The sequence below is a fragment of the Pseudomonas sp. CVAP#3 genome (assembly GCF_018986375.1).
GTDB lineage: Bacteria > Pseudomonadota > Gammaproteobacteria > Pseudomonadales > Pseudomonadaceae > Aquipseudomonas > Aquipseudomonas helvetica.
In genome coordinates, this window is record NZ_JAHMSC010000018.1 from 1 (window position 1) to 115,343 (window position 115,343).

A 115,343-nucleotide genomic window follows, 5' to 3' on the forward strand; every position below is an offset into this window, starting at 1 on the left:
GGAAAGGAATCGGGAGCACAGCATCGGGGATCAGATGGTGACTTTGAATGTGGGGTTTATGGAGCGCTTACGTAATTTCGGTCTTGAACAGATGATCAAACACGATGACCGCTATGAGCGTGCCGAAGAGTTCCTCGATGTGGTGTACAAGCTCTGGGAAGGCAGTTGGGCCGACGATGCCGTGGTCGCCGACAAGGCTCGTCAGCTGTATGCACGGGGTGATCGGATACAACCGATTAACCATGTCGGCGAGCACTACCGGGTGGCCGGTCCGCACCTGACCTCCCCGTCACCGCAACGCACGCCGCTGCTGATCCAGGCCGGCTGGTCGGGGCGTGGCCGTGAGTTCGCGGCGAAGCACGCCGAGCTGATTTTCATCGCTAAATCCAACCCTCAGGAAATCCGCCAGGGACTGGAAGACATATGGGCCAAGGCCCAGGCACGCGGCCGCCAGCGTGAGGATGTGAAGTCCCTGACCGTGCTGCGGATTGTCACCGCCAAAACCGAGATTGAAGCCCAGCGTAAATATGATGCGTTGCAAAGCAACTATCATCTGCAGGCGCAACTGGTCAGTTATGCAGGTGACACCGGTATCGACATCAGCCGCTACGCCGACAGCGATGCACTGTCGACCCATACCGAAGGGCTGACGTCCTATGTCATGCACCCTGATGGCAGTGGTAAACCGTTGACTGCCGGGGACGTGAAGCAACGTTTTGCCAAAGTCACCCGCGGCAGCGACCTGATCCTGGTGGGCACCCCGCAACAGGTAGCCGACCGGATCGAAGAACACGCGCGCATTTCCGGCACCAGCGGCTACATGATCAATCCATTGATCAGCCCCGGCACACTTGAGGATTTCGTAGAGTTGATCATTCCCGAATTACAGCAGCGCGGCCTCTACAGAACCCAGCCGCAAAGTGGAACCTTCAGGTCCAGGCTGAGGGATGATGGCGGCAACCATTTACCCGATTCGGCTTACGGAGCCTCATTCCGCTTCGATAAGGACCTATAGCCGCTGGGCGACTGCTTATGAGTTATTCAGCAGTCGTCGAGCGAACGACAATTACGTCGCGGGCGTGGGCGTCGGGACGCATCATGAGGTATTGACTCCGCAAAGGCGTCGGGAGCGAAGCATCGAGCATCAAATCCGGGCCTGGAATATGGGTTTCATGGAACGTTTACATTAGTTTTCCGCTGGGTGGCAACCTCACAAATCTTCAGGATTTTCCTGCTGTCACGCCCAGCCATTGCTGGTATGGTTTTGCCTGCCCGGCCTTGGGCCTGGAGTCTCCAGGGATGAAATCCTTTGGTATGAGCATCTGGATTCTGCCGGCGGTTGGATCTCGAGCTTTTGTTTCAAACGTTACACCTACTACATTAATGCAGGGAGCAGAACCATGAGTAACAAAGCAGTTATCGTTTTTAGTGGCGGACAAGATTCAACAACCTGTTTAATCCATGCATTGCCTCTCTATGATGAAATACACTGTATTACGTTTGATTATGGTCAGCGCCATCGTGCAGAAATTGAAGTAGCACAACACCTTTCAAAAAAGCTTGGCGTGACAGTGCACAAAGTACTAGACACATCCTTGCTAAATGAGTTGGCGATCAGCAGCCTGACACGCGACAACATCCCAGTTCCAACCATGAATAGCTCCGGAGAAAGTCTGCCAAACACTTTCGTACCCGGAAGAAATATTCTGTTTTTAACCTTGGCTTCTATTTACGCATATCAAGTTCAAGCCAAAACTGTAATCACAGGGGTTTGCGAAACAGACTTCTCTGGCTATCCCGACTGTCGAAATGAGTTTGTCAAGGCATTAAACAAAGCCATTGAATTAGGCATGGAATATACATTGCAACTTGAAACTCCGCTTATGTGGCTGAACAAAGCGGAAACGTGGGCCTTGGCCGACTACCACAACCAATTAGACTTGATTCGCCACGACACACTGTCCTGCTACAACGGTATAAAGGGAAGTGGCTGCGCCAACTGCGACGCTTGCAATCTTCGCTCAAAAGGATTGAATGATTATCTGGAGAATAAAGCAGAAATCATGAACAGTTTAAAAGACAAACTGGAATTAAAATAGAAACTCAATAAAACACATTCAATAAGCGCTCACTTAAGCATGATAGGCACACCCCTAATGATTGGCGCGCTTAGACGCGCTCGCACATGGGGTTTATCACGACAGCCACATACTAAGTGAGCGTTGAATCCATCAGCGTTGTGCAAAGAAACTATCAATACACCTTTGCTATTGGAGCAGCACACTCTTTAAAAACAACCCACACCCCATTTACTTAACAGGGCTTGCAGTTATATATTTTTTAAACAATGACCTTGCACCATAGGCAGGCAAAACATTAAAGAAAGCAAAACACACCTTTATAGCTATCTGAACATAAATCATATTCAATATATCACTATTTTTCATGCTCCCATAAAATGCAATATAGCAAAAAAGGAAGCTGTCTATTATCACCGCAAAAAAAGTACTTAAAAACACACGCAAAAATAGAAACCTGGAATTTGTCAGTTCTTTTATTTTGCACAACAAATACGAGTTTATATTTTCAGAAAAAAGAAAAGAAACAGAGGACGCTACCAGTACAGAAGACACATGAGTAATAACCTGATTATAAGGCATATCAAGCTTCCAGCCAGGCAGCCCTGGGAGATAGGTCGAAGCGTTCAGCAAAACAATAATAATAGCATTACTTGCAAAAGCAAATAATATGGCTTTCCTCGCAAGCCTAAGACCGTAAGCCTCATTCAGCAAGTCAACGATTAAAAATGTCAGCGGATAAAGAAAAGTGCCCGGAGTAACGATGATATCAAGGCTTTCTAAATAAATAGGCTTGGTCGCTGCAATACTGGTAAAAATGTAAAATGTAAAATGTAAACAACAGTAGATTTAGAACAATATAAATCATCCATGAGCTTTCATGGCGATCATTCATTTCGTAGGCGGTTACCGCCCCCCCTTGAGAATAAAATTTCTTATACACGTTCTTGATTTCCATTTTATTTAGATTGTCCATTATTTCACTACTTAATACTTCGCTTAACTTTACCCTGATAACCTTACCTGTAGCAATGATCATAATCACAGCAAGATTTTTGCTGTTCTCAAAGCCTAGCAATTTGTACTTGCTGTTTTCGACTTCGCCATCACGCGTCATTAAACCGCTCCTCTATTATATCCCCCACAACACAAATACGCTCCGAACTAGAACAGACCTCGCTTGTTATGAATAGTTTTTTGGTTATTTTGTCGTACACCAGCTTTTCTTTATCGTCACTCGACGAGCCTTTCTTTATTATCAATAGATCTCCTGGCTCATTCAGGCCAATAATTTCGCTCTCCAGAAGTACGCCTATTAAATTATAGGATGTGCCAAAATAGTAAGTCAAAGGGTAGAGGGTGGCCAGCTCACCAATTCTTCTATCCAGGTTTTGAATAACCAAGCTCTCTTTAATGATAGGGACTGCAGCTGGATTCATATTCCCTTGCAGAGAGACACTACTCTCTATTATCTCCTTCTCTTCAAAATCAATAGTCTCTATTTCCTCATAAGACACGCCGAAGAAATCAGAAATCTTGCGAATGGTGGACTGCTGCACATTTGCCACCCGCCCTTCCAGAATATTATATATAGTCGTTCTGGTCAGGCCGCTGGAATTGCACAAAGACAACTGCGTCTCTCCGCGACTTTTTATCAAGTACTTAATATTACTTTTCAAACACTCTGTTTTTTCTCTTCTGTGCATCAAATGCCCACCACTTCCTTATAGCTGTAACAAATCGCACTTCTGTGGATATCATGCCCTGAATGGTCATTCCACTGCTCGACGAAGATGACCAGGCCTGCGAGATCATTGCAGTAAAACTCTTCGCGATTTTTTCGTCACCGGTACCAACCCTGTAGCTCTCCTTTAGCCAGCCTACCTCCGTCCGTTAATGTTGCGGTGCCAGTACTTGAGGCTGTCAAATCGCTGGGGAAGTCCGATTCGGGTTTGCGCTTCATGGTTCGCAGCGGGCTGAAGTGTTGCATGCGTTAGCTATAACAATAAAGACCCAGATGCTCGGAGTCGTAGTCCTTGTCAGCGAATGGCCACCGGCAACGCTTGGAAGGCAGCCCTTCCCGACCGTCGATTTTGACCTGTTCAAGCAAGGGGTGCACATACGAGATATCGCTGGCCTGGCTGCCTGAAAATTGGCGGCAAAGGAGTATCCCGTTGGTTTCACAGAGTGTGTGAGCCTTAGTCGTCAAGGTCCTGCGGCTTCGACCCAATGCATGATCTGACGACTCTTCAAGCCCCCTTTTTTCCGGTGTCTGAAGCTCCTCCTGTTGTGGAGTCGATCATCCAGGTATCAAGACGGCTCAGCCTGGATGGCTGGTATCGCCTCTTTTTTTGAATTTACTGCTCGCGAGATCCCATGGACAGCAAAAAAGAATCATTTAATTTGAAGAATGTTTAATTTTTTGATTAATTAAGTGGAATTTCTTACTAAAAAACCTATGCTGCTTTGAGAAATCCTCTTCTCACATCCTCACACGAGGAGAGATAACCTCTAGGGGATTACTGGTTGCATATACAGATTTTGGTTTTTTGAGAGAACGGACGCCAAAAAACACAGCCCTCACGGGTATGGTTTGATGGATCATGGACGAAAGGGCAGCTTCAAGGATGAAAACCTGGTTTTTATGATAAAAAAATCAATGCATTTCAATGGCTTACGTGAAAAATCGCAAAAATCGAGATTGAGCTTCCTTTTCTTCCACCTCACCTCGAACTTTGGGAAAGGCCTCATCGCCCCTCCTGCAGAGAACTCCAAAAGCGGTTCCGCTTCGGTTAACACTTCTTTCGATTCGACCCAAACAAACTCCACACGACAACGATTGCGACGAATCCAGGCATTCAGCGCTTTTTCCTCTGTGGTGGTCAGCCCCCCACTGTCCAGGACGATGTGATCGAGGCGCTGAGGTCAGTCGCAAATTGAGCTGAAAATCGCCTCGATAGCGCACCTCGTACAGCCTGCGGTCAGGTCCGGCTTTGCCCTATTACCGCGATCTATTTCGCACAAATCGGGACATGCGTGTCTTCGGGGTGGACTTCGGGTAGCTCGAAATAGAGGACGTAGCAATTTTTTCTGCGCGGGTTAACACCCTCGCCACAGCGATTGAAAAGATAGATGCCGATCAGCTCATTGTTTAAGGACATTACGCTGGGGCAGCAATGGGGACCTGCATTGCTTCAGCGATAACCACCACGATCAGCTCCCTCTCATTGGTGGTCACCGTATCGCGGCCAATAGAAGCCCCGGACACGGCATGGGCTCAATATCTGCGGTCTGTGGGGGATTCACAGAGATGATCGAGCCGGCAGCTAGCACTACGTAATAGGCATACACGAACGCGAAATCCAGGAAACCGTGCTGTCGTTCGCAGCACTCAACAAACAAGGAAGGGACACCGAATAATGGCAGTCAATACTGAACAGCTTAAGAACCAAGCTGACCTACTGCGACGAGGCTTGGCGGATCTGCGAGCAGAGGACGCCGAGCTGGCGAGGATCTTGGACGCTGAAGTCACGCGTCAACACCGAACACTGTCACTGGTCTCTTCTTCCTGTGCGGTCAAGCCTCGAACCTTGGTGGCATCAGCCTCGGCGCTCGTCAACGTCACGGCAGAGGGCACGCCAGGCAGGCGCTATCACACAGGCTGCGAGAACGTCGATTTGGTCGAGTCTCTGGCAATCCGAAGAGCTCGGGAACTGTTCGGTGCCCAATACGCAGGCGTGCAATCACACTCGGCATCGAACGCCAATTACCACGTCCTCTCTGCCCTGCTTGAGCCTGGGGATACTCTACTTGGAATGGCCCTCGATCACGGAGGACATCTTGCACACGGCAACTCCGTCACATTCACTGGCACCTACTACAAGGCGATCAGATACGGCACAACATCAGAGGGACTCATCGATTACGACAAGGTGCGCAAACTGGCTCTCGCCCATCGCCCGCGCATCATCATCTGCGGTGCAACTGCCTACTCGCGGGTCGTAGATTTCGAGCTGTTCCGCAAGATTGCCGATGAAGCCGGGGCCATCCTGCTCGCTGACATTTCGCATATCGCCGGACTTGTTGCCACGGGGCGACATCCGAGCCCGATCAATGCTGCCCACGTCACTACGACTTGCACACACAAGCAGCTTGCGGGTCCCCGCGGAGGCCTGATTCTTTCGGGCCGAGACGCCAACAAAAAGGTTCCAGGCCTGAAATCAACCTTTAGTCGCGTCCTCGATCAAGCCGTGTTTCCCCGGATGCAGGGCGCGCCAGCCGTCAACATGATCGCTGCAAAGGCCGCCGCGCTGGGCTACGCAATGTCCCCGGAGTTCGACGCCTACATGGAACGGATTCGGGCCACGGCTGATGAGATGGCCAGTGCGTTTCAGGCCCATGACTACGAGGTCGTGGGAGGTCGCAGCGAAAACCACACGATTCTGATTCGATTGCGTGGGGCCATCACAGGTTCCATCGCGGAGTCGGCGCTAGAACGCTGCGGGATCATCGTGGATAAAAATCGCGTGCCGGGCGAGACCCGATCGTCATCCGCCACCAGTGGGTTGCGTATCGGCACTGGCTCCATGGCGCAACGCCACATCGACCCTCAGGGATGCCGCCAAGTCGTCGATCTGGTTTGCCGGATCCTGGACAAGGTGACGCCGCTCAACGAGCAAGAGTACACACTGGAACCCGCGCTGCAGGAGCAATTCCGTTTACAGGCCGAAGCGTTGTGCGCAATGTATCCCATAGCCGACTACATGGAGCGCTGAGGGGGGCCATCGACCGCCACCAGCACAAGCACCATGGCGGCTCGATGGGGGCTGACGATAAGACTATCCATCGTCGCCAATGCACTCACGGTTACACGCGGCAACAGGCAGCGCCGCGTTCGTTGCGGATCGGGCAGAAACACTCAGCGCGGGTGATTTTCTCCGGCTATATCGGTCGCACGCAGATCACCCGCCTGCATCTGATGACCAAGAAGATCGGGGCTGGATTTGGGTGCTTTCAAGGAGTATTGCGGGAACAGCCAAACAAAAACTTTTCTTTTGACCAAAAAAATGGATCTCTTTTCAGAGATCCATTCCTTTCTTAACCGTACCTGCAATTGCTTAACGATCACGGCCGGTATTGTCCAAAGATGCGATCAATCTGAGAAAGCGAGGTTTGGCGTCCCAGCTTCAGTGTGACTGCCTTGAAGGTTCTCCATGCGAGAAAGACTGCGGTAATGCACGACCATTCCGGGCTTGCGCTAGATGCCTTCATTCTCTGTCTTGTCTGTGACGATGAGGGACTCGATACCCCAGTCGCCAGGCAGATGCCAATCTTCCCCGAACAGCTCGGCCGGATGCATCGTACGGTCGGAGCCATTGCCGCACGCCAGGGACTTGGCTGGACAATACCGGTCGCATCCCCAACAGATCCGCTCGGGGTGCTTGGGGTTGACGGGGAAGTTCTTGGCCATGTCGATCTCCAATCATTGAGAGACGTTTTTTCAACCTACAGCCTTTGTGCAAAACCATCCTTGATCGATATCAAGAATCGACATCGAGCGACTGTCCGTTCATGCGGCGGCACAGATGACCCACAGCGTCGAGCGCGCCCAGCGCTTTCGCCAGCGTGACAAGCCATCGGTTTAAGTGCTCAAAACTTGATAACAATCATTATTGTTCGCAGAAAAGCTTCCTAGACTCGGGTTCCTACTCGTTAGTGCCCAGGAAGACTTTATGCGTACCCACCTCTCACTCGCCCTGCTCTTGCTCGTACCGCTGGCTCACGCGAAGGAGTACCCGATCGGGGTACCCCAGCTGTGTCAGGGACTGGAAGTCGGGGCGGTGTATCTGCAACCCATCGAGATGGCCCCGGCGGACATGATGCGGGCGACCGTCGATTCCGATGTTCACCTGGAAGCCGACATTCGGGCCACCGCGGACAATCGACAGGGCTTTCAGGAAGGTAGTTTCGTGCCTTACCTCAATGTCTCGTTCAACTTGAGCAGAGCGGGTAACCCGGACGAAATCAAGGGCGACTTCCATGCCATGGTCGCCAATGACGGCCCGCACTATGGCGACAATGTGAAGCTGCTGGGGCCGGGCAAATATCGACTGACCTTCACCGTGCTACCCCCCACCGGTCACGGCTCCCTCGGGCGTCATACCGATAAGGAAACCGGTGTAGCACCCTGGTTCGAACGCTGCGAACTGCACTACGAATTCATCTACGCCGGCATCGGTAAAAAAGGTGGCTATTGAATGAAGCGCCTGCCGCTTGCCTGGCTGTTGGTGGCCGGAGCCGTTGCGCCGCTGACAGTCCATGCCGACTTGCCGAGCTACGAACTGATCCTGCGCGATGGCCACTTCTCCCCTGCCTTACTCGAGGTTCCGGCCGGACAGCGCTTCAAGATCGTCCTGAGAAACAGCGGTCAGGGGCCGGCCGAGTTCGAGAGCACACCGCTGCGGGTTGAGAAAGTACTGTCACCCGGCGTGACCACCTTCGTCGTCATTCACCCCCTCAGATCCGGCTACTACCCCTTTTTCGACGAGTTCAACCCACAGCTGCCCGAGGGCGGCATCCTCGCGAAATAACCCGCGCCTGCACGGAGTTTCCATGAATCAATCAATGTTCATCGTCTGGCGCGAAAGCGTCGAGGCGCTGCTGGTGATCGGCATTCTCCAAGCCTGGACCAGCCAACAAGGTCTGGGCAATCGCCTGGTCAAATATCTGTGGGCCGGTGTGATGCTGGGATTGCTGCTCTCGGGCCTGCTGGCGGTGCTGATTCTGTTTGCCGGTGAGGCCATGAGCGGTTCAGCCAGTGAATGGTTCCAGGCAGTACTGGCGTTGATTGCCAGCCTGTTGATGGTGCAAATGGTTGGCTGGATGCATCGCAACGGACGCACGCTGAAATTTGACTTGCGACGACATGCCGATAACCATCTGGCCCGGCGAGGCGGTCTGGGGCTGTTGTTGCTGGCCATGCTCGCCGTCAGCCGCGAAGGCAGCGAAACCGTAGTATTTCTCTATGGCGCTGGCGCCCGCTTGCGAGGCCCGCAACTCGGTTTGTTTGCGGTCGGCGGCGTCATGGGGCTGGTGCTGTCGGCACTCACCCTTGCCCTGCTGCATAGCAGTCGCCGGTTCATTTCATGGCAGCGATTCTTTGCCATCAGCGAAGTCGTCCTGCTCATGCTCGGCGCGGCGTTGCTGGTCAGCGGCACCGAGCGAATCGGCGGCCAACTGCTCGTCCTCGATTTTCCAGAGCAGGTGTACAGCATCGTTGGCGAGGCGCTTTGGGACAGCAGCACACTGTTGAATGACAGCCATGGATTGGGTGGCTTTCTGGCCAGTTTTGCTGGTTATCGGGCAACCCCCAGTGGCCTGACCTTGTTGGTGTGGGTCGGTTACTGGCTGGTCGTCGGCGGCTGGCTACGGCAACAGACTGCGGACAACCTGCCATGCCCGACCTGAGCCGCCACAATCAATGGCTCCAGCGCCTGGGTGACGGGATGCGTCGCCATGCGTCCGTCATTCGGGCCGTGCAGTGGGCTGTCGTACTGTTTTACGCAGGGCTGTTGGTGACCCCGACGCTATTGCCGCTGCCGGACAGCCAGGCGCGGATACTCGACCACCTGACCTTGCTCGCGCAGTTTCTATTCTGGGGGATCTGGTGGCCGTTCGTGTTGCTGTCGATGGTGTTCTTCGGTCGACTTTGGTGTGGCGTTCTGTGCCCGGAAGGTTCGCTCAGCGAGTGGGCCAGCCATTACGGAAAAGGCCTGGGTGTGCCGCGTTGGGTGCGCTGGGGCGGCTGGCCAACCCTGGCATTCTGCCTGACAACCCTCTACGGCCAGTTGATCAGCGTTTATGACTACGCCCAGGCCGCGCTGTTGATTCTGGGTGGCTCGACCGTCGCTGCGGTCATCGTCGGGTTGTTGTTCGCCCGGGGCAAACGGGTCTGGTGCCGTTACCTGTGCCCGGTCAGCGGCGTCTTCGCCCTGCTCGCCCGGCTGGCCCCTGTGCACTTTCAGGTCGATGAACAACGCTGGATAGCGAATGCCGCACCACGCCTGCCGCCGCCCAACTGCGCTCCCCTGCTCGATATCCGCCGCCTGCAAGGCGCCAGTGATTGCCACGCCTGCGGACGCTGCAGCGGGCAACGCGGTGCCGTTCAACTGATCGCCCGCTCCAGCAATCAGGAGATTCTTCACGCAACCGCGCAGACGCTGTCCCCTTGGGATACACGCTTGCTGCTGTTCGGCGTGATCGGCTTGGCCATGGGCGCGTTTCAGTGGACGGTCAGCCCGTGGTTTATCGCTCTCAAACAACACCTGGCCCAGTGGCTGGTCGAACACAACCAGCTCTGGGCCCTGCAGGACAATGCCCCCTGGTGGTTGCTCACCCATTACCCGCAACTCAACGACAGCTTCAGTTGGCTCGACGGCTTCAGCATCGTCGCTTACTTGAGTTTGAGTTCGATCGTGCTCGGCGCAGCGTTGATGCTGCTTCTGCGACTGACGGCCCGGCTGGCGCGAGATCGCGCACTGTATTGGCCTCTGGCGCTGACACTCACGCCTCTGGGGGGTGCCGGACTGTTTCTCGGGCTGTCGGCCACCACCGTCAAATTACTGCGTTATGAAGGTCTGCTGCTGGAGTGGGTACAACCCGCCAGGGCCTTTCTGTTATTGGCCGCCATGGGGTGGAGCCTGCTACTGGGTTGGAAACGGCTGAAACACGAAGGTATTTCCCTGGCTCGGCGCGTGTCGGGGGGCGTTTGCCTGTTACTCGCCAACGGCCTGATCGGGTTTGGCTGGTGGTTGCAGTTCTGGGGCTGGGCTTGAGTTCCCCCAACCCCCGTTACCCCCGTAGCACGAAGACCGGGAACAACTCGCGCATGGCCTCCCACAACTCTGGCAGCAAGGCTTGTGCCGAAACGCTCGGCAACAGCGGATCGAACATCCGCTCGGTGCGAACCAGTTGCACGGCGAAGCGTTTGACGCCAAGTGCATTCAAGCGTTTGGCCAGGATCAGCAGACGTGCTGGCTCGAACAGATGCCAATGCACAGTGGTGCGACATTCGTAGTCCACACCACTGGCCAACAGATACTCAAGGCTGCGCCAGTTTGCCGTTCCACTGCCCTCGACCCGGGTGATGGCCTGGCAATCCTCGGGCAATGCCTTGACATCGAAACCGACCCAATCAGCACCGGTCAGTGCCTTGGCGAAGGCGGCAGGCTTGATGCCAGCGCTGTGCAAGCCAATGCGAAATCCCATTTCCCGCACTTCATCCATGGCGCCGAGCAAGCCGTCCTGCAGAGTCGGCTCACCGCCGCTGAACACCACGGCATCGAGCAGGTCCTGACGACGTTGCAGAAACGCCAACACCCGCCGCCATTCCACTTCCTCACTGCCACGAGGGGGAATCAGCTGCGGGTTATGACAATAACGACAACGCCAGGCGCAACCCTGGCAAAACAACACGCAGGCGAGCTGTCCCGGATAGTCGAGAGTGGTCAGGGGCACCATGCCCCCAACCCGAAGCGTTCGACTCATTGGCGCCCGGCCAGCGCCGCGCTTTCAGTGAAGTGCACCCGCTCGCGGTGCTCGGACTGTTTGCCTGGATTGAACGCCGATACCGGCCGGTGATAGCCCATCACCCGAGTCCAGACTTCGCAGCGTTGACGTTGAGCCTGGGGCAGTATTTGCGATGCAGTCATGATGAAGCTCCTTGCGATTGAGTGGATAAAAATCAGTGAACAGCGCCGGTTTTCTGTTCTTGTAGCAACAGGGCCTCGTCGCATTTGGGGCAGAACTCATGCTCGCCATCGAGGTAGCCGTGCACCGGGCAGATGGAGAACGTCGGGGTCACGGTCAGGTACGGCAGACGGAAGCGTCCAAGGGCCTTGCGTACCAGTTGCTTGCAGGCTTGGGTCGAGGAAATCCGCTCGGCCATATACAGATGCAGGACCGTGCCGCCGGTGTATTTGCATTGCAGTTCGTCTTGCAGCTCCAGGGCCTCGAAGGGGTCATCGGTGTAGCCGACCGGCAGTTGCGAGGAGTTGGTGTAATACGGCGCCTGCATGCTGCCGGCCTGGAGAATGTCCGGGTAGCGCTTGAGGTCTTCCTTGGCAAAGCGATAGGTGGTGCCCTCCGCCGGTGTCGCTTCCAGGTTGTAGAGATGACCGGTTTCTTCCTGGAAGCGCAGCAATGTGGCGCGCACATGGTCCAGCAGTTTCAGGGCAAACTGGCGGCCCTGCTCGGTGTGCATACCCTCCTCGTCGCCGGTGAAATTACGCAGCATTTCATGCAGGCCGTTGAGACCGATGGTGGAAAAATGGTTGCGCAAGGTGCCCAGGTACCGCTTGGTGTAAGGGTACAAACCGGCGTCCATATGATGCTGAATGACCTTGCGCTTGACCTCCAGGCTCTCCATCGCCAGCTCCATCAGCGTGTCCAGCCGTTTCAGCAAACCGCTGGTATCACCCTTGAACACATAGCCCAGACGCGCGCAGTTGATGGTCACTACGCCGAGCGATCCGGTCTGTTCCGCCGAGCCAAACAAGCCACCGCCGCGCTTGAGCAACTCGCGCACATCCAGCTGCAACCGGCAGCACATCGAACGCACCTGATTGGGCTGCAGATCCGAATTGAGGAAGTTCTGGAAGTAAGGCAAACCGTAACGCGCCGTCATCTCGAACAGACGGTCGGCATTTTCACTGTCCCAGGGAAAATCATGGGTGATGTTGTAGGTCGGAATCGGAAAGGTGAACACTCGCCCTTTCGCATCGCCAGCCTGCATCACCTCGATGTAGGCGCGGTTGAGCACATCCATTTCGACTTGCAGGTCGCCGTAGGCAAACGGCATTTCCTCCCCGCCGATGACGGGTATCTGCTCGCGCAGATCCTGCGGGCACACCCAGTCGAAGGTCAGGTTGGTGAAAGGCGTCTGGGTGCCCCAGCGTGACGGCACATTGAGGTTGTAGATGAACTCCTGGATCGCCTGGCGGACCTCCGGATAGCTCAGTTGGTCCTTGCGCACATACGGCGCCAGGTAGGTATCGAACGAGCTGAAGGCCTGGGCGCCGGCCCATTCGTTTTGCAGGGTGCCGAGGAAATTCACCATTTGCCCCAGGGCACTGCTCAAGTGCTTCGGCGGCCCCGCTTCAACACGTCCGGGCACACCATTAAGGCCCTCATGCAACAAGGTGCGCAGCGACCAGCCAGCGCAGTAACCGGCCAGCATGTCCAGGTCATGTACATGCAAATCCGCCTCTCGATGAGCTTGGCCGATCGCCTCGCTGTACACCTCGTCCAGCCAGTAGTTGGCGGTGACCTTGCCCGACACGTTCAACACCAGCCCGCCCAGTGAGTAGCCCTGATTGGCGTTGGCCTGGACCCGCCAGTCTTCACGGTCCAGGTACTCGTTCATCGACGTCGCCACTTCGACCAGGGTCCGGCGGTCGCGACGCAAACGCCCGTGCTGTTCGCGATAAACGATATAGGCGCGCATGGCGAGGAAAAAACCGGCGTCCATCAGCACCCGCTCAACACGATCCTGAATCTGCTCGACATGCAGCCTTGGCAGCCTTTCCAATCGGGCGAGTACCGCTTCGAGCAGGCCTTCGGCTTCAACGTCGGTGTACTCCCCGGTTGCCTTGCCGGCAGCGATCAATGCCTGACGGATCTTGTCGGCATCGAAGGCAACCAGACTGCCATCGCGCTTGTGCAAGCGGTTACATCCAACTGAGATCAGCGTGCTCTGCATTTGGCCTCCAGATACTACATATAGATGTTTACAGACAAATAAACACAACATGCAGTGAAGACTACGGATAAAGCGCTGTTCTGCAATTGACCAACGTCAAGATTTGCCGGTGAAAAAACACCCGATGACGGTGAAGGGAGAATCCGGTGCGGACACTGTGGCGAGGGAGCTTGCTCCCGCTGGGTTGCGAAGCAACCCTAAATGAGGCAACACGATTATTCAGACAAATCGAACTTGCAGGATTACGACCGCTTCGCGGCCGAGCGGGAGCAAGCTCCCTCGCCACAAGGATTGTGTTTAGCAAACTCTTTCCTTAACAGATCAGTTCAACCGCCGCTCATGTTCATGAACCGCACAATCTGCACCTCCCCTTCGGGGCCGAAGTCGTGGCGCAGCGGCTTGCCGCGCAAGGCCTTCTGCACCGCGTTGATCAGGGGTTGGTCATCCAGCGGGTAACGCCGCAGTAATCCGCGTAAATCCAGGGCATCGTCCTGCCCCAGACAGAGCAACAGCTTCCCCTCAACGGTCATCCGCACCCGGTTGCAGCTGCCACAGAAGTTGTGGCTGTTGGGTGAAATGAAACCGATCCGGGTATCGGCATGGCGTTCCAGGCGAACGTAGCGTGCTGGCCCGCCACTGCTTTCGGTGCTGTCGATCAATCGATGACGACTGGCGATCAACGCCCGCACTTCGTCACTGGAGCAAAACGACTCGCCACGCGCGCGGCCAACATCGCCCAAGGGCATTTCTTCGATAAAACTGATATCGATGTGTTGATCGATGGCGTATTGCACCAACGCCGGGACTTCATCGAAGTTGCGTCCCTTCATCACCACGCAGTTCAGTTTGATCCGCTCGAACCCCGCGCCCCGCGCTGCTTCAATGCCGCCCAGCACCTGATCGAGATCGCCGTTGCGGGTGATCGCGCGAAACTTCTGCCCGTCCAGGCTATCGAGGCTGATGTTCATCCGCTTGACCCCTGCCTCCGCCAACGGCCGGGCCAAACGGCCCAGTTGCGAGCCGTTGCTGGTCATCACCAGTTCGCGCAAACCGGGTAAAGCGGCGATGTTGCGGCACAGCCCGACAATACCGGGACGGATCAGCGGTTCGCCGCCGGTGAGGCGGATTTTGCGAACACCTTGGCCAACGAACAGCGCCGCCAGACGCTGCAGTTCCTCCAGCGTCAGGACCTGCTGACGCGGCAGAAACGTCATGTTTTTCGCCATGCAATACACACAGCGAAAATCACAACGGTCCGTCACCGACATCCGCAGATAGTCGATCTGCCGTCCAAAACCATCCTGCATGACAGCGTTCATCACATCTCCCCGTTTACCCCAAGGCTCACTGCACTAGCGGTGAGTCGGCGCCCTGCAAGTGAATGCCGCGAATATCCGCCGCACCGATCAGGGTTTGCAGGTATTGCACCAGGGCTTTTTGCCAGACACCTTGCTGCAACTGCGTGCGGATCGCCGTCGACACCACTTCATAGGGCAACGGCATGCCTTCGATCCGCTGATCGACACTGACCACATGCCAACCGTAACGGCTTTCCAGCGGTTTACTTGCCAGCCCCGGCGCCAGGGTGAACAGCTGACGTTCCAGTTCAGGCACGGTCTGACCCTTGCTGATCTGCCCCAAAGAGCCGCCCTGAGCCTTCGACGGGCAGGCCGAGTATTTCACGGCCATCTCGGCGAAACTGCCGGGAAAAATCTCCAGCCGCTGCAACAGAATTTCAGCTTGAACATGCGCAAGCGCGCGGGCCTCGGCATCGTCCGGCGCACATTCGAGCAGGATGTGCCGCACCGCCAGCAACGGCGCGCTGTGAAAGCGCCCGCGATTGTTTTCGTAGTAACGAAGGCTGGTTTCCTCATCGCACTGAGGCACCTGCACCTCACGCTCAAGCAACAAGCGCGTGGCCGCTTCTTCTTCGTTCTCACCGGAGCCGATCTCCAGCGACACGCCTAGTTCGGCAATGCGTTGCTGCAACAACTCGCGGATCACCAGCGCCCTGGCGGCCAGGTAGACCGCCTCCTCGCGGCTTTCCGCCGGGTGATATTGCACTTCCTGAGCCATCGCCTCCGGGGTAATCGACACCGCGTTGACGCTGATGATCGGCCACTCCTGCTCACTGCTGGCGATCAACTGCGCCGGGGCGTCATGGGCCGCCGGCGCAACCGGGAGTGCGTCAAACTGCACCGCCCCGGTCGGCGCGACATCCACAACATCGGGCTCCGCTTGTTTGGAAGAACCGCAGCCACCGCTGCCCCCGTTACCGCCACCACATCCACATCCACCTGACATGATTGTCTCCTCAGAACTTCTGACGAACGATTTGATACCGACGCCCCAAGTACCAGACCGGTGCACTGATCATGTGTACGAGACGGGTGAAGGGGAACAGCACGAACAGGGTCAAACCGAGAAACACATGCAGCTTGTAGGTCAAGCCGACCGGCGCGATGGACGCCGCCGCTTCCATCGGCCGCAACAGCACGGTGTTCTGCGCCCAATCGGCGAGCATCACCATCACCGAGCCGTCCATGTGTTCAGTGGACGCCACAATCGTCAGCAGACCGAGCAGCAACTGCGCCAGCAGCACCAGCAACACCAGAATGTCCGAAGTGCTGGAAGTGGCGCGTACCCGTGGATCGCTCAGCCGCCGATTGACCAGCATCAGTAGGCCAACCAGGCACAACAGACCGAAAAGCCCGCCTGAGACCATTGCCAGCAGCTGCTTGTTCTCAGTGCTGATCACATGGTGGTAAACCGACGCCGGGGTCAACAGGCCGACGAAGTGCCCGGCCAGTATGAACAACACCCCGATGTGGAAAAAGTTGCTCGCCACACGCATGCCGCGCTGGTTGAGCATCTGACTGGAGCCTGCCTTCCAGGTGTACTGCGACAGATCGAAGCGTGCCCAACTGCCAATCAGGCAAATAGCCAGGGCGATGTAGGGATAGATCCCGAACAACAACAGGTTCCATTTAGACATTGCCTACCTCCTTGGCCGGCACGGCGGCCAGCCCTTCATGCTGAAAATCCACCCAGTGCAACGGCACTGCGCTTTCTTCCCGGACCTTGCCCGGTGCGCTTGGCAGCGAACTGCAACGGTCCTGCTGTTCGGCCTGGAGAAAGTCCACGGCCTCCTCTTCCCAGATCTTGTCGAGGGCTTCGAGCGAGTCGTCACGCGGTTCGGCAGCCACCTGCGCCCGCAGGTCGGCCACCGCCTGATGCGGCTCGGCCCCGGCAATTTGCAGCAGCGCGCGGAAGCAACTGGCGTACGCGCTTTCACGCTCATCCAGACGCGCCGCGAGCAAGGCCAGCAAGTGCGCAACATCCGCCAGGCCCTCCCGGGCCTCGATGTCTTCGCGAGTAGAAAGGAACTCCAGATACAGCGGGATATAGTCCGGAAGTTCTTTGACACCGATGGCAAACCCGGCGGCTTCGTATTGCGCCATCATGTCGACCATCGCCTGACCTCGATCACGGGACTCACCGTGCACATGCTCGAACAGCAGCAGCGACAGCGAACGCCCCCGGCCGAACAGCGCACCGTAGTGCTCCTGTCCGTCCATCAGGTCATTGGTGCAGATCAGCTCCAGCAACTCGAACAACGCACCGCGCTGCTTGGGGCTGATTTCCCGGGACTCAATAATCGCCTGCTCCAGTTCGTCGCGACCGCCAATCAATGCCTCGGTCGGGTAGTCGAGCAGCAGCGAAATCACTTTGAGAATTTGCATGCTCAGTCCTCCCACAACTGGACGGTTTTGAGGATGTCGCGGCGGTTGGCTTTCTTGGCGCCGAACATGTTGGTGTCGGAGCTACCGCTACAGCCGCTGCCGAAACTGAAACCGCAACCGGAGCGCTCGGCGAAGGCGTCGCTCATGGCGTCTTCACGGTGCGCACTCGGTACAACAAAGCGGTCTTCATAGTTGGCAATCGCCAGGTAGCGATACATCTCTTCGACCTGGACCACGCTCAAGCCGACATCCTTCAGCACTTGCAGGTCCTGGACGCCATCGACTTGCTCGGAACGTTTGTAGGCGCGCATCGCCAGCAAGCGTTTAAGCGCACGCTTGACCGGCTTTTCATCGCCCGCCGTCAGCAGGTTGGCCAGGTAACGCAGCGGAATGCGCAGGCTGTCGACATCCGGGATCACCCCGTTCATGCCCACGGTGCCGGCGGTCGCCGCATTCTGGATCGGTGACAGCGGCGGTACGTACCAGACCATCGGCAAGGTGCGGTATTCCGGGTGCAGCGGCAGTGCCAGCTTCCAGTCCACGGCCATTTTGTAGACCGGCGAACGCTGGGCTGAATCAATCACCGACTGCGGCACACCATCGGCCAAGGCCTGACGGATCACCGCCGGGTCATTCGGGTCGAGGAAGATCTCCAGTTGTTTCTCGTACAGATCCTGCTCATTGGCGGTGCTCGCCACTTCGCTGATGCGATCAGCGTCATACAGCAGCACGCCGAGGTAGCGGATACGGCCGACACAGGTTTCGGCGCAAACGGTCGGCATCCCGGCTTCGATACGCGGGTAGCAGAAGATGCATTTCTCGGACTTGCCGCTTTTCCAGTTGAAATAGATCTTCTTGTACGGACAACCGCTGATGCACATCCGCCAGCCACGGCATTTTTCCTGGTCGATCAGGACGATGCCATCCTCTTCGCGCTTGTAGATCGCCCCGCTCGGGCACGAGGCCGCGCAGGTCGGGTTGAGGCAGTGCTCGCACAGGCGCGGCAGATACATCATGAAGGTGTTTTCGTATTCGCCGTAAATGTCCGCCTGGATCTTGTCGAAGTTCTTGTCCTTGCGGCGCTTGGCGAACTCGGTACCGAGAATCTCCTCCCAGTTCGGGCCCCACTCGATTTTCTCCATGCGCTTGCCGGAGATCAGCGAACGCGGCCGCGCTGTTGGCTGGTGCTCGCCCAGCGGCGCGGTGTGCAGGTGCTGGTAATCGAAGTCGAACGGTTCGTAGTAGTCGTCGAGGCTCGGCAGGTCAGGGTTGGCAAAAATGTTCGCCAACACCCGGAATTTCCCGCCAATGCGCGGGTTGATCGTGCCGTTGGCGTTGCGAATCCAGCCGCCCTTCCACTTGTCCTGGTTTTCCCATTCTTTCGGATAGCCAATCCCCGGTTTCGATTCGACGTTGTTGAACCAGGCGTATTCCATACCTTCGCGGCTGGTCCAGACGTTCTTGCAGGTGATCGAGCAGGTGTGGCACCCGATGCATTTGTCCAGGTTCAGAACCATGCCGATTTGTGAGCGAATCTTCATCTCAGTTCTCCTCGATATCGGTCGGCAGGGGACGTGGCAGGTCATCGCCACTTGAACCATCGAGCCAGTCGACTTTGGCCATCTTGCGCACCACGACGAATTCATCGCGGTTGCAGCCGACCGTGCCGTAATAGTTGAAACCGTAGGCCTGCTGGGCATAGCCGCCGATCATGTGGGTCGGCTTGAGCACCACCCGGGTGACTGAATTGTGGTGGCCGCCACGGGTCTTGGTGGTTTCTGAACCTGGCACGTTCACGATCCGTTCCTGGGCGTGGTACATCATCACCATGCCTTCCTTGACCCGCTGGCTGACCACCGCCCGGGCGGTCAGTGCGCCGTTGACGTTGAAGCACTCGATCCAGTCGTTGTCCTCGATGCCGGCGCGTTTCGCGTCGATCTCCGAGAGCCAGACAATCGGCCCGCCACGGCTGAGGGTCAGCATCAGCAGATTGTCGCTGTAGGTACTGTGAATGCCCCATTTCTGGTGCGGAGTGATCCAGTTCAGGACGATTTCGGTCTCGCCGTTACTGCGCTTGCCTTTCACCCCTTCGATGGTCCGGGTGTTGACCGGCGGCCGGTAGCTCATCAGTTGCTCGCCGAATGCCTGCATCCACGGGTGATCCTGATAGAACTGCTGACGGCCGGTGATGGTGCGCCATGGGATCGCCTCGTGAACATTGGTGTAGCCGGCGTTGTAGCTGACGTGATCGTCTTCGAGACCCGACCAGGTCGGGCTGGAGATGATCTTGCGCGGCTGTGCCTGAATGTCGCGGAAACGAATCGCCTCGTGGGCCTTGGACAACGCCAGGTGACTGTGATCGATGCCGGTGAATTCCGACAACGCGGCCCAGGCCTTGACGGCGACATGGCCGTTGGTTTCCGGCGCCAGAGACAGAATCACTTCAGCAGCATCGATCGCCGTGTCGATTTTCGGCCGACCATGGCTGATCCCGGCAGCCCCTTCGCGGTGATTGAGCGCACCGAGGAATTTCACTTCGGTGTCGGTGTTCCAGTTGATGCCCTTGCCACCGTTACCGTGTTTTTCCAGCAATGGCCCCAGTGAGGAAAACTGCTTGTATATGTTCGGGTAATCACGCTCCACCACATGCAGGTTCGGCGCGTTCTTGCCCGGCTCCGGGGCCACGCCAGCGCTTTTCCAGTCGGTGCCGCCAAAGGGTTGGGCCAGTTCGCCGACGCTGTCGTGCATCAGCGGGATGGTTACCAGATCCTTCTCAATGCCCAGATGCCCCTCAGCCATGCTGGAAAAAGCCTTGGCGATGCCTTTGTAGATTTCCCAGTCGGAACGCGATTCCCACGCCGGGTCGATGGCGGCCGACAACGGGTGAATGAACGGGTGCATGTCCGAGGTATTCATGTCGTCTTTTTCGTACCAGGTCGCGGTCGGCAAGACGATGTCGGAGTAGACGCAAGTCGAGGACATGCGGAAGTCCAGCGTGGTGACCAGGTCAAGCTTGCCGATGGCACCCTCGTCCACCCATTCGGCTTCTTCGGGTTTGCAATCGCCGACCTGGCCGATGTCTTCGTTCATCACTCCGTTTTTGGTGCCGAGCAGGTACTTGAGCATGTACTCGTGGCCCTTGCCCGAGGAGCCCAGCAAGTTCGAACGCCAGATAAACATGTTGCGCGGGAAGTTCACCGGGCTGTCCGGCTGCTCGCAGGAGAAGCGCAGCGAACCGTCCTGCAGCGACTTGACCACGTAGTCTTTCGGGTCCATGCCGGCCGCCGCGGCATCGCGGCAAATGTGCAGCGGGTTGGTGTTGAGTTGCGGTGCGCTGGGCAACCAGCCGGCACGTTCGGCGCGGATGTTGTAGTCCAGCGCATGCTCGGGAAATTGCGATTTATCGGCCAGCGGCGAGAGCACGTCGTGCATGCTCATTTTTTCGTGGCGCCATTGCGAACTGTGGGCGTAGAAGAAGCTGGTGCCGTTCATTTGGCGAGGCGGACGATTCCAGTCCAGGCCGAACGCCAGGGGCAGCCAGCCGCATTGCGGACGGAGTTTTTCCTGGCCGACGTAGTGCGCCCAACCGCCACCGGTCTGACCAACACACCCGCAGAGCATGAGCATGTTGATCAGCCCACGGTAGTTCATGTCCATGTGGTACCAGTGGTTCATTGCCGCGCCGACGATGATCATCGAGCGGCCCTTGGTCTTGTCGGCGTTGTCGGCGAACTCACGGGCAATCTGGATTGCTTTCTCGCGGCTGACGCCAGTGATCTGCTCCTGCCAGGCTGGGGTTCCCGGCACCGAAGCGTCGTTGTAATCCTTGGCGACGTTGGCGCCACCGAGGCCACGATCAATCGCCAGGTTGGCGGCCGACAAGTCGAACACCGTGGCGACTTTGGCCACGCTGCCATCGGCCAGCACCACGTTATGCACCGGCACGCGACGGTATTGCACGGCATCGCCGGCCACGTGCTGGAAGTGTTCCTGGGATTCGCCGGCAAAGTACGGGAACGCCACTTCGGCGACGTCATCGCCAATCAGGCTCAGCTTCAGATCAATCTCACGGCCTTCGCCGCCTTCACGAGGGAGGATGTTCCACTTGCCCTTCTCGCCCCAGCGATAACCGATGGAACCTTGAGGGGATACCAGTTCACCGTTGACATCCAGGGCGATGGTTTTCCATTGCGGATTGTTTTCCTGACCAAGGTTGTCGGTCAGGTCACTGGCGCGCAAGAAACGGTCCGGCTGGTAACCGGCACCCGGTGCCTTGTCGGGCATTTGCTTGAGCAGCACCAGCACCGGCAAATCGGTGAAGCGCTTGGCGTAGTCAGTGAAATAAGCGCTCGGTTTGTCCAGGTGGAATTCTTTGAAGATCACATGATTGAACGCTTGGGCCAGCGCTGCGTCAGTGCCTTGTTTAGGGTTCAGCCACAGGTCGGTGAGCTTGGCCACTTCCGAATAGTCGGGGGTGATGGCGACAGTCTTGGTGCCCTTGTAACGGACTTCGGTGAAGAAGTGCGCGTCCGGGGTGCGCGTCTGCGGGACGTTGGAGCCCCAGGCGATGATGTAGTTGGAGTTGTACCAGTCGGCCGATTCCGGCACGTCGGTCTGCTCGCCCCAGACCATCGGCGAAGCCGGTGGCAAGTCGCAGTACCAGTCGTAGAAACTCAGGCAAGCGCCGCCGATCAGCGACAGGTAACGCGAACCGGCCGCATAGCTGACCATCGACATGGCCGGGATCGGCGAGAAGCCGACGATGCGGTCGGGGCCATATTGTTTGATGGTGTAGACGTTGGACGCGGCAATGATCTCGTTGACTTCCTCCCAGTTGGAACGAATGAAGCCGCCCATGCCGCGTTTGCTTTTGTAGGAGTCGGCCTTGACCTTGTCCTCGACGATGCTCGCCCAGGCCTCGACCGGCGCCAGGGTCTGCCGCGCATCACGCCAGAGCTTGAGCAACGGCTTGCGGATTTTCGGGTACTTGAGCCGGTTGGCGCTGTAGATGTACCAGCTGTAACTGGCGCCACGCGGGCAACCACGGGGTTCATGGTTAGGCAGATCGTTGCGGGTACGCGGGTAGTCGGTCTGCTGGGTTTCCCAAGTGATCAAGCCGTTCTTGACGTAGATTTTCCACGAACACGACCCGGTGCAGTTCACCCCGTGGGTGGAACGCACGATCTTGTCGTACTGCCAGCGCGAACGGTAGACGTTCTCCCAGTCGCGAGACTCTTTGCGGGTCTCGCCGTGACCGTCGGAAAACTCGTTTTGCTTGCGATTGAAAAACCGCAGTTGATCCAGTAAATGACTCACGGTGTGTCCTCTCAGGCTTGCTGCGGAGTTCTGTGCCCCGCCCACGCAATGGTTGGATTCGGGTCGGCTTAGCAGGGGGTTGCGGCGCCTTTGCGCGCGTACCACCACCAGGTCACCACGATGCAGCTCAGGTAAAAGCCGACGAACATGTAGAACGCCATCTCAGGGCCGCCGGTCTGGGCCATCGAAGTGCCGAAGGATTTGGGAATGAAGAACGCACCGAAGGCGCCGATGGCCGAACTGAAACCGAGGACGGCGGCCGACTCTTTGCCGGCATCCTTGAGCGCTTGTTCGCGCACGGCGGGTGGTTTTCCGGCAGAGGCTTTTTCATGCTGGGTGCGAAAGATCACCGGGATCATCCGGAAGGTGGAGCCATTGCCGACACCGGTGGTGATGAACAGCAGCATGAACATGCCAAGGAAGCCGTAGAAGTTGCCGCCCGAACCGTTCCGGGGGAGGAAGTGCAATACGCCGAAGACCATCACGATCATCAGCATGAAGTTCCACAAGGTCACTTTCGCGCCACCGAGCTTGTCCGCCAGCCAGCCACCCAATGGGCGTACCAGTGCGCCGACCAATGGGCCGAGGAAGGCGAATTTCAAGGCGATGACATCAGGAAAGGCGGTCTTGATCAGCAGCGGAAACGCCGCGGAAAAACCGATGAATGAACCGAAAGTCGCCAGGTACAACCAGCACATCAGCCAGTTGTGCTTGCGTTTGAAGATCACGGCCTGGTCGCTGAACGAAGCGCGGGCACTGGACAGATCATTCATGCCGAACCAGGCCAGCAGCGTCACCAACACAATGAACGGCACCCAGATGAACCCGGCATTCTGCAACCACAACTGACCACCGTCCGGCAGGGCTTGCGGCTTGCCGCCCATGAAGCCGAACACACCGAAGGTGATCACCAGCGGCACACAGAACTGCATCACCGAAACGCCCAGGTTGCCCAACCCGGCGTTGAGGCCAAGGGCTGTACCCTGCTGAGACTTGGGATAGAAGAAGCTGATGTTGGACATGCTCGATGCAAAGTTGCCGCCACCAAAACCGCAGAGCAAGGCGATCAATACGAACACACTGTAAGAGGTGCTTGGGTTCTGCACGGCGAAACCCATCCAGATCGAGGGCAACAACAGCGATGCGGTACTCAGGGCGGTCCAGCGCCGGCCACCGAAAATCGGCACCATGAACGAGTAGAAGACGCGCAAGGTCGCACCAGACAATCCCGGCAACGCCGCCAGCCAAAACAACTGGTCGGTGGTGAAGCTGAAGCCGATGGCATTCAAACGCACAATTACCGTGCTCCAGACCATCCACACCGCAAAGGCCAGCAGCAGTGCAGGAATGGAAATCCACAGGTTGCGGGTGGCAGTCTGTTTGCCGCTACGGCCCCAGAATGCGGGGTCCTCGGGGCGCCAGTCGTGAATCACCGGGCCTTTGTCAGGCTTTTGCAGAACGGACATGTTCTTCTCCTTGGGCAATGCTGGAAAACGGGGAAGTGGTCACCGGCAGTTCTTTACCGAACACCGGGGTCTTGCGTATTTCGCTGAAGTACATCCAGGTGAGGGAGACCCAGACCACGCCGTACATCAACATGAAGCAGGAAGAGCGCACCCCGGTGAGGTCCACCAGGGCGCCGAACAGAATCGGCAACACGAAACCGCCCAGGCCGCCTGCCAGGCCAACGATGCCGGACACGGCCCCCATGTTTTTCGGGTAGTCATTGGCGATGTATTTGAATACCGAGGCTTTGCCGAACGCGAAGGCGATGCCCATGACGAATAGCAGCACGGTAAACAGCGCGGGATTCAGGCCGATGTGAAAATCCATCGGACCGTTGAGGGTCTGCACTTGCAGTTGGGTCTGTGGGTACGAGAGCAGGAACAGGCAGATCCAGCTGACCCACAACACCCACCAGGTCACGCTTTGCGCGCCCCAGCGATCCGACATCCAGCCGCCAACGGCACGCAGGACCCCGCCGGGCAGGGAAAAACAGGCCGCCAGCAGCGCTGCGCTTTGCAGGCTGAAACCGTATTCCTGCACGTAGTACTTGGTCATCCACAAGGCCAGGGCGACGTAGCCGCCGAAGACGATCGAGTAGTACTGGCAGTAGCGCCACACCGCAGGGTCCTTCAGCGAGCGCAGTTGCTCACGCAAACTGGCGCCCGTGGCACTGCGATGGCCCTTGTTTTCTGAGGTCAGGAACCAGAACAGCAGCGCGGTGATAAACAGGATTGCGCTGAAGACTTTCGGCACCAACTGCCAGCTGCCGGCGGCGATCAGCGCCGGGGCCAGGAACTTGGTCACCGCCGACCCGGCGTTACCGGCACCGAAGATGCCCATGGCGAAGCCCTGGTTCTCCTTGTCGAACCATTTGGCGACGTAGGCAATGCCCACTGAAAACGAGCCACCGGCCAGGCCGACGAACAAACCCAGTACCAGAAATTGCCAGTAGGCGGTGGCGTGACTGATCAGGTACAGCGGTGCGACGCAGGACAGCATCAGCAGGAAGAACACGCTGCGACCACCAAAGCGGTCAGTCAGCAGGCCCAGCGGTAAACGCACCAGCGAGCCGGTCAGCACCGGGGTTGCGGCCAAGAGGCCGAACTGGGTTTCGTTGAGCTGGAGCAGTTCCTTGATCGGCACCCCGAGCACAGCAAACATCATCCAGACCATGAAACAGACGGTGAAGGCCAGCGTACTCATGCCCAGCACCAAGCCTTGTCGTACACGCGGTTGGATCACAATGCTCTCCAGTCAGTTAGCCATGGCGGCAGACTAGAGAGGCCAACCCCGCAAAAACTTGATCCACATCAACGAAGCCCATGAGGGCAAGGGGCTATCCTTGCCCGGCCTACCTCCAAGGAGGTAGTTCAAGAAAACCTTGAAACCCTTTACTTATCAGCTTCTTAAGGTTTTCCAGTAACGCCATTGCCGACAGGGAGACGTCGGCAACTCTTTAGAGGTAGCGCACCCGGGACTGGCTGCAAAACCGCACTCCGGGACGCCATATGCTCAGTTTTCGTGTCTTTCCCCAGGATCAGTGCTGATGATGCGCTGGTTGCGCAGCTCCCTGCCCGCTCGCGCCGGGTTGGCGGTGATCCTCATCGCCATACTCGCCCTTGCCAGTTCATTGAGCGCCGGATTGATCGCCTGGTTCAGCCAGGGCGATGCTGCCGCTATCAACACCGCAGGCTCGGTGCGCATGGAGACTTACCACCTGAGCTGGAAACTGGCCGCTGGCGCAACCGGCGAAGAAATCGTCAGCATCACCGACAGCCTGCAAACTCGCCTCAACAGCCAGTCACTCAAAGCGGTACTGGAAGATGGCCCGCCCACCGCTCTGCAAATCAGCTATGGGCAAATCCAGCAATTCTGGAACGAAGATTTGCGCCCAGCGCTCGAACGTGGCGATGCGGCCACTTTTCAGGCTATGACCCAGCCTTTCGTTGAACAACTGAACCAGTTCGTCAGCCTGTTGCAGCGCGAAAGCGAACAAAAGCAAGGCTGGCAACAGGCGATCCAGGGCCTGGCCTTGTTCACCACCATGATCGTCCTGCTGGTTGGGCTATACGAACTGCAGTACGGCGTTGTCACCCCCTTGAAAGAATTGGTGGACGCCACCCAGCGCTTTCGTCGCGGCGATTTCAAGGTGCGGGTCAACCATCAGTCCCAGGACGAACTGGGCCAGTTGGCCATGAGCTTCAACGCCATGGCCGAGACAATCGAAGAGTCGCATCGCACCCTGGAGAGCCAGGTCCAGCAAAAAACCCTGAACTTGCAACAAGCCAATGCAGCCCTGGAGCTGCTGTACCAAAGCAGTCGAAACCTGGCCACACGCCTGGCCAACGCCGAAGGCCTGGACGAGTTGATCCGGCGCTTCCAGCAACGCCTGCCCGGCTTGCGTCTGTCGCTGTGTCTACAAGGACACTTGCAGGCACCCGCCCAGCAATTACTCGCCCTGCATGGGGCAAACAGTCGGGATGTTTGCGCCAGCAGCGATTGCGCCACGTGCCAGAAGCACCAAAAAATCAACCCGCATACTTTCAGCATCAGCAACCAGGGCAGCGAACTGGGGGAGCTCAAGGCGCATTTTGTCGACGGGCATCCGGCGCAAGCCTGGGAAACCCAGTTGATCCAGGCCCTGGCCAACCTGATTGGCACCTCGCTTTCACTCAAACGCCAACGGGAACAGGATCATCGCCTGCTGTTGCTCGAAGAGCGCACGATCATCGCCCGCGAACTGCACGATTCACTGGCCCAGGCCCTGTCCTACATGAAACTGCAAGTCAGCCGCATGCAGACCCTGATGCGCCGTGGCGAACCAGTCGAAACCCTGGAAACCGTCACCGCCGAATTGCGCGATGGGCTGAACAATGCCTACCGCCAGTTACGCGAACTGCTGACCACCTTTCGCTTGCAGATTCACGATGCGGGACTGGTGCAAGAGCTCAAGGACACCGCCAAGGAGTTCTCCCGTCGCGGAGAATTTCAGGTGCACCTGCACGTCGATGCGCTGGCCTTTCAGCTCTCCGCCAGCGAGCAAATCCACATTTTGCAGATCACCCGCGAGGCACTCTCCAACTGCCTGCGCCACGCCCACGCGCAAAACGCCTGGTTACAACTGCGCCAGGACGGCGAAACCGTCAGGCTCATCGTCGAAGACGACGGGCGCGGCTTCAGCGGCAACGTCGACCAGCGTGAACACCACGGCCTGAACATCATGGACGAACGAGCTCGCAGCTTGCACGGCCAATTGCAGATATTTTCCAGGGAGCCGCAAGGCACCCGTGTCCAACTGGAATTCCAGCCGGAGTTTCTCGGGCAGCAAACAGAAGGTAGCGTCACATGAGCCCGTCACAACAACACACCATCCTGCTGGTAGACGATCATCCGATGATGCGTCACGGCATCCGCCAGATGCTCGAACTCGAAGATGATTTCAAGATCGTTGGCGAAGCCGGCAACGGCGAAGAAGCACTCAGCCTCATTGAGCCGCTGCAACCGGATCTGGTGTTGCTCGATAACAACATGCCGCAGATGAATGGCATTCAAACCCTGCGCCGATTACGTGCGATGCATTACACCGGCAAGGTGCTGCTGTTCACTGTCTCGGATGCTGAAGACGATATTCGCGATGCACTGCGCCTGGATGCCGACGGCTATCTACTCAAGGACATGGAGCCCGAACTGTTGATTCAGTACATCCGTGATGCGCTGAACGGCGCGTTGGTGGTCAGCCCGGGGCTGACCCAAGTCATGGCCCAGGCGCTGCGTGCTCCTGCGCGTCAGGCGGTGGTGGAACTGACCGAACGTGAGCGACAGGTGCTGAAAATCATCGCCAGCGGCTTCAGCAACAAAGTCATCGGGCACAAGCTCGGCATCACCGAAGGGACGGTCAAGGTTCACGTCAAGAACCTGCTGCACAAACTCGGCTTGCGTTCACGGGTCGAGGCGGCGGTGTGGGCCATGGAGCATCTGCGCAGCGCCGGCTGACGGCTATTCCTCTTTGGAGGTAGGCCTGCAGAGGCATAGGTCATCCGGGCTGCGCCCTCTACTATGACCGTCAGCGGAGGTACGCCATGCTGACCCACCCTTCCATCGTTTTAACATTGCGCCGTCATCACCTGTTCAGCCAATTGCCGGAGAAAGTCTTCGAGGAAGTCTGCAACCTGGCCATGCTCAAACACCTGAGTTGTCACTGCACACTCATGCACCAAGGGGATCCGGCCAAGCGTTTTTTCCTGCTGGTCAGCGGTCAGATCAAGTTGTACCGGCTCACCGGCGAAGGTCAGGAAAACCTCGTGGAGATCATCCAGCCCGGCCAGACTTTTGCCGAAGCCTTGCTGTTCAGCCAGGCCCGACTCTATCCAGTGAGCGCCACCGCGCTGAAAGACAGCGTGCTGGTCAGTATCGAGGGCAACCATTACCGCAACGCCCTGGAGGACCAGCCGAAGGTTTGCCTGGCGATTCTGGCCAGCATGAGCGTTCACTTGCACCTGCGTCTGCGGGACATAGACACGTTGACGCTGGCGAGCGCGAGCCGTCGGGTCATCAATTTCCTGCTCCAGGAACGCCATCCCGTCACTGGCCAGATCGTCTTGCAAGTATCCAAACGCCTGGTGGCATCGAAACTGGGGATTCAGCCGGAAACCTTTTCGCGGATTTTGCATCGGTTGGTCGAGTGCGGCCTGATTGCAATGGAACGACGCAATATCTGCATCCTCGCCGAAGAGGATCTGGCCGCGTACCAACAGTAGCCGGGCCAGTCTCGGATTTGACCATGGTCAAGGCGCAATACTGCCAGCCTTGCACACTGGCAGAGTCCATCAGTGGAGAACCCTCATGCCCGATTCAACCCTGCCTTTGGTCTATTCCTGCTCCGGTTGTTCCAATGTCGCCCAACTGGCCAACAGCCTGGCCTTGCGCCTGGATCGCGCAAGCCTGGCCGAAATGTCCTGCATCGTCGGTGTCGGCGGGCATGTCGCTGCACTGGTCAACAAAGCGCGCTCGGGACGGCGGATCCTGGCGCTGGACGGCTGCCCGTTGCAATGCGTCGAAAACTGCCTGAAACAGCATGGCCTGCACGCCGATGTGCACCTGATCCTCAGCCATCACGGCCTGCGCAAACGCTATGGCGAGGACTGCACTGAGGAGCAGAGTGATGAGTTGTTTGAGGAGGTTAGACGGTTGCTTGGTGGAGGGGATCTTCAGGAAGAGAACTGCCTGATCGAGGTTACCGAAACGGCTTGAGAAGGCGAGCAGGTTCTAGTGTAAAACACCGAAACTGTGGCGAGGGGGCTTGCCCCCGTTGGACCGCGAAGCGGTCCTAAAACCGGTATCCGCGGTATGTCAGTTAGAACGCATTAGCCGGTTTACGACTGCTTCGTCCGAACGCAGCCCGACCCGATAGCGGGCAAGCCACGCTCCCAGAAGGTAGCGGCTGATCACCCACTCTCGAGGACGCGCAACGCTTCGCTTGTCGCTTGCCTCAGCGCTTTTATGGTCGGGGTCAGACGCTCTGCACTGCCAGCGACTAACACTCGAAGCAAAGCAGGTTCGGTCCGACTGACCTTGTCATGGAGCGCTGCCAAGCTGACCGGAAAGTCATCCATCAGCCTCGCAGCGGCATGCAGTGAAGGGCATAAGCCCAATGAGACAAGGGACATCAGCTCAACGATGCTCGAAAACAAAAGCTCGCACGGGTGTTGGCGTTGACGAACCACCACGCCGTCTGGACGTTAATCGCGCTTCACATCCAGTACACATTCCATCGCGCCGCTCTGCAAGATACGTTGCACTTTAGGGGTCACACTAACGTTATGGCTGACCGGGAGTACGGCAACGCCTGTGCCGATGAAGATCGGAATAGTCGTAATGAACAGCTGTTGTAACTCACCCGCCTCGGCAAAGTAGGCTGCTGTTTTACCCCCCCCACCAACCAAACATCTTTCCCTTTGGCGGCTTGCTTCGCTTTTATTGCGATCGCTCCAACTTCGCCTTGGAGCAGAGTAATGTCCATGTTGGGTGGCACCGGCAAATCCCGGCTTGTTACGATAAAGGCGGGGACATTTTGATAAGGCCCGCCAGGAAGAACTCGATACCGCCCGCCGTATCGTTTTCTATTGCAAATCCGGCGTCAGGAGCAAGGCGGCCCTGCTGGCAGTTCGCACCGTCAGCCAAGAAGCGGAACTCTATAGCCTTGAGGGTGGCATCGAGCGATATCTGGCGATCTACCCTGATGAACGTCACCCCGTCGTTTCTTGACCCCCCCTGCTTGCGCAGTCGCCCTATCCGGATCAAAGGTACGTCAATGAGTGCAAATTTTTCAGGCATTACGTGGGGCTTTCCCGGCATCGACCGACGTCTGCTGAAAGTTCAATTCAGCTTTTTACTGATGGTTCTGGGGGGACGGTGCAATCAACTGGCGGTGGCCTGGTGGGCCTTGCAGGAAACAGGCTCTGCGCTCTATTTCGCCAACATGATTGCCTGTTCCATCGCGGCGGAAGTGTTAGCCAAACCTCTGCTGGGATGGCTGGGGGACAAGTACAACAAAATCCTGATCATCAAGCTGGCCTCATGGATCAGCCTGCTGACAGCACTGTTGATGGTGGTGCTGTCCGCCACGGGGTCGTTCAACCCCTGGACGGTGGGCGCGCTGATGATGATCAGCAGTGCGATCGTCGGCGTACGCGACCCTCTCCAGGCGTCGATCATTCCTTTGTTTGCAGACGACGATAAAGTCTCCCTGGCCTTTCGGACCAAAAGCGTGATGTCGTCCTTTTCCATTCTGCTGGGGCCAGTACTGGCCAGCGGGTTGATTTACGGGTTCGGTATCACATTCGCCTTTGCCGCCGATTTTTTTGCGATTCTCATCGCCGGGGCGTTGATCGCGACCATCCCGAGCCACATCGGTGCCACTGGCCAAGGCGAAAAAGCCCCGGGTGCCAGCGGCTTCAGCATGATCTATTCCGGCTTCAAAGTGGTTTACGGAGTGAAAGTCGAATTTTACCTGGCCATCATTGCAATGCTGATCAACTTTGCCCTGTTTCCGTTCTTCACCATCCTGATCCCACTGTACGTAAAGGACGTCATCCAGTACCCGGTCACTTACATCGGTCTTCTGGATTCGTGCTTCGGGCTGGGCATTCTGGCGGGCAGTTACAAGATCATCGGCTGGTTATCCGACCGGGTCCCCCGTGACATGTGTGTGTCCGCAGGTTTTGCATTACTGGGATGCAACCTGGTGGTGGTCGGAACCGTTTCATCGTCGTTCATCGTGCCCGCGGCCTTTTTCTGCGGCGGCGTCGGCCTGATGTTGATCAACATCCCCACCTCCGCTGTGAGGTTGCTGGCGACGCCCAAGCTCCATCGCAACCGGATTTTTGCCACGGTTTCATTTCTGTCTGCGGCGGCCAGTCCCCTGGGCAGTTTCGCGATGAATACCCTGATCGCCTATCTGGGGGTCGCACTGACAATCACGCTGCTGGGCGTCATGGTGCTGCTGTTGTCTCTGCTGGTCTTTCTGGTACCCGATTTCAAAACTTTCATGCGTTCCCAGGATACGCAGCTCAATGATGCCTACCTGGACAAATACCCTGAAGCGTTTGCGCACTGACGTGCCTCGCCGTACCCCCGCCTCTTACAAACGGAGTTGCCTTTCACTATGCCGGAAAGGTCGCTCGGCCAACAAGCGGGAAGTCGCGGCCCTGCGCCAAGACATCGAACTGGGCATAACGTTGATCGATACCGCTGAGCCAGAGATGTCACGGCAAACGGGAATTGCATCGTTCGGTAGGTGGCGTTCGTGGAGCGCATAAGGACACAGGCAGGCTGTCAGGCCGCCTTCGCAGGATTCTCACACCGCTGCCAACCCCTTCCCCGCCCGCTCCAGATTGCGCCACAACCAAACAGGCAAAACATCGGGATCCAGACTGTCGATCAGATTCTTCAACGCCAGCCCCAGCTCGGTATCACCCTCGATGACCAGGCGCCGGCGAAAGAACAGCGTGTCCGGATCTTCCTGACGACTCGCCAACAGTAAAAACTCCCGCCAATTACCACTGATCATCACATGCGCCACGGCATGCTCGGCAATCCGCAACCCTTTACCATTGAGCGTCAGGTACCAGGACAAGCCCAGATCCGGAATTCGCAGGCACAACCAGCGCCCCCGCAGCACGTCGAATTCACCCTCACGCAATGGCTCGGCGAGGCATCGATTCAGTGCCTGTTGCAACGCCAGGCGCTGCACGGCAAAAGGCACCCGACGCACCAGCGGCAGTAAGCGGTCGGCCCCTTTCAACAGCCACTTTTTTCGGTTCAACACAGGCCAACCTCCTCGACGCGCAACATGCCGGCCTGGCCATGCCAGTAACCATTGCAGCCTTCGACGAACAGCGGCGGTGTCTCGCCCAGACGAACCCGTTGATAGGCGTCGATCACCTCGGCCATGCCCTGAGCACGCGGGCTCAGACGCAGCAGATCGGCGCCGCAGGCCACCAGCCCGGAATAATCGGCCAATAGATTGGTCACCTGCGCCGACATCGTTTGAATACCATTGAGGGTGAACAACGGCTGCCCTTCCTGACTGGTCAGCGCCATGCCATCGGGATAGTTGATGCAGCAAAACTGGCAGTCGTCCTTCGGCCGGTTTTCCGCGCGGGCCGTAAAACACCGTGCGGAGTAGGCCAACGGCAAATGCCCATAGGCGAAGATTTCCACTTCCGGTACTTTGCGGCCGAGTCCGCGGACCTGCTCGATCACATCGCCAATCAACGCTGCCGAACATTCTACTGGCGGCACCCAGCGGGTCATTCCGCAGTCCAGCAATTGCGTCAGCGCGTGCCCGTTGTACAAATTGAGCGCCGGACCGCCCACGAACGGCAATTTGCGCTCGGCCAGGAACTGCACCGCGCCCATGTCGTTGGCCTCCACCAGCAATTGGCCGTTGTCGCAGAGCCGGCGCAGGCTGGAGAGTTCGGATGCGGCTTCGATCAGTGTCAGGCTGGAGATCACCAACTGCGCCTGGTTGCAGGCCTGCAACTCGCGCCCCAACCCCAGCCATTGATCCAGTGAAAAAGCCCGACGTTTCGAACACACGGTTTCGCCCAGGTAAATCACATCCAGGGGCAAGGCCGACATCTCGGCATAAAAGTGACTGAGTTGCGCTTTGTCCCAATAGAACAGGACCGGCCCAAGACTGAGCTTCATGTTCCGTCCCTCATTGCCATGATCGATGATAAGCACCCAGGGTGGTCTGGCTGCCTTCGGACAAGCCGGCCAGCACCTGACGCCATTCCTCCTTGACCCGAAAACTGCCCGGTGAACCACGATGGGCATCCAGTGCCGCCCGCCAGACGCGAGTGACTTGTTCGACATAGGCCGGACTGCGTTGACGACCCTCGATTTTTACCGCTTCGACACCGATGGCCGTCAGCTCCGGGAGCAAGTCGAGGGTGTCGAGGCTGGTGGGTTCCTCCAGCGCATGAAAGCGTTTGCCGTCGACCAGGAAGCGACCCTTGCACAAGGTCGGGTAACCGGCCGGTTCATCAGGGGTATAGCGGTCGATCAGCACTTCGCTGAGTCGTGCGCTCAAGCCTTGAGCGTCCTCGCTCCAGCGCACCGCCTTGGCTGGCGAACAGACACCGCACAGGTTCGGCGACTCGCCGGTAATGTAGGAGGACAGGTGGCAACGCCCTTCGGCCATGATGCACAAGCTGCCGAAGCCAAACACCTCGATGGGGACCGGGCTGCTGGCGGCAACCTGGCGTACTTGCGCCAACGACAACACCCGCGGCAACACGGCGCGTCGAATGCCGTAGCGCTGGGCATAAAACTCCAGCGCCGCGGCATGGGTTGCCGAGCCCTGGACCGACAGATGCAACGCCAGTTGCGGATGTCGCTGGCTGGCATAGTTGAGCACCCCCGGGTCAGCGGCGATCAGCGCATCCACGCCGAAATCGGCGGCTCGATCGACTGCCCGCTGCCAGCGCTCCCAGCCCTTGGGTTGCGGGTAAGTGTTGACCGCGACGTAGAGTTTGCGTTGATGCTGACGGATGTGGGCGACCGCAGCGTCGAACTGCTTGTCGTCCATGTTGAGGCCCGCGAAATGCCGGGCGTTGGTGTCATCGCGAAAGCCGACATAGACGGCATCGGCGCCTTGGCGCACCGCCGCTTTAAGCGCAGGCAGATTCCCTGCCGGGCAGACCAGTTGCATGGGTAATCCTCATGAAAAAACGCAGTCCGGGGCCTAATCAGTCATGGTTGGAATGCGCTTGTGGCGAGCGAGCTTGTTCCGGGCGGCGTTCCGACGCTGGACTGCGCAGCAGGCCTAAATAACAGGGCCGCTTCGCGACCCAGCGGGAGCAAGCTCCCTCGCCACACAGTCTAGCCAGACCGGCAGGCACGGCCTTGACCGCAATCAATTGCCATCAATGCATCAGGTCGGCGAAGGACAAGAACATCACGTTGTCGTGCTTGAGCACTTGCTGCTCGCACTCGATCACCGCCAGCCCGTCGGCCCAGCAGGCAGCGGTCAACATCGCCGAGCTTTGCTGAGGATGCAGCTCCACGCTCAACTGGCCGTCAACACCAGGCGTCAGCCTTGCCCGCAGGTACTGCCGGCGCTTGTTGCGTTGCAACCAGTCGAATCCGGCTGGGACGGCCAACGGCACCGGCAGCACGTCAGTCCCGCCCTGGGCCCTGAGCAGGAACGGACGCACCACCACCAATGCGGTAATCAGCGCCGCCGAAGGATTGCCCGGCATGCCGATCCAGGGTTTGCCGGCGACTTCGCCATAAGCCAGTGGTTTACCCGGCTGAATGGCCAGCCGCCAGAAATCCACGCTGCCCAGTTCCTCGATCGCCTGTTTGAGGTGGTCCTCCTCGCCTACCGACACGCCGCCGGAACTCAGCAGCATGTCGCATTCCGAAGAAGCCAGGCTCAAGGCATGCCGACTGGCCGCCAACTCATCGGCCATGACGCCATAGTCGTGAACCTCAACGCCCCAACCGCGCAACAGCGCAGCCAGGCAATAGCGATTGCTGTTGTAAATCTGCCCCCGCGCCAATGTATCACCCGGCTCACGCAGTTCATTGCCGCTGCTGAGCAAGCACACCTGCAACGGTCGATAGACCTCGACCCGCGCTATACCTGCGCCGGCCAGCAACCCCAGTTCTTGTGCGCGCAGGCGCTTGCCGGCCTTGAGTAACAGATCGCCTCGACGAACCTCTTCGCCTTTCTTACGCACGTGATCGCCCACAATCACGGGCGGGAACCAGACACGCTCGCCCTCGATACGGCAGCGCTCCTGTGGCACCACCGTATCGGCCCCCGCAGGCAATGGCGCACCGGTAAAGATCTGCACCGCCTGCTGTGCAATCAAGGGTGAGCAGGCCTGATCCCCCGCCGCGATTCGCCCGCCAATCGGCAGATAACCACCCTCCGATGGCAGGTCGGCCGCCCTGAGGGCATAACCGTCCATGGCACTGTTGTCCCAGGCCGGCAGGTTCACCTGGGAATGAAGGTCCGTCGCCAGAACTCGCCCCAAGGCTTGATCCAGACCGATCATTTGCGCCTGGGGTGGTGGCGGTGCCTGATCCAGCAGACGATGGATGGCCTCGTCGACGGGTATCAGGTTGCCGAGATCGCACACCCGACCCGTCATGAGCGTGTCTCGCAGGCGTCGATGACCCGCTGCGTTTGCGGCTTCAAATGCGGGGCGAAGTTGCACGGGCCGGTGCGACTGTCCAGTTGTTCCAACAGGATCATGTTCCAGGCTGTTCGGCAGGCCCCCGGCGACCCTGGAACGCAACACACCAGCACACCGTTGCTGATCCCGGCCAATGCCCGTGACTGCAAACTGGACATGCCGATTTCCGCCAGGGAGACCTGACGGAACAGTTCGCCAAAGCCTTCCACATGTTTGTCCAGCAAGGGCAAGACGGCTTGCGGCGTGTTGTCGCGAGCGGTGAAGCCGGTGCCGCCGGTCATCAGTACTACTTGCACCTTGGGGTCGGCGATCCACCGGGAAACGGTTGCGCGGATCTGATAAATGTCGTCCTTGACCAGATCCCGATCAATCAACACATGCCCGGCCGTTTGCAGCAAATCGGTCAGGGTCTGTCCCGAGGTGTCGGTCTCGAAGGTGCGCGTATCGCTGATGGTCAACACGGCAATGTTCAGGGGTTCAAACGTGCGTTGCGCCAGATGGGCCATATCCAAGCCTTCCCGTAGATGAGGGTTTGGCCAAGCCTGAACCGCAATCGCGGCTTGGCCTATTCCTCCAAGGAGGTACCTCGACAGGGCAAATAGAGGCTCAAGGTGCCAGGCGGCTGCGATACCACACCCTGTCCTGCAGGCGGTAATCGAGACGGTCATGCAAGCGGTCGGCACGCCCCTGCCAGAACTCCAGGCGTTCCGGGTGCAGGCAGTAGCCGCCCCAATGCTCGGGGCGCGACACGGTCTGGCCAACGAAACGTTTGATGGTGTCGGCCAACAGTGATTCCAGCGCTGCCCGGCTGGCCAGCGGCCGGCTCTGCGGTGAAGCCCAGGCGCCCAGCCGACTGGCCACCGAGCGCGATTCGAAGTACTCATCCGAGAGTTGCGGGTCGAGCCTGGACACCTGCCCTTCAATACGAACCTGACGCTCCAGCCCCGGCCAGAAAAACGTCATGGCGGCATTCGGGTTAGCGGCCAGTTGCAGGCCCTTGTCGCTCTGGTAATTGCCGAAAAACGTAAAGCCGTCGTCGCTCAAGCCTTTGAGCAGCAGAACCCGGCAATGTGGTCGCCCGTCACTGTCGACCGTCGCCAACATCATGCTGTTGGCCTCGACAGGCGCGCACTCGGTGTCGCGTGCCTGTTGCAACCACTGTCGAAACATGGCCAGGGGATCGTCCAGCGCAGCCTCATCCTGCAGGCCATTAAGGGTGTAGTTACGGCGCATCTGAGCCAGGGAAAGGGGCATGACGGTGATCTCCGGAAGGTTTTGCGCAGTGTGCGAGCCACTGCGCCAAGCCACCTTGACCGCCATCAACATGCTGCGCCGCCCAGGCTTACTTAAGGCGAAGACGCCGGGCCAGTTTGTGCAGATTGCTGGGATCGACTTCCAGCAACCGCGCGGCGCTGGCCCAGTTTTCCCCGGAAAGGCTCAGGGCGTGGAGAATTTTTTGCCGCTGACAATCGTCGACGGCGTCGCTCAGGGCCTGGAATGGCCCATCAGACGTCACTTCCCGCGACGCTTCGACGATCATGCTCGCCGCGCCCATCGTACTGTCGAGATCGAGGACTTGCGGCTCCAGCGTCATGATCAGCGCGCGACTGGTGCCACGACTGAGCTGCTTCAACGCGGCACGACTGATCACATGTTCCAGCTCGCGCACATTGCCCGGCCAGGTATACGCCAGCAAGGCCCGCTCCGCCGCAGGCGACAAGCGCAAACCACGCAGGCCGAGCCGCGCCCGATTGAGTTCCAGAAAGTGCCCGGCCAGCATCAACACATCGTGACCGCGTTCACGCAGGGACGGAATCGGCACCGGGTACACCGAGAGCCGGTGATACAGGTCGGCACGAAACAGGCCGTCGCGGATACTGTCTGGCAGATGCCGGTTGGTCGCGGCGATGATTCGCACATCGACATGCAACGGCTTGTCCGCCCCCAGTCGCTGGATCTCGCCGTTTTGCAAAGTTCGCAGCAACTTCGCTTGAACGCTTAACGGCAATTCACCCACTTCATCGAGAAACAGCGTACCGCCATTGGCCGCATCGAAACGACCCGCGCGGTCACTGGTGGCGCCGGAAAATGCGCCTTTGACATGGCCGAACAACTCACTCTCTGCCAAAGACTCCGGCAAGGCGGCACAGTTGACCTGTACCAGCGGCTTGTGGCTGCGACGCGAAAGACGGTGCAGCCGTCGGGCGAACAGCTCCTTGCCGACGCCCGTTTCGCCCAACAGCAACACCGGCAAATCGGAATCGGCCAGTACATCCAGCTCATTGAGCAACTGGTGCAACACCTCACTCTGCCCGAGGATTTCACCGTCATCCGCAGGCATCCGCAGGTCTTGAAGATCGCTGCGGGACAAGCGCAAGCTGCGGTTTTCCTGTTCAAGCCGGGTGACGCGCACGGCCGCTTCGATCTGCAACGTGCAACGCTTGAGCTCCTCCCGCGCACGGCTGTCGAAGGTTCCGGCATGCAGCGCATCGAGGGTGATCGCGCCCCAGACGCGACCCTCCACATACAGGCTCACACCCATGCAGTCATGCACCGGCAACGGCTCGCCGACATGGTTGTCGAGCAGGCCGTCATAGGGGTCCGGCAGTCGACTGTCCGGCTCGAACCAGGTCGGCTCGCGCGACGCCATGATCGCTGCCAGCCGAGGATGCTGAGCAATGACAAACCGGCGCCCCAACGCCTCATGCACCAGCCCCACCGTCGCGACAGGCCTGAGACTGTCGTCGTCCAGACGCAGTAATCCCACGGCGCCACTGTTGAAGTATTCGCGCAGGGTCTGCACCAGTCGTTGCAAGCGTACGGCATTGGGCAACTCGACAATCAGGTCGGCTGCCAGGCTTTCTCGCAGCATGGTAGTAATTACCCTCTATGGTTGGATTCACCCTAAAGCGTCAGGGTATCTATCACCACAACTAAAAATTAATCCATATGAATCAGTCGTTTAAATATGGCATGCCGGATGCAATGAGCCTGGGGAACCGTTGAAACCCAAACAAGGAACCCCGATGAGCCAGACCCTACTGGAACAAAGCCTCGGCCAACTGGCCTGCGATATACCCGGTGCCACCCGGATTTTTCACACCTTCAAACTGGACTTCTGCTGTGGCGGCCATAAAAGCCTGCGTGAAGCAGCCCAGGGCAAAGACCTCGACCCGATGCTGATTGCCGACGCCCTGCACACTCTGCAAGACGCCGGTGAAACCCAGCACGACTGGCGCAACGAGCCGTCGGAGCTGTTGATCACCCACCTCCTCACGCGCTATCACGCCCGCCACCGCGAGCAACTGCCGGAACTGATCCGTCTGGCCCGCCGGGTCGAGCACGTCCACGGCGCGCGCAGCAGCTGCCCCAATGGCTTGGCCGATCTCCTGACCGACATGCAACAAGAACTCGAAGGCCACATGCTCAAGGAAGAACAAGTGCTCTTCCCGATGCTGCAAAAGGGCATCGGTGCTCAAGCGGCTCCGCCGATCCAGGTGCTGCGCTTCGAACATGATCAACATGGCGAAGCGCTGGAGAAGATGCTCGCCCTGACCAATCACATAATCGCGCCCGCCGATGCCTGCAACACCTGGCGTGCGCTCTATCGCGGGTTGCTGGAGTTCAAAGACGACTTGATGCAGCACATCCACCTGGAAAACAACGTGTTGTTCATTAACGCCCTGAACCCCCGCCATTGATCGCTTGCCGGCCACACCCAACCCGCGCCATCCCACCGGTTGACGCGGGTTTTGTTTGTGAAGGACGTCTTGCGATCAGCCATGCCAATAGAACATGGCCTTGGCCAGGATCACGATCAACAGCATGTGCCCGAGGATGCTGCGGCGAATCCAGCTTGCGCGGGTTGCGGTCAGGCGCGCGTGGGTCAGCCAATAGGCCAGCAGCAAGTAATGACCAATGATGCTCAGGGCCAACAGGATTTTCAGGCTCAGCAACGTACCAAAACTGCTGGCCAGCGGCTGACTCAATGCGCCCCGGTACTGCCATGCCAAACCGATGCCGGCGCCATATAACAGCAACACCACGCCGTGCAGCACCTTGCGCGAGCGCACTGCAAGCGTCTGGTCCGCGGTCAATTGCGCCGACTCCATCAAATGCTGGCGAGCGTGATGCCAGATCACCACCTCGAAAAACAGCGTGCCGATAAAGGCAATCGCCGCCAGCAGGTGTGTGACCAGCAGATAGGGATACATCAGCGTCCGCCTCCTTCAGTTCGCTGGCTCATCCCGGATGACCGTCAACTCGGGTGCGCAGCAGCATCGGCCCATAACGCCAGGCGTACAACGCAAACGCCAGCGTCCAGCACAGACCGGCCAGCCACAACGCCGGCAATGGGAAAAACAGGATCAACACCACTCGGCTCAGACATGCCAGGTTGAGCACGATGAACGCCAGGGTCATGCCCGACGGTGACTCCAGTGCACGGCCGGTGTGCCCGAGGCTGACCCGCGCGATCATCGCCAGCACCAGGCCGCCCATGGCCCCAAGGGTCAGACAATGCACCGCCAGGCTCGGGTTAACCGGCACGCCAAAATGCCAGAACGCCATCCCGAGACACGCCACCGCCAGCCAGCCATAGGCCAGGTGCAACGACCACAGCAACGGCACGCGCCAGAGTGCCCGGTCATGCCAGCGCACCAGACGCACCAGATGCCCTGCCGCCAGCACCGCGAACAGCAGACCCACCCAGACATTGGGAGCGAGCGCAGGTCCTGCGGCATACAACAACGCCACCAACGGCGAACCGACCAACAGCAGTCGATCCAGCCAGGGCCAGGCGGCAACACCTTCCACCCGACCAAGGCCACGCTGGGTGAAAAACGGAATCACCCGCCCGCCGATCAACCCCATCATCGCCGCCACCAGCCAGATGCCGGTCAGCACGCCCTGGCGCTGCCAGCCTTCATGCCCCTCGACCAAGCCATACAGGGACAACCCATCGGCCACGGCCAACAACAGCAAAACCACCACAATCGGGTAGTTACGTTTCTGCCGCACCTTCCACAAGGTGAAGCCCATGAGAACCGCCACCGCCAACGGGAACGCCAGCTCCAGCACCGCGAGCAACGGCCACGGTACGTTGGCCAGCCAGGCCACTCGCGCCAATAACCACAGCAGCGCCAGCGCAGCCAAAGGTTTGCCGCTGAGGCCGGGGCGACCGGTCCAGGTCTGCACGGCCGTCAGCAGAAAGCCCGCGATAATCGCCAGCGCAAACCCGAACAACAGCTCATGCCGATGCCAGCCCAGCCAACCGCCTGCCGGCTGCCAGCCGGAAATCCCACCACTGAAGGCAGCCAGCCAAAGCGGTATGGCCAGCACCGCCAACAGGCAGCCCGCGAGGAAAAATGGCCGAAAGGCCAGCCGTAACAGCGGTGGGATCGCCAACGCTTTACGGCGCTCAAGCACTTGCATAAAGCCACTCCTCTACCTTGTTGCGGACCTGGCACCAACCCGCAGGCGCCGAGGTAAATCCTGGGGCCATCATCGGGTATTACCGATCCATTGCCTTTGTCGCAGATCAAGTGTGCAAGGGGCGTGCCCCGATGCTCATTCGAACCTGTTTGGACCGGGAGAATGGTGGCTCCTGTGGCGAGGGGGCTTGCCCCCGTTGGAGTGCGAAGCGCTCCCAGAACCGGCATCCGTGGCGCGTCAGGTAGAACGCATCAGCCGGTTTTACGACTGCTACGCAGCCGAACGGGGGCAAGCCCCCTCGCCACAAAGGTGATCGGCTCCAGGGTACAAATGACCATTTAATGGTTATTTAAACCCTAGACGGCATAGTCTTTTTTACCCTCACACCTGAGAACCCAGGTAAACAAGGGCCTCCGGGCATGGCCCGCGTCTTGCTCATGCGTCTGGAAATCAAAGAAACCTTCGATCCCTCTCGATTGCCCGGAGTCGTCATGAAAAAAATCATCCAGCCACTGGCCTGGTTTGTGGTGTTGACCTCAGTCCTGGCCCTGGCCAGCAGTCTCTCCCTGGGCCTCGTTTGACGGGACAACCGCTCCTTCCTCAATCTTCAGGATGAATTTCCATGGTGCTTCATCGCGTCCATCACCAGATTCTGCGCAGTCATCACTTGTTCGAGCCGTTGAATGAAGAACAGCTGGATGAGTTGATGAGTACCAGCCACTTGCTGAGCATCGACAAAGGCGAGCCGTTGTTCCGTCAGGGTGAGCCAGCAGATTCGTTCTATTTCATAATTGCCGGGGCGGTGAAAATCTACCGATTGACACCCGATGGGCAGGAGAAAGTGTTTGAAGTCATCGGTGATCGACAAACCTTCGCCGAGGCGATGATGTTGATGGACACACCCAACTATGTAGCCTCGGCCGAGGCGGTCTGCCCCACCCAGCTCTACCGGCTGTCCAACAGCACCTACATGCGCCTGCTTCAGAGCAACAGCCGGTTGACCTTTGCGTTGCTCGGCAAGCTCTGCGTTCGTTTGCATCAACGGGTCAATGAAATCGAAACCTTGTCCCTGAAAAACGCCACCCACCGGGTCGTGCGTTACCTGCTGACGCAACTAGTGCGCCAGCAAACCGTGAACAGCCATTTCGAGCTGCCGATGGCCAAGCAACTGATTGCCGGGCATCTGTCGATCCAGCCGGAAACCTTTTCACGGATCATCCGGCGCCTGATCGATGAAAACATCATCACTCAGGACGGCCGCCAGATCGCCATTCTTGATCGTCTGCGCCTGGAGCAGTTTGAGTGAGCACCTTGCCCGTCTGCCTGTATTGCCAACACCCTAACCCGCTAAAACAATCCGAATGCCTCCAATGCGGCATGCCCCTGCCGGTGATGGCCGAACGTGCTCAGGAACGTCGACTGCGCCGGTTCAGGTGGTTCTGTATCGGCCTGACAATCTTTTGCATCGCGATGTTTTTCTGGTTGCCGCGCGGCATCAGTTGATGCCGCTTGAGTCAGACCCGGGCTCAAGACTGAGTCAGTTGGCGATACAACTGCGGCAAGCGCAGCGGTAATTGCTCAGGCTGACGGATCACGGTGTAGCCATTGGCGCCAAACATGTACGGCAGGTAATCCCCGGCCTCACGATCAATGGTGATACAGAACGGCGTCAGTCCTTGACGCCGTGCCTCCAGCACCGCCTCGCGGGTGTCTTCAACACCGTAGCGGCCCTCGTACAAATCCAGATCATTCGGTTTGCCATCTGTCAGCAGCAGCAACAGTTTACTGCGCCGTTTGCTGCTGCCCAGCAGGCGCGTGGCCTGGCGAATCGCAGCACCCATGCGCGTGTAATACCCCGGCTTGAGCCCTTGAATACGACCGCGGGTGTTGTCGTCATAACGCTGGGTGAAGGACTTGAGTTCCTGCATGCGTACTTGCTGACGCCGCAGTGAGGAAAACCCGTACAGGGCGAAATCATCCCCCAGCCCCGACAGGGTTTCGCCAAACAGCAACAGCGTGTCGCGGATGACATCAATCACACGATGCTCATCGTTCAGGTGTGCGTCGGTGGACATCGACACATCGGCCAGCAACAGGCACGCCAGGTCGCGGCGCGTCTGGCGTTGCTCCATGAACAGACCGCGCTCGGCACACGGGCCATGCTCGCGTTCAACGTGAAATCCAGCCAGGCCTGCATGTCCAGTTCCGAGCCCTGAAGTTGCTGGCGTAACCACTGACGGTCATTGCGCAAGTGCTCGAATTGGCGTCGCAGGCGCTGCACCGAAACCTTCAACCGTGGCGGCAGCGGCTGCGCTTCACAGTCACGGGGCACCATCATTTGCAGATTGACGAAGGCGCCCTGCATCAGCTGTTTTCGATAGTCCCACTCTGGCAACTTGATGCCCTCGCCCAGGGGAATATCGTCGACATCGGCCGGTGGCAAATCCAGGTGCAGCTTCAGCCCACCGCCCTTGCGCAGCCGGGTGCGCGACAGGGTCAATTCGTCCAGATCATCAGCGATCCTGGCGGCGTCCGGGTCTTCGCTGTCATCCGACCAGCGATCCAGGTCCACGTGTTCGGTCCAACTGAACAGATTCTCCAGGCGTACCACCAATAGCCCGCCGTCACGGGTGCTGTCATCAATGCGTTTGGCGCGCTTGCGCCCGCCTTTCTGCTCGCCGGGAGACGTCGTCAAAGACTCTTCGGATTCATCGCCCAAATCGGCAGCCAGCGGGCTGGCGAGATGTTGCGGTGGGTACAACCACAGCGGCACTGGCCACGCCGCGCGTTCGCTACGCGGAAAATCCTCGACGCTGCCCGGCTCGCGCAACGCCTGGCATAAGACGCGCTCCAGTGCCGCTTCACTACAGCTCAATGAGGCCGGGTCCGGGCGCAATTGCAGGTGGGCCTCGACCAATCGCTGGTAGCGCGCGCGTAGCGCTGGATAGCGCCGCAACAGCAATTGCGTCCAGCGCTGGTTGTCCCGCCCCCAATGCCGCATCTGACCGGCCTGCGCTGCCAGCAACGCGAGCCAACGATAGAGTTCCTCATTCAGTGCGACTTCAGGGAACACCGCGAGACTCGACGGTAGCCGCAGGGTATTCTCGTCACACCACGCCAAGGGCACTTGTTTGCAGGTGCCGGCGATTTGCTGCAGCACGTTGCGCCGCAGTAGCAGATCGCGGTCGCTGGCCGCTTCAAGCCCGATGCCATTGGCACCGCCCATGGCGCGGAACAACAGCGCCAGCGGGCGTTGCTGGTTGATCAGTTCAACCCGTGCTTCGGGGAAATCCGGGCTGGCGCGCCGGGTGATGAAGCGGTGCCAGGCACTGCCTACCCACTCTTCCAGTTCGACGGTAAAGGCCATGCTGTTTGCCCTTCTTGGACACCAAAAAAACGGCCCGCTGTATCAGCCGGGCCGACCTTTTCTAGCCGTTAACCCGGCTCATGAAGGCACCACCGCCGCCGGGGCGCGCAAGGCGGCGCGACCCCGCTGCTTGAAGCTGAACAAATAGCAGAGTAGCCCGGCGAGGAAACCGACCCCAGCCCCCAGACGCGCCCAGAACAACACCTGCAAATGATCGACCGTGGCCATGAACGGCAAGGCAATTCCGTCGGCGTGCCAGCGTTGCAGGTAGATCTGTACAACACCGGCAGCAGTTAGCAGCAGCGTGATCATCACCATCGACAAGGTCATCAACCAGAATCCCCAGATCTCCAGAGTCTGCGAGCGCTCGTCGCCGGCCTCGCCCAACCCGCGCAAGCGTGGCATGGCGTAGCTGATCAAAGTCATCACGATCATCGCGTAAGCACCGTAGAACGACAGGTGGGCGTGAGCGTTCGTCAACTGCGTGCCATGGGTGTAGTAGTTGACCGGTGCCAGGGTATGCAGAAACCCCCAGACACCGGCGCCGAAAAAGGCGGTCACCGTGGTGCCCTTGGCCCACAACGTCGCGGCGCGGTTCGGGTGTTGCCGACGCCGGTTCTTCACCATACTGAAGGCGAACATCACCATCGCCAGGAAGGGCAGCGGCTCCAGTGCGGAGAAGATTGAACCAACCCATAACCAGACCTCTGGCCCACCGATCCAGAAGTAGTGGTGACCGGTGCCGATGATCCCGGTAATCAGCGCCATGGCGATGATTACATAGAGCCATTTCTCCACCACTTCCCGGTCTACCCCGGTGATCTTGATCAGCACGAAAGCCAGCATCGAGCCCATGATCAACTCCCATACACCTTCCACCCAAAGATGCACCACCCACCACCAGTAGAACTTGTCGCGGACCAGGTTTCCGGGGTTATAGAAGGAGAACAGGAAGAACACTGCAAGCAGGATCAGCCCGGTCATCATGACCACGCTCACCGTGGTCTTGCGACCTTTAAGCAGAGTCATGCCGATGTTGTAGAGAAAGCCCAGGCACACCAGCACAATCCCCATCTTGGTGATGGTCGGCTGCTCCAGATAAACGCGGCCCATGGTCGGTAGCAGCTCATTGTGGGTCAACTTGGCCAGCCCCGCATAAGGCACCAGCAGATAACCCAGGATCGTCAATACACCGGTGGCGGCGAATACCCAGAACAGGATGAGTGCCAGCTTCGGACTGTGCAGCTCGCGGTCGGCCTCTTCCGGAATCAGGTAGTAAGCAGCGCCCATGAAGCCGAACAGCAACCATATGATCAGCAGGTTGGTGTGCACCATCCGCGAAACGTTGAAGGGAATGGCCGGGAACAGAAAGTCCCCCACCACGTATTGCAGGCCCATGATCAAACCGAACACCACCTGACCGAGAAACAGCATCAGGGCAAACACGAAGTACGGTTTGGCCACAGCTTGCGAGGCAAATTTCAGATGTGGATTAGTCACGCTCATCTCTCAGCCCTCCTTGTTTGGCGGCCAGCCATTGGTGTTGATTTTCGAGCTCCACTTGAGGAACTCGGCGATGTCATCCACCTCCTGGTCACTCAAGTTGAACTGCGGCATCGCTCGCCGACCCGGTACGCCCAGCGGCTGCATTTTCATCCAGGCATGCAGAAAAGGTTTGAAGCCCGCCTCCCCGCCACGACGCTGGAACACGTTGCCCAGTTCAGGCGCAAAGTAGGCGCCCTCACCCAGCAATGTGTGGCAGCCGACGCAGTTGTTTTGCTCCCAGACCAACTTCCCGCGCACCACTGATTCGCTTAGCTGCGCTTCATTGCTACGGGCGGGAAAGGTCTGTTCCGAGTGATAGGTCAAGGCCAGGAATATCAGGAAGAAGAAGACGCTTCCCCCGAAGTAGATATTCCTGGCCATGCCTTTGGTGAAGGTCTCTGACATGGTCGCTTCCTCTTTGCTTGACCCGTCCATTCTAGGAAGCGCAGGGTTGAAACCGGCTTGATGGCGATCAAGAAAATCAGATGGTTTTGGTCGGGTATTATCCAGAGAGGACTGACAACAGACTCAGCCCCACAAGTGCCGCCAATACCAGCGCCCAGCTCAACATCAAGCGGCGCCATAGTCTCGGCGCGCGGCGCAGCTCCATGAAGCCATCAGTGATTAGGCAGGCCTTGCCGACCGCCACCCCCAGGATGGCAATGGACAGCTGCCAGGTCACGCCCACCTGTGCCAACACCACCGTGCACACGCTTAACGTGGCCAGCGCGGCCCAGCAGACCAGCAGTAACCTGGAAGCGGACATAAAACCTCCCGTCAATTCAGCACGTAGACCAGCGGAAACAGCACGACCCAGATCAGGTCGACCATGTGCCAATACAGCACGCCGGATTCAAACCCGCTGCGGTTGTCTTCGTTGTACAAGCCACGACGACACCGCTCGGCCAGCCATCCGAGAATGACCATGCCGAGCAATACATGGAGGAAATGAAAACCGGTGAGGATCCAGTAGAGGGTGAAAAATGTGTTGTGCTCCATGCCCAGCCCCGAGGCCAGCAAGTGCCGGTATTCCGTGAGTTTCAAGACGACGTAGGCACTCGCAACGAGCAACGCGGCCAACAGAAAGACCGCGCCATGGCGCGGCCTTGAGCACCTTACTTGCTCCTGAGCCAGCGCGGCGAACAACCCCGCAGTGAGCAGGCTCAGGGTCATCGCCAAGCCGGTGGACGTGTTCAGCAACAGGCGGCTTTCGCCGAACAGCTGCAGCTTGAGCGCCTGGGTCACGGCAAACGCCAGGATCAAAATCGCAAACACCGACAGCTCGGCCAGAATGAAAAACCACATCGCCAAGTCGCCCGGCAGGTGACCACGCGCAACGCCCCTGGACTCAGCCGAAGTGGACATCAACCACGTCCATCAGCGCCGCAACCGTCAGCGGATCATCGCTCAACGGCTCGGCCAAGCAGGCCATGCACGCCTCACGCGGACTCATGCCGGAGCGGATCATTCGCGCCGTGAAAATCAGCAGCCGCGTCGAGGCGACCTCTTCCAGATCATGCTGATCGAGCCGGCGCAGCGCCTGCCCCAGCCTGACCACTTGCGCCGCCAGGGCGCAGTCCACCTGCGCTTCCCTGGCGACAATGCGCTCTTCGTCAGCCACCGGCGGATAGCCGAAACGCATCGCCACGAAGCGTTGGCGGGTGCTGGGCTTCATGCCTTTGAGCAGGTTCTGGTAACCGGGGTTGTACGACACCACCAGCATGAATGAGGGCGGCGCCTTCAACACTTCGCCGATGCGTTCCAGAAACAATTCCCGACGATCATCGGCCAGTGGATGCAGTACCACCACGGTGTCCTGACGGGCCTCGACCACTTCGTCGAGGTAGCAGATACCCCCTTCTCGCACCGCGCGGGTCAACGGTCCATCCTGCCACCACGTGCCCTGGGCGCCGATCAGATGCCGGCCGATGAGGTCGGCGGCACTCAGGTCGTCGTGGCAAGCCACGGTGTAGAGCGGCAGTTTCAACCGATGGGCCATGTGCTGGACGAAACGGGTCTTGCCGCACCCGGTCGGGCCTTTGATCAGCACCGGCATGCCATGACGCCAGGCTTGCTCGAACAGCACCTCCTCATTATTAAGCGGTTGATAGAAGGGGTCGACCTTGTGTTCGCAAGACGGGATACGGTCCATGGGCTGTCTGTTCCAAAAGCGGATTCAAGCAACACGCTACGGGCGCCTGCGACAACCTGGCAAGTGACATGGCCGACAAACTTGATCGCGGTCAAGCGAGCATTGGCCTGCTCGGGCATAGCCTTGCACGGCACTAAGAACCTGCGTTCTGCGCTGCCGTCAAAGCACATCGCAAAGGTCTTGCCTGAGGAGAAATGGAATGCTGATCAGCAATAGAAAAACGTTTGCTCTGACTGTCGCCACGCTGTGTTCAACGCTGGCCCTGGCGATGAGTCATGCCGTTGCCGCTGACGAACCTGCCGCAGGAGCGGCCACCCCGCCCATGGTCAAAACCGCGGGAGCGCCGGACCTGAGCCAGGCCGACTTCGACGCATCCAAGGAGATCTACTTCCAACGCTGCGCCGGTTGCCACGGTGTTCTGCGCAAAGGCGCCACCGGTAAACCACTGACGCCGGACATCACTCAGTCCCGTGGGCAACCGTATCTGGAGGCCTTGATGACTTACGGGTCACCGGCGGGCATGCCGAATTGGGGGACGTCCAATGCCCTGACCAAGGACCAGATCACGGCGATGGCGAAGTTCATTCAGCACACGCCGCCAACGCCACCGGAATGGGGCATGGCCGAGACGCTGAAAACCTGGAAAGTGCTGGTCAAGCCCGAGGACCGTCCGAACAAACAGCTGAGCAAACTCAATCTGCCCAACCTGTTTTCGGTGACGTTGCGCGATGACGGCAAGATTGCTCTGATCGACGGTGACAGCAAGAAAATCGTCAAGCTGATCGAGACCGGTTATGCGGTGCACATTTCGCGCATTTCAGCCTCCGGTCGCTACCTGCTGGTGATTGGTCGAGACGCCCGGATCGACATGATCGACCTGTGGCCGGTGGAGCCGACCAAGGTCGCCGAAGTCAAAGTGGGCATCGAGGCACGCTCGGTGGAGACCTCCAAGTTCAAAGGCTACGAAGACAAATACACCATCGCCGGTTCCTATTGGCCGCCGCAGTTCACCATCATGGATGGCGAAACCCTGGAGCCAAAGCAAATCGTCTCGACCCGTGGCATGACCGTCGACAAACAGGAGTACCACCCGGAACCCCGGGTCGCGGCGATCATCGCCTCCCACGAATGGCCGGAGTTCATCGTCAACGTCAAGGAAACCGGCAAGGTCATGCTGGTCAATTACCAGGACATCAAAAACCTAACCGTCACCTACATCGATGCCGCGCCGTTCCTGCATGACGGTGGTTGGGACAGCACTCATCGGTATTTCATGACCGCCGCCAACAACTCCAACAAGATCGCCGTGATCGATTCCAAAGAACGTAAATTGACTGCTTTGGTGGACGTCGGAAAAACTCCTCACCCAGGCCGCGGCGCCAACTTCGTCCATCCGACTTACGGGCCAGTCTGGGCCACCAGCCATCTGGGAGATGACGGTATCTCGCTGATCGGCACCGACCCGATCAAACACCCGCAATACGCCTGGAAACAGGTCGCCTCGCTCAAGGGCCAGGGCGGCGGTTCGTTGTTCATCAAGACCCACCCCAACTCGCGCCACCTGTATGTCGACACCACCCTCAACCCGGACGCCAAACTCAGTCAGTCGGTGGCGGTGTTCAATCTCGACAAGCTCGATGCCGGCTACACCGTGCTACCCATCGCCGAGTACGCCGGCATCAAGCAAGGGGCCATGCGCGTCGTACAGCCGGAATACAACAAGGCCGGCGATGAGGTTTGGTTCTCCGTGTGGAGTGGCCAGGCAGACGAGTCGGCACTGGTGGTGATCGACGACAAAACCCTGAAGCTCAAATCAGTCATCAAGGACAAACGGCTGATTACGCCCACCGGAAAATTCAACGTCTACAACACCCAACACGACATTTATTGAGTTCCATCAATGAAAGGAATCGTCATGAAAAATACGCTGATATCACTGATTGTCCTGGCTGGCGCATTGAGCCTGCAAGCGGTGATGGCGCAAGACGCGCCAGAGCTGTTCAAGAGCAAACCCTGCGCCGCCTGCCATGCCATCGACACCAAGCTCGTCGGCCCGACGCTCAAGGAGGTGGCCGCCAAGAACGCTGGTGTCGCCGGTGCCGCAAACACCCTGGCCAACCACATCAAGAACGGCACACAAGGCAATTGGGGACCGATACCGATGCCGGCCAACCCAGTAACGGATGAAGAAGCGCAGACCCTCGCGACGTGGGTCTTGAGTCTCAAATAGCCAACGGGAGGGCGTCATGAAAGATTATCGACACGCGGTGCTTCTGGCGGCCCTCCTCCTCATTTGCGCGACCTCGGTAGCGACGCCGGACGCCAAGCGTCAGGCGCAACTCGAACACCTGCTGGCCCAGGATTGCGGTGCCTGTCATGGGCTGCGAATGACCGGTGGGCTGGGCCCTGAACTGACCCGTAGCGCACTGTCCGGCAAGCCCCGGGACAGCCTGATTGCCACCGTCACCCAAGGTCGCCCCGGCACCGCCATGCCCGGTTGGGGCCCGCTGCTCAGTGCTGACGACATCCGTTGGCTGGTCAATCTTCTTCTCCAGGGATATCCCGCATCATGATTCGTTCAATCCTGCTGTCAGCGGCGACCGGCCTCTTGTTATCCGCCTGCGTTCAGTCCCCCCTGCGCGGCACGGGCGACCTGGGCGTAGTGATTGAGCGCACCAGCGGTAGCGTACAAATCATCGAAAGCGACACTCGCACCGCGCTGGCTCGCCTCGAAGGCTTGGGCGACCTGTCCCATGCCTCGGTGGTGTTCTCCCACGACCAGCGTTATGCCTATGTGTTCGGTCGCGACGGCGGACTGAGCAAAATCGACCTGCTGACCCAACGCATCGACCATAGGGTCATCCAGGGCGGCAACAGCATCGGCGGCGCCATCAGTCAGGACGGCAAGTTGATCGCGGTGTCCAACTACGTACCCGGCGGCGTCAAGGTATTCGATGCCAACACCTTGCAACAGGTGGCCGACATTCCCGCCACAGCCCTGGCCGATGGCAGCAAACGCTCCCGGGTGGTCGGTCTGGTGGACGCCCCCGGACAACGTTTTGTATTCAGCCTGTTCGATAGCGGCGAAATCTGGACCGCCGACTTCAGCCGGGGCAACACACCGCAGATCAACCGCTTCAAGAACATCGGCCAACAACCCTACGATGCCTTGATTACCCCGGATGGGCGCTATTACATGGCCGGGCTGTTCGGCGAAGACGGCATGGCCCAACTCGACCTCTGGCATCCGGAGCATGGCGTGCAGCGGGTGCTTGGTGATTACGGGCGCGGCCAGGCGAAATTACCCGTCTACAAGATGCCGCATCTGGAGGGCTGGGCCGTTGCTGACAACCAGGCCTTCGTGCCCGCCGTCGGCCACCATCAAGTGCTGGTGATGGATTCGCGCAGCTGGCAGCAGACCGCGGCCATCCCTGTGGCCGGGCAGCCGGTGTTCGTCACCTCACGGCCAGACGGTCGGCAGCTGTGGGTCAATTTCGCCTACCCGGACAACGATCGGGTTCAGGTGATCGATACCGAAACCCACGCTGTGGTCGCCGACCTGCGACCGGGGCCGGCGGTGCTACACATGGAATTCACCGCGCGCGGCGATCAGTTGTGGCTGTCATTACGCGATGGCGATCAGGTTCAGGTCTGGGACCCGTACAGCCTGAAACTGCTGAGCACCCTTCCCGCCATCGCGCCGAGCGGCATCTTCTTCAGCAGTCGCGCGCAAAAAATGGGCTATTGAAATGAACCTCGACCTGCTCAGTCGCCAACTGATCGATCGCTTCCAGCACGACATGCCGCTGTGCCCGGAACCGTATAAAGAGATCGCCAAAGTCCTCGGTTGCGACGAGGCGCACGTGATGGCCTGCCTGCAAGCAATGGATCAGGCCGGCACCCTCTCGCGGATCGGCCCGGTGTTCGAACACAGCCGCGCCGGGGCCAGCACCCTCGCCGCCTTCGCCGTGCCCGCCGAACGCCTGCAACAAGTCGCCGAGCGCGTCAGCCAGTATCCCGAGGTCAATCACAACTACGCACGGGAGCATTTCTACAACCTGTGGTTTGTGTTGACCGGGCCTGATCGCCCACACATCGAACGCGTACTCAACGAACTCGAGAAAGATACCGGCCTCACGCCGCTGGATCTGCCGATGCTGACCGCTTACCGCATCAACCTCGGCTTTGCTCTGGGAGAAGGCCCATGAAGCCGGGATTGAGCCCCAAACAGGCACTGGCGCTACGCCGACATCTGGAAAGCGGATTGCCGCGAGTATCACGGCCTTATCAGGCCCTCGCGGAACGGATAAGCGCCGATGAAAACCAGGTGCTCGCGCAAATGCATCAGTGGCACGAACAAGGGCTTTTTCGGCGGGTCGGTCTGGTGCTCAACCATCGCGCGCTGGGTTTTTCTGCCAACGCCATGCTGGTGCTGGATGTTCCAGACGCGCTGATCGACGAAGTCGGCCAGCGCCTGGGGCAAGCGCCCGGTATCACCCTCTGCTATCAACGGCCACGGCGCCTGCCGCAGTGGCGCTACAACCTTTTCTGCATGGTTCACGGGCGCCAACGCGCGCAGGTCGAGGCGCAGATCCAGGCGTTGCTGGAAGAACACTTGCTGAGCGACCTGCCCCACCAACTGCTGTTCAGCACCCACGTCTTTAAACAGTGCGGCGGACGCTTTGCCGCCTCCTCAACGGGAACCACGCCCCATGGATGATCTTGACCGTCGGCTGATCAACCGCTTGCAACTGGGCCTGCCGCTGGTGCGTAACCCCTGGCAGGCACTGGCCAGCGAACTGGACAGCAGCAGCACTGAATTGCTCCACCGCCTCCACGAACTGCTCTGTGAGGGAATACTCACGCGCTTCGGCCCGATGTTCGACATCGAACGCCTCGGTGGCGCCTTCACCCTCGCGGCGCTGGCGGTGCCGGAAGAACGGTTCGAAGAGATCGCCGGGCAACTGCACGCCCTGCCTGAAGTGGCGCACAACTATCGACGCGAACACGCCTGGAACATGTGGTTCGTGCTCGGCTGCGCGACCGAACAAGGCGTCACCGAAACCTTGCAGCACATCGAAATCCTGACCGGTTTGCCGCTGCTCAACGTGCCCAAAGAGGAGACTTACCATGTCAGTCTGTACTTCCCGGTCTGAAGACACCCTGGCACACCGACTGATCGAACTGACCCAGGCGGGCCTGCCGCTGCTGGACGACCCTTGGGCCTGGCTCGCCGAACAGCTGAACCTGAGTATCGAATCCACCCTGGATTTGCTCAAGCGCTTGCAGGCCGAGGGCGCGATCCGACGCATCGCCGCCGTCCCCAACCACTATCGCCTCGGATATCGCTACAACGGCATGACAGTCTGGGATGTGCGCGACACCGACATGCCGCGCCTCGGTGCGCTGATCGGTGCGCAGCCTTTTGTCAGCCACTGTTATCGACGCCCGCGACGAACCGCGTGGCGCTACAACCTGTTCGCCATGGTCCACGGTCGCAGCCGCGAAGAAATCGACAGCTACCGCGAACACCTGCGCTACTTGCTGGGCGACGCCTGTGTCGCCGACGAGATGCTGGTGAGCAGTCGCATCCTGAAAAAAACCGGTTTACGGCTACCGCCAGTACCACGCTGAACACTCGCTGGCTCAAGGAGATTTGCATGTTGAGGATCAGCCAATACCTGCGTGCCCTGACCGGCCGGGTGCCTGCCCCCAGAACCAGCCCTCCGGGCAGCAACCGGCCGCCAGTGGTGATCTGGAACCTGCTCAGGCGCTGCAACCTGACCTGCAAGCACTGCTACGCCACCTCGGCCGACAGTGTCTTTCGCGGCGAACTGGATACGGCCGCCGCGCTGACCGTGATTGACGACCTGCACGACGCTGGCGTGAAGGTACTGATTCTTTCCGGGGGGGAACCGCTGTTGCGCGAGGATCTGTTTGTGCTCGGCGCCTATGCCCGCGCCAAAGGTTTCTTTGTGGCCTTGTCCACCAATGGCACGCTGATCGATGAGCAGAACATCACGCAGATCAGCGCGGCGAAGTTCGACTATGTCGGGATCAGCATCGATGGCCTGGAAGCCACCCATGACAGCTTCCGCCAGCTGAAGGGCAGCTTCGCCCGCTCCATGCACGCGATCCAGCTCTGTCGCGAACAAGGCATTCGCGTCGGTCTGCGAACCACATTGACCCAGGAGAACCATGCGCAGCTGCCCCAACTGCTGGCGTTGATCCGCGAGTACGACGTGCAAAAGTTTTATCTGTCGCACCTCAACTACAGCGGTCGCGGCAAACGCAGCCGCCAGCTCGACGCCCGACAGCAGATGAGCCGCGAGGCGATGACGCTGATCTTCGAACGGGCCTGGGAAGACATCCAGCACGGTCGCGACAGCGATTTTGTCAGCGGCAACAACGATGCCGACGCGATTCTCTTGCTGCAATGGGTGGGCCTGCATCTACCCGAACATTACCCGCGCCTGGAACATATGCTCCGCGCCTGGGGCGGCAACGCCTCGGGCAGCGGCATCGCCAACATCGACAACACCGGTGAAGTGCACCCCGACACCTATTGGTGGCAGCACTCGGTGGGCAATGTCCGGCACACGCCGTTTCGCACGCTGTGGCTGGACCGCCCGGACGCCTTGTTACAGCAGCTGCGCGTGCATCCTCGGGCCGTCGGTGGTCGCTGTGGTCAATGCCGTTGGCTAAGCATCTGCAACGGCAACACTCGCACCCGCGCCTGGGCCGAAGGTGATCTCTGGGGCCAGGACCCCGGTTGCCACCTCAGCGATGAAGAAATCGGCATACCACCCTCAACGACCCTCCCTAGCGTCATGCACTGAAGCACCCGCCTGGCGAGCCATCTGACAAAGGATGGGGCCGGACCACCTGATGAAGCACCAAGGACGTCCCATGCATCCATCGATTATTTTACCGGCTGCACTTGAGTCCCCGTTCAGACCGGGCGAAGTCGCCCTGGTCGGCGCCGGCCCCGGCGATCCACGCTTACTGACCCTGCGTGCCTGGAGCCTGTTGATGCAAGCCGACGCCGTGGTTTACGACCGCCTGATCAGCCCCGAGCTGCTGACGTTGATCCCCCTCACCTGCGCCCGGCATTACGTCGGCAAGGCAAGCGGCTGCCACAGCCTGCCCCAGGAACAGATCAACGAACTACTCGCCGACCTCGCCGATCTGGGGCAGCGCGTGGTCCGGCTCAAGGGTGGCGACCCGTTCATATTCGGCCGTGGCGCCGAGGAGCTGGAGTATCTGCTGCAACGCAACATTGACTGCCAGGTGGTCCCCGGCATTACTGCCGCCTCCGGGTGTAGCGCTTACGCCGGCATTCCGCTGACCCATCGGGATCTGGTCAACTCCTGCCGTTTCATCACCGGGCACCTGCAACGCGATGGAGAGTTGGCACTGCCCTGGAGCAGCCTGGCCGACAGCACTCAGACCCTGGTGTTTTACATGGGGTTATCGAACCTTGGGATTATCGCGCAGCGCTTGATCGAGGCCGGAATGCCCGCCGACACGCCGGCGGCGCTGATCAGCAACGGTACACGGCCCGACCAGCATGTTGCCCGAGGCAGGCTGCACCAGTTACCGACCCTGGCGCGAGATTGCCCACCTGGCATTCCGACGCTGACGGTGATCGGCAAAGTGGTTGATCTGTTTGCTACTCAACAACAGGAATACCCGGCGCGTTTTTACCCCGCCCCAGCGCTGCAACGCTACCGCAAGGTGGCGATATGAGGCGGATGCTGCTTGCCCCATTGTTGTGGATCGGTCCGGTTCATGCCGGTGCGGCGGTTCCGCCCTCCGACGCGGCCGCCAACCTCTACCAACAGCATTGCCAGAGCTGCCATGGTGCCAACCGTTTCGGCGGTGCGGGGCCGGCTTTGCTGCCGGAGAGTCTGACTCGGATCAAACCTGACGAAATCCGCAGCGTTATCCAGAACGGTCGCCCCGCGAGTCAGATGACCGGGTATGCCAACGTGTTCAATCCCACGCAGCTCGACGCGATGGTGGATTACCTTCAGCAACCACCCGCCACCCCACCCACCTGGAGTAACGATGACATTCGCGGCAGTCATTCCATTCTTACCGATATCAACAAGCTGCCCGACACTCCTCAGCATGGCGCCGATCCACTGAACCTGTTCGTGGTGGTGGAAGCCGGCGATCATCACATCGACATCCTCGACGGCGACCGTTTTGAAGTGCTGGCACGGTTTACTTCGCACTTTGCCGTGCATGGCGGGCCGAAGTTCTCGCCGGATGGACGCTTCGTCTACGTGGCCTCTCGCGATGGCTGGATCAGTCTGTATGACTTGCACAACCTGAAACTGATCGCCGAGGTCCGCGCCGGGCTCAACACCCGCAACCTGGCGGTGAGCAAGGATGGCCGCTGGGTACTGGTGGGCAACTACTTGCCAGGCAATCTCGTGGTGCTCGATGCCCGCGATCTGTCGCTGGTCAAAACGATCCCGGCGATCGGCCAGGACGGTACCGCGTCGCGGGTCAGCGCGGTGTACACAGCCCCGCCGCGTAACAGCTTCATCGTCGCACTCAAGGACGTGAAGGAAGTCTGGGAGCTGCCCTGCGCCGGCACACCGGACTTCGAACCGCGACGGATCAAGGCAGAGGATGTGCTGGACGACTTTTCCTTTTCACCGGACTACAAGCAACTGCTGGCCACATCGCGCAAAGCCAAGGGCGGCCAGGTGATCGACCTCGACAGTGGCAAGGTGGTCACCGACATTCCGCTGCCGGGCATGCCGCACCTGGGGTCCGGGACTTACTGGAAGCGTAACGGTGAGTGGGTGTTCGCCACGCCGAACATCAGCAAGGGCCTGATCTCGGTCATCGACTTCAAGACCTGGAAACTGATCAAGGAAATACCGACCCTGGGGCCAGGGTTCTTCATGCGCAGTCACGTCAATTCGCGGTATGCCTGGACCGATGTATTTTTCGGTCCCGACAACGATGCGATCCACCTGATCGACAAACAGACCCTGGAAATCGCCCACACCCTGCGCCCGATGCCCGGCAAGACCGCCGCCCACGTCGAATTCACCCGCGACGGTCGCTACCTGCTGCTGAGTATCTGGGCCACCGACGGTGCGCTGATTGTCTACGACAGCAACACCCTCAAAGAGATCAAGCGCCTGCCGATGAACAAGCCCTCGGGCAAGTACAATGTCGGCAACAAAATCGAGTTTGCCGAGGGCACTTCACACTAGACCTTGTGCCGATCGCTTTACCCCAGGGTGTAACCGTTGTCGGCTTCAGTCCTGATCGCAGACATCCCGAGCACCTTGGGACAGCTGAAAAGCAACCACGTTGGCCAGCGCTGACGCATCCCCGGTGCCGGGGACTTCAAACGGTGCGTGAAAACCGGCCTTTTTGATCGCCGTCCAGATAGGCATCAAACGCCATCGCCGCGCTGCGCATCATCAAATGCCCGTGGGGCAACAACACCAGCGCATCTTCGTGGATCTGCAGCAATCCATCGCGAACATGTTCGTCCAGTTGCATCAGCGCATCGGCAAAGTACTCGGTAAAGCAGATGGCATGACGCGCTTCAAACTTGCCGAAGTCGATCCGGCCATGACACATCAGATCGCTGATCACTTCACGGCGAAGCTGATCGTCGGCGCTCAAGCGGTAACCTCGATGGACCGGTAACAAGCCTTGATCCAGTCGCGCGTAATACTGAGAAAGCTCCTTGACGCTCTGGCTGTAGCTATCGCCGACCTTGCCGATCGAAGACACCCCGAGACCGATCAAATCGCAGTCGGCGTGGGTGGAATAACCCTGGAAATTACGCTGCAACGTGCCATTGGCCCGGGCCAAGGCCAGCTCATCGTCCGGCAAGGCGAAATGGTCCATGCCGATGTAGACATAACCGGCCTCGGTCAGACGGCGGATAGTCAGTTCAAGCAACTCTAGCTTGCGCTCAGGTGGCGGCATATCGGCCGGACGAATCAGTCGTTGCGCGCGCACCAGCTCCGGCAAATGGGCATAGCTGTAGGCTGCAATCCGGTCCGGGCGCAACGCGATGATCTTGCCGAGGGTGACGTCGAAACTGTTCACGGTTTGCAATGGCAGGCCGTAGATAAGATCAACGCTGATCGACTTGAATTGCACCTGACGCGCAGCAGCGACCAGTGCGTAAATTTGCCCTTCACTTTGCTGACGATTGACCGCGGCCTGCACGTCGGGATCGAAGTCCTGCACGCCGAAGCTCAGGCGATTGAACCCCAACCGACGCAGCGACTGGATCTGTTCAGTGCTGATGGTGCGAGGGTCGACTTCGATGGAAAACTCATGGTCATCGCTGTCATCCATGTCGAATGCCTGATGCAGGCAGTCCATAAGGTCAGCCAGTTGCTCGCTGGTCAAATAGGTCGGCGTGCCACCACCCAGGTGCAGTTGTGTGAGTTTGCGGGTGCGGTCGAACAAGGCGGCTTGCATCACGATTTCGCGCTTGAGGTACGTCAGGTACTCGACGGCGCGGTGGGTTTTCCGGGTAATGATTTTATTGCAGGCGCAGTAATAACAAAGGCTCTTGCAGAACGGGATGTGGATGTACACCGACAGCGATTTTGGCGTTGCCGCCCGGTTGCTGTCCGAGGCGGCACGCTGATAGTCATCGACGGCGAACGCCTGATGAAACTGCGGCGCCGTCGGGTAAGAGGTATAGCGCGGCCCCGGGCGGTCATACTTTTCGACCAGGGCACGATTGAAATCAAACGAGGTTGTCATAATCAATCCACTCGCAATGGGGGTTCATGCCCCGCACTGCCCGAATCCCTTTCAAACAGGTTGCAGATGGCATCCACGTGCGGCCGACCGGCCGGAAGAATACTGATGAAACGATCAGACAACTCAATCAACCCGTCACGGGTCAATTGCTCCAGCACAGGCCAGACGGCGGAAAAGTACTGACGAAAAATCAGTCCATAGCGCGTCTCGATTGCCTGGATATCCAGCTCCAGATCACATGCCAGACGCTCCACGACCATGTGCCTGACCTGATTCCCCGTCTCACAGCGCCAGCCACGGCTCGTCGGCAATTGATCCATGTCCAGTTGCTGCTGGTACAGCTCCAGTTTGTCGGTGTTTTGCGCATACAAATCGTCGATCTGACTGATAGCGCCCAAACCGAACCCGATATGGTCGCAATATCCGTGACGGGTAAATCCCTCACTATTGCGACGTAATCGGCCGCGCTCTTGAGCAATCGCCAAATCGTCATCGGGCCGGACAAACTGCCCCAGGCCAATGTAGTGATAACCGGCGCCGATCAACTGTTCAAAGCAGATCCGGCGCATGGCACCTTTATCTTCCTCGCTGCAAAACGCTCTGATTTTGTCTGCGGTCTTTGGCCGATAGCGTTGAGGTGGCCGGGCATAATCAAACACCAGCAGCCGGTCCGGCTCCAGTTCGATGATGGTTGCCAGTTTCAGCGCAAAACTTTCTGGCGTCTGCCAGGCATGGCCATAACCCAGATCGACATTGATGGATCGATAACCGAAGGTGCGAGCGGCATCGATAAGCGAATGGATCGGTGCCGGGTTCTGGTAGCAGGCCACCGACATCGCACTGTCGGCACCGATGTCTGGAACTCCGATGCTGACATGGTTGAATCCCAGATCACGCAGCACGCCCATGGTCGACCAATCGGTATGGTGAAGGTCCACTTCTACGCTGTAGTCAGCGCACTCATGTCCAAGAAAGTTGAATCGACCACGAAGGTGATTCATCAGCCGTCTCAGGTGGGCGATGGCAGGTGTTCCGCCCCCCAGATGAAACTGCTCGACCCGCTGTCCGGTCCCCAGGTGACAACCGACGAGGTCGATCTCATGTTGCAGACGCTGAAGATAGTGTTCGACACCACTGTGTTCGCATGAAATATCGCGAGGGGAACACAAGGAAGGCTTCAGGTTAGAAGGCAGTTGCACATTCAGCGACAGCGGACGGCACTTCTGTCGGCTGACGCGTAGTGCACGAAGCAAATCCAGAGAGCCGATACCGTCATGGAACTTTTCAGTGTCGACATGGCAGTTGGGATCAAGCACGCCTTGATCGCACCGAGCGTTCAGCTCGCCGGAGTTGCGGAATAAATTGAGCATGACGGGTCTCGGAGACTGGCTGCGGACTGCCAGTGTCGGGGTTTGGCGATCAATGCTCCTTGATGTGTGTCAAGCGCGAGCAAGGTGCTTGTCGCGCAACAGACACCAGGTACGTACAGTCACCACGTGAGGTAAAACATCCACTTGGCCAACAGTACGATGACGACCATGTGGCAGAACAGGCTGCCATGGATGAAATGCAGGTATCGAGCACTCATCCGGCCACTTTTGAACAAAAACATGGCGACCAGGAAATGCAGCAATACGCTGACGGCCACCACGATCTTCAACATCAGCAATGTGCCGAATGATGAGCTCATCGGCGTTGCAAGGGCCGGCAAATAACGCAGCCAGACCATCCCCAGCCCGGCGCCGAACAATACCAGCAGAACCCATGGAATCAAGGTGCGGGCACGTCGACCGACCTCCTGCTCGACCAGCAACATGACCTTGACGGGCAGCTGTTTGCGGATACTTTCAAGGAACAGGACTTCGAAGAACACCGTGCCGATAAAAATCAGCGCGGCAAACAGATGCAACGTCACAAACAGCGGATAGAGCATGGGATTCTCGCTCTCAATACAGCTGAACACGATTCACTCACAGCGAGGGAAACGTCAATCCCATCGTTGCGCCGCCTCGCGATCACTGTTGCGAGCCTCGACCCAATGGGAACTCTCGGCCATCTGTTCTTTCTTCCAGAATGGCGCGCGGGTTTTCAGGTAATCCATCACGAACGCGCAGGCCTCGAAAGCCGCCTGACGATGACTGCTGCAGATGCCGACAAACACAATAGGCTCTCCCGGTTGCAACGCTCCGATTCGATGGATCAACACCAATCCAAGTAACGGCCAGCGCTGTCGAGCTTCGTCGGCGATCTTGCCAAGCACCTTTTCGGTCATCCCGGGGTAATGCTCAAGAAACAGGCCGGCGACTTCCCGTCCGACGTTGGAGTCACGCACATACCCTACACAGCTCACCACCGCGCCGACATCAAGGCTCAAAGCATGCAGCGTGTTGATTTCGGTACCGGGGTCGAAGCTGCCTGTCTGGACTCGAATCATCGATTCACCCTCCCGTTACGGTTGGGAAAAAACCCACTTCATCACCGTCTATCAACGGCTCATCGAGCCCACACATGTCCTGATTGCGGGAACACATGAGGTTCTGTTCGGCCAGCACCCGCCAGACACCGGAACGATGTATCAGGTGCTGACGCAACTGATCGACAGAAGTGAAATCACCTTCAATCGTTTCATCGTCACGGCCCAGCGTTTCGCGGTACCGCGAGAAATACAAAACATTCAGCTTCATTGTTCCAACGCCTGATACCAACCGCTTTTACCACCCCGTTTCTCCAACAGCCGCACCGACTCGATACTCATGCCCCGGTCCACGGCCTTGCACATGTCATACAGGGTCAAGGCTGCCACACTCGCGGCGGTCAGTGCCTCCATCTCGACACCCGTCTGTCCGGACAACTTGCACCGAGAAACAATGCGTACGCGTTGGTCACCTTCAACACTCAACTCAACGTTAACACTGCTCAAAAGCAGCGGATGACAGAGCGGAATCAACTCGCTCGTGCGTTTGGCCGCCTGAATGCCAGCGATCCTCGCTACCGCAAATACATCACCTTTAGGGTGAGCACCACTGGCAATCATTTGTCGGGTCTCGGCAAGCATATGAACCCATGCCTCAGCCACTGCTTCTCGGGACGTTACGCCTTTATCCGTAACATCGACCATTCGTGCGCGTCCCAGTGAGTCGAGGTGAGTCAGCATCAATTCAGTCATAAGCGATAAGCCTTGCGCTACCAACAGTCGGTTTCAGCGCAGAATACAGAGCGGGCCGACACATACGGTTGACGTCAATCAAGTAATCCAGACAAGGCCATTGCTACAACCTTGCGTAAATCTGGATGTCGAGCACGGCACATGCTTACAGGATCTTGGCTGCCGGCATTTCGACCAGACGCAGGTAAAGCGTCACCGATCAGGCAATCCTTCTGGTCGAGGCAGCGCAAGGGCCATCGTACAGTCTCCGACTTGTATGGATGGGTGGAGGTGAGCTGTACGGTTTCCAGTGAGGCGGGCACCAAGAAAAAGTGATCTGCCAAGCGCCGACGATGTACTAAAAAAACGTCGCTGGTAGTGGTTTCGAGTGGAACCTGTTGAAACGAAAAAAGAGGCAAAAGCCTCTTCTTTCAATGCTGACAACAAAATAACGTGCAAAAAAAAACGCCACTCATTGAGTGGCGTTTTTCTGTATTTGGAGCGGGAAACGAGACTCGAACTCGCGACCCCGACCTTGGCAAGGTCGTGCTCTACCAACTGAGCTATTCCCGCGTCTTGGTGTGGCGAATTTTATAGAATTTGGAAGTCTCGTCAACCCCTTGATTCAAAAAAGTTTTATTTTTTTTCTACATCGGTTTTCAGATGCGGCCAGGCAGCACGCAGATATTGCACCATGGACCACAACGTCAGGCCTGCGGAGACCATCAGCAAGGTATAACCCACCAGAACCCAAAAGCTGAAGTCCGACGGATTGGCCAGCAAGATCACCAGCGCCAGCATCTGCGCAGCGGTTTTCCATTTGCCCAGGTTCGAGACGGCAACATGTGCACGCGCACCCAGTTCGGCCATCCACTCCCGGAGAGCGGAAACGACGATTTCACGACCGATGATGACCGCTGCCGGCAATGTCAGCCACACGTTACCGTGCTCTTGCACCAGCAGCACCAGTGCCACTGCGACCATCAGTTTATCGGCTACCGGATCGAGAAATGCTCCGAACGGTGTGCTTTGTTCCAGGCGGCGGGCCAAATAGCCATCCAGCCAGTCGGTAGCCGCAGCGAACGCGAAGACCGAAGCGGACGCCAGGTAGCTCCATTGGTACGGCAGGTAAAACAGCAAAATGAAGATCGGGATAAGTAGAACGCGTAGAACGGTGATCAGATTAGGGATATTCATCGGCACAACTGGCTACGAGGTGAGTTGGGCATTCTACTCGCTGTGCAGGTTTGCATAAATCAACTCAGCGAGCTTTTTACTGATCCCCGGTGCTTTGGCGATCTCTTCGATGCTTGCACGAGACAGCTCCTGCAATCCACCAAAATGTTTCAACAGGTCACGCCGCCGTGTCGGCCCTACCCCGGCAACGCCTTCAAGCGTTGAAGTGCGGCGGGTTTTGCCACGTCGCGCGCGGTGACCGGTAATGGCGAATCGGTGAGCCTCATCGCGGATCTGCTGGATCAAGTGCAGCGCCGGAGAATCCCCGCGCAAGGTGAACTCATGGGCGGCGTCATTGAGATACAGCGTTTCAAACCCGGCCTTGCGCGTCGCACCCTTGGCCACGCCCAGAAGAATCAGGTCAGGCACGGCCAACTCGTTGAGCACATCACGCGCCATGGACAACTGCCCCTTGCCGCCATCCACCAGCAAGATGTCCGGCAACTTGCCCTCGCCGTCCTTCAGCTTGCTGAAGCGTCGAGTCAGCGCCTGATGCATCGCCGCGTAGTCATCGCCCGGCGTGACACCCTCGATATTGTAGCGGCGGTAGTCGGACTTCAGCGGCCCTTCCGGGCCAAATACCACGCAAGACGCCACTGTCGCTTCACCGCTCGAATGACTGATGTCATAGCATTCCAGTCGTTGCGGCGGCTCATCGAGGTCAAGCACTTGCGCCAAGGCTTCAAACCGCGCGGCAACGTGCTGACGGTTGGCCAGACGTGCCCCGAGCGCCTGCTCGGCATTGGTCACGGCCAGCTGCTGCCAGCGTGCTCGCGTACCGCGTACCCGATGGCTGATGGTCAACTCGCGACCACGCAACTCTTCAATGGCCGCGATCAAGGTCGGAAAGTCCTCGTGGACCACGTTGACGATCAACTCGCTCGGCAAGTCGCGTTCGGGACTGCTGATGAAGTACTGGCCAAGAAACGCCGCCATCACCTCGGCAACATCCTCTTCAATACCCACCTGCGGGAAAAAGTTCTTGCTGCCCAGCACCCGTCCGCCACGCACACTGATCAGATGAACACAGGCACCGCCCGGGTTGATGAACGCCGCGATGACATCGACATCTCCCGTTCCGCCTTCCATGCTCTGCTGATCCTGCACCCGGCGCAGCAGGGAAATCTGATCCCGCAGCTCGGCCGCCCGCTCGAAATCGAGGGTACTCGCCGCCTGTTCCATGCCTGCGGACAGCTCGTCCGTCAGTGCATTGCTGCGACCTTCGAGGAACATCACCGAGTGACGCACATCCTCGGCGTACACCTGCGGTTCGACCAGGCCGACGCAGGGCGCCTTGCACCGTTTGATCTGGTACTGCAAGCAGGGTCGCGTGCGGTTCTTGTAGTAGCTGTCTTCGCACTGACGAACAAAAAAGGTCTTTTGCAGCAGGCTCAGGCTTTCACGAATCGCACCGGCACTCGGGTAAGGACCGAAGTACTTGCCCTTCAGCTTTTTCGCACCACGATGGATGCTCAGGCGTGGAAAATCGCCATCCGAAAGAAACACATACGGATAGGACTTGTCGTCTCGCAGGAGGATGTTGTAAGGCGGCCGCCATTCCTTGATCAGCGTCTGCTCAAGCAGCAGCGCTTCGGTTTCGTTGGCGGTGATGGTGGTTTCAATTTGGGCGATTCGGCCAACCAATGCAGCCGTTTTGGGTGCCAGGCCGGTCTTGCGGAAATAACTCGCCAGACGTTTCTTCAGGTTCTTGGCTTTGCCCACGTACAGCAGGCGCGCATCGCTGTCGAACATGCGATACACACCAGGGCGCCCACTGACGGTCGAAAGGAAGGCGCTTGGATCAAACGGGTCAGTCATTGTCAGAGGCTGGCATCGACCATGCCGTGACGAACCGCCAACAGCGTCAACTCAACATCGCTGCTGATCGAAAGCTTCTCGAAAATGCGGTAACGGTAAGTGTTCACGGTTTTCGGCGACAGGCATAGCTTGTCGGAAATGATCTGGACCTTCTGACAGCCGACAATCATCAGGGCGATCTGGATCTCCCGCTCGGACAGTGCGTCGAAGGGCGAATCATTGCTCGGCTGGAACGACTTGATCGCCAACTGCTGGGCAATTTGCGGACTGATATAACGCTGCCCGGCAAATACCAGGCGAATCGCCTGCACCATTTCATTAAGCCCTGCGCCCTTGGTCAGATAGCCTGCGGCACCGGCCTGTAACAGTCGGGTAGGAAACGGATCTTCCTCGCACACGGTTACAGCGACGACTTTGATGTCCGGGTGGCTGCGCAACAACTTGCGCGTGGCTTCAAGACCGCCGATCCCAGGCATCTTGACGTCCATCAGCACCACATCCGGTTTCAACTCACGCGCTTTAAGCAGGGATTCCTCCCCCGACTCAGCCTGGCCGACTACTTGCAGACCATCGATGTCAGCCAACATTCGTGTAATACCTGTACGAACGAGATCATGGTCATCGACTACTAGCACCCTAATCAAGCAGACACCTCGCGATAATGGTCTTATTGGTTGCCGAACACCTTAGCAAAAAGCATCCGGTAGACCTAGCAGCAAGCGCTATATAAAAAGTTTCAATTCGTCTTGAATGGCTTGAGCTACAGGCTTTGCAGACCTTTCAGCGCAGACATTTACGCTCCATCCTCAGGAAACAGTCGTCCTGCCCGACAATCTGCAAGCCCATGCGCTGATAAAGCGCTTGCGCGGGATTGTCCTCAAACACCGTCAAACGCAACGCCGGACGTCGCTCTGCACAGGCTTTCGAAAACACCTGTTCGAGGGCCCAGGTGCCAACGCCCTGACCGCGAGAGGCCTCGACCACATGCAACTCGCGAATGTACAGGGCCTTCGAATCGCGGCTCAGGCTGGTAAAACCCAGCACCGATGCATGTTGGCAAATCAGCCAGTTTTCCCGACCTGCCCAGGCAACATCGAAAGCCTCGTCGATCCACGGCAGGTCATGCCGAATGTAATAGCCAAGCATCGTCTGGCACGTCAGTGCTCGCGCAAATGACAAATGTTCCGCCGAGGCCGGCCGCAGCTCAAGATCCATTTGCCCTCCTCATGCACTGACCACGGGCAGGATCTCCCCGCTCCATTCGCTGGAATTTCGACGGGCGATCACCAGTAAATCCCCGGTTCCCGGGGCCGCTGTGATCAGCGAACCGTCCGGCGCCCAGATTGCACTGCGCCCCGCCGACTCCCAACCGCCCGTTGCACCGCCATGATTGGCCATCAGCACCACCATCGAGTGCTCGCCGGCATAACCCTGCAGCAATGTGGTGTCCGGAGCATAGCCACCTTCGGTAATCAGCACGCCTGCGGCGTAGAGGTTCGCCCCCATGTCGGCGGCCGCAGCGGCATGACTGGCATGCGAAAAGTCAGCGCACACCGCCAACGCGATCGTATCCTCACCTATTGTCAGCAGCGAACCGCCCGCCCCCGGTGCAAACGCCACCTCCTCGCCCGAATGCAGATGCTGCTTGCTGTAGACCCCCAGCGAACCATCGGCAGCCAGTACCAGCGCGCCAATCAGTACCGGCGAATCGGCCGACAGGCGAATCGGCATTCCGACTACAGCGGTGATACCCAGCCCTTGAGCCAGATCCCGCAGTGGCTGCAAAACCGCTGCATCCGGCGCGATCGCCAATTGCGCCGCCAATCCACGCTCATACCCCGTGAGTGACAACTCGGGGAACACCAACAGTTGTACGCCCTGCTCGGCGGCGACCCGGATGAAGTGCTGGTGCCGGGCAATATTGGCGCGAAGGTCCCCGGCAATCGAGATCGATTGTGCAGCAGCGATGGTCAGTGTCGTCATCTGCGTTGTCCTTGATGAGTGTCCGCAAGCAATCACCAAGTGTGGCACAAAGCTACGCCGTGCTTAAGCCATAGAAACTGACCTGCGAGCCGATAGTATTTACTGATTGAATCTGCACACCCGCCTCTAGTAAGCTCGGCGCATTCATCGGAGACAGACCATGCCGCATACCCCTTCACAGCTTCACATCGCCAGCGCCCCGCGCTCGGTTGCGGCTGCACGGGTAAATGGCGTCTGCGCACCGGTAAACTTTTATTTTGGGTATTGGTTTAGCCACTGGCGCGCCTGATACCCACACGGCGCCCACTACTCAAGGGGTCGCCTACCAGAGAATTCTCAACCCCCGGTCGGCTTCCCGACCGGGGGTTTTGTTTTTTCAGCCCCAAACATTTTTAGTGACATCACTGACTTCAAGGAATCACGACATGAACTACGCCACTTATTACCGTTACGACAGTTTTTCCGCCTGGCGATTTACCAGCCTCCGCTCGGGACAGCCTGCCGCCTCCGATCGGTCACCCACAGGTGGCATGCACACACTCGAAGCCAACCCGGCCAATTGTCGAACACCCCAGTAGGGCCGAGCGCGCGGGACCGAACCCGCCGCCAGCCCAGGAAGCCCGAATATGAACTCGTCCATCTCTGCTCTGCCGCTGTCCACATTGAGCCCGGCCAATGAAACGCTGACCCAGCGTTTGCCCAGCTCGCTGCAACTCAAGCACCAATTGCCACTCACCCTCACGCTGACCCAACAGGTCGCTGCCCACCGTGAAGCGGTTCGCGCGATTCTCGACGGTGAAGACTCCCGTCTGCTGGTCGTCGTCGGCCCTTGTTCGATACACGATCCGCAATCCGCCCTCGAATACGCTGGCAAGCTCGCCCGGCTTGCGGCCGACGTCAGCGATGAAATGCTCGTGGTAATGCGCGCCTACATCGAAAAGCCTCGCACCACGGTGGGCTGGAAAGGCCTGGCCTACGACCCGCACCTGGATGGCAGCGACGACATGGTCGGTGGCTTGACCCTCTCCCGTGAATTGATGCGCGAAATGCTTCGCCTCGGTTTGCCGATTGCCACTGAACTGCTGCAGCCCATGGCCGCCAGCTACTTCGATGACCTGCTGAGCTGGGTCGCCATCGGTGCACGCACCACCGAATCACAGATTCACCGGGAAATGGCCAGCGGCCTGGGCATGCCAGTTGGCTTCAAGAACGGCACCGATGGCGGCGTCGGTGTAGCCACCGACGCCATGCGCTCGGCAGCGCATCCGCATCGGCACTTCGGTGTCGACAGCCAGGGGCACCCGGCAATCATTCAGACTCCGGGCAACCCGGATACGCATCTGGTACTGCGCGGCGGGCATCGCGGGCCAAACTATTATGTCCAAAGCGTCGCGCACATACAGGCTGACTTGCAGAAACTGAAGATTGCCTCGCGGATCATGGTCGATTGTAGTCATGCCAACAGCGGTAAAGACCCGCTACGCCAGCCAGCCGTGTTCAACGAAGTCCTTGAGCAACGCCTGAGCGGCAATCGCTCGCTGATTGGCATGATGCTTGAAAGCCATCTGTTCGAAGGCTGCCAACCGTTAAGCACGTCGCTGCGCTATGGCGTTTCGGTGACTGACGGCTGCCTGGGGTGGGAGGCGACCGAGCAGTTGTTGCGCAACGCCAGTCTGAAGCTGCGCGGACCTGAAGCAGGCATCTGAACAAACCCGCATACACGTACTCAGCGATCAATTGCCCGGCACTGCCGTTCCAGTTGCACCTCTGGAACGGCAGTGCCAGACAATCACTGACGAAAAGATCTCAAAATGTTCCGAGCAACGCCTCGAAAAAATCTGATCTTTCCCGCTATTTCTATTCCGCTTTCAACAGTTTCTAGCGGTTTTTTCCCACACCGCTCGCCTGCCGCCCTGCATTAGAGTGAGGACGTGAACCCCACTCGAACTTACGGAATAAAGGTACGCACATGCAACGGAATGCAATCACGCAATACCCTATCCTGCTGGTCCACGGTCTCTTCGGATTCGAAAGCATCGGCAAACTGGAACTCTTCCATGGCGTGAAACAGGCACTGAGGAACACCGGCGCTCAAGTGTTCATACCCCACCTCTCGGCCGCTCACTGCAATGAGGTCCGTGGCGAGCAACTGCTGGCACAAATCGACCTGGTGCTGGCTGGCACCGGCGCGAGCAAAGTCAATCTGATCGGCCATAGCCAAGGTGCACTGACCGCTCGTTATGCCGCAGCGATGGCCCCCCAGAACATCGCTTCGGTGACCTCGGTCAGCGGACCGAACCATGGCTCCGAGCTCGCCGACTGCTTGCGCAAAGCGCTGACCCCCGGCCACCTGCCAGAACACGTCGCAGTGGCGGTCTCGACGTTGTTTGTCGAATTCCTGTCGTTTATCAGTGGCAACCCGAATATCCCGCAGAACGCCGTCGCCGCCCTCAACGCCTTAACCACCGACGGTGTCGCTGAGTTCAACGCCAAATACCCCCAAGGCCTGCCGAAGACCTGGGGTGGCAGCGGCGAAGAAATGGTCAACGGCGTTCGTTACTACTCCTGGAGTGGCACATTGCAGGGCAACCTGCTGGATGCAGGGCTGCATGCCCTCGATCCGCTGCACGCTTTTTGTCGAGGCTTTTCCAGGTTTTTCACTCGCGAGACCGAGCAAAACGACGGGATGGTCGGCCGCTACAGCTCGCACCTGGGCACCGTCCTGCGCTCCGATTACCCAATGGACCACCTGGATGCGATCAATCAAACGGCAGGTCTGATACGCAAAAGCATCGACCCCGTCGAATTGTACTTGCTGCATGCCGAACGCTTGAAAGGCGTCGGTCTCTAGGGTTTGTTGACGTTGGGTGACGGCGGCGACGGCAAGTCGTCGCGACAGCAGACAATGGTTTGACGGAACTTTGACGAGAAATAGGTCACTGAATCCGGTAGGCTCAGCACCTTACTTGAACATTGAATGGAGATTTCTCTCATGGCCAAAGCCACTGCCCGCCACATCCTGGTTGCCACCGAAGCCAAGTGCAACGAACTGAAAGCCCAAATCGAAGCCGGTGCTGATTTCGCTGCCATCGCCAAAGCCAACTCCACTTGCCCGTCGAGCCGCGACGGTGGCAACCTCGGTTCGTTCGGTCCAGGCCAGATGGTCAAGGAATTCGACACCGTGGTCTTCAGCGCTCCGGTCAACACCGTACAAGGTCCGGTCAAGACCCAGTTCGGTTACCACCTGCTGGAAGTGACCAGCCGCCAGGACTGATTATTCCGCGATTTGCTCAAACAACGGCCCACCTTCTGGTGGGCCGTTGCGTTTGGATCGAATGATTATGGCTGGCGAGTCACGCGCTGCTAGCGTACAAATTGTGCTTATCGATCATCCGGCTCTTAAGGCTGACAATGCGACTGGCTTTCCCCTCATTGATTTTCACGGCCCTGGCCTTGCTGCTGAGCACCGCAGGCGTGAATGCTGCGCCACAACACGCCTTGACCGTGTATGGCGAACCGGCCAAGTACCCTGCCGGTTTCAGTCACTTTGCCTACACCAACCTGCAAGCCCCCAAGGGCGGCAGCATGCGCCGCTCGGCGATGGAAATCGGCCACTTCGACCACGTGTTGCCGTACATCGACAAGGGGATTGGCGTGACTCAGGTCGACGGGATGATTTACTCGCCGCTGGCCCAGCGTTCGCTGGATGAGCCCTACACCGTGTACGGGTTGGTGGCAGAGAAAATGGAGCGTGCCGACGATGGTCTATGGCTGCGTTTCTACCTCAATCCCAAGGCTCGCTTCGCCGACGGCACGCCCATCACCGCCGAAGACGTGCGCTACACCTTTGACCTGCTGATGACCCAGGGCAGCCTGCGCTATCGCACCCAATTTGCCGACGTCAAAGGCGTCGAAGTCGAGTCGCCGCGCACTATTCGCTTCGACTTCAAGAGCAACGAAAACCGCACCCTGCCCCTGGACATTGCGACCCTGCCAGTATTTCCCGAGCACTGGTGGAAAACCCGCGACTTCGCCAATGGCGGCGGTTACGAAGCCCCCCTGGGCAGCGGCCCGTACCGCGTCGGCAAGGTTGATTCGGGGCGCAGCATTACCTTCGAGCGCAACGCCGACTGGTGGGGCAAGGACTTGCCTGTCAGCCGTGGCCTGTACAACTTCGACCATTTCAGCATCGAGTACTTCGGCGACACCGACGTCGCTCGTCAAGTCTTGCGCGGCGGCGCCTATGACTACAACCGCGAGTTCTCGGCCACCGCGTATTCCATCGGTTACGAAGGTCCGGCGTTGAACGACGGCCGCCTGCAAAAAGCTCATCTGGCCAAAGAGGCACCACAACCTTCCCAGGGTTTTGTGTTCAATCTGCAAAAGCCGATGTTCCAGGACCGCCGTGTACGTCAGGCCCTGGCGATGCTCTGGGATTTCGAGTGGAGTAACCGGCAGATGATGCGCGATATGTACATTCGCCAGCAGAGTTACTTTTCCAATAGCCTGTTGGCAGCCAGGCAACTGCCCGATGCCGGCGAACTGGCGATTCTCGAACCCTTGCGCGGGCAGATTCCGGACGAGGTCTTTACCCAGGTTTTCGAAGCACCAAAGACCGACGGCAGCGGCCTGATCCGTGACAAGCAATTGCAGGCACTGGCGCTGCTCGAACAAGCCGGCTGGAAAGCCGATGGCGATCGACTGGTCAACGCCGAAGGCGAGCCACTGGCGTTTACCTTCCTGATCGGCCAGAACGGCATGGACCGTCTGCTACTGCCGTACAAGCGCAACCTGGCGCAGATCGGGATCAATCTGGACATCCGCCGGATCGACTCGTCGCAGTATGTAAACCGCTTGATGAGTCGCGATTACGACATGATCGTCACCGGCTACCCGGTGACCACCTCGCCAGGGAGCGAGCTGTACAACTACTTCGGCTCGGCCGCCGCCACCGACCCCGGCTCCAATAATTACATGGTGCTGAAAAATCCGGCCGTCGACACGCTGATTACCGGTCTGGTCAAAGCCACCACCCAGGCCGACATGCTGCGTTATGCCCACGCACTGGACCGGGTGCTGCAATGGAACTACTACTGGATTCCCAACTATTACCCGCCAGGTTCCTCGACCGTGTGGTGGAACCGTTTCGGCATTCCGGCGATACAAGCGAGCAATGACGAAGCCATCGAGAGCTGGTGGGAAATGAGCCCAACGCCGCTGACCAACGAACAGATGGCCGCCGAACGCATCAGCCGTGGCAAACCCGGAGGGCCGCATTGATGCTGGCTTATATAGTTCGACGTTTGCTGCTGATCATTCCGACGCTGGTGATCATTCTGCTGGTCAACTTCGTGATCGTGCAGGCCGCGCCGGGTGGCCCGGTCGAGCAGGCCATCGCTCACCTGCAAGGCATCGGCGGCCCAGCCATCGGGGCTTCCGGTGACGCCGTCAGCCACGGCTCGCGGGCCAGTCGGGGTCTTGATCCACAATTGATCAAGGACATCGAAAAACAGTACGGCTTCGACAAACCGGCACCGGAACGCCTGTGGCTGATGATCACCAGCTATGCCCGACTGGACTTCGGCAAGAGCTTCTTTCGCGGCGCCACGGTCACTGACCTGATCCTCGAAAAAATGCCGGTGACCATCTCCCTCGGGCTCTGGGCGACACTGATCACTTACCTGGTGTCGATCCCGCTGGGGATTCGCAAAGCCGTGCATCACGGTAGCCATTTCGATATCTGGAGCAGCACTGCGATCATCATCGGTTATGCGATGCCGGCGTTTCTGTTTGCGATGTTTCTGATCGTGGTGTTTGCCGGTGGTACGTCGTTGAACTGGTTTCCGGTACGAGGACTGGTCTCGGAGAATTTCGAACAGTTGTCGACACTGGGCAAAGTCACCGATTATTTCTGGCACCTGGTGCTGCCGGTGACGGCGCTGGTGGTTGGCGGTTTCGCTACCTTGACCATCCTGACCAAGAACTCCTTCCTCAACGAGATCACCCGCCAATACGTGGTCACCGCCCGCGCCAAAGGCTTGAGCGAGCGCCGAGTACTGTATGGCCACGTGTTTCGCAATGCGATGCTGCTGGTGGTTTCGGGCATTCCGCAGGCGTTTATCAGCGTATTTTTCGCCGGATCCCTGTTGATCGAGGTGATCTTTTCCCTCGATGGCCTGGGGCGGATGAGTTACGAAGCGGCGGTATCCCGGGACTACCCGGTAGTGTTCGGTTCGCTGTTCATCTTCACCCTGTTCGGTCTTTTGATAAAACTCATCGGTGACCTTTGCTACACCCTGGTCGACCCGCGTATCGACTTCGCCGCGAGGAACGCCTGATGCTCAATCTCTCGCCCCTGTCCCGTCGACGCCTGGAACGCTTCAAAAAAAACCGCCGTGGCTGGTGGTCGCTGTGGCTGTTCATCGGCCTGTTCGTCCTGACCCTCGGCGGCGAGCTGATCGCCAACGATAAACCGCTGGTGCTCAGCTATCAGGGCTCGTTGTACTTCCCGGCGTTCAAGCGCTACACCGAACTGGAATTCGGCGGCCAACTGCCGTTCCAGGCCGATTACCGCAGTGACTACGTGCAGAAGCTGATCCACAAGGACGGCGGCTGGATGTTGTTCCCGCCGATCCCGTTCAGCGACGACACGCCAAACTACGACCTCAATCAGCCCGCGCCGAGCCCGCCGTCAAAGGTCAACTGGCTGGGCACCGATGATCAGGCGCGCGATGTGTTGGCGCGGGTGATCTTCGGCGCCCGCGTATCGATTTTGTTTGCGCTGGCGCTGACCTTCATCAGCGCACTGATCGGCATCGCCGCCGGCGCCTTGCAGGGTTACTACGGTGGCTGGGTCGACTTGTTTGGTCAGCGCTTGCTGGAGGTCTGGTCAGGACTGCCAGTGCTTTACCTGCTTATCATCCTGTCGGGGTTCGTTGAGCCGAATTTCTGGTGGCTGCTGGGGATCATGGCGCTGTTTTCCTGGCTGGCACTGGTGGACGTGGTGCGCGCCGAGTTCCTTCGCGGGCGCAATCTGGAGTACGTCAAAGCGGCACGTGCATTGGGCCTGACCGACCGTAAAGTGATCGTGCGGCACATTCTGCCAAACGCGATGAACGCAACCTTGAGTTACCTGCCGTTCATTCTCACCGGGGCGATCTCGACCCTCACTGCCCTCGACTTCCTCGGCTTCGGCATGCCCGCCGGCAGCGCTTCGCTGGGTGAGCTGATCGGTCAGGGCAAACAGAATCTGCAAGCGCCGTGGCTCGGGTTGACGGCGTTTTTCACCCTGGCGCTGATTCTTTCTCTACTGGTGTTTATCGGTGAAGCATTGCGTGATGCATTTGATCCGCGCTCTTGAGCCTCGATCTTGAAGTGGACAGTTGAAATGAGTGACAACCTGATCGAAATCCGTGACCTCAACGTGGCCTTCAGTGGCCAGGCCGCGGTGCGCAACCTGTGCCTGGACATCCGCCCCGGCGAGTGCCTGGCGCTGGTCGGCGAGTCCGGCTCGGGCAAATCGGTGACTGCTCATTCGATCCTGCAACTGTTACCTGAAGGTGGCAGCGAAACCCGGGGCAGCATTCGCTATCGTGGCCAGGAACTGATCGGCGCGGACGTCGCGACCCTGCGAACATTACGCGGCAATCGCATCGCGATGATTTTCCAGGAGCCGATGACCTCCCTCAATCCGTTGCACAGCGTCGAAAAGCAGATTGGCGAAACCCTGCTGGTGCACAAGGGACTCGGTGGCAAGGCAGCGCAAAAGCGCACCCTTGAGCTGCTCGAACTGGTGGGTATCCAGAAACCCGCAGAGCGCCTGAAAGCCTATCCGCACCAGCTCTCCGGTGGCCAGCGGCAACGGGTGATGATCGCCATGGCGCTGGCCTGCGAACCCGAGTTGCTGATCGCCGATGAGCCAACCACCGCGCTCGATGTGACGGTGCAGCGCAAGATCCTGCTGCTGCTCAAATCACTGCAACAACGCCTGGGCATGTCGCTGCTGTTGATCAGCCACGACCTCAATCTGGTGCGCAGCATCGCCCAGCGTGTCTGCGTTATGCACGCTGGGGAAATCGTCGAGCAAGCCGAGTGCGAGCGCCTCTTCGACCACCCGCAACATCCCTACAGTCGCCTGCTGTTGAACGCCGAACCGGAAGGCGAACCCCTGCCTCGTGACGAGCGTGAAGTAGTGCTGGAAGTCAACGACCTCAATGTGCGCTTTCCGCTGGGCGGCGGATTGTTCCAGCGCAAAACCTGGCTGCATGCAGTCGACGGCATCAGCCTGAGTATTCAACGTGGCAAGACGCTGGGCATCGTTGGCGAATCCGGTTCCGGCAAGTCCACCCTCGGCCAGGCGATCCTGCGCCTGCTCGACTCCGACGGCAGCATCCGCTTTCAGGGCGAGGCGCTCGACAGCCTGAACCAGAAGCAGCTGCGGCCCTGGCGCAAGCAGATGCAGGTAGTGTTCCAGGACCCGTTCGGCAGCCTCAGCCCGCGAATGTCAGTCGCACAGATCATCAGCGAAGGGCTGGAAGTCCACAGCCAATCGAGTGCTGCCGAATGCGAGACCCAGGTCATTCAGGTGCTGAAAGAGGTTGGCCTTGACCCGCAAAGCCGCCACCGCTACCCGCACGAATTCTCCGGTGGCCAACGCCAACGGATTGCCATCGCCCGCGCTCTGGTACTCAAGCCCGCGCTGATCCTGCTCGACGAACCGACCTCGGCACTTGATCGCACGGTGCAAAAACAGGTGGTCGCCCTGCTCCGCCAGCTTCAGGAAAAATACGGCCTGACCTACCTGTTCATCAGCCATGACCTGGCAGTGGTTCGCGCCCTGGCCCATGACATGATCGTGATCAAGGACGGTAAAGTCGTGGAACGCGGCGCCAGCCATGACGTGTTCGCCGCACCGCAGCACCCCTATACCAAAGAGCTGTTGGCCGCAGCGCATCCGGGCTGGGTATGATCCCTTCGGACCGCGTCGCGAGGGGCCAGCACAGGCAATACACATTCTGGAATGTGAAACCATGAACACCACCGAAAGCCTCAAGGACTACCAACGTGTGCGCATGCTGGCGATCCGCTCGTTGTTCGAGATCATCGAGCAGTCCAGCGAAGGCACGGTGATCGTCGACCGCGATGCGAACATCGTCTGGATGAACGAACGTTATGCCAAGCGCTTCGGTCTGGCGTCAGCTGAAGTGGCAATCGGCAGGCCTTGTGAAAGCGTGATCCCCGGCAGCCTGTTGCGCGAGGTGGTGCGTACCGGTCGACCGATCCTGCTGGACATGCAGGACACTTCCAAAGAGCCTCTGGTGGTGATGCGCCTGCCGATTCACGATGACACCGGCGCGGTGATCGGTGCCATCGGCTTCGCACTGTTCGATGAACTGCGCAGCCTGTCGCCGATGCTCAAGCGTTACCTGAGCATGCAGGAAGAGCTTGCGTCCACGCGTTCGCTGCTGCGGGCCCGGCAAGCCAAGTACACCTTCGCCCACTTCATCGGCACAAGCGCCGCCAGCCTGGAGGTCAAACGCCGCGCCCGACGTAGCGCCAGCACCGAATCCCCGGTCTTGTTGCTGGGTGAAACCGGCACCGGCAAAGAACTGCTGGCCCAGGCGATTCATGGGGCCTCGCCTCGGGCGCATAAAGCCTTCGTCAGCATCAACAGCGCGGCGATCCCCGAAGCGTTGCTCGAAGCCGAGTTTTTCGGCACCGCGCCTGGCGCCTTCACCGGTGCAGATCGCAAGGGCCGCTCCGGCAAGCTGCAGATCGCTCAGGGCGGGACGTTGTTTCTCGACGAAATCGGCGACATGCCGCTGCCGTTGCAAAGCAAACTGCTTCGGGTATTGCAGGAAAAAGAATTCGAACCGGTCGGCTCTAACGAAGTGATCCAAAGCGATGTACGGGTGATCGCCGCGACCTCCACCGACCTCGAAGCGGCGATCAAACGCGGCGAGTTTCGTGCCGACCTGTATTACCGCCTCAACGTATTGCCCATCCAGGTGCCGCCGCTGCGCGAACGCCTCGACGATCTGCCGGCCCTGAGCGAAGCAATCCTGGAAGAACTGCGCAGTCAGCATGAACTCGACAGCCAGGCGCTGGAATTGCTCAGCCAACACGCCTGGCCGGGAAATATTCGCGAACTGCGCAACGTGCTGGAGCGGGCCGCTTTGCTCAGCGATGACCTGATCCTCAATGCTGCGGAAATTCGCGCGGCGATTGGCAGTTTTGTGCCGGTACAGCGCTCCGCGCCACTGGCCATTGAAACGCATGCCAATGAGACCTTCAGTGCTGCACGCGAACGCTTCGACCGGCAGTTGATTGAAAACACGCTTGCGCACTGTGGTGGCAAGGTGATCGAGGCGGCGGCACGGCTGGGGCTTGGGCGGTCGACGCTGTACAAGAAGATGGTAGCGTTGGGGATTGCCGAGTCTCTATAAAGAGACATTGCTCTCTGTTTATAGACATGACTTGGAACCGCATTACGGCCATCGCGAGCAAGCTCGCTCCCACACTGAATTGCATTAGACCCGCACATTTGCGGGGCAACCCCGAACAAATGTGGGAGCGAGCCTGCTCGCGATAAGGCGATCCAAGTCACCACAAGTCTCTAATCTGAGAAAAATTATTTCCCCATCAGCGAAATAAAAAGAAATATCCATATATTTCAACAAGTTGCTTGAATGGCATGAAACTCGCTAACGCCCTCTCCTACAAAAGATCCACCCCACAAAAATAACAATCCAGGAGACACACCATGAGTGTGATCATTGCCTTGGCAGCCCTCGCGCTGCTGATGCTGGCTGCTTATCGTGGCTACAGCGTCATTCTCTTCGCTCCGATTGCCGCTCTTGGCGCGGTCCTGCTCACTGACCCTTCTGCCGTTGCACCCGCCTTTACCGGCGTGTTCATGGAGAAGATGGTCGGTTTCATCAAACTGTATTTCCCGGTGTTCCTGCTCGGCGCGGTGTTTGGCAAGCTGATTGAGCTGTCGGGCTTTTCGCGCTCGATCGTCGCTGCCGCGATTCGCCTGCTCGGCACTCGTCAGGCGATGCTGGTGATCGTGCTGGTCTGCGCCCTGCTCACCTACGGTGGCGTGTCGTTGTTCGTCGTGGTGTTCGCGGTATATCCGTTTGCGGCGGAGATGTTCCGTCAGAGCAATATCCCGAAACGGCTGATCCCGGCGACCATCGCCCTCGGCGCGTTTTCCTTCACCATGGACGCCCTGCCCGGCACGCCGCAAATTCAGAACATCATCCCCAGCACCTTCTTCAATACCACGGCCTGGGCCGCGCCCTGGCTGGGGTTGATCGGCGCGATTTTCGTGTTCTGCGCCGGCATGCTGTTCCTCCAGCGCCAGCGCAACAAAGCCCAGCTCAGCGGTGAAGGCTATGGCTCGGTACTGCGCAACGAGCCGGAAACTGCCGCAGACGTGAAACTGCCTAACCCGTGGATCGCGCTCTCGCCGTTGCTGCTGGTGGGCATCATGAACCTGCTGTTCACCCACTGGATTCCGCTGTGGTACGGCAAGACCCACAGCCTCAGCCTGCCGGGCATGGCTGCGCCGGTGACCACCGAAATCGCCAAACTCACCGCGATCTGGGCAGTCCAGGCAGCGTTGCTGGTCGGCATCATCATGGTGCTGGTATTCGGCTTCCAGGCAATCCGCGGCAAGCTCGCCGAGGGCAGCAGAAGCGCGGTCAGCGGCGCCTTGCTGGCGGCCATGAACACCGCGTCGGAATACGGTTTTGGCGCGGTCATCGCCTCCTTGCCGGGCTTCCTGGTGCTGGCCGACTGGCTGAAAAGCATCCCTAATCCGCTGGTCAATGAAGCGATCACCGTGACCCTGCTGGCCGGCATCACCGGCTCGGCCTCGGGCGGCATGAGTATCGCCCTGGCGGCGATGGCCAATGACTTCATCGCGGCAGCCCATGCGGCGAACATTCCGCTGGAAGTGCTGCACCGGGTCGCCGCCATGGCCAGTGGCGGCATGGACACCCTGCCGCACAACGGCGCGGTCATTACCTTGCTCGCGGTGACGGGCCTGACCCACCGCGAAGCCTATAAAGACATTTTCTGTATTACGCTGATCAAGACCCTGGCGGTCTTCGTAGTCATCGGTACTTTCTACGCCACCGGCATTGTGTGAGGCATTCATGACAACTCTTTCGGGCAAAACCGCACTGGTCACCGGCTCCACCAGCGGCATCGGTCTGGGCATCGCGCTGAGCCTGGCCAAGGCCGGCGCCAACCTGATCCTCAATGGTTTCGGCGATGCCTCCACGGTCATCGCGCAGGTGCAACAGTTCGGCGGCAAGGTCGGCCATCACCCAGCCGATGTCAGCGACCCCGCGCAAATTGCCGAGATGATCGCCTACGCCGAGCGTGAGTTCGGCGGCGTCGATATTCTGGTGAACAACGCTGGCATCCAGCACGTGTCTGCGGTGGAAGACTTCCCTGTGGAGCGCTGGGATTCGATCATTGCGATCAATCTGTCGTCGGTCTTTCACAGCACCCGTCTCAGCCTGCCAGGCATGCGCGCCAAGGGTTGGGGACGGATCGTCAACATCGCCTCGGTACACGGCCAGGTCGGCTCGGTGGGCAAGGCCGCCTACGTCGCTGCCAAGCACGGGGTCATCGGCCTGACCAAAGTGGTCGGCCTGGAAACCGCCACCAGCAACGTCACTTGCAACGCCATCTGCCCAGGCTGGGTGCTGACCCCACTAGTGCAAAAGCAGATCGACGACCGTGCCGCAGCAGGGATTGACCCACAGCAGGCGCAACATGATTTGCTGGCCGAAAAGCAACCATCGCTGGAATTCGTCACCCCGTCACAACTGGGCGAACTGGTGCTGTTCCTGTGCAGTGACGCCGGCAGCCAGGTGCGCGGCGCCGCGTGGAATATTGATGGTGGGTGGCTGGCGCAGTAGCCTCTACTCAAACTCTGTGGCGAGGGGGCTTGCCCCCGTCGGCCGGTCCGCGTTCGGGCGCAGCAGTCGCAAGTCCGGCTAATGCGTTGTCCGAGAGTACGCATGCCATTATTGGGGCCGCTTCGCAGCCCAACGCGGGCAAGCCCGCTCGCCACAACAGCGTGTGTGCAGTCATAAAAAAAGAGGCCAATCATGTCAGAAGTTCTTTGGCAACCCAGCGCCGAACGCATCGGCAAGACCCGCATGGATGCCTTCCGCCGCTTCAGCAATCAGCGGTACAACCTGGCACTCGCGGACTACCCCGCTCTGCACCAATGGAGCATCGATCGACGCGAAGATTTCTGGCAGGCCATCGTCGACTTTTTCGAGATCAGGTTTCACCAGCCAGCGAGCACGGTGCTGCGTGAAGGCCCGCAAATGCCCAGCGCCGAGTGGTTCCCCGGCGCCACGTTGAACTTTGCCGAACACCTGCTGCGTCGTCGCGATGACGCAACTGCCGTGATTGCCATCGCCGAGAATGGCCAGCGCGAAACCTTGAGTTACTTTGAACTGGCTGAGCACGTCGCCGGCCTGCAAAAAAGCCTGAGAGCCGCTGGCGTCGGCCTGGGTGATCGAGTCGCGGCATGCATGCCGAACACCTGGCAGACCCTGGTGGGCATGCTCGCGACCACCAGTCTGGGAGCGATCTGGTCCTGCTCGTCACCGGATTTCGGCACGACCGGCGTGGTCGACCGCTTCGGCCAGATCGAACCGAAAGTGCTGATCACCTGCGCCGGTTATCGCTACGCCGGGAAAGAGATCGACCAGACCACCAAGGTCAACGAAATCCTCGAACGCCTGCCATCACTGCAGCAACTGATCATCGTCCCATACGTCCGGCCGCAAGCCCGTATTGAAGACTATAAAACCCAAGCCAACGTTGCGTTGTGGGACAGTTTTTATCGTCCGGGCGGCGAGCCCGGGTTCGTCGCGGTGCCCTTCGCGCATCCGCTGTACATTCTCTACTCCAGCGGCACCACTGGCGTGCCAAAATGCATCATTCACAGCGTCGGTGGCGTGCTGCTGCAACACGTCAAGGAACACGGTTTGCACGTCGACCTCGGGTCTGACGACCGACTTTTCTACTACACCACCTGTGGCTGGATGATGTGGAACTGGCTGGTTTCGGCATTGGCGGTCGGCAGCAGCGTGGTGCTGTATGACGGCTCGCCTTTCCACCCCGGCCCGCAACGCTTGATCGACCTGGTCGACAGCGAAGCCATCAGCGTCTTCGGCACCAGCCCAAAATACCTCGCGACCCTTGAAAGCAATGAGATCCAGCCGCGCCTCAGCCATGACCTGAGCAGCCTGAAAGCCCTGCTCTCGACCGGTTCGGCACTGTCGCCGCAAAGCTACGAGTACGTTTATCGCGAGATCAAAAGCGATCTGTGCCTGTCGTCGATGTCCGGCGGTACCGACATCATTTCCTGCTTTCTTGCCGGCAATCCGGTCCTGCCGGTCCGCCGTGGCGAGATGCAGTGCAAAGGCCTGGGCATGGCGGTTGAAGTCTGGAATGAGGCCGGTCAACCGGTGATCGGTGAAAAAGGCGAACTGGTCTGCACCCGGCACTTCCCGGCGATGCCGATCGGTCTATGGAGCGACCCGCAGCAGGAAAAACTCCGCGCATCGTATTTCAGCCAGTTTCCGGGCGTCTGGGCTCAGGGCGACTACGCCGAACAACGGCCCAATGGCAGCTGGCTGATCCACGGGCGCTCCGACGCAGTACTCAACCCCGGCGGCGTACGCATCGGCACCGCGGAGATCTACCGTCAGGTGGAAAAAGTCCATCAGGTACTGGACTCGGTCGCCATCGGCCAGCAATGGCAGGATGACGTGCGCGTGGTGTTGTTCGTGCGCCTGCGTGAAGGCGTAACGCTGGACGAAAAACTTGAGCAGGAGATTCGCCAGGTCATTCGCGCCAATACCACGCCTCGGCATGTGCCGGCGAAGATCGTGGCGGTGACGGATATACCGCGAACCATCAGCGGCAAGGTGGTCGAGTTGGCCGTCAGAAATGTCGTGCACGGCCAGCCGGTGAAAAATACCGATGCGCTGGCCAACCCAGAAGCGCTGGAGCAATTTCGGGATCGACCGGAATTGCAGAGCTAACGCCTACGCAGGATGGGTCAATCCATCAGCCCCCATTCACCGGTTTCGGTGGATGGGGGGGTGGCATTCGGCACACTGTCCGCGTGCAACTTCAGACGCAAGCGCAAGTTATTCACCGAATCGGCGTTTTTCAATGCCTCCTCTTCATCGATCGCACCCTCGACAACCAAATCGAACAACGCCGTATCAAACGTCTTCATTCCCGACTCTGCCGACTTTTCCATGATCTCCTTGAGCTGGTGAAGCTCATTGCGCCGAATCAGATCGCCAATGGTTGGCGTACCGAGCATCACCTCCACCGCCGCCCGGCGCTGCCCTTCGCGAGTGCGTACCAGGCGTTGGGAAACGAAGGCCTTGAGGTTGTTACCCAGATCATTGAGCAACTGCCCGCGGCGCTCTTCAGGGAAAAAGTTGATGATCCGGTCCAGCGCCTGATTGGCGTTGTGGGCGTGCAAGGTGGAGATCACCAGGTGCCCGGTGTCGGCAAAGGCCAACGCATGCTCCATGGTTTCGCGGTCGCGGATTTCGCCGATCAGCACCACGTCCGGGGCCTGGCGCAGGGTGTTCTTCAGGGCGGAGTGAAAGCTGCGTGTATCCACGCCTACCTCACGCTGGTTGATGATCGATTTCTGATGGCGATGGATATATTCCACCGGGTCTTCGATGGTGATGATGTGCCCGCTGCTGTGGCGATTACGGTAATCGATCAACGCTGCCAGCGAGGTCGACTTGCCCGAATCCGTGGCGCCGACGAACAGCATCAGTCCCTGCTTAAGCATCACCGTCTCAAGCAGCACGGCAGGCAGTTTGAGGTCTTCAAAGCGTGGGATATCGAGTTTGATGTTGCGTGCGACGATCGACACATCATTACGCTGTTTGAAGATGTTGACTCGAAAGCGCCCGACCCCGACCAGAGAAACCGCCAGGTTCATTTCCAGCTCGCGGTCGAACTCCGCGCGCTGCTCGGCGTCCATAATGGCCTCGGCAATCCCGGCGATCTCGCCGGACTTGAAGGCCTCGCTGGCCAGCGCTCTGAGCGCACCATTAAATCGCCCGGTGGGCGGTGCTCCGGTAGACAGGTAAAGATCGGAGCCATCCTGGCTGGCCAGCATTCTTAGCAGCGAGTGAATTTCCATGGCAAAAAATATCCATTGAGCCTTCCATTGAACGAAAATTGCCAAGGCACGCCACTTTTCACGCGTCCGAGCGTCTACTCCTCCGAAGAATAGTTGATGCGTTGCACTGACATGATGCAGGAACCCCTGATGAACGGATCCCCTACCGGCGGCGACGCCCAGACCTTGATTGCCCGAATCGACTGGACACAAAGCCCGCTGGGCTCTGCCAGCCACTGGCCGCAGAGCCTGCGCACCGCCGTGGACATCGTGATTCACTCGCCCATGCCCATGCTGTTGTTATGGGGGCCGGAGCTGTCACAGATCTACAACGACGGCTTTGCGTTGTTGGCCGGCAACAAGCATCCGCAGGCTTTCGGACAACCCACGCACCAGACATGGCCAGAACTTAAAGACTTCACCGACCCCATTTATAGCGCTGTCCTACAAGGCCAAGTGCGTTCCTACAGCGAGCAGCGTTTCAGCCTGCAACGCGATGGCGGTGAATCGGATTTCTGGCTGGACCTGACCTACAGCCCGATTCGTGACGAACGTGGGCAGGTGTCCGGGATCCTGGTCACTGCCATCGAAACCAATGAGCGCCGACGCATCGCCCTGGAGCTCAAACAACGCTCGGAGGCCAGCCTCAAGGCCCAGCACGAAACCGAAGAGCGCCTGCAACTGGCCCTCGCCGCCACCGACGCGGTAGGCACCTGGGACTGGGATATCAGCGAAGATCGCTTTATTGCCGATGCCCACTTCGCCCAGTTGCACAGTGTTGACCCGGCTCTGGCGAGCCAACTGCCCATCACCGAATACCTCAACGGCGTGCACCCGGAAGACCGGGGCATGGTCGCCCGCAGCATCAAGCACTGCATCAGCCATGGCAGCGAATACGCCGAGGAATACCGGCTGCTGCAAGCCAGCGGCGAAGTGCGCTGGGTCTTTGCCCGAGGCCGTTGCTACAAGGATCACCACGGTCGCCCCCTGCGTTTTCTCGGTGCCGCTCTGGACCTGACCGAGCGCAAGCACACCGAACAAGCGTTACGGCAAAGCCAGACCGAGCTGCAACTGATCATCAACGCCATGCCGGTGCTGATCGGTTATGTCGATCATGAACAACGCTTTCGCCTGAACAACAGCGCGTACCTGGACTGGTACGGCATGACCCCGCAGGAGCTGTACGGCAAAACCATTCGCGAAATTCTCGGCGACGAACTCTATGCCACCCGCGTCGAACACATCAGCGCCGCGCTGGCGGGCAAAGCCTGCAGTTTCGAGGCCTATTCACCGCACCGCGACGGCCGACCGCGTTATGCACTGATGAAGTACCTGCCACGCTTTGGTTCTGACGGCGCGGTCAATGGCTTCTACATTTTCGTGATCGACGAAACCGAGCGTAAACAGACCGAGGAAGCCTTGCGCAACCTCAACGAGACGCTGGAAGAACGGGTCGACACACGCACCAAGGCACTGGCTGAAGCCAACCATCGCCTGCAAAACGAAATGTTCGAGCGTGAACGCGCCGAGGATGCGTTGCGCCATGCACAAAAAATGGAAGCCGTCGGCCAACTCACTGGCGGTATCGCCCACGACTTCAACAACATGCTGACCGGGATTATTGGCAGCCTGGACCTGATGCAGCGCTACATTGCCGATGGGCGCAGCGATGAGATCGGCCGCTTTGCCGATGCGGCCGTGTCGTCAGCCAATCGGGCAGCAGCTCTGACTCACCGGCTGCTGGCGTTCTCCCGTCGGCAATCGCTGGACCGTCGACCGCTTGAGCCCAACACGCTGGTGCGTTCGCTCGAAGAGCTGTTGCGCCGCACCAAGGGTGAGCATATCGAACTGAAGTTCCAGCTGGCACCGGAAGTCTGGCCGGTCAACACCGATGCCAACCAACTGGAAAACGCCCTGCTCAACCTGGTGATCAACGCCCGCGATGCGATGCCTGAAGGCGGCGAGCTGGTGATTGAAACCGCAAATAGCTACCTCGATGGCAACGACATCAGCACCCTTGAGCCGGTCAAGGCCGGTGACTATGTGATGCTCGGCGTTCGCGACAACGGTACCGGCATGACCCCGCGCGTATTGGCCAAGGCCTTCGATCCGTTCTTCACCACCAAACCTATCGGCCAAGGCACCGGGCTGGGGTTGTCGATGATTTATGGCTTCGCCCAGCAATCCGGCGGCCATGTGACCCTCAGCAGTGAGCCGGGACAAGGCACGTCGGTGCGCCTGTATTTGCCGCGCCTGCACAACGCGCCTCAGCACACCTCGCTGGCGGCAGTCAGCCGGGGCAGCCCCTATGCGACGGCGGGTGAGTCGGTGGTGCTGGTCGAAGACGACCCTGCGGTGCGTATGCTGGTGCTCAATGTGCTGAACGAACTAGGCTACATCGCTCATGAGGCGCAAGATGCAAAAAACGCCCTGCCGTTGCTGGAGTCGGATCTGCGCATCGATCTGCTGGTGACCGATGTCGGCCTGCCCGGCATGAATGGCCGGCAACTGGCGGAAATCGCCCGTCAGCATCGGCCTGGGCTCAACGTGCTGTTCATGACCGGTTACGCGGAAAAAGCCGCCGAACGTCAGGGTTTTCTCGACGAGGGCATGGACCTGCTGGCCAAGCCCTTCACCCTTGAACAACTGGCCGGCAAGATTCGCCACATGATCCGCCGTACCGGATGATTTGAGGCATAATCGCGCCCCGCCGCCACCACCACCGCTCCAAGGTAACTGCCCCATGAAAGCTCAAGCCCGCCATATTCTGGTGAAAACGGCCGAAGAAGCCGAACAGCTCAAACAACGCATCGCCAAGGGCGAAGCCTTTGATGTGCTGGCCAAGAAATATTCCACCTGCCCATCCGGCAAACGCGGGGGTGACCTGGGCGAAGTTCGGCCCGGGCAGATGGTCGGCGCCATCGACGCGGTGATCTTCAAGAAACCGCTGCGTGTCGTGCATGGGCCGATCAAAAGCAAGTTTGGTTATCACCTGGTGCAGGTGTTTTACCGCGATTGAGAACTCAGTATCTTGTGGCGAGGGAGCTTGCTCCCGCCGGCCGGTCCGCGCTCGGGCGAAGCAGCCGTAAACAGGATTTTGTGTTTTGTCTGTTGAAACGCGATTGCTGGTTTTAGGACGGCTTCGCCGTCCAGCGGGAGCAAGCTCCCTCGCCACAAAACTGTATTTCAATCTTTGGGGATCAGTGCCCCCGGCACCTGAATCACCCGGCTCGCCAACCGATGCCCGGCCTCTGCGGCTTCTGCCGGGCTTGCGCCACGGAGCCGACTGGCCAGATACGCCGCGCTGAACGAATCCCCCGCCGCCGTGGTGTCCACCACCTGTTCGACGCGCAGCGCCGGGACCTCGAACGACTCATCGTCACAGCGAATCAGACACGGCTCGGCGCCGCGCTTGAGCACCACTTCCGGTATGCCAATCTGCTCGTAGGCCGCGAACACCGCCGCCTCATCGGAAAAGCCGAACAACGCCTGTTCATCGTCTACGGTCAGCAGTGCCAGATCGACATAGGGCAAGACTTCGCGGTACGCCGCCCGTGCCTGCTCTACCGAGCTCCACAAACGCGGCCGATAGTTGTTGTCAAAGACAATCCGCGCATCCCGCTGACGGGCTTCGATCAGTGTCTCGGTGAGTTTTTTACGCCCTGCTTCGCCCAGTACCGCCAGGGTGATGCCACTGAAATACAGCACATCGTAATCCGGTAGCGCCGCAAGAATCGGTGCCGCCGCCGGCGTGGTGAAACAATCGCGCACGGCGGCTTCATTGCGCCAATAGAGGAAACGCCGTTCACCCGACGCATCGGTCTGGATGCAGTACAAACCGGGCAAACGCCCCGGTAGCCGCTGGACCATGTCCAGGCCGATGCCTTCTTCAGACCAGCTCTGGCACATGGCGTCGCTGAAACTGTCATCGCCCAATGCGGTGACGTAATCCACCGTGGCCCCATCGCCCAATTCACGAGACAGGTAGACCGCGGTGTTCAGGGTATCGCCGCCAAAACTCTGTTGCAGACTGCCGTCGGCGCGCTGCTGCAACTCGATCATGCACTCACCGATCAGAGCGATGCGCGGGGTGTCGGGGCCGAGATTGCTGAGGGTGTTCATGTTAGTGGGTTCTCTGGTGTGTCGATCGTTCCCACGCTCTGCGTGGGAATGCATCCTGTGACGCTCTGCGTCACCTCACGAATGGACGCGGAGCGTCCGTGGCGGCTCGTTCCCACGCAGAGCGTGGGAACGAGAGCGTGGAGGACCTAGAAACAGGTTTCCATGCTTTCGATGACGTTCAACTGCTCATCCACCAGGCAACCGGTGCGCCACTTATCAAAGGTCAGGCACGGGTGAGACGTACCGAACGAGATGATGTCGCCCACGCGCAACAGAACCCCGGGCGCGACCGTCATGAACGCATGCTGATCCATCACCGCCGTCACTTTGCAGGCACCGACGTCATCACCGATTGCTGGCAGCACACCCGCCTGGTAACGCAGCAACGGCACCGGCAGCCCCGCGTCATACGCCACATCGCGCTTGCCCAGGGCGATCACCGCAAAACCCGGCTCAGGTAACGACTGCACATGGGCCCAGACTTCCAGCGCCGGGCGCAGGCCTTCGTGCAAGTCACTACGACGATCGAGCACGCAGCATTGCGCTTCTTTGTAGATGCCATGGTCGTGAGCCACATAACTGCCGGGACGCAGCACACTGAGAAAGCGTCCGGCGGCGTTCTGGGCTTCAAAGGACTCGGCGATCAGGTCGTACCAGGCCGAACCCGACGCGGTGATAATCGGCTTGGCGATGGCGAAAGCGCCGCTGTCTTGCAACTGCACCGCGAGGCGCACCAGGGACGCAGCAAATTCGCGGATTCCGCTGACCGCCTGGTCGCCGTGAATCACCCCTTCGTAGCCTTCAATACCGGTCAACGCCAACCCCGGCTGCGCCTTGATCGCTTCGGCCAGTGCCAGCACTTCGGCTTCGCTGCGGCAACCGCAACGACCGCCGACCACGCCGTACTCGATCATCACGTTCAAGCGCAGACCGCGCGCGGCAAAAAACGCCCCGAGGTCGGCGACGTTGTCCGGGTGATCGACCATGCAGTAAAAGTCGAATGCCGGATCCGCCAGCAACTCGGCGATCAGCGCCATGTTCGGTGCACCCACCAATTGATTGGCCATCAACACCCGGCGCACGCCATGAGCGTAGGCCGCGCGGGTCTGCACCGCAGTGGCCAGGGTAATGCCCCAGGCGCCCGCCTCCAGTTGCCGGCGAAACAGCGACGGGGTCATGCTGGTTTTGCCGTGCGGCGCCAGCTCGGCACCGCTGTGGCTGACGAACGCCTGCATCCAGCGAATGTTGTGTTCCAGCGCTTCGCGGTGCAGCACCAGCGCCGGCAGGCTGACGTCACGCACCAGATTGGCGCCGGGTTGGCCGGCGCCCTTTTCCACGGCGGCGATGTTCAAGGCAGAAGGCATGTTCTAACTCCTCACACGCGGCCGCGAACGGCCACTGTTATTCGTTGATGCGACGGGCCAGGTTGTTCGCACTTTCGATCAGCACCCGGCGATAGTCGTTGTAATTGTTCTTGGCATCGGCCCTTGGGGCGACGATGCACAGGGTCGCAATGGCGACGCCACTCGGGTCTTTCACCGGGGCGGCAAAGCAATGGGTAAAGGTGTCGGCGACGCTGTCGAAGGAGAAGAATCCGTCGATACCAGCCTGACGGATTTCCGCCAGAAAACGCTCCAGCGGCAGGCGTTCGCCGCCAGGCAGGATGAAGTCATCTTCATCGATCAGGTCGACGATTTGCTGGTCACTCAAGTGCGCCAGCAACAAGCGCCCGGAAGCGGTCCACGGGATCGGCGCGTTCTCGCCGATGTCCGAGGAAATGCGGAAATGCCGCTCGCCCTCCTTCATCAACGCCACCGTGTACTTGCGCCCGTTGAGCAGGCACATCTGCGCGGTTTCGCGGGTCTGGCTGACGATTTCCTGCAAGGCATGATCGGCCTCGCGGCTCAGGTCGAAATGACGCAGATGCGCTTGCCCCAGAAAGTACAGTTGCCGGCCAAGATAGACGTGACCTTCCTTGCCCACCGGTTCGAGAATCCGTCGCTCAAGCAGGGACGCGACCAGTTCGTAAACCGTGGATTTCGGACTGCCGATACCGCTGGCGATATCGTTCGGCCGTAGCGGCTGGCCAATTTCCTTGAGGAAATCGAGAATATCGAACGCCCGGTCCAGACCGCGGGCCCGGCGCTTGATGGTGTCTTCGGTCATGTCGGTGGGTTCCCTGATCGTTCCCACGCTCTGCGTGGGAATGCCTCACTGGACGCTCTGCGTCCGCTTCTTGATGTGACGCGGAGCGTCACTGGATACGTTCCCACGCAGAGCGTGGGAACGATCAGTCATCACTTCTTCTTGTACGCCACACAATCAATCTCGACCTTGCAGTCGACCATCATGTTCGCCTGCACACAAGCCCGGGCCGGTGCGTGTTCGGGGCTGAAGTATTCGGAGAAGACTTTGTTGAAGCTCCAGAAATCCCGCGGATCTTCCAGCCATACGCCCGTGCGCACCACGTCTTCCAGGCCATAGCCGGCCTCTTCGAGGATCGCGATCAGGTTGCGCATGGTCTGGTGAGTCTGCTCGACGATCCCGCCGACAATGATTTCGCCGTCCACCGCCGGCACCTGGCCGGACACATGCAACCAGCCATCCGCTTCGACCGCGCGGGCGAAAGGACGGGGCTGGCCGCCACCGGCGGTGCTACCAGTGCCGTAACGAGTAATGCTCATGGGTGTTTCTCCTGATTCGATATTGAATATTAAAAACGCGTGTTCTTGAGAAACTCCGCCAAACGCGGAGATTGCGGGCGTTCGAACAGTTCCTTGGGTGGCCCCTGCTCTTCGATTCGCCCCTGATTCATGAAAACGATCTTGTCCGAGACTTCAAAGGCAAAACGCATCTCGTGGGTCACCAGCAGCATGGTCATGCCATCCTCGGCCAGGCCCTTGATCACGTTCAATACTTCGCCGACCAGTTCCGGGTCGAGAGCCGACGTCACCTCGTCGAACAGCATCAGGCTCGGGTTCATCGCAATCGCCCGGGCAATCGCCACGCGCTGTTGCTGACCACCCGACAACTGACCCGGATAGTGGTCGCGACGTTCCAGCAGGCCGACACGCTCCAGCCATTTTTCCGCCAGCACCACCGCTTCATCCTTGTGCAGCTTTTTGACTTTGAGCAGGCCAAGGGTGACGTTCTGCAACGCCGTGAGATGGGGAAACAGGTTGAACTGCTGGAACGCCATGCCGGTCATCGCCCGATGTTGGGCAATGACTTTTTCCGAGTGGCGCACGCGTTTGCCATTGACCTCGTGGTAACCGATGGACTCGCCATCGAGCAGGATCCGCCCGCCCTGGAACTCTTCGAGCATGTTCACGCAGCGCAGCAGCGTGGTCTTGCCCGAGCCGCTGGAGCCGATCAGCGTGACCACGTTGCCACGCTGCATGGTCAGGTCGACGCCCTTGAGCACTTCAAGCGGGCCGTATTGCTTATGCAGACCGCGAATCTCCAGCAGGGCCTGGCTAGCGTTCTTTGTCGAAACTTGAGCTTGAGCTTGAGTCATGGCAAGGCCACCCGCTTTTCAATATGCCGGCCGAGTAATTCGATGGCGTAGTTGATGATGAAAAAGAGAAAACCGGCAAACAGGTAAAACTCCAGGGTCATGAAGGTCCGCGCAATGATCTGCTGGGTACTCAGCAGCAACTCGGCCACACCGATCACCGAGAGCAAGGTCGAAGCCTTGACGATTTCGGTCGATGAGTTGACCCAGGTCGGCAAAATCTGCCGCAGCGCCTGAGGCAGCAGCACGTAAGCGAGGGCCTGATAAAACGTCAGGCCGATGGCCTTGCTCGCTTCCATCTGCCCACGTGGCAGCGCTTGCAACGCGCCGCGAACGATCTCGGCAACGTGCGAACCGCAGAACAGCGTCAGCCCCAGCACTCCGGCCTGGAACGCATCGATCTGCCAACCCAGCGCGGGCGCCATGTAGAAGCAGGCCAGCACCAGCACAAATACCGGTGTGCCACGGATCAGATCAACGTAAAAACGAAACGGTGCACGCATCCATATCGTGCCGTAGGTCAGCACCAGCCCGGCAACGATGCCGATCAGGGTGCCCAGCATGATCGCCAGGACAGAGCACTGCACACTGGTCAAAAAGCCCGACCACAGGGTGTCGCGGGCGACCCATAACTCATGCAACCAACTTGGGGACTCGTACATGGGTGCGCTCCTAACGGCGAATCGCCAGACGCTGCTCGAGGTAACGCAGCAGCATCGCGATGAGATAACAGGCCGCAACATAGAGCGCTGTCGTCACCAGCCAGGTTTCAATCACCCGGTAGCTTTCGACGTTGATCTTGCGCGCATAATAGGTCAGCTCCGGCACGGCAATCGCCGCCGCCAGCGAGGTGTCCTTGAACAGCGAAATGAAGTTGTTCGAGAGCGCTGGCAACACGTTGCGCAACATCACCGGCACGGTGACGTAGGCCTTCACCTGCCACTCCCCCAGACCAATCGCCAGCCCGGCTTCACGCAGGCCTTTAGGGATGCTCAACAACCCGCCGCGGAACACTTCGGTCAGGTACGCCCCGGCATACAACGACAGGGTGATGATGAACGACGGGAGTTTGTCCAGCCGAATACCCAGGCTCGGTAGCGCAAAGTAGATCAACAGAATCAACACCAGAATCGGCGTGTTACGGATCACCGTCACGTACACCGATGCCAGCACCCGCAATGTGCGGTGCTTTGAGAGCAAAGCAAACGCCATCAGCAGGCCGATCACGCAACCGATGGCGATCGACACCAACGCCAGTTCAAGACCCAGGCCGAGCCCCGCCAGCAAGGTGTCGAAATCGCGCCAGACGGCGGCAAAGTTCAACTGATAGTTCATGGTCAGCAGTACCTTGAGCGGGGCGCATCGGGGGCGCCCCACTCTCACTGGATCATTTGAATTCGACAGGGAAGCCAATTGCCGGGGACGGCAGATCGACACCGAACCACTGTTTGAAGGATGCCGCGTAAGTCGGGAACTCAACGCCGGTCATGGCTTCATGCAAGACGGTATTGACGAAATTCAGCCAGTCCTGATCGCCGCGTTTAACCGCGCAGGCGTAGGTTTGCGGGCTCCAGGCGTAGGTCGGGCTGCGATAGCGGCCAGGGTTCTGCACCATCAGGTATTTGACCGAAGACTGGTCGGTGGCAGCCGTGTCGGCACGGCCAGAGTTGACTGCCTGGTACATCAGGTCGACGCTGTCGTATTGGTCAACCTTGGCCTTGGGCAGCGCCTGGTGCACCAGTTCTTCGGCATAGACGTTTTGCAGCACCGCCACGGTGACGCTGTCGCCGGCCGCTTTCAGGTCTTCGATTTCCTTGTACTTGCTGTTGGCCGGCAACAGCAGGCCAACGCCTTCGCGGTAGTACGGCAGGGTGAACGCCACTTGCTGCGCACGGCTGGCGGTGACGGTAATGAACTGGCAACTCATGTCGACCTTGTCGGTCAGCAAATTGGGAATCCGTGCATCCGACGACTGCACCACGAACTCGACCTTGCTCGGGTCATTGAACAAGCCCTTGGCGACCATCCGCCCGATGTCGATATCAAAGCCCTGCAATTTGCCGTCCGCGCCCTGGAAGTGCCACGGCGCGTTGGTGCTGCCCGTGCCCACGATCAAATGCCCGCGCTTCAACACGTTGTCGAGCTTGCTGTCCGCCGCCTGGGCAATGCCCACGACAGAGGCTGTGGCCGCAAAGAGAAAAACACACGCTGTAAACAAGGAAAGTCGACGCTGCATGACGGGCACTCCAGGATGATGTTTATTCCGCTATACCGGAACGTGGTATGTAACAACGGAATAGACAGCAGAAAGTGTGCCATAGCCGGGAAGGGAAATCCCTGCGCAATTGAAATATGAATTGAATCAACGGGATGCACGAATGCACGAAACAGGCGTTACCAAACGCCGCAGCGCACAGGCGCTACCGTTGGCTACAGGCGCGGGTAGTGGGGCCACATTTGAGGGCGCGTCCGCTTCCAAACGAGGCGAGTCAACGCTCTGTACCTGTCAACTCTGACAGTAGACGCGCCCTGCATACGGAATTAGCGTTATTACGCACCTTCTCTTCGTCTTGCGGCTGAACAAGGAAGACTTCAATGAGCCCGACAACCCATTCTCTCGCACCGCAATACCTCCGGGCATTGAGGACCTACCGCCCAGTCGTCCTGTATTTCAGTAATCCGCACTGCTACGCCTGTGAGTTTGCCGGGCCGATATTTCGGGAGACGGCCGAGGCGTATAAAGATCGCGCCGATTGTTACATGTTGAATACCACCGAGTGCCCCCCTCACCCCGAGGTCAGGGGTACCCCCACCGTGTTGTTCTATCGCAACGGGAAACTGCTGAAGAAACTCAAAGGCTTTGAAAATGTAGAGGCCTTGAACGATGTCTTTGCCAGCCTCATCGGCAAGGCGCGACGCAAATTTGTCGTGCGCGAACCTCGCCACGATCTGTCATGGTTGCAGCATACCCTTGGTACCTTGCGTACCGTCCCACGGGCACATCGATTGGTCGATCGTCGAGCCGCCGTCATCCGCAAAAGTCGCTGAGAAGCTCAGCGGCGTATTGGACAACCCCCCGTTCCACTGCTTTCCTTTAATGGACCGATTGAAAAGCGTTCGCCCAAACCGTGAGGTTCGAGTGACGTATCGGTTCGGGAGGGGGCAATGTCGTTCAAAGTCATGATGGTTTTCGGTACTCGGCCGGAGGCCATCAAGATGGCCCCGTTGGCCCGGGTTCTGCGTCAGTGGCCCGGTATCGAGCTGAACATCTGCTCCACCGGCCAGCACCTGGAGATGCTCAAACAGGTGCTCGACTCGTTCGAGTTGACGGTCGATGAAAACTTGCAAGTGATGACTCAGAGCCAGTCCCTCAACGGCCTGTCTCAGCAACTGCTGATCAACCTGGATAAAAGCTACGAACGCCTGCATCCGGACATCGTGCTGGTACACGGCGATACCACCACCAGCTTCATCGCCGCCCTCGCCGCCTTTTATCGTCATTTGCCGATCGGCCACGTCGAGGCCGGTCTGCGCACCGGCAACCTGCGCGCACCATGGCCGGAAGAAGCCAACCGACGTCTGACCGGGGTGATTGCCGACCTGCACTTTTCACCGACCCGTTACGCCCAGGACAACCTGCTGCGCGAAGGTGTGCCGCTGGAAAGCATCGAGATCACCGGTAACACAGTGATCGATGCACTGTTGTGGATGCGTACCCATCAGCAGGAAATCCACTGGCACCCCGCCGCCGGCTCTCCGCTGGCAATGCTCGACGACAACCGGCGCATAGTGCTGATCACCGGCCACCGTCGGGAAAACTTCGGCGAAGGCTTCCGCAATATCTGCCAGGCCCTGGCTGAGCTGGCCCTGCGCTATCCCGATGTCCAGTTCGTCTACCCGGTGCATCTGAACCCGCGGGTGCAAAGCGCCGTGTATGACATGCTTTCGGACAAACCGAACATCTATCTGATCGCGCCTCAGAACTATCAGCATTTCGTCTGGCTGATGGACCGTGCACACTTCATCCTGACCGACTCCGGTGGCATCCAGGAGGAAGCCCCCGCCATTGGTAAACCGTTGCTGGTGCTGCGCGAAGTAACCGAGCGACCATCGGTGCTCGAAGGTGGCACCGTGTTGCTGGTGGGTACCGACACCGCGAAGATCGTCAAGGAAGCCAGCCAGCTACTCGATGACGAGGCCACCTACAAACGCATGAGCCGCATCCACAGCCCTTATGGTGATGGGCACGCCAGTGAACGTATCGCCAAACGTCTATGCACCTGGTTGAGCGCGCACTCGGCGAGTAGCACGTTATGAGCCTGGCGTTTGTCGATTTCTTTGCATACGTACTGTTTGGCCTGAAATACCTTGCGATCACCCTGGCCTTGTTGATGTTTGTGCTGGGTCTGGATGACCTGTTCATCGACCTGATCTACTGGAGTCGCAAGCTGATCCGGCGTTGGCGGATCTACGAGAAATTCAAGCGTGCCGATGAACAGCGACTCTATGAGATCCCCGAGAAGCCCTTGGCGATTATGGTTCCGGCATGGAACGAAGTCGGCGTGGTCGGTGAAATGGCCCGGCTCGCGGCCTCGACCCTCGACTATGAGAACTACCAGATCTTCGTCGGCACCTACCCCAACGACGCCGAGACCCAGGCCGACGTCGATGCGGTGTGCCGGTACTATCCCAACGTACACAAAGTGGTCTGCGCCCGACCCGGCCCGACCAGCAAGGCCGACTGCCTGAACAGCATCATCGACACGATTTTGCGCTTTGAAAGCGAAGCGAAAATCGAATTCGCCGGGTTCATCCTGCACGACGCCGAAGACGTGATTTCGCCGATGGAGTTGCGCCTCTTCAACTACCTGCTGCCGAGCAAGGACCTGATCCAGATTCCGGTCTACCCTTACGCGCCGGAGTGGCACGGCTTCACCGCCGGGCACTATGTCGATGAGTTCGCCGAGAACCACGGCAAGGACGTGATCGTGCGCGAAGCGCTGACCGGCCAGGTGCCGAGCGCCGGCGTCGGCACCTGCTTCAGTCGCAAGGCGATCAGCGCTCTGCTGGAAGACGGCGATGGCATCGCCTTCGACGTGCAGAGCCTGACCGAAGACTACGACATCGGTTTCCGCCTCAAGCAAAAAGGCATGAAGTGCATCTTCGCCCGCTACTCGGTCACCGACCCGAAACTGGCGTTGGAACAGAAGTGGATCGTGGGTATGAACCGGGTGTTCTCCCAGGTCATTTGCGTACGCGAACACTTTCCGCGAAATCTGCAACACGCGATCCGGCAGAAGTCGCGCTGGATTGTCGGCATCGTGTTCCAGGGCACCAAGAACCTGGGCTGGAGCCCCCAAGGTTTGCTGAACTATTTCCTCTGGCGCGACCGTCGAGGACTCATCGCCTATCTGCTGAGTTTTATGGTCAATCTGCTGTTTCTGGTGCTGCTGGCAATGTGGCTGATCACCCTGATTTCACCGGACGCCTGGCGCTTCCCCTCGATTCTCTCGGACAGCATCCTGCTTTCAGCGCTGCTCTGGCTGAACGGCCTGATGCTGCTCAACCGTCTGTTCCAGCGCGCCTGGTTTGTTACCCGTTTCTACGGTCTGGGTCAGGGCCTGCTGTCGGCGCCACGGATGATGTGGAGCAACTTCGTGAATTTTTTCGCCAACCTGCGCGCCTTGCGTCAGGTTATGGAAATGGGCGATTCGCGCCGCGTGGCCTGGGACAAGACCACCCATGAGTTCCCGGCCCTGGCCAAAGCCCAGCGCACACCGCTGGGCCATCGACTGGTAGAAAAAGGCCTGCTGACCGAAGAGCAACTGGAAGCCGCGATCACCAACCCGGTGCGTCGTCGCCTCGGTCATGAACTGCTGCTGCGCGAGCACATCAACAGCACCCAACTGGTCGAAACCCTGGCCGAGCAACTGGACCTGGAGTGGGCGCCACTCAATCCGTTCAAGCTCGACAAACAGCTGATCGACCGCGTACCACGCAAAGTTGCCACCCACTACGGCGTATTGCCGGTTGCCGAAGAAGGCACAACCTTGGTGCTGGCCTCCGAAGGTCCGGTCAGTCAGGTTTCGCTGGGGGCCATCAGCCGTCAATTGAAACGCTCGGTTCGCTGCCGCCTGGCACCGCAGGGCCGAGTCACGCTGGGTATCCGCTACTGGTACCCCAGCGCGCTGCAAAACGAGGATGTCCGTCACATGCTGCAAGTGCTTGAGCGTCATCAGGATGATGAAGCCCTGCTGGAGCGCGTGGGCCATCACCAGGTATTGCTCGGCAACCTGCTGCAAGTGCGTGGCATGGTCCCGACAACACTGTTCAATCAGGCGCTGATCGACTTCGACGCCGAGCGCATGTCGCTGGGCGATCACCTGATCGAACGCGGCATGATCACCCCAGAGATACTGCAACAGGCGCTGGCCGAACAATCTGCGGAACAACAAGCAGCTTTCCGCATCGCCCGGGAGGTCGCATGAGGCCGGGTATTTGTCATCAACTGGTGCTCGCTAGCCTGTTGCTTTGCGCGAGCGCTGCCAGTTGGGTAGACGCGGCGCCGCTCAGCGATTTCGAGCAGTTCCGCAGTTTCCCGTACATGGACCGCAGCTACCGCGAAGCGAAAAAAGGCAATTGGGCTGAAGTCGAACGACTGATGCACCACTTGCTGACCATAGTCCCGAAAAACGACGAGGCCCGGGCATTGCTGGTCGAGGCCCTGGCCAAGCAACGGCGCTACAACGAAGCCGTGCAAGCATTGCCGGACAATCCGGACAACAGCGAGGCCCTGCTCAACCTGCGACTGACCTGGATCGAACAGGACCCACCCACCTCCGAACAGGTCGAAAAATGGCTGGCCACCAGCCCCCTCAACCAGCGCGTACGCCTGTGGCAGGCCTACAGCTTGAGTCTGGCCAAGTTTGGTGGCGCACTCAAAGCCCACGACTGGCTGGCACAATTGTCGCCAAAGGGCGACGACAACATTCTGCGCCTGGCCCGCGCCAACTGGTCCGAGCAACTGCGCGACTGGAACGGCACCATTGAGCAACTCGCGCCATTGGCGGCGAGTAAACAACTCGACGCCGAAGGTTGGCAACGACTGGCCAACGCCTATGTGCAACGCCTCGAAGAAAAGCCTTTGCAGGATCTGTTGCAACAGGCGCCGACCCCGGAAGCGGCACGCAAGGTGCGGCTGGCGATGGTCGATCGGGCGGTTGCCATGGGCCATATCCAACAGGCTCAACGCTGGATGCAATCATTGCCGGCCGGCGACCTTGCCGATCCGGCCCAGCGCCAACGACTGTGGGAACTGGCGCGGCAAACCGGCGACACACAGGCCGTGCAAAGCCTGAGCAGCGAGTTGCAACGCCCGTGCCTGGAAACCGCAGAATGGCTGTCGCGTCGCGCCCCGCAAGCCGCACTCGCCCAGTTGCGTGGCTGCTCGCCCAGCGATGATCCGCAGACCTGGCTGGTCCTCGCACAACGCCTGCAAGCCACCGAACTGCTGCAAAACCAGCGCCTGCCCGAACCCTGGGACAGCGAACGCCGCGAACGTTTGCTTGATGTCTGGCAGGCACAGGGACACAGCGACAAAGTCATGGCCTGGCTCGCTAGCCAACCGCAAACCCCCGACGTGGTGAAGCGCCGTGCCGAACTGCTTCAGGCGCTGGGCCGTAACGGTGAAGCGGCCCCGCTGTGGGAACGGCATTACCAACAGACTGGTAACCTCGATTCACTCAATCAAGCCACCTACCTGGCGCTCAACAACGACCAGCGTGAGCATGCGCAGCAATTGCTGGAAGACGCCTTCGACCGCCATGGCGGGCGCTTGCCGGCAGCCATGTTGCAGCGCCTGGCCGGGCTCTATGGCTCGTCGTCGACGACAACCCCTACTCAGCAAAAACGCATGGCCTTGCTGTTGAATCGGGTCGACGCCGCAACGCGCGGCCAAATGCTCGGGCAACTGGCAGAGAACGGCCAGTGTGACGCGGTACGTCAGGCGATCGGCGCGCAACCTGCCGATCCCGGCGAATTCCGCGCCCTGGGTCGCTGTGCCATGCCAGACCGGCCAGGCGAAGCGGTGGTCTATTACCAGAACGCGGAAAAACTCGGTGATCGCGGCAGTCGCTTACCGCTGGCCTACGCCCTGGAAGCCGCTGGTGACTCCGCCGGCGCCTTGCGTATCTGGCGCAGCGTGCCGGACAGCCAGCTCACCGAGAACGCCCGCCTCACTGCCAGCCGCAGCGCATTGAACGTCGGCGACACCGACACCGCTGAACGCTATTGGCAACAAAGCCACACTCGCGGCAGCAACGAATGGGCCCTCGGCGCGGCCATCGCCCAAGCCCGGGGCAATAACGCACTGGCCCTTGAGCGTCAGCGTCAGGCGTTGCAGCAATCGCCTGACGCCGGGCACTTTTATGCCGCCTCGGTGGCCGCGCAAAAGGCCGGCGATTTGCCGCAAAGCACGGTATGGCTGGCCGAAGCGGTACGCCGCGACCCGAAAAACCCACGCTACAGCGCCGACTACGGCATGCGCCTGGCCGGGGCCGAAACCCGCCAAGAGCGCGCCAGCGCGATCCCCTACCTGCAAACCGCCACCCAGCATTTCCCCGAGGACTATAGCCTCGGCGAAACCCTGGCCTGGCGCTACGACGAAGTCGCAGACAGCGCCTCGGCGCGCAAGGAACTGCGCCGGGTCATCGACCTTGAACAAAACCCGGTGGCCGCTGACGACGACAGCGGCAGCCTCCAGGCTCGCCGTTATCGCCAACGTCGCGCCCACGAAACCCTGGCCAGACGTGACAGCCTGACCCTCGCCAGCACCTGGTCGCCGGCCGGGGTTTCGACCAACGACATCCTGCGCCCCGACAACACCCAAGGCACTGCTCGCCACGCCGCCTCGCAAAATGTGCAGGTGGCGATGTGGGACCATGCCTTGGGCGATGAACCCAGCCGCGCCGGTAGCACACTGTCGGTGTATGGCCGGGCATTGCTGGGCGGCACTGGCCGCTCCAGTTACGCAGAATCCGTCGGCACTGGCCTGGGCCTACGCTACAAACCCTGGGGCACGGCGAACATCAACTTCTACGCCGAGGTCTACCAACAGAACACCTTCGACGATCAGGACAAGCAAGGCCTGAGTCTGGGTGAGTTTCTCAACCCGAATCAGCTTTGGGACCAGCTCAACGACCACCGCAAAGACGGCCACACCAACACCGACTACTTGCTGCGCGCCACCGCTTCGTTCCTCGATCAAGGCCGGTTTCGCAATGACTGGCGAGTCGATGAAAGCGACTGGGAGGAACGTTTTCTTTACCTCGACGCAGCGTGGTGGACCAAGGCCGGCGACCATCAATGGCTGTCGCGTTTCCAGCAAGGGCACGCCTGGAAGCTACCGTTCAACAGCGCGCAAACCATCATGCCGTATGGCTTCCTCGAGTTTGCCAGTCAGGACCCGAACAACGACTGGCGCCAGGACCTGCGCACCGGTCTCGGCGTGCGATGGCAATGGTGGTTCGACGACGACATCTACAACGCCTACCGCGCACACCTGACCGTGCGCACCGAGTATCAGCAATCGCTGGGCGGCAATTTGTATGAAGGTGGCAATGGCGTATTGCTGGGCGTGGAGTTGAATTTCTGATGAACAGATTGATGCTTCTTCTCTGCCTGCTGTTGCTTGGCAGTCAGCAGGTCCGCGCTGATGAGCGGATTTTCTTTCAACCGTTGAATGTCGACGCCAACCTGAGTCAGGCGCAATGGCGACAGGTCTGGCAAGCCAGCGCCAAACAGGGCGCGACCACGATCATCGTGCAATGGACGGCGTACGGTGATTCGGTCTTTGGCGAAGCCAACGGCTGGCTCGCCAACAGTCTGCGCGAGGCCCAGGCGCAGGGGCTGAAACTGGTGCTCGGGCTGTCCATGGACCCGGCGTATTACCAGCGTATCGACCAGCTCGACAGCGCCGGGCTGGCGTCCTACTGGCAAGCGCAACTTGGACAGTCACTGGCCCGGCAGCGAAAACTGCGCAAGGACTGGAAACTGCCCGTCAGCGGCTGGTACTTGCCGCTGGAACTGGACGACGCGCACTTCACAGCCGCCGACAGACGCGAGCATTTGCAACGGCAACTCCAGGACTTCGCCCGCCAACTCGACGCGCCGCTGCACATCAGCGCGTTCAGTGCCGGCAAACTGGCGCCGCAGGTCAATGCAGACTGGCTGGGGAAGTTGGCCGGCAGCGGGATTCAGGTCTGGTGGCAGGACGGCGCCGGCACAGGACGCCTGCCGTCGGTGGTGCGCAACAGTTACGCCAGTGCACTGCCCTGCTCGGTCGGTATCGTGCGTGAAGCGTTCCGCCAGGTCAGCGCCGAGGGCCAGCCGTTCCGTGCCGAGCCGGCCACCCCGGACACCACCTCGAATGGCTGCCATCCGACAGCCGTATTCGACTTGCGCTACCGTCCGTGGGGACGGGTGATTCTGGACAATCAACATAAAAACCAGCCAGGCGATGTACAAAACCATTGAGGCTCAGCATGTTGGCGCTCTGGGCGTTGATCCTCGACCAGCTGTACATCGCCAAACGCACACGCCAGTACCGGACAGCGATGAGCAAATAGCCGGATGGCATACGCAGCTCCTACGGGGGGTCAACGATTCAGATGAAGTGAGAACGGCCAGTGCCAACGAACGGGGCGAGGACTTTTAAAGCGCTCCCACAGCATCCAGCCCATGCTCAACAGCATCAGCGGCACATGCCCCTGCTCTGCCAGCATCGGCAACAACATCAGGGCCCAGCACGACCCGACGCACCAGCCTGCGCTGACCACACCATAGGCCAGACAATCCTTGATAAACCCCCAGCCGAACGCCGAAATCCTTGGCTGGTTATGACAGCGGTTCAGGTACCGTTGTTTTAGCGGCGAGGCCTGCCACACCAGGCACACGGCCAAAGTAACGACAAACGCCATCGCCTGCGAAACCCCAAACATCACCCGCGCTGCGACTACCGAGGTCATGAGCAGCAGACCGGCGAGCGTCCAGACGCTGGCGAAACCCAGCACAAACAACACCACCGCCTGCCAGCGCTTCCTCAACAAACTGCGTTGCCACACATAAGTCAGCGGATGGACCAGCAGCAAGGGGGTCATCGCCAGCAACATCAATAGCCATGAAACCACCAACTGGCGGGGAGGATTGAACAGCAACGCCTGTTCAATCCCCTGCCAGCTCGCGGCATAAGCAAGAGGCACGAAGGCTCCGCAGAATGCCGGGATAGACAGCATCTGCACCGAACCGAGGAGCAGCCCCCAACCTGCCAGGCTGATCAGGATCAGCCATGGCAGGAAGCCTCGGGTAACGACCTGGATGAGGTATGGCCCCATCTTCAGTCGCCTTGCCGGTAGACACTCACGCGACCGACCGTGATGTTGTCCTCGGCCTGAACATCGGTCACCGGCACAAAGCGCACTTTCAATTTCGCCAGAACCGGGTGGCCGCTGGCACTGAGCTTGTCGAAGACATCAGTGATCTCCAGCACATGGCTCACGCCCTTGCCGCCATGCTGGCCGTCCGGACTGCTGGCCTTGCGCACGCCGAACAGCGAGATCGACCCGACGTACTGGTCAGGCAGCGCCGACAACTGTCCCTCGACCGGCAAGCTGATGAACACGTCGAATGTCGCCGCGTCATTGTTTCCGCGAATGTTTTCCAGGTTGAGGTACACCCGGTCCAGGGAATGCTCCACAACCGTGGGGGCAAAGGCCCGGGATTTCAGGTTGCCCATCAGCTTGCCCGAGGTGCTCTGGTCGAGTTGCAAAGGCGTCTCGACTGTAGCGCCGGTCAAGGCGATGGCTTTGTCATTGGCGCCGAGCAGTTCGGCGGGTGATTGGGCGCTCATGGACTTTTCCTTCACGGCTGCAGCACCAAGAGGCTCGGGGCTTGCGCGCAAGGTTTCCAAGCGTTGTTGAAATGCCCGGGTACCCTGCAGCGGGTCGGATGTATCTTCATAACTATAATCCAGCTTCGGTGCCCGGGTATCGAGCATGTCAGACACCTTGAACGGCCACGGCTGGCCGCTGACCGTCGGTACCACGAAGCCACGACCCGGGGTCGGCGGGCCATTGAGCCACGCACTGTTGACCGGGTTGCGGTTCTGCCGGTCGCGTTGCCGCCACACGTCCCAGAGCCGGTCGATGTTGGCGTGATGCAGCCAGAATATCGGGTCCAGGGCGGCGGTATCCGGATCGATCATCAACCCCGGCACCCGGCTGCCCTGTTGCTGGCCGCCCACGGCGACGTGCACGTAGTTGTGCGGTTGCGACTCGAGCCGACCGCTGACCTGGCCATAGTGCTCGAACACCGTCACCGGGCCACCGAAGCCTGGAGAGCCACCACCGGAACCGCCGGCGAACTCATGATCGGTGAGGGCCGGGCGCAGATTGATCCGCTGCTCGTTGAGCACCACCACCCCGTTGCCGGTCGGGCCAAACCGGCGAGCCACAAACAAGGGATTCTGCTCACCGTTGGGCAAGGCAGTCGCGGCGAAGCAGGCCGGGAGGTTCAGCGTCTGCTGGTTCTCGTTGTAATTCCAGTACGGCAGGGCCCAATCACTTGGCCCTCCGAGGCTGACGATAGCCTTGCGGACGATCTGTTCGAATGAAGCAAGATAGCCGCGGTGCCACGGCAAAAAGTACCAGGTCTGGTGCTGACACTGATTCCAATAGCTGTCCTGATCTGCCTGGGACGGTAGCTGCTCACCCCGTCGCAGATAACCGGCGCTTTGCCAAAGGGGAATATCGATACCGTGAATGGCCGCCAGAAACCGCCAACTGGTGCGGTCAGTGATCGGTCGTTGTTGAAGGACTCCGACGCCACGCGCATACCACAACAAGGTATCGCTCCAGCCAGAACCCAGCTTCCATACATCACGCCGTACATGTGCCATGGTAGTTCTCCCTGAAAAACCGCGTGAATGAGGAGCGCACTCCTCAACAGGCAACGGTAGATCAGGTGCCGCACAGCCCCAGTGAAAGCAGACCGGCGGCATGACGTTCAAGGCCACACGAAATCGGTCAGTATTTACCGCCCGGAAAAACGCAACCGCGAGAGCATTCGCAGGTCGCCGTCCAGGTAATAGGCGTTGGTCCAACTGTCATCCACCGCCAAAGGCGGAACCTGCTTGAGGTCCTCTTGTTTGGCGGCATAGCGGAAGCGGTAATGCTCGTAGAAGCGCAGCAATTCCAGGCCATAGCGGTCGGCCAGATCGGTGTCGCCGCGAATGATCAGGAAGTTTTCGTCGTTACCTTCACTGGCGTTGATGCTCAGGTTGTGACTGCCGCTGATGATGGTCGGCGCGTCGGTGGTGAAATCGACGACGATGGCTTTGAGATGCACCAGCAGATCGCCCTTCTGGCCTTTCATGCTTTCCTTGAGCCAGCCTTCGATACCGGTGTTGAGCAACGCAGTGGCGGCGAAATCGGCCGTGCGGTCGGCGTGATAACCGGTGATGCGGCTGGCGGTGTTCTGCAGGCCATAGCGCAGTACATCGTCGTGGGGCTGGCCGAGCAAGGCGTTGAGGATTTCGTCCGGCAGCGCGAACGCGGTGACAAACAGGACGTCCTTCTTCGCCGCATTGATGATCTCGACGAACTGCTGCAGATCGGCCTGGCCGGTACGCGGTGAAAAACCGACAAACAACGGCTGTGACGGGTCCATCGGGTTGTTCTTGGTCAACCAGGTACGCGTGGCGCCCACATCGGTCGGCGCAGCCCAGATCTGCTCGAACACTTGCAAATAACGGACACCCACAGCGGTATTGTCCAGCACATGCACCACGTTGGCCTGGCGGTAGACGCCGTTGTCGGTGAAGTTGGTACTGCCGCACAGCACCGATTGCGGCCGATATTCACCACCATCGATCTTGCTCAGCACGATGAATTTGTCGTGGAATATCGCGTGGGTCACCCGCCCCCGCTTGCTCTCGTCAGGAAGCTTCGCCAGGCTCTCTTCATTCATGGTGGTGTCGGCATCACCGGGCTTGGCGTGATACAGCACCCGAACCTTGGCACCCCGCCCAAACGCCGCGTTGACCGCATCGATAATGGTCGGCAGTTGATACTCATAAATCGCAATGTCCAGCGCCCACTGGCCATCCACGGCGCGCTCGATGAAACCGGTGATCTGCTCCAGCAAGCCGTTCTCCAGCCATTGCCGTGGTGCGGCGGGCCAGTCGTCGAGAGACAGGTTCTTGTTGGCGCTCAGCTGTGCATCGAGCTCGGGAAACTCCCGGGAGAAGGCCTGACTGGCCGCCACCGCACGATTGAAAATGACATGCTGGCCTGCCGGCAAGCCATTGTCGGTGGTGACCGTCACCGCCAGGGCCTCGCCCAATTGCGGCGCATCTGGCGTGCCATAAGCCAAGTGAACCCGGTAATTGATCGTTACCCCGGGTTTGACGGTGTAATCGGCCCAGCGATATTTCTGCAACGGCGCGCTGTCGCTGGGCGTGGCGTTGTACTGGGGAAAGGTGTGGGCCTTGCCGGGGAAGGTCAGGCTATTGAACAGAAACTCCCAAGGCCCGCTGCCTTGCTGTTTTTCGATGGCGAAACCGAGCAGGCCTTTGCGTCGGGGTTCGGCCAGGTCCATGGCCAGTAACACACCGTTGGTACCGGCATAGGCTTTGACGCGGAAATCGTCCTGACTGTTAGCGGCTAGAGCACGCATGATCCACTCCTGTGATGAGCTGAACCCACAGCATAGGTGCTGTTGGCAATTCGACAGATTAAAGCGTGTCGATATGTCGATAGTCTGCGTTCAACTCATGCGCTAAGGCCTTCGCCCGGCCCAATCGAATCGGCCCGCGCTCGATGTCCACCAACAGCGCCGGGCAATTGAGCGCCACCTGCATTGGCGTGGCTTTTAGGCGGCCATCGGTCAGCAGCAACACGCGTTGTTGCTCTGCCGGAAAACGCTTTTGCCGCAGCGCCAGCCAATGCGTCGCCTCATCCAGCGCGGCGAACAACGGCGTGCCTCCGCCCGCACCGAGTGCGTCGAGCCAGTTGCGCAGGCTGTTCGAGGCTTTCAGGCCTTGCACTTGCCACTTCGGCGCAGCGCCACTGGCGGTCAACAGCGCCAGGCGCGCACGTTGGCGATAGGCGTCGTCGAACAGTTGCGCCAGCAGGCCTTTGGCATCGCTCAACGCTTGATGACGCCGGGTCGAGGCCGAGGCATCGACAATCACCAGCCACAGCTCATGGGGTGAACGACTGCGCAAATGAAACAGCAGATCTTCGCGTTGACGCGGGCGGCCGTTGAGCAGCGTGCCGGGCCAATTGACCGAGCCGTTTTGGCTGGCTCGACGCTGGCCCTGCCTGCCGTTTTTCAGCCGTCCTGCGCGGGGTTTGGCATTCGCCCCCGCATCAGATCGAGGGCGAATGCCTAGGGCTTTTTTGGCCAGCTCGGCACTTCACGGCGGGCGCCGGTGGGTAATGCCTGAGCGGGCATTTCACCCCACTGGCCCTGGCCTTCGCCGGGGCTCGGTGGTTGAGCGGCGGACGCGTCTGGCGCGGGGTTCTGGCGCGGCGCAGACGGCGGCGTGTCGCGACGCCGATGGCGCAAGGCAAACTCGGCGACGGCATCGATATCGTCCTCGCTGATCGCCTCGGCCCCACGCCACGCCGCATGGGCGCGAGCCGCACGCAACCAGACCAGGTCGGCGCGCAAGCCGTCGACCCCGGCGGCAAAACAACGCTCGGTGATCTGCGCCAGCGCCTGATCATCCAGAGGAATGTTCGCCAGTGCCGCACGCGCACCTTGGCAGCGTTCACGCAATGCCTGCTGCCGCGCTTCCCATTCGGCGCAGAACGCTTGCGGGTCGCTGTCGAAGTCCAGCCGGCGACGGATGATCTGACCGCGCTCAAGCGGCGCGGTGTGACCGCTGAGCGCGACGTTCAGGCCGAAACGGTCGAGCAGTTGCGGACGCAGCTCGCCCTCTTCCGGGTTCATGGTGCCGATCAGCACAAAGCGCGCCGAATGCCGATGGGAAATGCCGTCGCGCTCGATCAGGTTGGTGCCGCTGGCAGCGACGTCGAGCAGCAAATCCACCAGATGATCGGGCAGCAGATTTACTTCATCGACATACAACACGCCGCCGTCGGCCTTGGCCAACACACCGGGGGAAAACTGCGCACGGCCTTCGCCCAGCGCGGCGTCCAGATCCAGAGTGCCAACCAAGCGCTCTTCCGTTGCGCCCAAGGGCAAGGTGACGAACTGCCCGCTGGCGAGCAAATCCGCCAGGCCACGGGCCAACGTCGACTTGGCCATGCCCCGCGGCCCTTCGATCAGCACGCCGCCGATTTTCGGGTCGATGGCCGTCAGGCACAGCGCCAGTTTCAGGGCATCGGCGCCGACCACGGCGGAGAGCGGGAAATGCGGGGTGTCGGTCATCGGGTTTTCTCGTTCGTGATCAGTAATTGCGGTGTGGCGAGGGAGCTTGCTCCCGTCGGCCGGTCCGCGTTCGGGCAAAGCAGTCGTAAAACCAACCAATGCAGTATCCCTGACAGAATGCAATTGCAGGTTTTAGGGCCGCTGCGCAGCCCAGCGGGAGCAAGCTCCCTCGCCACAGGTGCAGGCAGGTACCCGGTCAACTGTCTTCTTCTATATCCAGCAGCAAATTCTCCAGCGCCTCGCGGTACTCGCCCGGCTCCTGCCACATCCCACGCTGCTGAGCTTCGAGCAGGCGCTCGGTCATGTCGCGCAAGGCGTGCGGATTATGCTGCTGGACAAATTCGCGGGTCGACGGGTCAAGCAAATAGGCGTCGGCCAGCAAGGCGTACTGGTGATCGTCGATCAGCTGGGTAGTGGCGTCGAAGGCGAACAGGTTATCGACGGTGGCCGCCAGTTCAAACGCGCCTTTGTAGCCATGCCGCTTGACCCCGTCGATCCACTTCGGGTTCGCCGCTCGGGAGCGGATCACCCGGTTCAGCTCTTCCTTGAGGGTGCGGATCTTCGGCAAGTCCGGCTGGCTGTGGTCGCCATGGTAGCTCGCCGCCGCTTCGCCACTGAGGCTTTCCACGGCGGCGAGCATGCCGCCCTGGAACTGGTAATAGTCGTTGGAATCGAGCAAGTCGTGCTCGCGATTGTCCTGGTTTTGCAGCACCGCCTGAACCTGGCTCAAGCGCTGGGCGAACTGTTCGCGAGCGGCCGTGCCCTCATCGGAACCGCCGTAAGCGTAGCCGCCCCAGTTCAGATAAACCTCGGCCAGATCCTCGCGGCTCTGCCACAAACGGCCATCAATGGCGCCCTGTACTCCCGCGCCATAGGCACCGGGCTTGGCGCCGAAAATCCGCCAGCCTGCCTGTCGTGCTGCGGCCTCTTCGTCCAGACCGGACTGGATCAGCGCTTCGCGTTCGCCGCGGACCTTGGCCGCCAACGGGTTCATGTCGTCGGGCTCGTCCAGCGTGGCAACCGCTTGCACGGCCGCGTCGAACAACCGAATCAGGTTGGCAAAAGCATCGCGGAAGAACCCGGAAACGCGCAACGTCACGTCCACGCGCGGCCGGTCGAGCAGGCTCAGCGGCAGTATTTCAAAGTCGTCGACCCGCTGACTGCCCGTCGCCCAGACCGGACGCACGCCCATCAGCGCCATGGCCTGGGCGATGTCATCGCCGCCGGTACGCATGGTCGCCGTGCCCCAGACCGACAAACCCAACTGGCGCAAATGATCGCCGTGGTCCTGCAGGTGCCGTTCAAGAATCAGGTTCGCCGACTGGAAGCCAATGCGCCAGGCGGTGGTGGTCGGCAGGTTGCGCACGTCCACCGAGTAAAAATTGCGCCCGGTGGGCAGCACATCGAGGCGTCCGCGACTCGGTGCGCCACTCGGCCCTGCCGGAACAAAGCGACCGCTGAGAGCATCCAGCAGACCGCGCATTTCTGCCGGGCCGCAGGCGTCCAGTCGCGGCGCGACCACCTCACGCAAGCTGTCAACAATCGCGCTGACGTCACCCCAGCCGGGCTGACTCAACAACTCGACATCAGCGCTCAGTGCCTGCTCGATCAACTGCGCGGCGAACAGTTCAAGACGTTCGCGAGTGTCGCCAGCGGTGCGCCAGGCCTCAGCGCTGAGCGTCTGCAATTCAGCCGGCTTCGGACCTGACCAAGGATCGGACAACACACAATCCAGTGGATCGAAGCCCAGCGTGAACGCCTTGGCCAAGGCCCGCAACAGGCTCGATTGCGCCCCACGCCCGTCACCGCGCGGAATTCGCAGCAACGCCAGCAACGTGTCGATACGCAGACGCCCGCTTGGCGATTCGCCGAACACGTGCAGTCCGTCGCGAATCTGCGACTCTTTCAAGTCGCACAAATAGGTGTCCAGACGCGGCAACCAGATCGCGGCATCGGCGTCGCTGTCGAGCTTCTCGTCCAGCTGCAATTCACGGTCGATATGGGTTTCACGCACCAGATTGAGAATGTCGCGCTGCAACTCACGCGCTCGGCGTGGGTCGAGCAACTGGGCCTCGTAATACTCGTCGGCCAACAGTTCCAGATTGCGCAACGGGCCGTAGGTTTCGGCGCGGGTCAGCGGCGGCATCAGGTGGTCGATGATCACCGCCTGAGTCCGACGTTTGGCCTGCGCGCCCTCACCCGGGTCGTTGACGATAAACGGATAAATGTTCGGCAGCGGTCCGAGCAACGCGTCCGGCCAGCAGCTTTCGGACAGGCCAACGCCCTTGCCCGGCAACCATTCAAGGTTGCCGTGCTTGCCGACGTGAATCACCGCGTGGGCGCCGTAGGCCTGGCGCAACCAGAAATAGAACGCCAGGTAACCGTGGGGCGGCACCAGGTCCGGGTCGTGATAGACCGCGCTCGGATCGACCTGATAACCGCGCGCCGGCTGAATGCCGACAAAGGTCAGGCCAAACCGCAGCCCGGCAATCATCATTCGCCCGCCACGGAACATCGGGTCTTTTTCAGGCGTCCCCCAACGCTCCAGCACCGCCGCGCGGTTGGCCTCGGGCAAGGCGTTGAACATCGAGTAATAGTCGTCCAGCGCCAGGCTTTGCTGACACGGGCGCAGGTCGATGCTCTCCAGGTCATTGCTGACCCCACCGAGCAACTGCTGAATCAGCGCAGTGCCGCTTTCCGGTAAATCAGCGGGCAACGGATAACCTTCTGCGTGCAGCGCCCGCAGGATTTTCAGCGCCGCGGCCGGCGTATCGAGGCCAACCCCGTTGCCAATCCGCCCATCGCGGGTCGGGTAGTTGGCAAGGATCAGCGCAATACGTTTTTCAGTATTGGCCACCCGCGCCAACTCGACCCAGCGCTGCGCCAGTTCAGCGACAAAGTCCATGCGCTCAGGTTGCGGTCGATAGCAGACCACATCGGACTGACTGCGCTCACTGCGCCAGGCCAGGTCCTTGAAGCTGATCGGTCGGCTGATGATCCGTCCATCGAGTTCCGGCAAAGCGATGTGCATCGCCAGATCCCGTGGGCCGAGCCCTTGCTCGCTGGCGCGCCAACCGGGTTCGTTGTCCTGGGCGCAGATCGCCTGGATCACCGGGATATTGCGCCGGAAGGGCCGCAGATGCGGGGCTTCCGGGCTCGATTGAGCAAACCCGGTGGTGTTGAGAATCACCGAGGCCTGCACTTCATCCAGCCAATCCTCGACCACCGTCAGGCAGCCGGGCTCTTTCAAACTAGCCAGTGCTATCGGCAGCGGGTTCAGCCCCGCCGCCTGCAAGCGCTGGCAGAAAACATCGATGAAGGCGGTGTTCGCCGCCTGCAAGTGCGAACGGTAAAACAGCACCGCCGCCACCGGTTGATCAACCGGCCAATCGGCCTGCCAATCGCCCAGCGTCGCGTTGCTTTTGTGTGGGTGGTAAATCGCGGTACGTGGCAAGGTCTGCGGTTCGGACCAGTGGTAATCGCGGCCCAGCCAACGACTGGCAAGACAACGATACAAATCCAGCGCATTGCCCATGCCACCCTGACGCAAAAAGTGCCAAAGCCGCTCGCGGTCTTCGACAGGCACGGTGCTCAGATCACTGAGTTCCGGGTCGGGACGGTCATCGCCCGGCACCAGGATCAGCTGCACGCCGCGTTGCGACAGCTCCATCAGGCGTTCGATGCCGTAGCGCCAATAGGCGATCCCGCCGTGCAGCGAAATCAGAATCACCTTGGCGTGGCGCAGCACTTCGTCGACGTACAAGTCGACCGAGGCATGATTCTGCACCTGCATCGGGTTGGCCAGGCGCAGGCTCGGATAGTCCTCGGGCAACTGCTGCGCCGCTTCGGCGAGCAGCGCCAGGCTGGAGTCGCCGCTGCACAGAATCACCAGTTCGGCGGGAGTTTGGCCAAGGTCGGCAATGTTGTCATCCGAGACAAAACCGCCGGGCTGGGTCCTGAGCAGGTGCATGGGTTAAACGCTGAGCGCAGCGCGCAATTGCGCTTCGAGCAAGGCGGCGTCCAGTTGCTGACCGATCAGCACCAGACGTGTGCTGCGCGCTTCGTCTGCGGTCCATTGACGGTCGAAATGCTTGTCGAAACGCGTGCCCACGCCCTGGATCAGCAGGCGCATCGGCTTGTTCGGGATCGCGGCGAAACCCTTGACCCGCAGGATGCCGTGCTGGACCACCAATTGGGTCAGGGCATCGAGCAACAGGCTTTCGTCGGCTTGTGGCAATTCGATGGAAATCGAATCGAAGGCGTCGTGATCGTGGTCGTCGTGGTCATCGCCATCGTGGTGATGGTCATGGTGGCTGTGGCGGCTGTCGATGTGTTCTTCAGAGCCAGCACCCAGGCCGATCAGTACGTCCAGCGGCAGGCGACCGCTACTGGCTTCGATGATTTTCACCGCTGGCGGCAGTTCTTCGGCGACTTCCAGGCGCACTTTGGCCAGATCCGCCGGGCTGATCAGGTCGGCCTTGTTGAGAATCACCAGGTCGGCACTGGCCAGTTGGTCGGCAAACAGCTCGTGCAGCGGCGATTCGTGGTCCAGGTTCGGGTCGAGTTTGCGCTGGGCGTCGACCTGATCCGGGAACGCGGCGAAAGTGCCAGCGGCCACAGCGGGGCTGTCGACCACGGTGATCACCGCATCGACGGTGCAGGCGCTGCGGATTTCCGGCCACTGGAAGGCTTGAACCAGCGGTTTTGGCAGAGCCAGGCCGGAGGTCTCGATGAGGATGTGATCGAGGTCACCGCGACGGGCGACCAGTTCGCGCATCACCGGGAAGAACTCTTCCTGAACCGTGCAGCACAGGCAGCCGTTGGCCAGCTCATACACGCGGCCATTGGCTTCTTCTTCAGTGCAGCCGATGGAGCATTGCTTGAGGATTTCGCCGTCGATGCCCAGCTCGCCAAACTCGTTGACGATCACCGCGATGCGCCGGCCCTGGGCGTTATCGAGCATGTGTCGCAGCAAGGTGGTTTTGCCCGAACCGAGGAAACCGGTGACGATGGTGACGGGAAGTTTGGCCAGTGTTTTCATCGGATGCCCTTTGGCAAGGTGGCGGGCATACGGGACGACAACCGGCAGCGCTTGAGCGCTCGGAAGAATTCGCCACCGGATCACCCCGCCCGGTTGTAGTGAGAATCTGTATCGAGGCAGGTCTCCTGGCTGACGGTGGGCCAGTCTTTCGACTGGCGGTTCCTGCACCTTCCCGCGCCTGAAAACAAAGGAGCGCAGTGGCATGGCAGAAACGAAACCGTTCACAGTTGCGGGGGCAGCCGCGGCATCGACCGCGTTCCCTTCTTAGCTTCGGCGCACGCGCCGAAGAACCTCGAAAGCGCAAGGCTACGCATCGCATCGGGGCGGGTCAATGATCGCGATCCACCGTGGCGAGGGAGCTTGCTCCCGCTCGGCGGCGAAGCCGTCGCAAATCCTGTGCATGCGATGTACCCGAAAGAACACAGGGGGCCGCTTCGCGACCCAGCGGGGGCAAGCCCCCTCGCCACAGGACTCTGTGCAACCCTCAACTGAGAACGCATGCCAATTGACGCCCCGCCCTCGCCCATGCTCTCCTACGCACCTTGTTACGGGTGCCCTTCACAGGGTGAAACGGGAAACCGGTGAATCATGTGCTTTACTCAAAAGCCATGTCAGTCCGGTGCTGCCCCCGCAACGGTAAGCGAGCGAAGAATCAGATCCACTGTGCCGGCAGTTCGGCATGGGAAGGCGATTCTTGCAGGTTCGGCGAATGCCAGCCCCTCGTGAGCCCGGAGACCGGCCCGCAACACATCAATAACAAACCCGCGGTGGGCGGGCGCTGTTTTAGCATCTGCGTGCCCGGCTCGCGGGGGTTTGCATGCGCTCGATTCACCCACTGACTGACCAGAGGGAAGCGCCATGTCGATCATCAGCAGCACTCGCCACGTCACCGCCAGCACCACCTCCACCCTGAGCCAACGCCTCGTTGCCGCTATCGGCGCATCGATCCTGGGCGCATGCCTTGTGTATTTTGCCGGTTTCTCGCACATCGATGCGGTGCACAACGCCGCCCACGATACCCGTCACAGTTCTGCTTTCCCGTGCCACTGAGACCTGCCGAGATGATCAAGCGTATAGCGCAAACCGCAGGTTTCACCGGCTTGCTGGCCGCCCTGCTGCTGACCCTGCTGCAAAGCTTCTGGGTCGCACCGCTGATTCTTCAGGCGGAGACCTACGAAAAAGCCCCGGCGGCTGAAGTCCATGAACATGCCGAAGGTGCCATGGCTGGCCACACCCACGATGCAGAGGCTTGGGAACCGGAAGATGGCTGGCAGCGCGTGCTGTCGACCACTGGCGGTAATCTGGTGGTCGCCGTCGGTTTTGCGCTGATGCTCGCTGGTCTCTACACCCTGCGCGCCCCGACTCGCACTTCTCAAGGCCTGCTCTGGGGATTGGCCGGTTATGCGACCTTCGTCCTCGCACCGACCCTGGGCTTGCCGCCGGAATTGCCGGGAACTGCCGCCGCAGACCTGACACAACGTCAGATCTGGTGGATCAGCACGGCAGCGTCCACCGCCGTCGGTATCGCGCTGATCGTGTTCGCCCGGCATTGGCTGCTGAAGGTGCTCGGTGTCGCCATTCTGGCCGTGCCGCACATCATCGGCGCACCGCAGCCTGAAGTGCATTCGATGCTGGCCCCCGAAGCCCTCGAAGCGCAATTCAAGATTGCCTCGCAGCTGACCAACGCCGCGTTCTGGCTGGCCATGGGCCTGATCAGCGCCTGGTTGTTCCGCCGCAAAAGCGATGGTCAATACCACGCATGAGTGAAACGCGCGCAGCGCCGACCCTGGTGGTCGGCCTGGGTTGCCAGCGCGGCTGCCCGGCCAGCACGCTGCGCACGTTGCTCGACCAGGCGTTGCAGGCTCATCACATCGAATTACAGGCGATCAAGGCCTTGGCCAGCATCGATCTGAAACGTGATGAGCCCGGTCTGATCGAGTTGGCCCGGCAACTGTCACTGCCACTGATCTGCTTCAGCAGCGAACAACTTTCCAGTTATCAACCGCAACTCAGCCATCGCTCGCAAATCGCTTTCGAGCGCACCGGCTGCTACGGCATAGCGGAAAGTGCCGCACTGGCCCTCGCCGAACAACTGGCGCAGGCACCGGCAAAACTGCTGATCCCGCGACAAAAATATGCCCAGGCGACGTTTGCGTTGGCCGGCGGCGCCTAAAATCCTCGATAATCCCCGCCTTCGATCATGAGCAATCTTCATCTGAAGCCTTGCTTTGACCATTTTTCACAGGAGCCGGCCATGACCGTCTACTTCATTGGCGCAGGTCCCGGCGACCCGGAACTGATCACGGTCAAGGGCCAGCGGCTGATCCGCAGCTGCCCGGTGATCATCTACGCCGGCTCGCTGGTGCCTGAAGCCGTATTGGAAGGCCATCAGGCTGAACAGGTGGTCAACAGCGCCGAATTGCACCTGGAACAGATCATCGAACTGATCAGAGTCGCCCAC

General features: G+C 59.5%; 104 protein-coding genes, 1 tRNA gene, 4 pseudogenes and 2 riboswitches (1 of these 111 running past the window's edge). Of the genes and pseudogenes, 51 read left to right on the plus strand and 58 right to left on the minus strand.

The annotated features are described in order from the left end of the window. Positions 1-1,015: NtaA/DmoA family FMN-dependent monooxygenase (locus KRR23_RS23575; protein WP_253912229.1), on the plus strand; the 1,015-nt coding region annotated here is incomplete at its 5' end. Between the two features lie 385 nt (positions 1,016-1,400). Continuing rightward, positions 1,401-2,099, plus strand: coding sequence for a 7-cyano-7-deazaguanine synthase QueC (gene queC / locus KRR23_RS23580; RefSeq protein WP_216744460.1), 699 nt, complete (start codon positions 1,401-1,403; stop codon positions 2,097-2,099). 210 nt (positions 2,100-2,309) lie between these two features. On the opposite strand, the pseudogene KRR23_RS23585 reads toward queC, so the two are convergent. Continuing rightward, positions 2,310-3,195, minus strand: a pseudogene (locus KRR23_RS23585) (queuosine precursor transporter). Then, positions 3,185-3,784: a helix-turn-helix transcriptional regulator gene (locus tag KRR23_RS23590; RefSeq protein ID WP_216744461.1), complete on the minus strand. Its 600-nt coding sequence runs from the start codon at positions 3,782-3,784 to the stop codon at positions 3,185-3,187. Before KRR23_RS23590 ends, KRR23_RS23585 begins: the two are co-directional and overlap by 11 nt. A gap of 1,713 nt (positions 3,785-5,497) precedes the next feature. Between KRR23_RS23590 and glyA the strand changes: the two genes are divergently transcribed. Further along, on the plus strand, positions 5,498-6,853 hold the full coding sequence (gene glyA / locus KRR23_RS23595; RefSeq protein ID WP_216744462.1) for a serine hydroxymethyltransferase: 1,356 nt from the start codon (positions 5,498-5,500) through the stop codon (positions 6,851-6,853). 92 nt (positions 6,854-6,945) lie between these two features. Further along, a pseudogene (locus KRR23_RS29195) lies at positions 6,946-7,071 on the plus strand (DEAD/DEAH box helicase); the annotation flags it as partial. Positions 7,072-7,335: 264 nt separating this feature from the next. On the opposite strand, the gene KRR23_RS23605 reads toward KRR23_RS29195, so the two are convergent. Then, entirely contained in the window at positions 7,336-7,548 is a 213-nt protein-coding gene (locus KRR23_RS23605; protein ID WP_054596887.1) for a DUF3079 domain-containing protein, read from the minus strand. 262 nt (positions 7,549-7,810) lie between these two features. Between KRR23_RS23605 and KRR23_RS23610 the strand changes: the two genes are divergently transcribed. The 4 genes from KRR23_RS23610 to KRR23_RS23625 are packed head-to-tail and all read left to right on the plus strand — an operon-like array spanning position 7,811 to position 10,912. Further along, positions 7,811-8,335, plus strand: coding sequence for an iron transporter (locus tag KRR23_RS23610; protein ID WP_216744464.1), 525 nt, complete (start codon positions 7,811-7,813; stop codon positions 8,333-8,335). Further along, a complete protein-coding gene (locus KRR23_RS23615; protein ID WP_216744465.1) occupies positions 8,336-8,668 on the plus strand; it encodes a cupredoxin domain-containing protein in 333 nt (110 codons plus the stop codon). Positions 8,669-8,690: 22 nt separating this feature from the next. Next, positions 8,691-9,545, plus strand: coding sequence for an FTR1 family protein (locus KRR23_RS23620; protein WP_216744466.1), 855 nt, complete (start codon positions 8,691-8,693; stop codon positions 9,543-9,545). Beyond that, on the plus strand, positions 9,533-10,912 hold the full coding sequence (locus KRR23_RS23625; RefSeq protein ID WP_216744467.1) for a 4Fe-4S binding protein: 1,380 nt from the start codon (positions 9,533-9,535) through the stop codon (positions 10,910-10,912). The genes KRR23_RS23620 and KRR23_RS23625 overlap by 13 nt, the downstream gene beginning before the upstream one ends. A 16-nt stretch (positions 10,913-10,928) precedes the next feature. Here the strand turns inward: KRR23_RS23625 and KRR23_RS23630 are convergent, their stop codons facing one another. The 11 genes from KRR23_RS23630 to KRR23_RS23680 form a co-directional block, all read right to left on the minus strand. Then, a complete protein-coding gene (locus tag KRR23_RS23630) occupies positions 10,929-11,624 on the minus strand; it encodes an anaerobic ribonucleoside-triphosphate reductase activating protein (protein ID WP_216744468.1) in 696 nt (231 codons plus the stop codon). After that, on the minus strand, positions 11,621-11,788 hold the full coding sequence (nrdD, locus tag KRR23_RS23635) for an anaerobic ribonucleoside-triphosphate reductase (protein ID WP_216744469.1): 168 nt from the start codon (positions 11,786-11,788) through the stop codon (positions 11,621-11,623). Before nrdD ends, KRR23_RS23630 begins: the two co-directional genes overlap by 4 nt. A gap of 32 nt (positions 11,789-11,820) precedes the next feature. Continuing rightward, positions 11,821-13,836, minus strand: a complete 2,016-nt coding sequence (locus KRR23_RS23640) for a ribonucleoside triphosphate reductase (protein ID WP_216744470.1) — start codon at positions 13,834-13,836, stop codon at positions 11,821-11,823. A gap of 326 nt (positions 13,837-14,162) precedes the next feature. Continuing rightward, positions 14,163-15,155, minus strand: coding sequence for a GTP 3',8-cyclase MoaA (gene moaA, locus KRR23_RS23645; protein WP_216744471.1), 993 nt, complete (start codon positions 15,153-15,155; stop codon positions 14,163-14,165). Between the two features lie 25 nt (positions 15,156-15,180). Further along, positions 15,181-16,140: a peptidylprolyl isomerase gene (locus tag KRR23_RS23650; protein WP_216744472.1), complete on the minus strand. Its 960-nt coding sequence runs from the start codon at positions 16,138-16,140 to the stop codon at positions 15,181-15,183. Between the two features lie 10 nt (positions 16,141-16,150). Further along, the gene (narI, locus tag KRR23_RS23655; protein ID WP_216744473.1) at positions 16,151-16,831 is read right to left on the minus strand and encodes a respiratory nitrate reductase subunit gamma; all 681 of its coding nucleotides are present in this window, start codon (positions 16,829-16,831) and stop codon (positions 16,151-16,153) included. Next, positions 16,824-17,579: a nitrate reductase molybdenum cofactor assembly chaperone gene (gene narJ / locus KRR23_RS23660; RefSeq protein ID WP_216744474.1), complete on the minus strand. Its 756-nt coding sequence runs from the start codon at positions 17,577-17,579 to the stop codon at positions 16,824-16,826. Before narJ ends, narI begins: the two co-directional genes overlap by 8 nt. 2 nt (positions 17,580-17,581) lie before the next feature. Continuing rightward, positions 17,582-19,120: a nitrate reductase subunit beta gene (narH, locus tag KRR23_RS23665; RefSeq protein ID WP_216744475.1), complete on the minus strand. Its 1,539-nt coding sequence runs from the start codon at positions 19,118-19,120 to the stop codon at positions 17,582-17,584. A 1-nt stretch (position 19,121) separates the two neighbouring features. Continuing rightward, entirely contained in the window at positions 19,122-22,895 is a 3,774-nt protein-coding gene (locus tag KRR23_RS23670; protein ID WP_216744476.1) for a nitrate reductase subunit alpha, read from the minus strand. 68 nt (positions 22,896-22,963) lie between these two features. Beyond that, on the minus strand, positions 22,964-24,361 hold the full coding sequence (locus KRR23_RS23675) for a NarK family nitrate/nitrite MFS transporter (protein WP_216744477.1): 1,398 nt from the start codon (positions 24,359-24,361) through the stop codon (positions 22,964-22,966). Then, positions 24,339-25,643, minus strand: coding sequence for a nitrate/nitrite transporter (locus KRR23_RS23680; RefSeq protein WP_103315280.1), 1,305 nt, complete (start codon positions 25,641-25,643; stop codon positions 24,339-24,341). Before KRR23_RS23680 ends, KRR23_RS23675 begins: the two co-directional genes overlap by 23 nt. Before the next feature lie 304 nt (positions 25,644-25,947). On the opposite strand from KRR23_RS23680, the gene KRR23_RS23685 reads away from it, so the two are divergent. The 4 genes from KRR23_RS23685 to KRR23_RS23700 all read left to right on the plus strand — a co-directional run bounded on the left by KRR23_RS23685 (position 25,948) and on the right by KRR23_RS23700 (position 29,651). Further along, positions 25,948-27,750: a HAMP domain-containing protein gene (locus tag KRR23_RS23685; protein ID WP_216744478.1), complete on the plus strand. Its 1,803-nt coding sequence runs from the start codon at positions 25,948-25,950 to the stop codon at positions 27,748-27,750. Further along, positions 27,747-28,394, plus strand: coding sequence for a two-component system response regulator NarL (gene narL / locus KRR23_RS23690; RefSeq protein ID WP_216744479.1), 648 nt, complete (start codon positions 27,747-27,749; stop codon positions 28,392-28,394). Before KRR23_RS23685 ends, narL begins: the two co-directional genes overlap by 4 nt. Positions 28,395-28,480: 86 nt before the next feature. Continuing rightward, a complete protein-coding gene (locus KRR23_RS23695) occupies positions 28,481-29,158 on the plus strand; it encodes a Crp/Fnr family transcriptional regulator (RefSeq protein ID WP_216744480.1) in 678 nt (225 codons plus the stop codon). 85 nt (positions 29,159-29,243) lie between these two features. After that, positions 29,244-29,651, plus strand: a complete 408-nt coding sequence (locus KRR23_RS23700) for a putative zinc-binding protein (RefSeq protein WP_216744481.1) — start codon at positions 29,244-29,246, stop codon at positions 29,649-29,651. Positions 29,652-29,899: 248 nt separating this feature from the next. Here the strand turns inward: KRR23_RS23700 and KRR23_RS23705 are convergent. Next, positions 29,900-30,118, minus strand: a pseudogene (locus tag KRR23_RS23705) (IS4 family transposase); the annotation flags it as partial. 394 nt (positions 30,119-30,512) lie between these two features. Between KRR23_RS23705 and KRR23_RS29440 the strand changes: the two are divergent. Beyond that, positions 30,513-30,665 (plus strand): hypothetical protein, encoded by a 153-nt coding sequence (locus tag KRR23_RS29440; protein ID WP_216744548.1) that lies wholly within the window; start codon positions 30,513-30,515, stop codon positions 30,663-30,665. After that, positions 30,640-32,016 carry an MFS transporter gene (locus KRR23_RS23715; RefSeq protein WP_253912232.1) on the plus strand — a complete coding sequence of 459 codons (1,377 nt, stop codon included), beginning with the start codon at positions 30,640-30,642 and terminating at the stop codon, positions 32,014-32,016. Before KRR23_RS29440 ends, KRR23_RS23715 begins: the two co-directional genes overlap by 26 nt. Positions 32,017-32,256: 240 nt before the next feature. Here the strand turns inward: KRR23_RS23715 and KRR23_RS23720 are convergent, their stop codons facing one another. The 7 genes from KRR23_RS23720 to norR form a co-directional block, all read right to left on the minus strand. Next, a complete protein-coding gene (locus KRR23_RS23720) occupies positions 32,257-32,727 on the minus strand; it encodes an SCP2 sterol-binding domain-containing protein (RefSeq protein ID WP_216744482.1) in 471 nt (156 codons plus the stop codon). Beyond that, positions 32,721-33,611: a U32 family peptidase gene (locus KRR23_RS23725; RefSeq protein WP_216744483.1), complete on the minus strand. Its 891-nt coding sequence runs from the start codon at positions 33,609-33,611 to the stop codon at positions 32,721-32,723. The genes KRR23_RS23720 and KRR23_RS23725 overlap by 7 nt, the downstream gene beginning before the upstream one ends. A 10-nt stretch (positions 33,612-33,621) precedes the next feature. Continuing rightward, the gene (locus tag KRR23_RS23730; RefSeq protein ID WP_216744484.1) at positions 33,622-34,617 is read right to left on the minus strand and encodes a peptidase U32 family protein; all 996 of its coding nucleotides are present in this window, start codon (positions 34,615-34,617) and stop codon (positions 33,622-33,624) included. Positions 34,618-34,831: 214 nt separating this feature from the next. Continuing rightward, positions 34,832-36,067: a gephyrin-like molybdotransferase Glp gene (glp, locus tag KRR23_RS23735; RefSeq protein WP_216744485.1), complete on the minus strand. Its 1,236-nt coding sequence runs from the start codon at positions 36,065-36,067 to the stop codon at positions 34,832-34,834. Continuing rightward, on the minus strand, positions 36,064-36,618 hold the full coding sequence (gene moaB, locus KRR23_RS23740) for a molybdenum cofactor biosynthesis protein B (RefSeq protein ID WP_216744486.1): 555 nt from the start codon (positions 36,616-36,618) through the stop codon (positions 36,064-36,066). The genes glp and moaB overlap by 4 nt, the downstream gene beginning before the upstream one ends. Positions 36,619-36,718: 100 nt before the next feature. Next, entirely contained in the window at positions 36,719-37,366 is a 648-nt protein-coding gene (gene pdxH / locus KRR23_RS23745) for a pyridoxamine 5'-phosphate oxidase (RefSeq protein ID WP_216744487.1), read from the minus strand. Positions 37,367-37,454: 88 nt separating this feature from the next. Continuing rightward, positions 37,455-38,984 carry a nitric oxide reductase transcriptional regulator NorR gene (gene norR, locus KRR23_RS23750; protein WP_216744488.1) on the minus strand — a complete coding sequence of 510 codons (1,530 nt, stop codon included), beginning with the start codon at positions 38,982-38,984 and terminating at the stop codon, positions 37,455-37,457. Positions 38,985-39,138: 154 nt separating this feature from the next. On the opposite strand from norR, the gene ytfE reads away from it, so the two are divergent. Then, the gene (gene ytfE / locus KRR23_RS23755; RefSeq protein WP_216744489.1) at positions 39,139-39,813 is read left to right on the plus strand and encodes an iron-sulfur cluster repair protein YtfE; all 675 of its coding nucleotides are present in this window, start codon (positions 39,139-39,141) and stop codon (positions 39,811-39,813) included. Between the two features lie 75 nt (positions 39,814-39,888). Here ytfE and KRR23_RS23760 read toward each other — a convergent pair whose 3' ends face one another. Next, entirely contained in the window at positions 39,889-40,326 is a 438-nt protein-coding gene (locus KRR23_RS23760; protein ID WP_216744490.1) for a hypothetical protein, read from the minus strand. Between the two features lie 28 nt (positions 40,327-40,354). Then, positions 40,355-41,545: an NnrS family protein gene (locus KRR23_RS23765; RefSeq protein ID WP_216744491.1), complete on the minus strand. Its 1,191-nt coding sequence runs from the start codon at positions 41,543-41,545 to the stop codon at positions 40,355-40,357. A gap of 419 nt (positions 41,546-41,964) precedes the next feature. Between KRR23_RS23765 and KRR23_RS23770 the strand changes: the two genes are divergently transcribed. The 3 genes from KRR23_RS23770 to KRR23_RS29205 are packed head-to-tail and all read left to right on the plus strand — an operon-like array spanning position 41,965 to position 43,048. Next, positions 41,965-42,126, plus strand: coding sequence for a hypothetical protein (locus KRR23_RS23770; RefSeq protein ID WP_216744492.1), 162 nt, complete (start codon positions 41,965-41,967; stop codon positions 42,124-42,126). A gap of 41 nt (positions 42,127-42,167) precedes the next feature. Beyond that, entirely contained in the window at positions 42,168-42,851 is a 684-nt protein-coding gene (locus tag KRR23_RS23775) for a Crp/Fnr family transcriptional regulator (protein ID WP_054596857.1), read from the plus strand. After that, entirely contained in the window at positions 42,848-43,048 is a 201-nt protein-coding gene (locus KRR23_RS29205; protein WP_367880667.1) for a protein DnrP, read from the plus strand. The genes KRR23_RS23775 and KRR23_RS29205 overlap by 4 nt, the downstream gene beginning before the upstream one ends. A 23-nt stretch (positions 43,049-43,071) precedes the next feature. On the opposite strand, the pseudogene KRR23_RS23780 reads toward KRR23_RS29205, so the two are convergent. The 6 genes and pseudogenes from KRR23_RS23780 to KRR23_RS23805 all read right to left on the minus strand — a co-directional run bounded on the left by KRR23_RS23780 (position 43,072) and on the right by KRR23_RS23805 (position 48,609). Then, positions 43,072-44,912, minus strand: a pseudogene (locus tag KRR23_RS23780) (nitric oxide reductase activation protein NorD). Between the two features lie 78 nt (positions 44,913-44,990). Beyond that, a complete protein-coding gene (locus KRR23_RS23785; RefSeq protein WP_216744493.1) occupies positions 44,991-46,418 on the minus strand; it encodes a cbb3-type cytochrome c oxidase subunit I in 1,428 nt (475 codons plus the stop codon). A gap of 3 nt (positions 46,419-46,421) precedes the next feature. Further along, a complete protein-coding gene (locus KRR23_RS23790; RefSeq protein WP_216744494.1) occupies positions 46,422-46,862 on the minus strand; it encodes a cytochrome c in 441 nt (146 codons plus the stop codon). Positions 46,863-46,959: 97 nt separating this feature from the next. Continuing rightward, a complete protein-coding gene (locus KRR23_RS23795; protein ID WP_019690904.1) occupies positions 46,960-47,223 on the minus strand; it encodes a cytochrome C oxidase subunit IV family protein in 264 nt (87 codons plus the stop codon). 11 nt (positions 47,224-47,234) lie between these two features. Continuing rightward, a complete protein-coding gene (locus tag KRR23_RS23800; RefSeq protein ID WP_216744495.1) occupies positions 47,235-47,822 on the minus strand; it encodes a cytochrome c oxidase subunit 3 in 588 nt (195 codons plus the stop codon). Next, entirely contained in the window at positions 47,806-48,609 is an 804-nt protein-coding gene (locus KRR23_RS23805; RefSeq protein ID WP_253912233.1) for a CbbQ/NirQ/NorQ/GpvN family protein, read from the minus strand. The genes KRR23_RS23800 and KRR23_RS23805 overlap by 17 nt, the downstream gene beginning before the upstream one ends. A 268-nt stretch (positions 48,610-48,877) precedes the next feature. Here KRR23_RS23805 and nirS point away from each other — a divergent pair, with 268 nt between their 5' ends. From nirS to KRR23_RS23860, 11 genes are all read left to right on the plus strand, one after another. Beyond that, complete coding sequence (gene nirS, locus KRR23_RS23810; RefSeq protein ID WP_253912238.1) at positions 48,878-50,500, plus strand: nitrite reductase; 1,623 nt, start codon at positions 48,878-48,880, stop codon at positions 50,498-50,500. 24 nt (positions 50,501-50,524) lie between these two features. Beyond that, on the plus strand, positions 50,525-50,839 hold the full coding sequence (locus KRR23_RS23815; protein WP_216744497.1) for a c-type cytochrome: 315 nt from the start codon (positions 50,525-50,527) through the stop codon (positions 50,837-50,839). A gap of 16 nt (positions 50,840-50,855) precedes the next feature. Beyond that, the gene (locus tag KRR23_RS23820; protein WP_216744498.1) at positions 50,856-51,182 is read left to right on the plus strand and encodes a cytochrome c; all 327 of its coding nucleotides are present in this window, start codon (positions 50,856-50,858) and stop codon (positions 51,180-51,182) included. Beyond that, positions 51,179-52,357 (plus strand): cytochrome D1 domain-containing protein, encoded by a 1,179-nt coding sequence (locus KRR23_RS23825; RefSeq protein WP_216744499.1) that lies wholly within the window; start codon positions 51,179-51,181, stop codon positions 52,355-52,357. Before KRR23_RS23820 ends, KRR23_RS23825 begins: the two co-directional genes overlap by 4 nt. Position 52,358: 1 nt before the next feature. Beyond that, positions 52,359-52,817 carry an Lrp/AsnC family transcriptional regulator gene (locus KRR23_RS23830; RefSeq protein WP_216744500.1) on the plus strand — a complete coding sequence of 153 codons (459 nt, stop codon included), beginning with the start codon at positions 52,359-52,361 and terminating at the stop codon, positions 52,815-52,817. Further along, on the plus strand, positions 52,814-53,329 hold the full coding sequence (locus KRR23_RS23835; RefSeq protein ID WP_216744501.1) for an Lrp/AsnC family transcriptional regulator: 516 nt from the start codon (positions 52,814-52,816) through the stop codon (positions 53,327-53,329). Before KRR23_RS23830 ends, KRR23_RS23835 begins: the two co-directional genes overlap by 4 nt. Then, complete coding sequence (locus KRR23_RS23840; protein WP_216744502.1) at positions 53,322-53,765, plus strand: Lrp/AsnC family transcriptional regulator; 444 nt, start codon at positions 53,322-53,324, stop codon at positions 53,763-53,765. Before KRR23_RS23835 ends, KRR23_RS23840 begins: the two co-directional genes overlap by 8 nt. Further along, a complete protein-coding gene (locus KRR23_RS23845) occupies positions 53,740-54,243 on the plus strand; it encodes an Lrp/AsnC family transcriptional regulator (RefSeq protein ID WP_216744503.1) in 504 nt (167 codons plus the stop codon). The genes KRR23_RS23840 and KRR23_RS23845 overlap by 26 nt, the downstream gene beginning before the upstream one ends. 26 nt (positions 54,244-54,269) lie before the next feature. Next, a complete protein-coding gene (nirJ, locus tag KRR23_RS23850; RefSeq protein WP_216744504.1) occupies positions 54,270-55,448 on the plus strand; it encodes a heme d1 biosynthesis radical SAM protein NirJ in 1,179 nt (392 codons plus the stop codon). Positions 55,449-55,518: 70 nt separating this feature from the next. Then, a complete protein-coding gene (gene cobA / locus KRR23_RS23855; RefSeq protein WP_216744505.1) occupies positions 55,519-56,358 on the plus strand; it encodes a uroporphyrinogen-III C-methyltransferase in 840 nt (279 codons plus the stop codon). Then, positions 56,355-57,848, plus strand: a complete 1,494-nt coding sequence (locus tag KRR23_RS23860; protein WP_216744506.1) for a cytochrome D1 domain-containing protein — start codon at positions 56,355-56,357, stop codon at positions 57,846-57,848. The genes cobA and KRR23_RS23860 overlap by 4 nt, the downstream gene beginning before the upstream one ends. 136 nt (positions 57,849-57,984) lie before the next feature. Here the strand turns inward: KRR23_RS23860 and hemN are convergent, their stop codons facing one another. The 12 genes from hemN to KRR23_RS23920 all read right to left on the minus strand — a co-directional run bounded on the left by hemN (position 57,985) and on the right by KRR23_RS23920 (position 67,555). Beyond that, complete coding sequence (gene hemN / locus KRR23_RS23865) at positions 57,985-59,373, minus strand: oxygen-independent coproporphyrinogen III oxidase (RefSeq protein ID WP_216744507.1); 1,389 nt, start codon at positions 59,371-59,373, stop codon at positions 57,985-57,987. Between the two features lie 2 nt (positions 59,374-59,375). Then, on the minus strand, positions 59,376-60,743 hold the full coding sequence (locus KRR23_RS23870) for a coproporphyrinogen III oxidase (protein WP_216744508.1): 1,368 nt from the start codon (positions 60,741-60,743) through the stop codon (positions 59,376-59,378). Positions 60,744-60,862: 119 nt separating this feature from the next. Further along, complete coding sequence (locus KRR23_RS23875; RefSeq protein ID WP_216744509.1) at positions 60,863-61,306, minus strand: CopD family copper resistance protein; 444 nt, start codon at positions 61,304-61,306, stop codon at positions 60,863-60,865. A gap of 54 nt (positions 61,307-61,360) precedes the next feature. Further along, positions 61,361-61,807 (minus strand): molybdopterin synthase catalytic subunit MoaE, encoded by a 447-nt coding sequence (gene moaE / locus KRR23_RS23880; RefSeq protein WP_216744510.1) that lies wholly within the window; start codon positions 61,805-61,807, stop codon positions 61,361-61,363. Between the two features lie 4 nt (positions 61,808-61,811). Then, entirely contained in the window at positions 61,812-62,057 is a 246-nt protein-coding gene (locus KRR23_RS23885) for a MoaD/ThiS family protein (RefSeq protein WP_054596835.1), read from the minus strand. Continuing rightward, entirely contained in the window at positions 62,054-62,527 is a 474-nt protein-coding gene (gene moaC, locus KRR23_RS23890) for a cyclic pyranopterin monophosphate synthase MoaC (RefSeq protein ID WP_216744551.1), read from the minus strand. Before moaC ends, KRR23_RS23885 begins: the two co-directional genes overlap by 4 nt. Positions 62,528-63,015: 488 nt before the next feature. Continuing rightward, positions 63,016-63,091: transfer RNA gene (locus KRR23_RS23895), tRNA-Gly, on the minus strand. A 63-nt stretch (positions 63,092-63,154) separates the two neighbouring features. Then, positions 63,155-63,715 carry a CDP-diacylglycerol--glycerol-3-phosphate 3-phosphatidyltransferase gene (gene pgsA, locus KRR23_RS23900; protein ID WP_123583870.1) on the minus strand — a complete coding sequence of 187 codons (561 nt, stop codon included), beginning with the start codon at positions 63,713-63,715 and terminating at the stop codon, positions 63,155-63,157. Between the two features lie 33 nt (positions 63,716-63,748). Then, complete coding sequence (gene uvrC, locus KRR23_RS23905) at positions 63,749-65,572, minus strand: excinuclease ABC subunit UvrC (RefSeq protein ID WP_054596825.1); 1,824 nt, start codon at positions 65,570-65,572, stop codon at positions 63,749-63,751. 2 nt (positions 65,573-65,574) lie between these two features. Beyond that, on the minus strand, positions 65,575-66,216 hold the full coding sequence (uvrY, locus tag KRR23_RS23910) for a UvrY/SirA/GacA family response regulator transcription factor (protein ID WP_071555134.1): 642 nt from the start codon (positions 66,214-66,216) through the stop codon (positions 65,575-65,577). Positions 66,217-66,352: 136 nt separating this feature from the next. Further along, positions 66,353-66,787 (minus strand): N-acetyltransferase, encoded by a 435-nt coding sequence (locus KRR23_RS23915; RefSeq protein ID WP_216744511.1) that lies wholly within the window; start codon positions 66,785-66,787, stop codon positions 66,353-66,355. Positions 66,788-66,796: 9 nt separating this feature from the next. Next, positions 66,797-67,555, minus strand: a complete 759-nt coding sequence (locus tag KRR23_RS23920) for a carbon-nitrogen hydrolase family protein (protein ID WP_216744512.1) — start codon at positions 67,553-67,555, stop codon at positions 66,797-66,799. Positions 67,556-68,181: 626 nt separating this feature from the next. Here KRR23_RS23920 and KRR23_RS23925 point away from each other — a divergent pair. The 11 genes from KRR23_RS23925 (at position 68,182) to KRR23_RS23975 (ending at position 82,638) form a co-directional block, all read left to right on the plus strand. Beyond that, positions 68,182-69,261, plus strand: a complete 1,080-nt coding sequence (locus tag KRR23_RS23925) for a 3-deoxy-7-phosphoheptulonate synthase (RefSeq protein WP_216744513.1) — start codon at positions 68,182-68,184, stop codon at positions 69,259-69,261. A gap of 263 nt (positions 69,262-69,524) precedes the next feature. After that, entirely contained in the window at positions 69,525-70,406 is an 882-nt protein-coding gene (locus KRR23_RS23930) for a triacylglycerol lipase (protein ID WP_216744514.1), read from the plus strand. A 141-nt stretch (positions 70,407-70,547) separates the two neighbouring features. After that, positions 70,548-70,829 (plus strand): peptidylprolyl isomerase, encoded by a 282-nt coding sequence (locus KRR23_RS23935; RefSeq protein ID WP_019690941.1) that lies wholly within the window; start codon positions 70,548-70,550, stop codon positions 70,827-70,829. Between the two features lie 137 nt (positions 70,830-70,966). Further along, positions 70,967-72,835, plus strand: coding sequence for an extracellular solute-binding protein (locus KRR23_RS23940; RefSeq protein ID WP_216744515.1), 1,869 nt, complete (start codon positions 70,967-70,969; stop codon positions 72,833-72,835). Further along, positions 72,835-73,893 carry a microcin C ABC transporter permease YejB gene (locus tag KRR23_RS23945; protein ID WP_216744516.1) on the plus strand — a complete coding sequence of 353 codons (1,059 nt, stop codon included), beginning with the start codon at positions 72,835-72,837 and terminating at the stop codon, positions 73,891-73,893. The genes KRR23_RS23940 and KRR23_RS23945 overlap by 1 nt, the downstream gene beginning before the upstream one ends. After that, complete coding sequence (locus KRR23_RS23950) at positions 73,893-74,915, plus strand: ABC transporter permease (RefSeq protein WP_216744517.1); 1,023 nt, start codon at positions 73,893-73,895, stop codon at positions 74,913-74,915. The genes KRR23_RS23945 and KRR23_RS23950 overlap by 1 nt, the downstream gene beginning before the upstream one ends. A gap of 27 nt (positions 74,916-74,942) precedes the next feature. Beyond that, positions 74,943-76,523 carry an ABC transporter ATP-binding protein gene (locus KRR23_RS23955; RefSeq protein WP_216744518.1) on the plus strand — a complete coding sequence of 527 codons (1,581 nt, stop codon included), beginning with the start codon at positions 74,943-74,945 and terminating at the stop codon, positions 76,521-76,523. A gap of 61 nt (positions 76,524-76,584) precedes the next feature. After that, on the plus strand, positions 76,585-78,000 hold the full coding sequence (locus KRR23_RS23960; RefSeq protein ID WP_216744519.1) for a sigma-54-dependent Fis family transcriptional regulator: 1,416 nt from the start codon (positions 76,585-76,587) through the stop codon (positions 77,998-78,000). Positions 78,001-78,317: 317 nt separating this feature from the next. Beyond that, the gene (locus tag KRR23_RS23965) at positions 78,318-79,709 is read left to right on the plus strand and encodes a GntP family permease (RefSeq protein ID WP_216744520.1); all 1,392 of its coding nucleotides are present in this window, start codon (positions 78,318-78,320) and stop codon (positions 79,707-79,709) included. A 7-nt stretch (positions 79,710-79,716) separates the two neighbouring features. Then, entirely contained in the window at positions 79,717-80,490 is a 774-nt protein-coding gene (locus KRR23_RS23970; protein WP_216744521.1) for a 3-hydroxybutyrate dehydrogenase, read from the plus strand. A 192-nt stretch (positions 80,491-80,682) separates the two neighbouring features. Further along, positions 80,683-82,638 carry an acetoacetate--CoA ligase gene (locus KRR23_RS23975; RefSeq protein WP_216744522.1) on the plus strand — a complete coding sequence of 652 codons (1,956 nt, stop codon included), beginning with the start codon at positions 80,683-80,685 and terminating at the stop codon, positions 82,636-82,638. A gap of 17 nt (positions 82,639-82,655) precedes the next feature. Here the strand turns inward: KRR23_RS23975 and KRR23_RS23980 are convergent, their stop codons facing one another. Then, on the minus strand, positions 82,656-83,774 hold the full coding sequence (locus KRR23_RS23980) for a PilT/PilU family type 4a pilus ATPase (RefSeq protein ID WP_216744523.1): 1,119 nt from the start codon (positions 83,772-83,774) through the stop codon (positions 82,656-82,658). Positions 83,775-83,903: 129 nt separating this feature from the next. Between KRR23_RS23980 and KRR23_RS23985 the strand changes: the two genes are divergently transcribed. Next, a complete protein-coding gene (locus tag KRR23_RS23985; RefSeq protein WP_216744524.1) occupies positions 83,904-86,441 on the plus strand; it encodes a PAS domain-containing sensor histidine kinase in 2,538 nt (845 codons plus the stop codon). A gap of 55 nt (positions 86,442-86,496) precedes the next feature. Next, positions 86,497-86,772, plus strand: coding sequence for a peptidylprolyl isomerase (locus tag KRR23_RS23990; protein WP_019690952.1), 276 nt, complete (start codon positions 86,497-86,499; stop codon positions 86,770-86,772). 167 nt (positions 86,773-86,939) lie between these two features. On the opposite strand, the gene KRR23_RS23995 is transcribed toward KRR23_RS23990, so the two are convergent. The 8 genes from KRR23_RS23995 to KRR23_RS24030 form a co-directional block, all read right to left on the minus strand. Next, the gene (locus tag KRR23_RS23995; RefSeq protein ID WP_216744525.1) at positions 86,940-87,875 is read right to left on the minus strand and encodes a sugar kinase; all 936 of its coding nucleotides are present in this window, start codon (positions 87,873-87,875) and stop codon (positions 86,940-86,942) included. 146 nt (positions 87,876-88,021) lie between these two features. After that, positions 88,022-89,239 (minus strand): amino acid deaminase, encoded by a 1,218-nt coding sequence (locus tag KRR23_RS24000; RefSeq protein WP_216744526.1) that lies wholly within the window; start codon positions 89,237-89,239, stop codon positions 88,022-88,024. A gap of 37 nt (positions 89,240-89,276) precedes the next feature. Further along, positions 89,277-90,041 carry an IclR family transcriptional regulator gene (locus tag KRR23_RS24005; RefSeq protein ID WP_216744527.1) on the minus strand — a complete coding sequence of 255 codons (765 nt, stop codon included), beginning with the start codon at positions 90,039-90,041 and terminating at the stop codon, positions 89,277-89,279. Positions 90,042-90,172: 131 nt separating this feature from the next. Next, complete coding sequence (locus tag KRR23_RS24010; protein WP_216744528.1) at positions 90,173-90,559, minus strand: RidA family protein; 387 nt, start codon at positions 90,557-90,559, stop codon at positions 90,173-90,175. Between the two features lie 29 nt (positions 90,560-90,588). Next, complete coding sequence (locus KRR23_RS24015) at positions 90,589-91,392, minus strand: amino acid ABC transporter ATP-binding protein (RefSeq protein WP_216744529.1); 804 nt, start codon at positions 91,390-91,392, stop codon at positions 90,589-90,591. After that, positions 91,389-92,051, minus strand: a complete 663-nt coding sequence (locus tag KRR23_RS24020) for an amino acid ABC transporter permease (protein WP_216744530.1) — start codon at positions 92,049-92,051, stop codon at positions 91,389-91,391. Before KRR23_RS24020 ends, KRR23_RS24015 begins: the two co-directional genes overlap by 4 nt. Before the next feature lie 10 nt (positions 92,052-92,061). Further along, positions 92,062-92,724: an amino acid ABC transporter permease gene (locus KRR23_RS24025; protein ID WP_123583847.1), complete on the minus strand. Its 663-nt coding sequence runs from the start codon at positions 92,722-92,724 to the stop codon at positions 92,062-92,064. A gap of 52 nt (positions 92,725-92,776) precedes the next feature. Next, positions 92,777-93,625, minus strand: a complete 849-nt coding sequence (locus tag KRR23_RS24030) for a transporter substrate-binding domain-containing protein (protein ID WP_216744531.1) — start codon at positions 93,623-93,625, stop codon at positions 92,777-92,779. Between the two features lie 359 nt (positions 93,626-93,984). Here KRR23_RS24030 and KRR23_RS24035 point away from each other — a divergent pair, with 359 nt between their 5' ends. From KRR23_RS24035 to KRR23_RS24055, 5 genes are all read left to right on the plus strand, one after another. Next, positions 93,985-94,437 carry a co-chaperone YbbN gene (locus KRR23_RS24035; RefSeq protein ID WP_216744532.1) on the plus strand — a complete coding sequence of 151 codons (453 nt, stop codon included), beginning with the start codon at positions 93,985-93,987 and terminating at the stop codon, positions 94,435-94,437. A 117-nt stretch (positions 94,438-94,554) separates the two neighbouring features. Then, a complete protein-coding gene (wecB, locus tag KRR23_RS24040) occupies positions 94,555-95,706 on the plus strand; it encodes a non-hydrolyzing UDP-N-acetylglucosamine 2-epimerase (protein WP_216744533.1) in 1,152 nt (383 codons plus the stop codon). Beyond that, positions 95,703-97,877 carry a cyclic di-3',5'-guanylate-activated glycosyltransferase NrfB gene (gene nrfB, locus KRR23_RS24045; protein ID WP_216744534.1) on the plus strand — a complete coding sequence of 725 codons (2,175 nt, stop codon included), beginning with the start codon at positions 95,703-95,705 and terminating at the stop codon, positions 97,875-97,877. Before wecB ends, nrfB begins: the two co-directional genes overlap by 4 nt. Next, on the plus strand, positions 97,874-101,041 hold the full coding sequence (locus KRR23_RS24050) for a phage receptor (protein WP_216744535.1): 3,168 nt from the start codon (positions 97,874-97,876) through the stop codon (positions 101,039-101,041). The genes nrfB and KRR23_RS24050 overlap by 4 nt, the downstream gene beginning before the upstream one ends. Next, a complete protein-coding gene (locus tag KRR23_RS24055; protein ID WP_216744536.1) occupies positions 101,041-101,922 on the plus strand; it encodes a DUF4434 family protein in 882 nt (293 codons plus the stop codon). The genes KRR23_RS24050 and KRR23_RS24055 overlap by 1 nt, the downstream gene beginning before the upstream one ends. A 122-nt stretch (positions 101,923-102,044) precedes the next feature. On the opposite strand, the gene KRR23_RS24060 is transcribed toward KRR23_RS24055, so the two are convergent. From KRR23_RS24060 to cobW, 7 genes are all read right to left on the minus strand, one after another. Next, the gene (locus tag KRR23_RS24060; RefSeq protein WP_216744537.1) at positions 102,045-102,779 is read right to left on the minus strand and encodes a DUF2182 domain-containing protein; all 735 of its coding nucleotides are present in this window, start codon (positions 102,777-102,779) and stop codon (positions 102,045-102,047) included. Between the two features lie 2 nt (positions 102,780-102,781). After that, the gene (locus KRR23_RS24065) at positions 102,782-104,341 is read right to left on the minus strand and encodes a tyrosinase family protein (RefSeq protein WP_216744538.1); all 1,560 of its coding nucleotides are present in this window, start codon (positions 104,339-104,341) and stop codon (positions 102,782-102,784) included. A gap of 134 nt (positions 104,342-104,475) precedes the next feature. Beyond that, on the minus strand, positions 104,476-106,119 hold the full coding sequence (locus tag KRR23_RS24070; RefSeq protein WP_216744539.1) for a phospholipase D-like domain-containing protein: 1,644 nt from the start codon (positions 106,117-106,119) through the stop codon (positions 104,476-104,478). Positions 106,120-106,177: 58 nt separating this feature from the next. Beyond that, positions 106,178-106,780 (minus strand): VWA domain-containing protein, encoded by a 603-nt coding sequence (locus tag KRR23_RS24075; protein ID WP_253912240.1) that lies wholly within the window; start codon positions 106,778-106,780, stop codon positions 106,178-106,180. 53 nt (positions 106,781-106,833) lie between these two features. Next, positions 106,834-107,841 carry an ATP-binding protein gene (locus KRR23_RS24080; protein WP_216744540.1) on the minus strand — a complete coding sequence of 336 codons (1,008 nt, stop codon included), beginning with the start codon at positions 107,839-107,841 and terminating at the stop codon, positions 106,834-106,836. 196 nt (positions 107,842-108,037) lie between these two features. Beyond that, complete coding sequence (gene cobN / locus KRR23_RS24085) at positions 108,038-111,811, minus strand: cobaltochelatase subunit CobN (protein ID WP_216744541.1); 3,774 nt, start codon at positions 111,809-111,811, stop codon at positions 108,038-108,040. Between the two features lie 3 nt (positions 111,812-111,814). Next, positions 111,815-112,882: a cobalamin biosynthesis protein CobW gene (gene cobW / locus KRR23_RS24090; protein ID WP_216744542.1), complete on the minus strand. Its 1,068-nt coding sequence runs from the start codon at positions 112,880-112,882 to the stop codon at positions 111,815-111,817. Positions 112,883-112,979: 97 nt separating this feature from the next. Next, positions 112,980-113,192: riboswitch (cobalamin riboswitch) on the minus strand. Positions 113,193-113,414: 222 nt separating this feature from the next. Beyond that, a riboswitch (cobalamin riboswitch) is annotated at positions 113,415-113,641 on the plus strand. A gap of 99 nt (positions 113,642-113,740) precedes the next feature. Here cobW and KRR23_RS24095 point away from each other — a divergent pair. From KRR23_RS24095 to cobM, 4 genes are all read left to right on the plus strand, one after another. Then, a complete protein-coding gene (locus KRR23_RS24095) occupies positions 113,741-113,932 on the plus strand; it encodes a CbtB-domain containing protein (RefSeq protein WP_054596789.1) in 192 nt (63 codons plus the stop codon). Positions 113,933-113,943: 11 nt separating this feature from the next. Continuing rightward, positions 113,944-114,645, plus strand: coding sequence for a CbtA family protein (locus KRR23_RS24100; RefSeq protein WP_216744543.1), 702 nt, complete (start codon positions 113,944-113,946; stop codon positions 114,643-114,645). Continuing rightward, a complete protein-coding gene (locus tag KRR23_RS24105) occupies positions 114,642-115,055 on the plus strand; it encodes a cobalamin biosynthesis protein (RefSeq protein WP_216744544.1) in 414 nt (137 codons plus the stop codon). The genes KRR23_RS24100 and KRR23_RS24105 overlap by 4 nt, the downstream gene beginning before the upstream one ends. Positions 115,056-115,136: 81 nt before the next feature. Beyond that, positions 115,137-115,343, plus strand: the 5' portion of a protein-coding gene (cobM, locus tag KRR23_RS24110) for a precorrin-4 C(11)-methyltransferase (RefSeq protein ID WP_216744545.1). It continues 540 nt past the right edge of the window; 207 of the gene's 747 nt are visible here — the first part of the coding sequence; its start codon is at positions 115,137-115,139; its stop codon lies beyond the right edge, outside the window.

Bases quoted from the DNA above. Each gene is read 5' to 3' on its own strand.
- queC (WP_216744460.1), top strand. From the start codon at position 1,401: ATGAGTAACAAAGCAGTTATCGTTTTTAGTGGCGGACAAGATTCAACA.
- KRR23_RS23590 (WP_216744461.1), bottom strand. From the start codon at position 3,784: ATGCACAGAAGAGAAAAAACAGAGTGTTTGAAAAGTAATATTAAGTAC.
- glyA (WP_216744462.1), top strand. From the start codon at position 5,498: ATGGCAGTCAATACTGAACAGCTTAAGAACCAAGCTGACCTACTGCGA.
- KRR23_RS23605 (WP_054596887.1), bottom strand. From the start codon at position 7,548: ATGGCCAAGAACTTCCCCGTCAACCCCAAGCACCCCGAGCGGATCTGT.
- KRR23_RS23610 (WP_216744464.1), top strand. From the start codon at position 7,811: ATGCGTACCCACCTCTCACTCGCCCTGCTCTTGCTCGTACCGCTGGCT.
- KRR23_RS23615 (WP_216744465.1), top strand. From the start codon at position 8,336: ATGAAGCGCCTGCCGCTTGCCTGGCTGTTGGTGGCCGGAGCCGTTGCG.
- KRR23_RS23620 (WP_216744466.1), top strand. From the start codon at position 8,691: ATGAATCAATCAATGTTCATCGTCTGGCGCGAAAGCGTCGAGGCGCTG.
- KRR23_RS23625 (WP_216744467.1), top strand. From the start codon at position 9,533: ATGCCCGACCTGAGCCGCCACAATCAATGGCTCCAGCGCCTGGGTGAC.
- KRR23_RS23630 (WP_216744468.1), bottom strand. From the start codon at position 11,624: ATGAGTCGAACGCTTCGGGTTGGGGGCATGGTGCCCCTGACCACTCTC.
- nrdD (WP_216744469.1), bottom strand. From the start codon at position 11,788: ATGACTGCATCGCAAATACTGCCCCAGGCTCAACGTCAACGCTGCGAA.
- KRR23_RS23640 (WP_216744470.1), bottom strand. From the start codon at position 13,836: ATGCAGAGCACGCTGATCTCAGTTGGATGTAACCGCTTGCACAAGCGC.
- moaA (WP_216744471.1), bottom strand. From the start codon at position 15,155: ATGAACGCTGTCATGCAGGATGGTTTTGGACGGCAGATCGACTATCTG.
- KRR23_RS23650 (WP_216744472.1), bottom strand. From the start codon at position 16,140: ATGTCAGGTGGATGTGGATGTGGTGGCGGTAACGGGGGCAGCGGTGGC.
- narI (WP_216744473.1), bottom strand. From the start codon at position 16,831: ATGTCTAAATGGAACCTGTTGTTGTTCGGGATCTATCCCTACATCGCC.
- narJ (WP_216744474.1), bottom strand. From the start codon at position 17,579: ATGCAAATTCTCAAAGTGATTTCGCTGCTGCTCGACTACCCGACCGAG.
- narH (WP_216744475.1), bottom strand. From the start codon at position 19,120: ATGAAGATTCGCTCACAAATCGGCATGGTTCTGAACCTGGACAAATGC.
- KRR23_RS23675 (WP_216744477.1), bottom strand. From the start codon at position 24,361: ATGTCCGTTCTGCAAAAGCCTGACAAAGGCCCGGTGATTCACGACTGG.
- KRR23_RS23685 (WP_216744478.1), top strand. From the start codon at position 25,948: ATGATGCGCTGGTTGCGCAGCTCCCTGCCCGCTCGCGCCGGGTTGGCG.
- narL (WP_216744479.1), top strand. From the start codon at position 27,747: ATGAGCCCGTCACAACAACACACCATCCTGCTGGTAGACGATCATCCG.
- KRR23_RS23695 (WP_216744480.1), top strand. From the start codon at position 28,481: ATGCTGACCCACCCTTCCATCGTTTTAACATTGCGCCGTCATCACCTG.
- KRR23_RS23700 (WP_216744481.1), top strand. From the start codon at position 29,244: ATGCCCGATTCAACCCTGCCTTTGGTCTATTCCTGCTCCGGTTGTTCC.
- KRR23_RS23715 (WP_253912232.1), top strand. From the start codon at position 30,640: ATGAACGTCACCCCGTCGTTTCTTGACCCCCCCTGCTTGCGCAGTCGC.
- KRR23_RS23725 (WP_216744483.1), bottom strand. From the start codon at position 33,611: ATGAAGCTCAGTCTTGGGCCGGTCCTGTTCTATTGGGACAAAGCGCAA.
- KRR23_RS23730 (WP_216744484.1), bottom strand. From the start codon at position 34,617: ATGCAACTGGTCTGCCCGGCAGGGAATCTGCCTGCGCTTAAAGCGGCG.
- glp (WP_216744485.1), bottom strand. From the start codon at position 36,067: ATGACGGGTCGGGTGTGCGATCTCGGCAACCTGATACCCGTCGACGAG.
- moaB (WP_216744486.1), bottom strand. From the start codon at position 36,618: ATGGCCCATCTGGCGCAACGCACGTTTGAACCCCTGAACATTGCCGTG.
- pdxH (WP_216744487.1), bottom strand. From the start codon at position 37,366: ATGCCCCTTTCCCTGGCTCAGATGCGCCGTAACTACACCCTTAATGGC.
- norR (WP_216744488.1), bottom strand. From the start codon at position 38,984: ATGCTGCGAGAAAGCCTGGCAGCCGACCTGATTGTCGAGTTGCCCAAT.
- ytfE (WP_216744489.1), top strand. From the start codon at position 39,139: ATGAGCCAGACCCTACTGGAACAAAGCCTCGGCCAACTGGCCTGCGAT.
- KRR23_RS23760 (WP_216744490.1), bottom strand. From the start codon at position 40,326: ATGTATCCCTATCTGCTGGTCACACACCTGCTGGCGGCGATTGCCTTT.
- KRR23_RS23765 (WP_216744491.1), bottom strand. From the start codon at position 41,545: ATGCAAGTGCTTGAGCGCCGTAAAGCGTTGGCGATCCCACCGCTGTTA.
- KRR23_RS23770 (WP_216744492.1), top strand. From the start codon at position 41,965: ATGGCCCGCGTCTTGCTCATGCGTCTGGAAATCAAAGAAACCTTCGAT.
- KRR23_RS23775 (WP_054596857.1), top strand. From the start codon at position 42,168: ATGGTGCTTCATCGCGTCCATCACCAGATTCTGCGCAGTCATCACTTG.
- KRR23_RS23785 (WP_216744493.1), bottom strand. From the start codon at position 46,418: ATGAGCGTGACTAATCCACATCTGAAATTTGCCTCGCAAGCTGTGGCC.
- KRR23_RS23790 (WP_216744494.1), bottom strand. From the start codon at position 46,862: ATGTCAGAGACCTTCACCAAAGGCATGGCCAGGAATATCTACTTCGGG.
- KRR23_RS23795 (WP_019690904.1), bottom strand. From the start codon at position 47,223: ATGTCCGCTTCCAGGTTACTGCTGGTCTGCTGGGCCGCGCTGGCCACG.
- KRR23_RS23800 (WP_216744495.1), bottom strand. From the start codon at position 47,822: ATGTCCACTTCGGCTGAGTCCAGGGGCGTTGCGCGTGGTCACCTGCCG.
- KRR23_RS23805 (WP_253912233.1), bottom strand. From the start codon at position 48,609: ATGGACCGTATCCCGTCTTGCGAACACAAGGTCGACCCCTTCTATCAA.
- nirS (WP_253912238.1), top strand. From the start codon at position 48,878: ATGAGTCATGCCGTTGCCGCTGACGAACCTGCCGCAGGAGCGGCCACC.
- KRR23_RS23815 (WP_216744497.1), top strand. From the start codon at position 50,525: ATGAAAAATACGCTGATATCACTGATTGTCCTGGCTGGCGCATTGAGC.
- KRR23_RS23820 (WP_216744498.1), top strand. From the start codon at position 50,856: ATGAAAGATTATCGACACGCGGTGCTTCTGGCGGCCCTCCTCCTCATT.
- KRR23_RS23825 (WP_216744499.1), top strand. From the start codon at position 51,179: ATGATTCGTTCAATCCTGCTGTCAGCGGCGACCGGCCTCTTGTTATCC.
- KRR23_RS23830 (WP_216744500.1), top strand. From the start codon at position 52,359: ATGAACCTCGACCTGCTCAGTCGCCAACTGATCGATCGCTTCCAGCAC.
- KRR23_RS23835 (WP_216744501.1), top strand. From the start codon at position 52,814: ATGAAGCCGGGATTGAGCCCCAAACAGGCACTGGCGCTACGCCGACAT.
- KRR23_RS23840 (WP_216744502.1), top strand. From the start codon at position 53,322: ATGGATGATCTTGACCGTCGGCTGATCAACCGCTTGCAACTGGGCCTG.
- KRR23_RS23845 (WP_216744503.1), top strand. From the start codon at position 53,740: ATGTCAGTCTGTACTTCCCGGTCTGAAGACACCCTGGCACACCGACTG.
- nirJ (WP_216744504.1), top strand. From the start codon at position 54,270: ATGTTGAGGATCAGCCAATACCTGCGTGCCCTGACCGGCCGGGTGCCT.
- cobA (WP_216744505.1), top strand. From the start codon at position 55,519: ATGCATCCATCGATTATTTTACCGGCTGCACTTGAGTCCCCGTTCAGA.
- KRR23_RS23860 (WP_216744506.1), top strand. From the start codon at position 56,355: ATGAGGCGGATGCTGCTTGCCCCATTGTTGTGGATCGGTCCGGTTCAT.
- hemN (WP_216744507.1), bottom strand. From the start codon at position 59,373: ATGACAACCTCGTTTGATTTCAATCGTGCCCTGGTCGAAAAGTATGAC.
- KRR23_RS23870 (WP_216744508.1), bottom strand. From the start codon at position 60,743: ATGCTCAATTTATTCCGCAACTCCGGCGAGCTGAACGCTCGGTGCGAT.
- KRR23_RS23875 (WP_216744509.1), bottom strand. From the start codon at position 61,306: ATGCTCTATCCGCTGTTTGTGACGTTGCATCTGTTTGCCGCGCTGATT.
- moaE (WP_216744510.1), bottom strand. From the start codon at position 61,807: ATGATTCGAGTCCAGACAGGCAGCTTCGACCCCGGTACCGAAATCAAC.
- KRR23_RS23885 (WP_054596835.1), bottom strand. From the start codon at position 62,057: ATGAAGCTGAATGTTTTGTATTTCTCGCGGTACCGCGAAACGCTGGGC.
- moaC (WP_216744551.1), bottom strand. From the start codon at position 62,527: ATGCTGACTCACCTCGACTCACTGGGACGCGCACGAATGGTCGATGTT.
- pgsA (WP_123583870.1), bottom strand. From the start codon at position 63,715: ATGAATATCCCTAATCTGATCACCGTTCTACGCGTTCTACTTATCCCG.
- uvrC (WP_054596825.1), bottom strand. From the start codon at position 65,572: ATGACTGACCCGTTTGATCCAAGCGCCTTCCTTTCGACCGTCAGTGGG.
- KRR23_RS23915 (WP_216744511.1), bottom strand. From the start codon at position 66,787: ATGGATCTTGAGCTGCGGCCGGCCTCGGCGGAACATTTGTCATTTGCG.
- KRR23_RS23920 (WP_216744512.1), bottom strand. From the start codon at position 67,555: ATGACGACACTGACCATCGCTGCTGCACAATCGATCTCGATTGCCGGG.
- KRR23_RS23925 (WP_216744513.1), top strand. From the start codon at position 68,182: ATGAACTCGTCCATCTCTGCTCTGCCGCTGTCCACATTGAGCCCGGCC.
- KRR23_RS23930 (WP_216744514.1), top strand. From the start codon at position 69,525: ATGCAACGGAATGCAATCACGCAATACCCTATCCTGCTGGTCCACGGT.
- KRR23_RS23935 (WP_019690941.1), top strand. From the start codon at position 70,548: ATGGCCAAAGCCACTGCCCGCCACATCCTGGTTGCCACCGAAGCCAAG.
- KRR23_RS23940 (WP_216744515.1), top strand. From the start codon at position 70,967: ATGCGACTGGCTTTCCCCTCATTGATTTTCACGGCCCTGGCCTTGCTG.
- KRR23_RS23945 (WP_216744516.1), top strand. From the start codon at position 72,835: ATGCTGGCTTATATAGTTCGACGTTTGCTGCTGATCATTCCGACGCTG.
- KRR23_RS23950 (WP_216744517.1), top strand. From the start codon at position 73,893: ATGCTCAATCTCTCGCCCCTGTCCCGTCGACGCCTGGAACGCTTCAAA.
- KRR23_RS23955 (WP_216744518.1), top strand. From the start codon at position 74,943: ATGAGTGACAACCTGATCGAAATCCGTGACCTCAACGTGGCCTTCAGT.
- KRR23_RS23960 (WP_216744519.1), top strand. From the start codon at position 76,585: ATGAACACCACCGAAAGCCTCAAGGACTACCAACGTGTGCGCATGCTG.
- KRR23_RS23965 (WP_216744520.1), top strand. From the start codon at position 78,318: ATGAGTGTGATCATTGCCTTGGCAGCCCTCGCGCTGCTGATGCTGGCT.
- KRR23_RS23970 (WP_216744521.1), top strand. From the start codon at position 79,717: ATGACAACTCTTTCGGGCAAAACCGCACTGGTCACCGGCTCCACCAGC.
- KRR23_RS23975 (WP_216744522.1), top strand. From the start codon at position 80,683: ATGTCAGAAGTTCTTTGGCAACCCAGCGCCGAACGCATCGGCAAGACC.
- KRR23_RS23980 (WP_216744523.1), bottom strand. From the start codon at position 83,774: ATGGAAATTCACTCGCTGCTAAGAATGCTGGCCAGCCAGGATGGCTCC.
- KRR23_RS23985 (WP_216744524.1), top strand. From the start codon at position 83,904: ATGAACGGATCCCCTACCGGCGGCGACGCCCAGACCTTGATTGCCCGA.
- KRR23_RS23990 (WP_019690952.1), top strand. From the start codon at position 86,497: ATGAAAGCTCAAGCCCGCCATATTCTGGTGAAAACGGCCGAAGAAGCC.
- KRR23_RS23995 (WP_216744525.1), bottom strand. From the start codon at position 87,875: ATGAACACCCTCAGCAATCTCGGCCCCGACACCCCGCGCATCGCTCTG.
- KRR23_RS24000 (WP_216744526.1), bottom strand. From the start codon at position 89,239: ATGCCTTCTGCCTTGAACATCGCCGCCGTGGAAAAGGGCGCCGGCCAA.
- KRR23_RS24005 (WP_216744527.1), bottom strand. From the start codon at position 90,041: ATGACCGAAGACACCATCAAGCGCCGGGCCCGCGGTCTGGACCGGGCG.
- KRR23_RS24010 (WP_216744528.1), bottom strand. From the start codon at position 90,559: ATGAGCATTACTCGTTACGGCACTGGTAGCACCGCCGGTGGCGGCCAG.
- KRR23_RS24015 (WP_216744529.1), bottom strand. From the start codon at position 91,392: ATGACTCAAGCTCAAGCTCAAGTTTCGACAAAGAACGCTAGCCAGGCC.
- KRR23_RS24020 (WP_216744530.1), bottom strand. From the start codon at position 92,051: ATGTACGAGTCCCCAAGTTGGTTGCATGAGTTATGGGTCGCCCGCGAC.
- KRR23_RS24025 (WP_123583847.1), bottom strand. From the start codon at position 92,724: ATGAACTATCAGTTGAACTTTGCCGCCGTCTGGCGCGATTTCGACACC.
- KRR23_RS24030 (WP_216744531.1), bottom strand. From the start codon at position 93,625: ATGCAGCGTCGACTTTCCTTGTTTACAGCGTGTGTTTTTCTCTTTGCG.
- KRR23_RS24035 (WP_216744532.1), top strand. From the start codon at position 93,985: ATGAGCCCGACAACCCATTCTCTCGCACCGCAATACCTCCGGGCATTG.
- wecB (WP_216744533.1), top strand. From the start codon at position 94,555: ATGTCGTTCAAAGTCATGATGGTTTTCGGTACTCGGCCGGAGGCCATC.
- nrfB (WP_216744534.1), top strand. From the start codon at position 95,703: ATGAGCCTGGCGTTTGTCGATTTCTTTGCATACGTACTGTTTGGCCTG.
- KRR23_RS24050 (WP_216744535.1), top strand. From the start codon at position 97,874: ATGAGGCCGGGTATTTGTCATCAACTGGTGCTCGCTAGCCTGTTGCTT.
- KRR23_RS24055 (WP_216744536.1), top strand. From the start codon at position 101,041: ATGAACAGATTGATGCTTCTTCTCTGCCTGCTGTTGCTTGGCAGTCAG.
- KRR23_RS24060 (WP_216744537.1), bottom strand. From the start codon at position 102,779: ATGGGGCCATACCTCATCCAGGTCGTTACCCGAGGCTTCCTGCCATGG.
- KRR23_RS24065 (WP_216744538.1), bottom strand. From the start codon at position 104,341: ATGGCACATGTACGGCGTGATGTATGGAAGCTGGGTTCTGGCTGGAGC.
- KRR23_RS24070 (WP_216744539.1), bottom strand. From the start codon at position 106,119: ATGCGTGCTCTAGCCGCTAACAGTCAGGACGATTTCCGCGTCAAAGCC.
- KRR23_RS24080 (WP_216744540.1), bottom strand. From the start codon at position 107,841: ATGACCGACACCCCGCATTTCCCGCTCTCCGCCGTGGTCGGCGCCGAT.
- cobN (WP_216744541.1), bottom strand. From the start codon at position 111,811: ATGCACCTGCTCAGGACCCAGCCCGGCGGTTTTGTCTCGGATGACAAC.
- cobW (WP_216744542.1), bottom strand. From the start codon at position 112,882: ATGAAAACACTGGCCAAACTTCCCGTCACCATCGTCACCGGTTTCCTC.
- KRR23_RS24095 (WP_054596789.1), top strand. From the start codon at position 113,741: ATGTCGATCATCAGCAGCACTCGCCACGTCACCGCCAGCACCACCTCC.
- KRR23_RS24100 (WP_216744543.1), top strand. From the start codon at position 113,944: ATGATCAAGCGTATAGCGCAAACCGCAGGTTTCACCGGCTTGCTGGCC.
- KRR23_RS24105 (WP_216744544.1), top strand. From the start codon at position 114,642: ATGAGTGAAACGCGCGCAGCGCCGACCCTGGTGGTCGGCCTGGGTTGC.